79 protein-coding genes and 1 tRNA gene (2 of these 80 cut by a window edge) are annotated in these 115,343 nt (G+C 46.0%); 15 read left to right on the forward strand and 65 right to left on the reverse strand.

The genetic code is table 11. From position 1 onward, the window contains the following. The 11 genes from AC0VYE_RS24035 to AC0VYE_RS24085 all read right to left on the reverse strand — a co-directional run. Positions 1-3,128: the 5' portion of a glycosyl hydrolase family 95 catalytic domain-containing protein gene (locus AC0VYE_RS24035; RefSeq protein WP_475443124.1), read on the reverse strand. It extends 3,073 nt beyond the left edge of the window; 3,128 of the gene's 6,201 nt are visible here — the first part of the coding sequence; its start codon is at positions 3,126-3,128; the stop codon falls past the left edge of the window. Between the two features lie 118 nt (positions 3,129-3,246). After that, positions 3,247-4,263, reverse strand: a complete 1,017-nt coding sequence (locus AC0VYE_RS24040) for an ABC transporter substrate-binding protein (RefSeq protein WP_076270448.1) — start codon at positions 4,261-4,263, stop codon at positions 3,247-3,249. A gap of 63 nt (positions 4,264-4,326) precedes the next feature. Then, a complete protein-coding gene (locus tag AC0VYE_RS24045) occupies positions 4,327-5,322 on the reverse strand; it encodes an ABC transporter permease (RefSeq protein ID WP_441909285.1) in 996 nt (331 codons plus the stop codon). A 25-nt stretch (positions 5,323-5,347) separates the two neighbouring features. Next, positions 5,348-6,856 carry a sugar ABC transporter ATP-binding protein gene (locus AC0VYE_RS24050; protein ID WP_076270447.1) on the reverse strand — a complete coding sequence of 503 codons (1,509 nt, stop codon included), beginning with the start codon at positions 6,854-6,856 and terminating at the stop codon, positions 5,348-5,350. A gap of 375 nt (positions 6,857-7,231) precedes the next feature. Beyond that, positions 7,232-8,218 carry a substrate-binding domain-containing protein gene (locus AC0VYE_RS24055; RefSeq protein WP_475443125.1) on the reverse strand — a complete coding sequence of 329 codons (987 nt, stop codon included), beginning with the start codon at positions 8,216-8,218 and terminating at the stop codon, positions 7,232-7,234. Then, complete coding sequence (locus AC0VYE_RS24060) at positions 8,202-9,992, reverse strand: sensor histidine kinase (protein ID WP_256711034.1); 1,791 nt, start codon at positions 9,990-9,992, stop codon at positions 8,202-8,204. Before AC0VYE_RS24060 ends, AC0VYE_RS24055 begins: the two co-directional genes overlap by 17 nt. A gap of 11 nt (positions 9,993-10,003) precedes the next feature. After that, positions 10,004-11,623, reverse strand: a complete 1,620-nt coding sequence (locus AC0VYE_RS24065) for a response regulator transcription factor (protein WP_475443126.1) — start codon at positions 11,621-11,623, stop codon at positions 10,004-10,006. Between the two features lie 522 nt (positions 11,624-12,145). Then, entirely contained in the window at positions 12,146-20,380 is an 8,235-nt protein-coding gene (locus tag AC0VYE_RS24070; RefSeq protein ID WP_475443127.1) for an immunoglobulin-like domain-containing protein, read from the reverse strand. Between the two features lie 730 nt (positions 20,381-21,110). Then, positions 21,111-21,794 carry a DUF4367 domain-containing protein gene (locus AC0VYE_RS24075; protein ID WP_475443128.1) on the reverse strand — a complete coding sequence of 228 codons (684 nt, stop codon included), beginning with the start codon at positions 21,792-21,794 and terminating at the stop codon, positions 21,111-21,113. After that, complete coding sequence (locus tag AC0VYE_RS24080) at positions 21,784-22,344, reverse strand: RNA polymerase sigma factor (protein WP_475449720.1); 561 nt, start codon at positions 22,342-22,344, stop codon at positions 21,784-21,786. The genes AC0VYE_RS24075 and AC0VYE_RS24080 overlap by 11 nt, the downstream gene beginning before the upstream one ends. Before the next feature lie 304 nt (positions 22,345-22,648). Continuing rightward, positions 22,649-23,860 (reverse strand): helix-turn-helix domain-containing protein, encoded by a 1,212-nt coding sequence (locus AC0VYE_RS24085; RefSeq protein WP_076270442.1) that lies wholly within the window; start codon positions 23,858-23,860, stop codon positions 22,649-22,651. Between the two features lie 106 nt (positions 23,861-23,966). On the opposite strand from AC0VYE_RS24085, the gene AC0VYE_RS24090 reads away from it, so the two are divergent. Together AC0VYE_RS24090 and AC0VYE_RS24095 are read left to right on the forward strand one after the other, a co-directional pair. Beyond that, positions 23,967-25,931 (forward strand): beta-N-acetylhexosaminidase, encoded by a 1,965-nt coding sequence (locus AC0VYE_RS24090; RefSeq protein ID WP_076270441.1) that lies wholly within the window; start codon positions 23,967-23,969, stop codon positions 25,929-25,931. Between the two features lie 18 nt (positions 25,932-25,949). Next, the gene (locus AC0VYE_RS24095) at positions 25,950-27,275 is read left to right on the forward strand and encodes an MFS transporter (protein ID WP_475443129.1); all 1,326 of its coding nucleotides are present in this window, start codon (positions 25,950-25,952) and stop codon (positions 27,273-27,275) included. A gap of 278 nt (positions 27,276-27,553) precedes the next feature. On the opposite strand, the gene AC0VYE_RS24100 is transcribed toward AC0VYE_RS24095, so the two are convergent. From AC0VYE_RS24100 to nrdR, 13 genes are all read right to left on the reverse strand, one after another. Further along, on the reverse strand, positions 27,554-31,687 hold the full coding sequence (locus AC0VYE_RS24100) for a DUF4855 domain-containing protein (RefSeq protein WP_475443130.1): 4,134 nt from the start codon (positions 31,685-31,687) through the stop codon (positions 27,554-27,556). A gap of 29 nt (positions 31,688-31,716) precedes the next feature. Continuing rightward, positions 31,717-35,949, reverse strand: coding sequence for an S-layer homology domain-containing protein (locus tag AC0VYE_RS24105; protein ID WP_475443131.1), 4,233 nt, complete (start codon positions 35,947-35,949; stop codon positions 31,717-31,719). Positions 35,950-36,592: 643 nt separating this feature from the next. Further along, a complete protein-coding gene (locus AC0VYE_RS24110; protein ID WP_475443132.1) occupies positions 36,593-37,312 on the reverse strand; it encodes a suppressor of fused domain protein in 720 nt (239 codons plus the stop codon). Between the two features lie 486 nt (positions 37,313-37,798). Beyond that, positions 37,799-38,320 (reverse strand): DUF4303 domain-containing protein, encoded by a 522-nt coding sequence (locus tag AC0VYE_RS24115; protein WP_475443133.1) that lies wholly within the window; start codon positions 38,318-38,320, stop codon positions 37,799-37,801. Positions 38,321-38,730: 410 nt separating this feature from the next. Further along, entirely contained in the window at positions 38,731-39,312 is a 582-nt protein-coding gene (locus tag AC0VYE_RS24120) for a hypothetical protein (RefSeq protein ID WP_076270435.1), read from the reverse strand. A 125-nt stretch (positions 39,313-39,437) separates the two neighbouring features. Further along, complete coding sequence (locus AC0VYE_RS24125) at positions 39,438-39,917, reverse strand: DUF4265 domain-containing protein (RefSeq protein ID WP_475443134.1); 480 nt, start codon at positions 39,915-39,917, stop codon at positions 39,438-39,440. A gap of 105 nt (positions 39,918-40,022) precedes the next feature. Then, positions 40,023-40,781, reverse strand: coding sequence for an ABC transporter ATP-binding protein (locus tag AC0VYE_RS24130; protein ID WP_475443135.1), 759 nt, complete (start codon positions 40,779-40,781; stop codon positions 40,023-40,025). Positions 40,782-40,785: 4 nt separating this feature from the next. Continuing rightward, entirely contained in the window at positions 40,786-43,107 is a 2,322-nt protein-coding gene (locus tag AC0VYE_RS24135) for an ABC transporter permease (protein WP_475443136.1), read from the reverse strand. A 55-nt stretch (positions 43,108-43,162) separates the two neighbouring features. After that, positions 43,163-43,792 carry a TetR/AcrR family transcriptional regulator gene (locus AC0VYE_RS24140; RefSeq protein WP_475443137.1) on the reverse strand — a complete coding sequence of 210 codons (630 nt, stop codon included), beginning with the start codon at positions 43,790-43,792 and terminating at the stop codon, positions 43,163-43,165. A 487-nt stretch (positions 43,793-44,279) separates the two neighbouring features. Further along, the gene (locus AC0VYE_RS24145) at positions 44,280-50,075 is read right to left on the reverse strand and encodes an endo-1,4-beta-xylanase (protein WP_475443138.1); all 5,796 of its coding nucleotides are present in this window, start codon (positions 50,073-50,075) and stop codon (positions 44,280-44,282) included. A 342-nt stretch (positions 50,076-50,417) separates the two neighbouring features. Then, positions 50,418-50,603 (reverse strand): S-layer homology domain-containing protein, encoded by a 186-nt coding sequence (locus AC0VYE_RS24150; RefSeq protein ID WP_475443139.1) that lies wholly within the window; start codon positions 50,601-50,603, stop codon positions 50,418-50,420. A gap of 314 nt (positions 50,604-50,917) precedes the next feature. Continuing rightward, a tRNA-Ala gene (locus tag AC0VYE_RS24155) sits at positions 50,918-50,991 on the reverse strand. Between the two features lie 167 nt (positions 50,992-51,158). Further along, positions 51,159-51,641 carry a transcriptional regulator NrdR gene (nrdR, locus tag AC0VYE_RS24160; protein WP_053377232.1) on the reverse strand — a complete coding sequence of 161 codons (483 nt, stop codon included), beginning with the start codon at positions 51,639-51,641 and terminating at the stop codon, positions 51,159-51,161. 142 nt (positions 51,642-51,783) lie between these two features. Here nrdR and AC0VYE_RS24165 point away from each other — a divergent pair, with 142 nt between their 5' ends. Continuing rightward, the gene (locus AC0VYE_RS24165; RefSeq protein ID WP_053377233.1) at positions 51,784-52,002 is read left to right on the forward strand and encodes an alpha/beta-type small acid-soluble spore protein; all 219 of its coding nucleotides are present in this window, start codon (positions 51,784-51,786) and stop codon (positions 52,000-52,002) included. A 107-nt stretch (positions 52,003-52,109) separates the two neighbouring features. On the opposite strand, the gene AC0VYE_RS24170 is transcribed toward AC0VYE_RS24165, so the two are convergent. From AC0VYE_RS24170 to AC0VYE_RS24235, 14 genes are all read right to left on the reverse strand, one after another. Then, complete coding sequence (locus tag AC0VYE_RS24170; RefSeq protein WP_076270304.1) at positions 52,110-52,676, reverse strand: lytic transglycosylase domain-containing protein; 567 nt, start codon at positions 52,674-52,676, stop codon at positions 52,110-52,112. Continuing rightward, positions 52,673-53,269 carry a dephospho-CoA kinase gene (gene coaE, locus AC0VYE_RS24175; protein ID WP_475443140.1) on the reverse strand — a complete coding sequence of 199 codons (597 nt, stop codon included), beginning with the start codon at positions 53,267-53,269 and terminating at the stop codon, positions 52,673-52,675. The genes AC0VYE_RS24170 and coaE overlap by 4 nt, the downstream gene beginning before the upstream one ends. A 15-nt stretch (positions 53,270-53,284) precedes the next feature. Continuing rightward, entirely contained in the window at positions 53,285-54,007 is a 723-nt protein-coding gene (locus tag AC0VYE_RS24180) for an MntP/YtaF family protein (RefSeq protein WP_076270184.1), read from the reverse strand. 140 nt (positions 54,008-54,147) lie between these two features. Further along, positions 54,148-54,990, reverse strand: coding sequence for a DNA-formamidopyrimidine glycosylase (gene mutM, locus AC0VYE_RS24185; RefSeq protein ID WP_441909258.1), 843 nt, complete (start codon positions 54,988-54,990; stop codon positions 54,148-54,150). Positions 54,991-55,038: 48 nt separating this feature from the next. Then, positions 55,039-57,717 (reverse strand): DNA polymerase I, encoded by a 2,679-nt coding sequence (gene polA / locus AC0VYE_RS24190; protein ID WP_475443141.1) that lies wholly within the window; start codon positions 57,715-57,717, stop codon positions 55,039-55,041. A 104-nt stretch (positions 57,718-57,821) separates the two neighbouring features. Next, positions 57,822-59,042 (reverse strand): EAL domain-containing protein, encoded by a 1,221-nt coding sequence (locus AC0VYE_RS24195; RefSeq protein WP_475443142.1) that lies wholly within the window; start codon positions 59,040-59,042, stop codon positions 57,822-57,824. After that, positions 59,039-60,577, reverse strand: coding sequence for a GGDEF domain-containing protein (locus AC0VYE_RS24200; RefSeq protein WP_475443143.1), 1,539 nt, complete (start codon positions 60,575-60,577; stop codon positions 59,039-59,041). The genes AC0VYE_RS24195 and AC0VYE_RS24200 overlap by 4 nt, the downstream gene beginning before the upstream one ends. 190 nt (positions 60,578-60,767) lie before the next feature. Then, complete coding sequence (gene phoU, locus AC0VYE_RS24205; protein ID WP_076270305.1) at positions 60,768-61,427, reverse strand: phosphate signaling complex protein PhoU; 660 nt, start codon at positions 61,425-61,427, stop codon at positions 60,768-60,770. 108 nt (positions 61,428-61,535) lie between these two features. Next, complete coding sequence (gene pstB, locus AC0VYE_RS24210; protein WP_308999341.1) at positions 61,536-62,291, reverse strand: phosphate ABC transporter ATP-binding protein PstB; 756 nt, start codon at positions 62,289-62,291, stop codon at positions 61,536-61,538. 12 nt (positions 62,292-62,303) lie between these two features. Then, positions 62,304-63,179, reverse strand: coding sequence for a phosphate ABC transporter permease PstA (gene pstA / locus AC0VYE_RS24215; protein WP_076270190.1), 876 nt, complete (start codon positions 63,177-63,179; stop codon positions 62,304-62,306). A 1-nt stretch (position 63,180) separates the two neighbouring features. Continuing rightward, on the reverse strand, positions 63,181-64,044 hold the full coding sequence (pstC, locus tag AC0VYE_RS24220) for a phosphate ABC transporter permease subunit PstC (protein ID WP_256711019.1): 864 nt from the start codon (positions 64,042-64,044) through the stop codon (positions 63,181-63,183). 189 nt (positions 64,045-64,233) lie between these two features. Continuing rightward, positions 64,234-65,229 carry a PstS family phosphate ABC transporter substrate-binding protein gene (locus AC0VYE_RS24225; protein ID WP_076270191.1) on the reverse strand — a complete coding sequence of 332 codons (996 nt, stop codon included), beginning with the start codon at positions 65,227-65,229 and terminating at the stop codon, positions 64,234-64,236. 100 nt (positions 65,230-65,329) lie between these two features. Then, a complete protein-coding gene (locus tag AC0VYE_RS24230; protein WP_475443144.1) occupies positions 65,330-66,583 on the reverse strand; it encodes a methyl-accepting chemotaxis protein in 1,254 nt (417 codons plus the stop codon). Between the two features lie 235 nt (positions 66,584-66,818). Further along, positions 66,819-68,888, reverse strand: a complete 2,070-nt coding sequence (locus AC0VYE_RS24235; RefSeq protein WP_475443145.1) for a beta-galactosidase — start codon at positions 68,886-68,888, stop codon at positions 66,819-66,821. Positions 68,889-69,009: 121 nt separating this feature from the next. On the opposite strand from AC0VYE_RS24235, the gene AC0VYE_RS24240 reads away from it, so the two are divergent. The 4 genes from AC0VYE_RS24240 to AC0VYE_RS24255 all read left to right on the forward strand — a co-directional run bounded on the left by AC0VYE_RS24240 (position 69,010) and on the right by AC0VYE_RS24255 (position 72,662). After that, a complete protein-coding gene (locus tag AC0VYE_RS24240; protein WP_083682407.1) occupies positions 69,010-69,858 on the forward strand; it encodes a helix-turn-helix transcriptional regulator in 849 nt (282 codons plus the stop codon). A gap of 257 nt (positions 69,859-70,115) precedes the next feature. Beyond that, positions 70,116-71,303 (forward strand): M20 family metallopeptidase, encoded by a 1,188-nt coding sequence (locus AC0VYE_RS24245; RefSeq protein ID WP_475443146.1) that lies wholly within the window; start codon positions 70,116-70,118, stop codon positions 71,301-71,303. Between the two features lie 47 nt (positions 71,304-71,350). Continuing rightward, the gene (locus AC0VYE_RS24250) at positions 71,351-72,109 is read left to right on the forward strand and encodes a threonine/serine exporter family protein (RefSeq protein ID WP_076270196.1); all 759 of its coding nucleotides are present in this window, start codon (positions 71,351-71,353) and stop codon (positions 72,107-72,109) included. Between the two features lie 76 nt (positions 72,110-72,185). After that, entirely contained in the window at positions 72,186-72,662 is a 477-nt protein-coding gene (locus AC0VYE_RS24255) for a threonine/serine exporter family protein (protein ID WP_083682409.1), read from the forward strand. Between the two features lie 6 nt (positions 72,663-72,668). On the opposite strand, the gene AC0VYE_RS24260 is transcribed toward AC0VYE_RS24255, so the two are convergent. Then, on the reverse strand, positions 72,669-73,520 hold the full coding sequence (locus tag AC0VYE_RS24260) for a lipoate--protein ligase family protein (RefSeq protein ID WP_475443147.1): 852 nt from the start codon (positions 73,518-73,520) through the stop codon (positions 72,669-72,671). A 174-nt stretch (positions 73,521-73,694) separates the two neighbouring features. Here AC0VYE_RS24260 and AC0VYE_RS24265 point away from each other — a divergent pair, with 174 nt between their 5' ends. Further along, entirely contained in the window at positions 73,695-74,561 is an 867-nt protein-coding gene (locus AC0VYE_RS24265; RefSeq protein ID WP_076270198.1) for an AraC family transcriptional regulator, read from the forward strand. Positions 74,562-74,685: 124 nt separating this feature from the next. On the opposite strand, the gene AC0VYE_RS24270 is transcribed toward AC0VYE_RS24265, so the two are convergent. The 3 genes from AC0VYE_RS24270 to AC0VYE_RS24280 all read right to left on the reverse strand — a co-directional run bounded on the left by AC0VYE_RS24270 (position 74,686) and on the right by AC0VYE_RS24280 (position 78,309). Then, complete coding sequence (locus tag AC0VYE_RS24270) at positions 74,686-75,408, reverse strand: response regulator transcription factor (RefSeq protein WP_076270199.1); 723 nt, start codon at positions 75,406-75,408, stop codon at positions 74,686-74,688. A 109-nt stretch (positions 75,409-75,517) separates the two neighbouring features. Next, a complete protein-coding gene (gene pnpS / locus AC0VYE_RS24275) occupies positions 75,518-77,293 on the reverse strand; it encodes a two-component system histidine kinase PnpS (RefSeq protein WP_076270200.1) in 1,776 nt (591 codons plus the stop codon). A 38-nt stretch (positions 77,294-77,331) separates the two neighbouring features. Beyond that, positions 77,332-78,309 carry a bile acid:sodium symporter family protein gene (locus tag AC0VYE_RS24280; protein ID WP_475443148.1) on the reverse strand — a complete coding sequence of 326 codons (978 nt, stop codon included), beginning with the start codon at positions 78,307-78,309 and terminating at the stop codon, positions 77,332-77,334. A gap of 115 nt (positions 78,310-78,424) precedes the next feature. Between AC0VYE_RS24280 and AC0VYE_RS24285 the strand changes: the two genes are divergently transcribed. Beyond that, positions 78,425-79,567 carry a YfbR-like 5'-deoxynucleotidase gene (locus tag AC0VYE_RS24285; protein WP_475443149.1) on the forward strand — a complete coding sequence of 381 codons (1,143 nt, stop codon included), beginning with the start codon at positions 78,425-78,427 and terminating at the stop codon, positions 79,565-79,567. Between the two features lie 55 nt (positions 79,568-79,622). Here the strand turns inward: AC0VYE_RS24285 and AC0VYE_RS24290 are convergent, their stop codons facing one another. From AC0VYE_RS24290 to AC0VYE_RS24340, 11 genes are all read right to left on the reverse strand, one after another. Then, a complete protein-coding gene (locus AC0VYE_RS24290) occupies positions 79,623-81,239 on the reverse strand; it encodes a glycoside hydrolase family 3 protein (RefSeq protein WP_475443150.1) in 1,617 nt (538 codons plus the stop codon). Positions 81,240-81,270: 31 nt separating this feature from the next. Beyond that, a complete protein-coding gene (locus tag AC0VYE_RS24295; RefSeq protein WP_076270203.1) occupies positions 81,271-82,911 on the reverse strand; it encodes a response regulator transcription factor in 1,641 nt (546 codons plus the stop codon). Continuing rightward, positions 82,908-84,719 (reverse strand): cache domain-containing sensor histidine kinase, encoded by a 1,812-nt coding sequence (locus tag AC0VYE_RS24300; RefSeq protein WP_339204018.1) that lies wholly within the window; start codon positions 84,717-84,719, stop codon positions 82,908-82,910. Before AC0VYE_RS24300 ends, AC0VYE_RS24295 begins: the two co-directional genes overlap by 4 nt. A 19-nt stretch (positions 84,720-84,738) precedes the next feature. Continuing rightward, complete coding sequence (locus AC0VYE_RS24305) at positions 84,739-85,584, reverse strand: carbohydrate ABC transporter permease (protein ID WP_076270205.1); 846 nt, start codon at positions 85,582-85,584, stop codon at positions 84,739-84,741. Beyond that, the gene (locus AC0VYE_RS24310; RefSeq protein WP_076270206.1) at positions 85,584-86,465 is read right to left on the reverse strand and encodes a carbohydrate ABC transporter permease; all 882 of its coding nucleotides are present in this window, start codon (positions 86,463-86,465) and stop codon (positions 85,584-85,586) included. The genes AC0VYE_RS24305 and AC0VYE_RS24310 overlap by 1 nt, the downstream gene beginning before the upstream one ends. Positions 86,466-86,559: 94 nt before the next feature. Next, the gene (locus AC0VYE_RS24315; protein WP_076270207.1) at positions 86,560-87,930 is read right to left on the reverse strand and encodes an extracellular solute-binding protein; all 1,371 of its coding nucleotides are present in this window, start codon (positions 87,928-87,930) and stop codon (positions 86,560-86,562) included. A gap of 193 nt (positions 87,931-88,123) precedes the next feature. Then, the gene (locus AC0VYE_RS24320) at positions 88,124-88,315 is read right to left on the reverse strand and encodes a hypothetical protein (RefSeq protein WP_475443151.1); all 192 of its coding nucleotides are present in this window, start codon (positions 88,313-88,315) and stop codon (positions 88,124-88,126) included. A gap of 9 nt (positions 88,316-88,324) precedes the next feature. Continuing rightward, complete coding sequence (locus tag AC0VYE_RS24325) at positions 88,325-91,225, reverse strand: DEAD/DEAH box helicase (RefSeq protein WP_475443152.1); 2,901 nt, start codon at positions 91,223-91,225, stop codon at positions 88,325-88,327. Beyond that, entirely contained in the window at positions 91,222-92,832 is a 1,611-nt protein-coding gene (locus AC0VYE_RS24330; RefSeq protein ID WP_076270210.1) for an SWIM zinc finger family protein, read from the reverse strand. Before AC0VYE_RS24330 ends, AC0VYE_RS24325 begins: the two co-directional genes overlap by 4 nt. A gap of 169 nt (positions 92,833-93,001) precedes the next feature. Next, positions 93,002-94,756 carry a sensor histidine kinase gene (locus tag AC0VYE_RS24335; protein ID WP_475443153.1) on the reverse strand — a complete coding sequence of 585 codons (1,755 nt, stop codon included), beginning with the start codon at positions 94,754-94,756 and terminating at the stop codon, positions 93,002-93,004. A gap of 125 nt (positions 94,757-94,881) precedes the next feature. After that, positions 94,882-95,556, reverse strand: coding sequence for a tetratricopeptide repeat protein (locus tag AC0VYE_RS24340; RefSeq protein ID WP_475443154.1), 675 nt, complete (start codon positions 95,554-95,556; stop codon positions 94,882-94,884). A gap of 214 nt (positions 95,557-95,770) precedes the next feature. Here AC0VYE_RS24340 and AC0VYE_RS24345 point away from each other — a divergent pair, with 214 nt between their 5' ends. The 6 genes from AC0VYE_RS24345 to ptsP all read left to right on the forward strand — a co-directional run bounded on the left by AC0VYE_RS24345 (position 95,771) and on the right by ptsP (position 102,215). Then, positions 95,771-97,345, forward strand: a complete 1,575-nt coding sequence (locus AC0VYE_RS24345; RefSeq protein ID WP_475443155.1) for a catalase — start codon at positions 95,771-95,773, stop codon at positions 97,343-97,345. Positions 97,346-97,609: 264 nt separating this feature from the next. Then, positions 97,610-98,170, forward strand: a complete 561-nt coding sequence (locus AC0VYE_RS24350) for a PRD domain-containing protein (protein ID WP_076270213.1) — start codon at positions 97,610-97,612, stop codon at positions 98,168-98,170. Positions 98,171-98,182: 12 nt separating this feature from the next. Then, the gene (locus tag AC0VYE_RS24355) at positions 98,183-98,683 is read left to right on the forward strand and encodes a PTS sugar transporter subunit IIA (RefSeq protein ID WP_475443156.1); all 501 of its coding nucleotides are present in this window, start codon (positions 98,183-98,185) and stop codon (positions 98,681-98,683) included. Positions 98,684-98,726: 43 nt separating this feature from the next. Further along, entirely contained in the window at positions 98,727-100,178 is a 1,452-nt protein-coding gene (gene nagE / locus AC0VYE_RS24360; protein ID WP_076270215.1) for an N-acetylglucosamine-specific PTS transporter subunit IIBC, read from the forward strand. 27 nt (positions 100,179-100,205) lie between these two features. After that, complete coding sequence (locus AC0VYE_RS24365; protein ID WP_076270216.1) at positions 100,206-100,481, forward strand: HPr family phosphocarrier protein; 276 nt, start codon at positions 100,206-100,208, stop codon at positions 100,479-100,481. Positions 100,482-100,484: 3 nt separating this feature from the next. Further along, entirely contained in the window at positions 100,485-102,215 is a 1,731-nt protein-coding gene (gene ptsP / locus AC0VYE_RS24370) for a phosphoenolpyruvate--protein phosphotransferase (protein ID WP_475443157.1), read from the forward strand. Positions 102,216-102,268: 53 nt separating this feature from the next. Here ptsP and AC0VYE_RS24375 read toward each other — a convergent pair whose 3' ends face one another. The 12 genes from AC0VYE_RS24375 to gmd form a co-directional block, all read right to left on the reverse strand. Then, entirely contained in the window at positions 102,269-103,579 is a 1,311-nt protein-coding gene (locus AC0VYE_RS24375; RefSeq protein ID WP_076270218.1) for a GHKL domain-containing protein, read from the reverse strand. 62 nt (positions 103,580-103,641) lie between these two features. Further along, positions 103,642-105,231 (reverse strand): sensor domain-containing diguanylate cyclase, encoded by a 1,590-nt coding sequence (locus AC0VYE_RS24380; RefSeq protein WP_475443158.1) that lies wholly within the window; start codon positions 105,229-105,231, stop codon positions 103,642-103,644. Between the two features lie 172 nt (positions 105,232-105,403). After that, positions 105,404-105,787, reverse strand: a complete 384-nt coding sequence (locus AC0VYE_RS24385) for an aspartyl protease family protein (RefSeq protein WP_475443159.1) — start codon at positions 105,785-105,787, stop codon at positions 105,404-105,406. Further along, positions 105,784-106,032 carry a hypothetical protein gene (locus AC0VYE_RS24390; protein WP_441885970.1) on the reverse strand — a complete coding sequence of 83 codons (249 nt, stop codon included), beginning with the start codon at positions 106,030-106,032 and terminating at the stop codon, positions 105,784-105,786. The genes AC0VYE_RS24385 and AC0VYE_RS24390 overlap by 4 nt, the downstream gene beginning before the upstream one ends. Before the next feature lie 137 nt (positions 106,033-106,169). Continuing rightward, on the reverse strand, positions 106,170-106,394 hold the full coding sequence (locus AC0VYE_RS24395; RefSeq protein WP_006040330.1) for a helix-turn-helix domain-containing protein: 225 nt from the start codon (positions 106,392-106,394) through the stop codon (positions 106,170-106,172). A 125-nt stretch (positions 106,395-106,519) separates the two neighbouring features. Beyond that, positions 106,520-107,191, reverse strand: a complete 672-nt coding sequence (locus AC0VYE_RS24400; protein WP_076270221.1) for a class D sortase — start codon at positions 107,189-107,191, stop codon at positions 106,520-106,522. A 16-nt stretch (positions 107,192-107,207) separates the two neighbouring features. Further along, positions 107,208-107,654, reverse strand: a complete 447-nt coding sequence (locus AC0VYE_RS24405; protein WP_076270222.1) for a GtrA family protein — start codon at positions 107,652-107,654, stop codon at positions 107,208-107,210. Further along, positions 107,647-108,648, reverse strand: a complete 1,002-nt coding sequence (locus AC0VYE_RS24410; protein WP_076270223.1) for a glycosyltransferase family 2 protein — start codon at positions 108,646-108,648, stop codon at positions 107,647-107,649. Before AC0VYE_RS24410 ends, AC0VYE_RS24405 begins: the two co-directional genes overlap by 8 nt. Positions 108,649-108,753: 105 nt before the next feature. Next, a complete protein-coding gene (locus tag AC0VYE_RS24415) occupies positions 108,754-112,560 on the reverse strand; it encodes a phospholipid carrier-dependent glycosyltransferase (protein WP_475443160.1) in 3,807 nt (1,268 codons plus the stop codon). Positions 112,561-112,909: 349 nt separating this feature from the next. After that, on the reverse strand, positions 112,910-113,098 hold the full coding sequence (locus AC0VYE_RS24420; RefSeq protein WP_076270225.1) for a hypothetical protein: 189 nt from the start codon (positions 113,096-113,098) through the stop codon (positions 112,910-112,912). Next, positions 113,095-114,420 carry a sugar phosphate nucleotidyltransferase gene (locus tag AC0VYE_RS24425; RefSeq protein WP_475443161.1) on the reverse strand — a complete coding sequence of 442 codons (1,326 nt, stop codon included), beginning with the start codon at positions 114,418-114,420 and terminating at the stop codon, positions 113,095-113,097. Before AC0VYE_RS24425 ends, AC0VYE_RS24420 begins: the two co-directional genes overlap by 4 nt. Next, positions 114,420-115,343: the 3' portion of a GDP-mannose 4,6-dehydratase gene (gmd, locus tag AC0VYE_RS24430; RefSeq protein WP_475443162.1), read on the reverse strand. 150 nt of this gene lie beyond the right edge of the window; 924 of the gene's 1,074 nt are visible here — the last part of the coding sequence; the start codon falls outside the window, past its right edge; it ends in the stop codon at positions 114,420-114,422. Before gmd ends, AC0VYE_RS24425 begins: the two co-directional genes overlap by 1 nt.

Raw genomic sequence — 115,343 nt, forward strand, 5'->3', positions numbered from 1 at the left:
GCTGTAGAGCTCTTGTTTATTCTGCCGTAAAGGATATCCGCATCGACCGCATTCATGATGACGTAAGGATTATGCGAAGCTGCAGCATCTTGAATGTCACTAATCACATATGTATCACCCTGCTGAGCTGAGATAACAATCGTATTGTCATCTATAATGCTAAAATCGACTGGAGTATTGCCATTCATGACGGTAGCCGTGCTGATGTTAGCCCCTTTGATCGTGATCGGCCCGTTCGTACCCGGCTTCAGAACCGCTGATGTGAGGCTGGCCTGATCCCATGCCATGTCAATTTCTACATTCCCTCTAGCTTTCAAACCCGACACGCTGCCCGTACTCCATTTCGAAGGAAGCGCCGGCAATAGCTCAATCGCCCCTCCTTGGCTTTGCAGCAACATCTCGGTCATCCCAGCTGTTGCACCGAAGTTGCCGTCAATCTGAAACGGCGGATGAGTATCGAATAAGTTGCTAAGCGTAGATTCATATAATATCTCCTTAACCAGCTTCTGTGCGCGATCGCCATCACGCAGACGCGACCAGAAGTTAATCTTCCATGCTTTGCTCCAACCCGTACCTCCATCTCCCCGAGTATTCAAGGTAACTTTCATCGCATCAACATATTTGTCTTCTTCTTCGCTTCGTCCTGCTACAATTTGCGAACCTGGGTGAAGCCCATACAGGTGGTTCGTATGACGGTGGCCGTTGTCTCCTGTAAGGTCCATATTCACTTCGTCCTTCCACTCCATGAACTGCCCGCCAAGACCAATTTTAGGACCTGCAAGTTTGGACTGTGCCTTCATAATTTCATCCAATTCCTTGCTATCCATGTTCAAGACTTCACTAGCTTTAATGACTTCCTCAAATATTCCCCAAACGACCGCTTGGACCTCAGTCGCACCCAAAGAATAAGGACCGTGCTCTGGAGAGTAAGAGGGGTTCGCAACTAATGTGCCATCGCGCGTGTCCTCCCACAGGTTGTCTACCCAAAACAAAGCAGCTTCCAGCATAATGCTGTAATTATCGCGAAGAAATGCTTCGTCCATCGTAAATTGATAGCGCTCCCATATATTCTGGGCAAGCCATGCTCCATCTTCAGGTGAGAAAAATGCTCCGCTTACCGCAGGTGCGGTATTTCCCCAAATATTGTTCTCGTGATGCGTCGTCCATCCTCTTACCGGATCGCCTGCGGGTGTGACATAGCCATGCTGAGCGCTAATTCTTCCTCTAGGCACTAAGCTCTGAATATATTCGATCAGAGGAACATGGGTTTCTGATAGATTCGTTTGCTCCGCAAGCCAGTAATTCATTTGCAAGTTAATATTGACGTGATAGTCTGCACTCCACGGCGGATTGGTTCCAGCAGCCCATACACCCTGCAAATTGGCAGGCAAAGAGCCCTCTCTTGAAGATGAAATTAATAGATATCTGCCAAACTGATAGTATAGCTGCTCCAAATATCGGTCTTCCAAAGGCTGATTGGTTCTTGCATATCCTGCTAACAGCTCATCCGTAGGCTTGTTAGGGAACGGTGCATTCATCAAGTTGAGATCAACCCGGTCAAATAAATTTTTGTAATCGTTAACATGCCTCTCATATAGCTGGTCATAGCCTTTCTGTGCAGCTGCTTGCAGTCTATCACTAACTGCGGTGAGCGGATTCACTCCTGTAAAATAATCAAATGAATCGTCCATGGATTGCTGATAGTTGGTGCCAGAGGTCATCAGAATTAAGATCGAATCCGCGTCTTGTACCAAGATTCCATTATTTTCTGCAACCATAGTTCCGCCGGAAGGAATTACCTTCATTTGCATAGCAAAATGCAGCGTGTTGTCAAAGTCATTAGCCGCATTGGCCTTATTATGGTCGGCTGGCCAGCCCGTCATCGTAATCGTGTCTCCTAGTGAAGAGATCGTCTTGCTAGTCTGTGCCGATGTCACGCTGACGAACTGATTGAATTTACCTTTGTCCGTAGAGCTGAGACGAATCGCCATCACATTATCGGGATAATTGACAAGGTATTCTCTTTTTATTCCTGCACCGCCCTGATTGTAGGACACACTTGCAACAGCGTTGTTAAAATCGAGCTCACGCTTATAATTGGTAGGATGATTATCCTGCGGAAGAGTGCTTTCGTCGAAAATGATTTTTAATTCCGACATTTGCAGAGCTTGATTGGTTCCATACAAAGAAGTGATGTTCAGCTTAAAAAATTTGTACGAGCCGGGCACGTCTAATTCAAATTGCTTAGTTTGTTTCCGTCCTGCCAGATCAAAATCGCTTACAGTATCGATTATCGAATAACTCACTCCATCATTGGAGGCTGAGATTGTCCAGCTTTTCGGATCTCTCGGCTGAGAATCGTTGCCCGTTGTAATGGAATAGGACTTCGTCGTCATGTTCTTATCATATTCCCATTCAATCACATATTCCTTAGCTCCTTGGTGACCATCGGCAAAATATTTGGTGTCCGTATTATTATCGAATAATTTATCTACCTTCTCACCAGCGTTTTTTGTGTTGTCTTGGGCAGTAAAAAACTTTGTAATGGCCGGTCTTAGGGATTTTACATCCTGCAGCCATATGGAGCCCAATTCCTGATAGGATCCAAAATTTTTCTTCGTCCCGATCAGTCCGCCCGTCTCTGTAGATTCGACTCCATTGATTAATTTTTTAATCGAATCACTGTTGCTATAGTCACGGGCAATCACTTTGCCATTCTCATCCTTATAAGCAGGGGTTCCTGATGAAAACTGTGTCATCAAATCCTGTAGTTCGGTTCTCGCTTGCTGCAGAAGAGCATGCTTCTGTTCAGCAGTGTCTTTATGCCCGCCGTTATAATCAGGGTTGGCGCCAGGGCCGCCAGACCAAAGGGTCTTTTCATTAATTAAAATTTGATCCTTATCGACGCCTCCAAAAACCATCGCTCCCATATAACCATTCCCGAGCGGAAGCGCTTCGGATTCCCAGTTCGTTGCCGCTTTGGTATACCAAGACTTAAGCGGCACCGGATCTGTGATTGGATTCGCCACTGGGCTCGCAGGATCCGCGTAAGAAGAAACAGGCAAGTAAGTGAAGCTTGTCACGGTCAATACGATGGCAAGAGTAGAACTAACAAGCCTTTTTCGCATAGAGCTTCCTCCTCAATTTCCGTTATTTTAATAGAATAAAATGATCGGGACTGTCGCTGAAGGATGAGCTCCTTTACGTACAGCCCCAATATGGCTATGAAATGATTGGCTTATCTATTTATTCGTAAAGAACGGCTTTAACCTCTTCGTTATCGATGTTGGTTTTGTCGTACCATACGAAACCGCTGTCGATAGCGGGTTCAACCGTTTCGCCTTTGGCAGCCGCAACTGCGGCTTTTACCGTTTCATAGCCGATGCCAACCGGATTTTGGGAGATAGCGCCAGCCATCGTGCCATTCTTGATCGCATCGATCTGTGCTTTACCGGAATCATAACCGATAACTGTCACTTTACCGACCGCTTTTGCTTCCATTACTGCATTAATTACTCCAATGGCGGAACCTTCATTTGTACCGAAGAAGCCCTTGAGTTTCGGGTACGCTTGCATAATCGCCTTTGCCGCATCGGTCGATTTGAGATGATCTCCCCCGCCGTACTGAATATCTACAATTTTAATATTTGGGTATTTTTCCTCGATACGCTTCTTGAAGCCATCGCGACGATCGATGCCCGTGCGGCTCGTTTGGTCATGGGCAATAATCGCAATCTCGCCTTCACCGCCGATTAATTCCGCCATTTTATCTGCTGCAACACCAGCAGCAACCGCATTATCCGTTGCTACTGTACTAAGCGGAATGTCACTGTCCACGCCGGAGTCGAATGCAATAACAGGAATGCCGGCGTCTTTAGCCTTCTTGAGCAGCGGGATCGAAGCTTGGCTGTCCAGTGCAGCGAAACCAATTGCGCTAGGCTTTTTATCCAATGCCACTTGCAGCATTTCAAGCTGTTTGTCGACTTGGGATTCAGACTCTGGGCCTTCGAAAGTGATATCCACGTTCAGCTCTGCTGCTGCCTTCTCTGCACCGATCTTAACCGCTTGCCAGAATTGATGCTGAAATCCCTTGGAAATAACCGGAACATACATTTTCTCCGTGTTCGCAGGCGCTTCAGAGCTCGGTTTTTTAGTTGACTCTGGTGCATTCGTAGGTGTATTGCTGCCTCCGTTCGAGCTGCAAGCGCTCATGAATACTACGAGTACCAAAGCTGCCATCATCCATACTTTTCTCATGTTCATATCCCCTTCATCATGAATTATATTTGCATTTATATATAACCTCCGGAGGAGGCTATATCGCTGTTAAGCCTTGCGACGACGCAAAATATCCGCATATACCGCGAGTAATATAACAAAACCAACCACGACCGTCTGCCACTCTTGAGGAACCGACATGATGCGTAAACCGTTCGTCAATACGCTCATAATGAGTGCGCCGATTACGGTTCCCAAGATCGTTCCCTTGCCGCCGCTTAATGAGGTACCGCCGATAATTACCGCTGCTATCGCTTCCAGCTCGTAACCCGCGCCGAGTGAAGGATGCGCCGTGTTTAACCTTGATGCCATCAGAATGCCGGCAATTCCCGTAAACACGCCGGTAATCGTATAAATCACGATTTTCCAATTTCGCACGTTAATGCCGGATAGACGCGTCGCCTCTTCATTGCTGCCGATTGCGAAGTTGTAACGGCCAACAATCGTTCGGGACAATAAGATGCTCCCGAGGATGGCTACGATGAAAAAAATAAGGACAGCGTTCGGAATATCGAAGCCTGGAATAAGGTCACCTAATACCGACCCTAATGATATTTCCATAAAAACTTCATTGTCGGTAAAATAGATCGGCTTAGCTCCAGAGATAACTAATGCTAACCCTTTGGCAATCATCATCATCGCGAGCGTGGCGATAAATGGCGGAATTCCTAGTCTAGCAATCGTAAAGCCTGATAAAAATCCGCATAACGCCCCGGTCAGCAAACCGCCGATAATACCAATTGGAATAGGCAGCCCCCAGATCGTAATGAAGACGCCAGTCATGACTGCGGACAGCGTCATGACCGTACCAACCGAAAGATCAATGCCGCCCGTAATAATGACGAACGTCGAGCCTAACGCCAGTACGCCAATAACCGCGGTGGAGAGCAAAATGCCAATGAGATTGGAAAAATGAAAGAAATTATCCGACGCGATAGAAAAAAAGATAACGAGCAAAATCAAACTTCCAAATACTAAGAGCTGCTGCAGCCCTGACTTAATCGCAAAATGCGATTTCTGCTCAACCACTGTTGTTTTATTCATGCTTCTCTTCCTTTCCCTCCCGACGTTATCCGATTCGATCTGTTGCATAAGTCATGATCTGCTCCTGGGTTGCGAGATGATCATTCATAAGCTCCCCGGTAATTCTTCCTTCGCACATCACGATGATACGATGACTAAGCCTTAAAATTTCTGGCAGTTCCGAGCTGATCATAATGATCGATTTGCCTGCAGCCGCCAAGTTCTCAAGAAGCTTATAAATCTCGCTTTTGGCTCCGATATCGATCCCCCGAGTCGGCTCATCGAAGATTAGGATGTCGCAGTCCCTCGTTAACCACTTCCCAATGATGACCTTCTGCTGGTTCCCGCCGGATAGAAATTTCAGCTTCTGTTTTATGCTTGGCGTTTTTACCTTAAGCTCCTCAACGATTTGAGTCGAAATCTCATTCATGCGTTTTTCGTTCATCCAAAAACCAGCCCTTGTGAAACGACCAGCCGTTGCCAACGTGGCATTCGTTGAAACATCCATTTCCAGCAGGCACCCAAAGTGCTTCCTATCCTCGCTCAAATACCCAATGCCATGCTTCACGGCCTGATGGGGCCCGTTAATCCGTACCTTGCGGCCATGCACGTGGATCTCACCGGAATCGAGCGGATCAGCACCGAAGATTGCCCGGGCAACCTCCGTTCTTCCTGCGCCGACTAATCCGGCTACGCCAAGTATTTCGCCCTTGCGCAGCGTGAAGCTTACGTTGTGAAGAACATTTCTACGGTTTAGATTACGTACCTCAAGCATGCTTTCGCTCGATTCGTCCTTTAACCGGTTCGTCTTATCCGATTGATAGAGCTCTCGGCCTACCATCATCGAAATAATTTTATCGATGCTTGTATCGGCGGTCGCAACCGTATCAATGTAGCTTCCGTCTCGCATAACCGTGATGCGATCGGTAATTCGTTTCAGCTCCGCCATACGGTGGGAGATGTATACAATGCCTACCCCTTTAGCTCGCAGCTGGACGATAATCTTAAACAATTCCTCAATTTCCGCATCACTAAGCGCGGCTGTCGGTTCGTCCATAATTAACACTTGAGAGTCGTAGGAAATGGCTTTAATGATTTCAACCATTTGCTGCTTGGCGACCGTCAGCTTCGATACAAGCGTGGTAGGATCGATATCCAGATTCATTTGTCTGAGCAAAATGGTGGTTTGTCGATTCATCTCTTTCTCGTCCAGAAACAGTTTTATCGCTTTCCGCGGCTCTTTGCCGATAAAAATGTTTTGCGCGACGGTTAGATCGGCTGCGAGATTCATCTCCTGATGAATCATGCTGATTCCCTTTTTTTGAGCGGCTCTTGTATCCGGAATACGTACTTCCTCGCCCTGATAGAGAATGCGTCCCTCGTCCATCTGATACACGCCTGTCAACACCTTCATCATGGTCGATTTCCCGGCGCCGTTCTCCCCAACAAGTGCGTGTACTTCGCCAGGCCGCAGGTCGAACTTACAATCCTTTAAGGCATGGACCCCGGCAAAGCTTTTCACGATTCCTTCCATTTGCACTAGACTCTCACTCATCGTTTCATCTCCTCTCTCCATATTCATGTTGTTACCGATAACTTTACACGGTTCATTCCGCCACTTACATGTGATTTCTTCTTGTAAGAGTCGAATAATTTTGGGGATTCAACCCATTAGATGAAACTAAACAATTTGTTTTGGACGCTACGCGAGCAGATCATTCTTACGATCGCTGTTGCAGCCAGATTCTTGGATTTGATTAGACATTTAAAGGTTAGAATCCGGCCGCAAAGGCGAACACTTCGTTTCTTCAGAACAATCTTCTCGCTTCGCTTAAACTACTAGTTCAACCTATTTAGTCGTTAACAACAAAAAAGCAGAGCAGGCTTACGCCTACTCTGCCAATCTTCCATTATTCTGAGCTTCGTTCATCTATTCATTTCCAACAAACGGGAACAACAGCTTCTGATTCTCCTCTTCATACATATTTTGTTTCGTTATAAGCAGTGAGCCCGTATCGATAAGCTTCGCAGCCTTCTTGCCCTTAACAACCTCCATGGCCGTTTTAATGCTGAGATAGCCCATTTGAAAAGGCCTTTGAAGCACCGTAGCATTCATGACGCCTTCATCCAAAAGCTTAATCTCGTTGAAAGAACTATCGAATCCAATCAGCTGCACTTTCCCCTTTAATCCCAGTTCCTGAATGGCTCTTCCCGCTCCAACCGTAGTCGGCTCGTTGAGACCGATAATGCCGAACACATCGTTATGCTGCTGCAGCATTTCCATAGCCAGCAAATAGGAATTTTGCTCGGAGCCCTCGCCATTGTACGTACCTAGCATTTCGATTCCGGGATAATTTTCTAAAACTTCATGAACGCCCTTTTCCCTGTCGATATGAGAAGCAGCGCTTTTGACATAGCTTATAATCGCTATTTTAGCCTTATCTTTGATCAAGCTTTTCATCGCTTCGCCCGCTTCTCTGCCAGCACTGACGTTGTCCGTCGTTACGATGCTATCGGCTGCATCTGACTTGATTCCCGAATCGACGATAATAAGCTTAATTCCGTTCTTCTTTATTTTCTCTGCGACGGGGACGAGTCTCTCGTAATCGGTCGCAGCCAATACGATTGCATCTGGCTTATTTAATATCGCTTTCTCCACAAGGGCAATTTGTTCATCAACGTCCGTTTCCGACTTTGTCCCCCATACCTGAACGTTTACATTAAACTCTTGGGCAGCTTCATGCACGCCGTCAATTAATACCTGCCAGAATTCTACCGATGTATCGATTGTTTTCAAGATGACCGTAACCTCTATCTTCTTTTTCGCAGATAATCCGTTATGCCCATATACAAAAACGGCCACAGCGATGAGAAGGAGTGCAACGGCGGTTGTTACCCACTTATGACTTCCTGCCATGTCTCTCGTCCTCCAAAACTTGGCGTAATTTGGGAATACGGATATAGACGGTTGTTCCCTCTCCTAGCACGCTCTGGTAGGTTAATCCGTATTGCGCCCCGTAATAAAGCTTAAGCCGTTCCTGAACATTTTGCACGCCGACTCCTCTTCCGCCCTCCGTAACGGAAGCTGGAAGATGAAGCGACTTTAATTTCTCCTCCTCCATCCCATTCCCGTTATCTTCAACAATCAGAATAATGTCCGTGTCCGTTTCTTCGCAAGCAACCCGGATGAAACCAGGTCCCTGCTTCATCTTAATGCCATGATAGATCGCATTTTCAATAAGCGGCTGCATAATGATTTTGATGACCCGATATTCCTGAATCGATTCGGATATTTCGATATGATAATCCAGCTTATTTTTATACCGCATTTTCTGAATCATTAAATAGTTTGTAATATGCTCAATTTCAGTTTTAATCGAAACCAGTTCCTCACCCTTGCTGATCGACGAGCGGAAAAGCTTGGCAAGCGCCGAAGTCATTAACACAACTTCCCTAGACTTATTGCTCTCGGCCATCCATACTATGGAATCAAGCGTGTTATAAAGAAAATGAGGGTTGATTTGGGCTTGAAGGGCGCTAATCTCACTCTTGCGTTTTTGTTCCTGATCGAGTACCGTTTGCTGCATCAGCTCTTTAATTTTACCGACCATCATATTAAACGCTCTTGCAAGCCTCTGGATTTCTACCGTTTTGTGACCGGGGACATGGATATCGAAATTCCCCTTTTCCACTTCCTTCATATAGCCCTGCAAGCGTTTGATCGGTTGGCTCACGCGTTGAGATAAGAATAATGAAATAATAATTCCGATAATAATACAGATGATTCCCAAAACAATAATAGACAGCAGCACATTACTCTGATTTTCAGCTAATTCGCTTACGTAGGAGACACCGACAATTTTCCAGCCAAACTCAGAATCCTGAACCGTGTACATTCGGCTTTCGCTGCCTTGATTGCTTATGAACGTTCCGTTTCTGATTTCCAGCACTTTATCGATCATCTCTGTTTTCAAATTACTATAAATCAATTGCTGCTGGGGATGATAAACGATTTTCCCATCCGAATCGATGATGAATAAATATCCTCTTTGGCCTAGTCGAATATCCTTAAACATGTCATTCATAACGCTGAAATTCAAATCGACCAAAAAAACGCCCAGCTTCTTGTTCCCGTCCTTACTGACCAGTTCCCGGCTCAAGGATACGACCCAAGGATACATGTCTTTAAAAATAGGCTGCACGTGCGAAGAGGAAATGACGCTTTGCCCGCCCATGCTTTTAGCGTTCCTATACCAATTCATACTTGTAATATCGACGTTTGGATTTAGCTCGAGCTCTTTGCGGCCGGACACGAACTGTCCGCCATAACCGAAAATGTTCGCTGAGCTAATATCCGTTCGGGATACCAGCATCCCACCTAACATTTCGGAGATCGCTTCCTTGTAATCCTTCTCTTCCTTTAAACTATTAAAGGAAGCTGAGGATAAATAAGCTTGAACTGCATAATTGCCAGCTACAAGATCAGACATATACTTCATGCCGTTAATGTAGGATTTAATATTGTTATTTACCTGTTTCACCAGCTCCGTAGTATACGTCTGCGCTGTGGAATTAACGGAATCCTTAGTTAAGTAAAAGGAAGTAACGCTCATCATAATGCTTGTCATAATGATGAGCGCGACCGAGGCAAGCACCATATTCGTCTGAATACTCGGCAATCGCGAAAACATTCTCACTCGTATCACACTAACCCTTTTATTTTTTTATGGCGATAATCCGTTGGGGTTTCTCCCGTATGCTTCTTAAATGCACCGCTAAAATAATGAGGATCGCTGTAGCCAACGGCATATGCGATCTCATAGCTCTTTAAAGCTGACACAATTAATAATTCCTTCGCTTTCTCCATACGCAGATGGGTTACAAATTCCACGAACGTTTTACCATTGGTTTGCTTGAATATGGTGCTGAAGTAACTTGAGCTCATCGATACGTGATAACACACCGACTTTAATGATAGCTTCGGGTCCATATAATGCAGCTTGATGTACTCTATCGCCTTTGCGACTTGGAACACGCATTGATGCTCCCGCATGCTTTTGATTGATCCGACTACTTTCGCGCATTGCTCCTTCAGCCACGCTTCAACTTCACCCATCGACGCAAACTTAGTCATTTCATTCATTGGAGCTTGGTTTGCTCCGAACACTTGTGCACTGTCAATGCCCATGACATAGAGCGTGTGCATAATCGTCAATACAATCCGTTGCAGATACATGTGGCAAATATCAAATGGAAAAGCATGTTCGCGGAACATGATGAAGATTTGCCTAATCCATTCATCCATCTCTTCCGGTGATCCGGTTTTCAGTTTCGTGACCAGTTCACTTTCCCAATCAATGAGCGACAACAACTCCGGCCGCTTACGCTGCTCCATATCCCATATGCATATAATTTGATTGGTACCGATGACAAAACGATAATCAAGCGCTGACAAAGCAGATTGATTTAAACGCTGCACTTTGTCCGTTAAGCTGCATACATGTCCGATACCTATAGAAAGCTTAACAGGCAAATAATCGGTTATCGTACTGTGAATTTCTTCAGCCACCTGCGTCGATAGATCATGCAGTTCATCCCTCTGATGACCAGAAATGATGACATGCACACGATTTTCCCGATCTCTAAAAATAAGTGTCCCGGAACGGTCAGCTATAATTTCCTGGGCAATGTTATAAACAGCAAAACGAATAAGTTCCTCGTCGGACAACGTCTTAGGCTGGCTCCATACGAACTCGTCTACTTCTATGGCCAGCTCAATCACGAAGGAGCCGTCCCACTCAATATCAAAATAGCTAAAGTTCTCATTCTTTTGTTTTTCTGTCATTGGCGAAGTCGCAAATCGTTCCAAAAAACGCTCTTTCAACAAAGGCTGGCTCTCCCTCAATTGACGCTTCAACTGCTCGAAATCTTGCATTTGATTTCTTTCGCTGTCAAGCTCAGAACGAAGCTTACAAATGACCTGCTCAAGTTCCGCTGCCGTAACCGGTTTTAAAATATAGTCGACAGCTTGCAATTTCAAAGCCTGCTGGGCAAAATCGAAATCATCGTAGCCTGTAAAAATAATGACCTTCACTTTCGGGAAATTAGCAGAAAGCTCGCGCGTCAGCTCAATGCCGTTCATGAACGGCATTCCAATATCGGTCAACACGACATCCGGCGTATGACGGTTAATGAAATCTAGCGCTTCCTTGCCGTCCTCGCAGCTGCCTATACATTCGAAACCTAGCCTCTCCCAATCCATTTGATCTTCTATCGCTTCTCGAACCAGCGCCTCATCGTCGACAATCAACAACTTGTACATAAGATCCCCGCCTTGTTATCTAAGGTACTTTGCATGTTTACAACAACGATCCATGATGTTAACAGGAATTGAAAGCGCAATCATATTGTTTGGGTCAAAATACTTGAAACCGGGCATGTGGTCTATGAAGCATTCTCTTAGCTGTAGATTGAATTTAAATAGAGGGATTGATTTTATACGAATTCCTTTCATCGTATAAGAGGAATTTGGCAATGTAAATGTAAATATATTCGGAGTTAGTCGAATTTTCTCTTTTTATAAACGTATGACAAATCCAAGGTTACGCGCTATTCATACATTTTGGTCGCTGTGCTTAAACTTCATTTCTTTTGTTCCATTTAATCATAATTAAATGGTTTCTTCATTCATCCTAATCTCCGATTTATAACTTCAGCAACTGCAGACCAAACCCTCTTTTTGAAAGGCAAATAAAAAGGATGTCAGCCTTGGCTAATCGCCGCTGACATCCTCACTGATTAAGACTCTACGATCCGCTGGCAATAATTATGCTGACTGATCTTTTTAATTCTCATCCAGCTCCAAAATACGGAGCAGAATTGTAATTACTTCCGCTCTGGTAGCCACGGCATTGAAGTCAAACTTGCCGCCTTCCTTGCCCTGCATAATCCCTTTTGCAGCTACTGCGCCAATCGCGCCCTTTGCCCACTCTGGCAATTTAGCATTGTCAGTAAAGTTTGCTGCTTTGTCCTTTTGGTCTTCCAGCTTCAACGAGCGAGCAATCATAACCGCGAGCTCAGCGCGCGTCAAACCGCTATTTGGACGCAGCGTTCCATCCGCATAGCCGCTTAAAATCCCCGCTGATACAGCCTGCTCAAGCGCTTCCTTTGCCCATGGAGCAATGTCAGCTTCATCATTAAAGGCATGCTGCTTTCCATCACTTTGTACAGTCAATGCACGGGATAACATCACTGCAAATTCCGCACGGGTTACCGACGCATTTGGCTTGAAGGTTTGATCCTTGTAGCCAACTACAAAACCTTTAGTCACTGCTTTACGAATCGCAGCTTCTGCCCAGTGTCCGGCAATATCCTTCAATTCAATCTGGTTCTCTTGATTTCCGCCGGTGTTGCCTCCGTTATTGCCGCCATTGTTACTACCGTTGTTGCCTCCGTTGTTGCCGCCATTGTTACCGCCGTTGTTGGTGTCAGGCGTTGTATCAACTATTGTAATCGTCAACACCTGCGGCTGGCCTGCGCTAAACTCAAACGTTAGCTTCGCAGTACCTTTTTGTAATTTCGCCAAGTAAGCCGTCGTAAACGTGATCTGATCACTATTCACAACATAATCAGTTCCAGTCTGCAGCTGTGTACTGCCGTTCTTTATAGCTGTCAGTGTATTCCCTTTAAGCTCCAGCTTTATTGCAATTTCTTGCTGCTTGCTAGGGTTCAGATCAAATTCAGCAGCAGCTTTGCTGATTTCGCTATCCTGAACGATAGGTTTGATTTTGTTAAGAAGATTCGTCTTAACTTCGCCGTCTGCCATAATCGTAACAAAGTTGCGAGCTATAGCGTTATCGGCAGCTGATCCAGACGCGAGAGCCTTTGAAACGGCAGCACTTGCCGATGCTTCAAGCATTTCATTGTATTTCCCTGCGCCTAACAGAAATACATCTGTAAATGAACTTGAATTTTTTAATTGTCCACTTTCAACTTCAAAGGTGGATCTGGTGCTGTCTGATTCACGCGAGCTGTCAGATTCATTGAGCATGATTGATATTCCGATTCTTCCGTTCGTAAGCTCCGATGCAGGATTATTATGAACGGTATTAAACGGAATCTTTAAATCGTAAATCGTCGTTTTCGTATCTTCATCTCTCGTAATTTTTGCTGCGATATCAGTTATCGGAGCAGTCGGTGCATTGGCGCCTGTGGGACGAGTCCAAGCCCATATTACATCTTTGTTGTCATTGGTGAGCGCGAACCCCAATTCATTCCGCGTAGTACTGTTGGTTGCGGGATTGCGTAAATCAATGCCTAACTGCAAATTATCCTCTCTCCATATATTTCCTCCAGTTTGGCTATTGAAGTGCACGTCGTCTGTAACGACAATGTATGCGTATAAATTGCTGTCGTCCCATGCGAAATGCGATCCAACGCTGAGGTCTTGCGGACCTTCCCACGTCCCTGAAGTGACATAATCTTTGGTGTCCATTACAAATGCCGGCGTTGCAGCACTCTTTGCCGGATTTTCTGCGACTGCAGAACTTACCTTTTCAGCGTATGCTGCGTCAAATTTTGCCGTATAAGTGTATGCTTTTCCGTCATCGAGTTGAAGCTTGAATGTGATCAGACCTGCAGCATAATACGGTAAATCTACGGTTACGGATTCGCCTGCCGCAAGCGCGTTAAATGTAATGGGAGTGAAATCTTTAGCATAAGCAGCCGGGGAAACAATTGTTAATGTTCCGGGTGCAGAGGCTCTTCCTCCGACATTATACTTAACGTTGAATTGTTGTTTATCTCCGTTTTTGGTTAGGTTAAATACAAACGGTTCCGCCAATAAATCCGAGCCGTAAATGCCGTACGGATTGTCTGCTGGAGTACTGTTTCTCAAACCGGACGCGTAAAAATTGTTGCTAAGTTCTACCGATGTGCCGCTCTCGCGCAGCATGGCATACACATTATTATTCTGGCCGTTCTTGGATGGCTGGAAGTAAGAAGTGTATACATGCGCCTTACCGCCGTGGACATCAATACCCGGATTGTTGCCGGGCAGCTGAGTAAAGTTTGCTTGCTGTAAGCGAACGACACCGTTATTTACGATCGCTCCCGCTACGGTCGGGCTTCCCCAGAACGCGCTGTTGTACAGGACAAGTTCAGCGTCTTGGTGGATTTTCGCGGTATTAGCTGCATCTCCCATTCTGACATACGCTCTATTCGGCTCCGTCGTGATGTTCGTATTCACCAATTCTGAGTTGATCGCGATTATTTTGGTGTGTTCGTCAGCGTCTTCCACATAGAGTGCGTATGTGGTTCCATCCGAACCGTGACCAATCATCGTCATTTTTCCAGGGTATGCGAATTCTCCGTTCCCCAGGTCTCTTTTCAGGAAGTGTATGCCGTATACCGAACCAAAAACGAAATTGTTGAAAATCGTCTGGTCCTCCACATCAGCGAATTTGAGCGCACTCATGTATCTTTGTACGAATCCGTACAAATCGCCGGTAGGGGCCGAATATCCTTGGCCTCCCGGAAGTCTCAAAGCGTAATGCGGATTGAATTGCATATTTCTAATAAATCCGCCTTCCGCGCCTCCTCCGACCCAAATGCCTGCTCTGAGGAGCGTGCCTCCTAAATAGTCTACATAGTGACCATCTGTTTTGTAGGAAGCCAGATCTATTCCTTTATCCCCTATTGGGATCGTTAAGTTGATTGCATATACGCCTGCGCCTTGTCCCTGTACCAAAAACGGAGTTTTTAGCGTTAGGTTAGGGTTGTCGAGATTGACGCTGGTTATATTCGTTTGCGCAATGTTAAGTCCTCTGAGTCCTGCGTTTGCCTTAAGCTGTATGAGGGAATTACCGTTTTCTCCCTCAGCCCCGCCGGTGTACGCAGTAAAGATCGCCGTGCCGCCGCCTTGAGTATGGTGCTGCACGTCCCATGTTCCTCTGAGTTCAACACCCTCGGGAACGATGACGGGATTATTCAGTCTATATCTTCCACCAGGTAAATAGATCGTGCCGCCGCCGTGATTAGCTTTAATATAGTCGAGAGCTTCCTGCAATTTTGCAGAAATATCCACGTTCGGTGCGTTGCCGGTTAACGAGCGTGGGAAGTCAAGTCTAAGCACTGCGCTTGATGTCGGTCTCGGATGTACGTCAATATCTGTTTTTACGTCCTTCGGAATAGGTTCAAATAGATAATCAACATCATTAACGATTTGTACCGCGGTGTTATTACCGTCAGCCTTAACGTCAAGTTCAAGGTTATCGATGTGAGCGGCAAGGTCAGCGCTCTCGATGTTAAGGTTATAACCTGAATTTACCGATTTGAATGTTCCGAAGTTTGCTCCAAAATGTGCATGTTTGTCTGCCTGTTTGAAATTGCTCTGACTGACTAATGCGCTTCCTCGGCCCAGGAAGTTCAGCGCATAATTGTCATATTCATCGAACGTGCTATCCTCAAAGGATATAACTCCGCCTCTGGCGTTGCTTACAATCGGACCTTTAAATGCAACTCCGTTGAATTGAACAGAAGTGTCGAAACGTTCGTTGAAATATACTGCTGTGTCGCCTCCGAATTCCGAGTTCGAGAGCAGCAGACCGAAACCGTTAACGTTGTCAATGTATATACCCGTTTGACTGTCTTCGATTTTCAATCCGTAGAACTGTGCGTTCGGTGCTTCGTCGCCGCCAGGTTCTCTTCCGATCCACATCCCCGTCTTATACCCGGAAATATTTAATCCCGAGACATATTCCCAATCTGATCGGTGCATCATGAATCCGGTAGCGTTCGCTCTTGTGTACGCTCTCGCATCCGCAAGAGACGGTGCGCCGTCAAGACCTGAATTTGCCCAGTATTTCGGATCAATGTCAACGTTCTCGATACGTCCGATATCTGTACAGGTGTGAACCACGATGCCCTTGTAGAGAGCCGTCATATTGCTGTTCACAACATAATGCATTTCGCTCGGCAAGGAAATGAATCCTCCCCACGCGTTTACAAGAGTAACGTTATCAAGCGTCACGCTGTTTCCGGTTCTCTGATAGAACGTCCACGGATACGGAATTCCTTTTATATCCTCAAATTCCCCTGTCTTCTGACCATCTGCGTTCCTCTTTTCAACAGTGGTAGTAGCATTTATATCTTGATTCGGATACCATACGGAAAGGTTCGTTACACCTGTGCCTTGTTCCATGTCTATGAATCTATCGGACACGTTAGCTACTTTTTTGCCGCCAGTCTGATTTTCTCTCTCGTCAGAGTCAACATACGTGTCATAATTGGCGGAGTTATGTCCGGCATAGACCGCGAGAATGGTTCCACCAATTTTACCATCGTAATCGTCCGCATCCGGATTATCCCATTCGCCACGGAGCTGTACGCCTGCCCGCAAATTTAAAACCTGTTTATATTCGTAGGTTGTACTGCCTGTCGTGCTTTGAACGCTTATTGTGCCGGTAGTTTCCGTGTAGAACGCAAAGGTTCCCGCCGGAATATAGACTACGCCGCCGCCGTCATTATAAGCCGCATCAATCGCCGCCTGGAAAGCCTCTCTGTTATCGAAATCAACTAAGCCTTCCGCTTCTGCCATCTCTGCTGTTTTCGCACCGAAAGCGAGTACGTTAAAGTCCGATATCGCCCAATCTTTCGCGTCGTGTTCCTGAACGATTGCCGCTCTCATGTGTTTTGCGTAATCATATCGATCCGGAACTGTGAGCACAAAAGTTTTAGTCTGGGTTACAGGAGCGGCTACCGGACCTCTTTTTACCGTCGCCGTGAGCGTTACCTCGCCTCCGCCGTCCGGACGGTTTGTCGGTATCACGCCTGCAGTGGTTATAAGGGTAGCAGCGGATGTCGTCCATGTAATATCCGTCATATTTTCACCCATGGACGGGAGAACTAAGTTCGTCGTCACATTTGTCTCAGAAGCATTCACGCCTTTGATTAAATTCCATGTCAGTTTATTCAACATATCGTTTACCGCTTCCTCGTCGGTTCCGGTCCCTGTTCCGCGAACGACGATATTAAATGTTTTAACAACGGGTGTTGCCGTTCCTTTGCTTACTGTCGCCGTGAGTGTTACGGATGTGTTCATTCCTTGACGAACTACTGCGCCGGTGTTGCTGTTGATCACCGTGTTATTGGTAGATGCCCACACAATGTTCGTACTCGCTGAACCCGCCTTAGCAAGATTCAAATTGGTTTCAACCAGATCCTGTCTGGTATTCGTACCCTTGATCGCGTCCCAAGTCAGCGCGTCCGAAACAAGTTTTACCGCTTCTTCATCCGTTGGAGGAATTTCGGTTATTCGTATGCTCTGTATGATTGCTCCGGCTGCACCGATCCGGAAGTGCGCACCTTGATTTTGTGCTCCTATCGCAAAATTAGCTCCGTTAAGCACACCCTTTGAAGTCACCCAAGTGTTTCCGCTTCCTGTCGCCGGAAGGCTCGCTGATCTATACGCTTCAAATCCAGAGAAGCTGCCGGGATATATAGTGTTATACTGCAACGAAATACCGCCCGCGGCGCTCGGTCTCCAGTAGGTGACCGCTAATTCGACCTTGTTTGCTTGCTTAAGCTTAAGGTCGTCTACAATGACGTACATAAAGTTGCCGATCTTCACAGCGTTTACGCCGCTTTGAGTGACTACATCCACTGCGGTACCGCCGTCTCCAATAAGGCTGATGCCTATGCCTTTGCCTTGTAGTCCTTTGTACGGTCCGGCCGGATCTCCACCGTCGCCGAAACCGCTTCCAATGGTATCAACGGCATCAAATGATTCAGGCTCGTTGAAGTCAATGAACACTTCAGCAAGTTCGTTAGACGTACTGGCTACTGTCAAATTGAAAGTTTTATGAACAGGTGCTGCATTGCCTTTTGTTATTTTCGCCGTAAGGGTTACGGCTTTTCCTACGTCAGGGTCGCGAGTTACACTGCCAGTTGCGGTATTTATGATACCAGCAGGTTCAGCCGACCATTCTATAGCCGTATCGTTCGCACCCGTTGTCTTAAGAGTCAACCCCGTTCTTACTTCGGATTGAATAACATTCGAATTCCTAATCGTGTCCCATGTCAGCTTATTTGCTGCGTCCGATATTGCTTGATTGTCGTCAAGATGCTCCACTTTAACTCTTGTATGCGTTCCTGCGAAAGGATATTGCGTATTTTGAGCCGTGCGTGCGAATGTATAATAGATGTTGCCTGTTGGTTTTGTAAATGCCGCAGTATAAACGCCTGTACCCAGAGTACCCGTCGTCCAATCGCCGACCGCAGGAGCGTTACCAGTGGTGTTGATTGCAAACTGCACAGCCTGACCGTTTGTTGGCGCTGCTGAAGATAACGTAACGTTGCCCGTTGTCTCAACAGCTGTAGGAATAGGTTTCGGCGAATCCACGGTATTCTGAAAACGCGGGTTCTTGATATAGATGTCGCCTTGGGGCACGGATGACCATTGCATTTGCAATCTCCCCGCCTGTACCGTGTCCAAATTAACGGGATTGAAACCATTCGGAGAATTGGCTGCTGATAATTGCGCATAAACCGTAATCCATTCATTAACCTTTCCGTTTTTGATTTCGTTAACATTAAGGTTAAGACGCGAATTGGTGTCAAGATTGTTACCGCCACTTGCCATGGCGATCCAGTTATTTCCATTGAGCTTTAAAAGGTCCGAATGTGTAACATACATATCAAAAACAAAATATTGATTCGCATAAGCTGATAAATCCTGATTGCCGCTGCTGCTAACAAAGCGGGCATCCCAAAGCCGTTCAACGCCAGCGCCTATTTTTCCAGCACCCAACTTAACCGCGTTATTTCCGTCCGGCGCATTAGCGCTGCTCGTTCCCTCTTCTATATTAGGAAAATACGTCGCAGCCCGGGCGTTAACCTCCGCCGGCACAGCTCTCACCGTCAGGGTAAACGTTTGTGTAGCACTTGCATTACCCTTGGTTATTGTCGCCGTGAGTACGACGGTTTTGTCTACTTCCCTATTCAATAAACGATTTACGCCTCCGGTACTGCTTATTGCCGCATTGTCCGAAGCCCATGCTACGTTAGTTGTCCCTATTGTTGTCGGAAGACTGAGTTGTGATTTTACATCGTTATTCGAAGTATTACTGCCTTTAATCGCATCCCATGTCAGAGACGCCGCCGCCTCATTTACCAATGTTTGTTCGTCAATAGACGTTACAGTAATTCTTGAAGATGCGCCGATGAAGTTGTAACTGTTGTCTGCTTTCGCCCGCGCAAATACATAATAGGTCTGCGCTGAAGGCAATGTCGCAAATTGATGAGAATAAACATTATCGTTTTTGCTTCCATCCACCCAGCCGGCTGCGGGAGCGATCCCATCTTCGCTTATTGCGAATTCCACAGCTTGCCCGCTAGCCGGTGCGTTCGCAGTTACTGTTTTTGTTGCTACATCAAGTGCGGGAGCCGTTGACGGTGAAACCGGAACGCCTAACGTACTTTTCTGGAAACGAGGGTTTTTTATGAAAACGTCAGTGCTAGGGACACTCGTATCCCATTGCAGATGCATGGCCAGTCTGGTTACTTTGTCTAACCACGCGTCATTAAAATTCCCGGCTACGGCACTTGACGAAGATAACTTCGTATAGACCGTCGCCCATGTGCCCACTGTAGCATTTGTGACTCCGCTCAAATCAAGCTGGAGACGAGAATCGGCGTTGAACTTATCCGCAGCGGGATTACTGTCGCTTACGATGACGAGCCAGTTATTGCCTAGCATATTTTTAAAGCTCGCATTTGGAATATACATCTCGAAAACGAAGTATCCGTCTTTATAAGCGGATACATCTTTTAGAGGCGCCACGCTCGGCGTGAAGAGGTTATCCCAAGGCCCCCCGCCCTTTGAGGTTCCGGTGTTTAAACTCCACGCTTTCTGTCCGTCCGGCGCATCGGCGTTTGTCGCCGTATTACCATCTGCACCTGCATTTACGGTCAAAAGAGATACGTCATCTCCCCATGCCGCGCTGACTGCCATAAGCGGAGAAAACAAAGTAAATAGCATCGCTGTCACAAGTAATGATGCTAATAATCGTCTTTTTTTCATTCTCAAATTTCCTCCATATATCCTATTTTTAGGTTTTGAAGAGATCCCATAACTCTTTAAAACTTCTTCACTTAAATACTAAATTCAAAACTTTCTATGATTTTATGTAGTGCACAAAAAAAGTGATCCTTTACACCCGATATGAACCCCTCATGTATGGCCTGACAACACTTTCCCGCTTTTATGCTAGCTGCCGCATCACCTCTACTATTCCATATGTCCAGTCTTGTAAATGCGCCCCCGTCCACAATTGACCCGATGTTAGCGTTTTCACGAGCTCAAAAAAATAACAAGATTCAAAGAGCGATAAGCGTACGTGCAAATAACGTAATCTCACTACTTCTTTTAACCTTGTAATAAGTTCCATGAACACGATTTGTATATTGGGGACTTATCTTATCATACGAGTGTTGCAATAAAGTTCCAATGAGGTAGTCTTATCCTTTACGGGGGCAATATTAATTTAAGTAGATTGAATTCAATCTTGATTCCAATCCTAAATTTCAATTCCTCCAGTAATCTTCTGAAGCAAGTAGGCTTCACCAAAAAAACCACTTCAGATGAAGTGGTTTGAATTAATTGTTTGGAGGAGCCTAGGGGGATTCTCACCCCTGACCTCATCGATGCTAATGATGTGATCTCCCGTATGAGGATATTACGCTACCCCAAGTTATTTAACATTCGGCTGGTGTGGCGTTCCATTCATTCACGATATACACGCATCAACTCATTAAGGCTCCACCGATTCGGCTACCTTCATGGCCTCGTCGCCCGAAATCGGACCGGACACGCCATAATGAATGCCGTCAACAACCCAGAACAGCTCCGTGAACTCGGCTTGCTCGAAAATTAAGCCGTCCGCTCCGCCCACTTTGGTCTGTGTGAACTGGTCCGTCGGGAACGCCGCCGGCATGCGGCTCGCGCTGAACGTCACCGTCTTATCACCCGAGCCGTATGTGAAGTTTAAATCTCTAAGCGGTTCGTCCTTCATTCCCACGCCGACGATCTCTGCCAGCTTGAAGCCTTCCGGGGCGACTTGAGGAACAAGCACACCGGAACCGAAAGCTGCTTTCGCTGCCTCCGCCGTTCCTAATGGAGTTGTAATCAATTGGGACAACTCCGAGCCTGTGGCTCCTCCGTTTCCTGGCGGTACGATTTCCGACGAATTATCCGTTGGCGTCGGGACTGCGGCGGGCTCTTGCAGCATCGGCAATCCCGCCACTATGACAACTGCCGCGACCAGCGCTGCCGCTCCTGCAAGCCAGGCTTTCGGAAGAACGAATCGGCGGCGGCCTCTCGCTTCCGCGGCGGCTTGTTTCCTGATCTTCTGTTTAATACTATCGCTCAATTCCATTTTAGAAAACAACATATCATCCGACTCCTTTTGCAATTGTTGACGTAAATTACGCTCCATGTCCGTCATCGGTTGTCTCCTCCTTGCGCATTTCCCGAGCCAATGCCTCGCGCGCCCGGTGCAGTCTGTTTCTCACGGTACCCTCGGGCGACGACGTCGCTTTCGCAATTTCCCGTGTGTCCAAGTCCAGATAATAATATAAATACAAAGCCTCCTGATACGGCAGAGGCAGACGCAGCATATGGCGCAATATCTCGCTTTTCTGCAATCTTTTAAGCGCTTCTTCTTCTACGTTGAATATCCATCCCCGCTCCATCAGGCTGGGATCGGTCGGCTGTTCCGTAAACATCCGCACGCCCATCTTGTCCCGGCAAACGTTGATAGCGATCGTCGTCAACCAGGTTTTAACCGCGCTATCTCCACGAAACGAGTTCCAGTTGCGATAAGCGCGAAGAAATACCTCCTGACTGATATCCTCGGCAAAATGCCGATCCCCGGTATAAAAATAAGCGGTGCGCATGATCGTCGAGCCAAAGCTTTCCATCAGCTGCTCTAGAGCTTGAGTGGGATCTTTCGCGAAATTTTCCTTGTTATTCGAGCCGGCCGGCATCACTGAATCATCACCTCCACCTATTAGACGGCCTGAGCGCATTTTTCGCTGCACTGCGCTTTACATCTGACAGTCGAATAATGATTTCGCAAATTTGAGCTTAATTGCCCATACTCCTTCTTGCTTGAATTTCAAACGATAAAAGCCTCATTTACTCGTCTATCTTGTAGGGTCTGGTCATGGGAGATGTTCAGCGCATGTTCGTAGGCCAATTGGTTTCGACGCAAGTTTGTACGTATTCATATTTAACCCAGAAGTTCTTGGTTTGATTGCGAAAGACGTTTCATTATTTCAAACATATTAGTTACTTGCTTTTCATTGATGAAGCTTCCGGAACCTCTACGCCTATCGACCTTTTATTACGATATTGGACAGGCGTGACCCCGACTATTTTCTTAAACACTTTAGCAAAATAATTCTGATATTCAAACCCTACTGCGATCGCAATATCATTAACGGATTTTTGTGTCTGAGTCAATAATTGCTTGCTCTCCTTGATCCGTATTTGATTTAGATTTGCATTGAACGACTGCCCGGTTTCTTTATTCACTTTATCCGATATATAAGAAGGGTTTTTTTCTAGTTTTGTTGCTACTTCATTCAAAGTAATTTTTTCAAAGAAGTGAGTATTCATATATTGAATCGTGCTTTTGACCAGAGCTGAATAATTAGGATTAGAATATTCATTAATTATGGCTGTAAACTTCAAAAACACCTCTCTTATTAGTTTAATAATCTCGACCCTTGAATGCATATTCTCAACTTGAAGGATGTACTTATCGGCGATCGTTCTAGCGTATTCATCATCGGTTCCAGCTTCCATGGCGATAGTAGATGCGACCGCGCAAAGAGCAATAAAATGATTTTTAGTCGATCGGACTAAGTCGCCTTTAGCAAGCTCAATATGGTCGTAGACAAGTTCAGATTTAATATTCTTATACGAATCGAAAAAGTCCTGAATAGCCTTGATATCTCCCGCTAACATTTTTGCTTTCAAATACATGCCTTTCTCCAGAGGAAAGTGGATAAATTCCTGCTCATAGTAAATCTGGAGAAGGGACACATCGGGCGATGCAGGAAGCTCCCTTTCATATGGAATCGTATATGTTGTTGGCTGAGGCATGGAAAATGTATCATTCGATTGAAACAGCCAGGAGCATAACCGAATCAAATGTTGAGTTTTCTCCGTACCTGGGAGTTCTTGAATTGGACCTAAGATGATATATTGGCCAGTATTTTTTAACAGTTGGACATAAAACATCCATGAATAGGATGAAAGAAATAAAATATAGGAGTGATTTGTCTCCAGCATTTCATTCTGGTTATTCTTTATCCATGCCAAGAGATCTGTGAGTGCCCTCTGGTCGTCAAGTTTGGATGATGTCTTGGAATCCATGTAAGAGAAATAGATATTAAGCTCCAGGTCCACACCTGTAATGCCTTCCCCGGAAATCAAATGAAAGCTACTAGCTTTTTCCTCTAACAAACGGATATCTATTTGATTTTTTTCAATCATTCTTAAACACCCCAATATTTTTATCTAAAACTCAAATAAATTATCCAAGTTATCATTTCGATGATAGTATACTTTGTTTTATCTAAAAATGAAAGGGGTTTCAAATTTGGTAAACACTTATAGTTTATTCCTGTTTCCCGTACCTCAGCATGTAGTTCCAGAATCGGGGCAATGGCTGAAACCGGATCAGTTGTTCGTTCGACTCCGTTCATCTCCGTTGCCTGAAAAGAGCGAGGCTATGATTAAGCATCGGTTACTCGAAATCGCAGGAAAGTCATGCGCAGTAGTAGACCAGAATCAAGAACACGAGGCAGCATTTTCATTTGTATATAATGATACGATCGATGAGCAAGGATATTACCTTTCGGTTCAAGAGACAGGTGTTGCGATTCAATATGCGGATCTGGCTGGCCTGAGCTATGCGCTGACTACTTTGAAGCAGATTTACAATCAGTGTGGGGCAGCGATACCTTATGTGAAGATTGAGGATGTGCCGGATTTGAAAGTAAGAGGCTTGATGCTGGATATTGGGCGAGACAAAATCCCCTCCATGCATTCTCTGTATAAGCTTATCGATCTGATGGCCGATCTCAAAATGAATCACCTGCAGCTTTATATGGAAGGCTACTGCTTCGAGTACAAGCGCTACAAAAGTTTCTTCCCAGACGAAACGCCACTGACAGCAGCTGAAATTCAAGCATTGGATCGATACGCCGCTGAACAGTTTATTGATTTCGTTCCGAATCAGAACTGTTTGGGGCATATGACACAATGGCTTGATAAAGGGCGGTTCAATGAAATGGCCGAATGCCCGGATGGCTTCGAGCTTGGACCTGGCCTCACATTTCCGGCTTCTACCTTGAACGTCAAAGATCCCAAGTCGCTGGAATTAGTCGAGAACATGCTTAATGAGCTGCTTCCGAATTATTCTTCACCGTTTGTTAATATCAACTTTGATGAACCGTTTGAGCTGGGAAAAGGTAAAAGCCGTGAAGCAGATACGGAATCAAATACCTGCGATCTTTACCTGGAATTTCTGAATAAAGTCATACAAATCGTACAAAAACATGGGAAGAAGCCTCTTTTCTGGGGGGATACTATTCTCAAGCATCCTGAAATGATCACAGATCTGCCTAAAGATTGCGTTGTGTTGGATTGGATGTATGAAAATGTCAATTCTTTCGAGATTAACTGCAAGACGTTGATGGAATTCGGTCAGCCTTATATGGTCTGCCCAGGCACAAGCAGTTGGAGTTCTATTGCAGGCCGGACGGATAACATGCTCGGCAATATTGCTGATGCTGCGATTAACGGCAAAAAATACGATGCAAAAGGCCTCATTGTGACCGACTGGGGGGATATGGGACATTGGCAGTACACTCCCATCAGCTATGCAAGTTACGTTTATAGCGCTAGCTTGAGTTGGAATGTAGATTCTATCGCAACGGCTGAAGCAGATACTGCGAACTATTTAAACCAATTCGTTTTTGAAGATGCTAACAAGGTTATGGGTAGCTTTGTATTTGAGCTTGGGAACTACTACCTATACGAGAATTTCCCGATGCTGAATATGACGGGCACGTTCATTCTATTGTCTCCAATGGGCGGATTGAGTTCAAGCGAAGTGCTAAATCATAAACTAAATTCTCTCTTCGAGACAATTGTCTATTCAATGGCTAAATTACCTAAAAATGAGACTATTGATTTTATGAGGAATTACCAATATGAAGAGATGAGGTATTTTCTGGGTGAAATGGAGAACAAGCTTAAAGAAAGTGATATGAAGTGCGCGGATAATCAGCTAATTCGTGAAGAGTTCTCACTTACGATTCGTCTTCTTCAGCATGGTATTGACCTCTTTGAGTTTATTTTGCTGGAGCAAAACGAGAGTGAGAAATGGAGCCAAGAAAGAGTTACTAGATTGATTGATTCAATTACAACATTCAGCGGCCGTTACATTGCCGTATGGTTGAAAAGAAATCGGATTGGCGGCATGGATCGAAGCATACAACAATTTAACACTCTCAAAAAACAATACGAGATGAAGCTTAAAGAGTTAAAGTCCATTTAAAAATAGGGAGAGAGTGTCATGCATCAAGTGAGTGCGAAAGAGAAATGGTCCTACGGTGTAGGGGCCATGGGACAAAACTTAGTTTATGGACTAATGACATTTTTACTCATGGTATTTTATACCGATGTACTTGGAATTAGCGCGGTGTTTGTTGGTACCTTATTTCTCTTAGTAAGAATTTGGGATGCATTACTGGATCCGGTCATTGCTGTGATCGTTGATCGAATTCACACGCGTTGGGGTAAATTCAGACCTTTTATTTTAGCGGGAGGAATTCTAGTCTCGATATTGACCGTTCTGTGTTTATATGCACCAGATTTTAGTCCTGCTATGAAAATTACCTATGTAATCATTACGTATGCGCTGTGGAATACGGCATATGCCTTGTTCGACGTTCCTTTCTGGTCACTGGCGCCTGCCATGACGAGTGATCCCATAGAACGCACCAAAGTAATTGCTATAGCGAAGATACTTGGCATTATCGGTGGTGTAGTCGCTGGTGGCGCTTCTCTACCTATAATAAATGCTATTGGGAATGGGAATGCCAGTAAGGGATACTTTTGGACGGCTGTTATATTTGCTGCTCTCTGTATTTTGTTCACCATCATCTTGTTCCGTAATACGAAAGAACATATTTATGAAGTCAAACCCGAGCATGAATCGCTAAAGGCAAGTCTGAATGTTGTGTTGAAAAACAAACCTCTGCTCATCCTTACTCTTGCTGGTTTATTTACCGGGACCTCATTGATATTGAAGCAGACGGTTACCCTATATTATGTAAGATACAATCTCGGGAATGAAGGGCTCTTTACTGCTTTTTCGTTGAGCAGTATGTTGTTTATGCTTCTTGCAATAGGAATCATGCCGAGAATATCCGCTAAATTTGGTAAGAAGAAAACGTTTATTGCTGGTGGCATAATCTGTATAACCGCAAATGTATTGTTTTTCTTCGGACAATCGGATCAAATCTTGTTCTTGTTTGCAATGAATGCAATCAGTATGTTCGGCGTTGGTTTTAGTATCGTTCTTGCCGCTTCCATGCAAGCGGATACGATCGAATATGCCCAGTGGAAAACAGGGAAGAGATCAGAAAGTATTGTTACGGCTGTAGGCACGTTCAATGGAAAGATAGGTACAGCGATTGCCGGAGCCGTGGCGGGATATGGATTAACTCTCTTTGATTATTCACCGAACGTGACGCAATCGGATACTGCTTTGACTGGGATAAATTTGATGATGTCAATCATTCCGGCAATGGGGATTGTGCTCAGTATAGTTATCATTTCGTTCTATGATCTATCTGAAAAGAAGTATGCCGAGATTGTAGCGGACCTTAAAGCATAGGGTGCCCGCTTGAAGGAAACATGCTAATGGACTAGGCTAACCACCAATAAAATAGAAAACCACGTCCAGAGGACGTGGTTTTCTATTTTATTGGTGGAGCCTAGCAGCTACGACTTCGCTTAGCTTGCCGCCGAGTGGCTTGTCGCGGAAGGGCGCATCGGGACGGCTTACCGGCTTCATCTGTCCATTCAGGAAGTTTATTCTGTATCGTCAAAAAAGCACATCCCGGGCGCGTTACCGCGCTAATCGGAATGTGCTTAAATCAATTGTTCCCGCGTCTACTCCTGCTGCTGCCCCTCGATTAATTGAAGAACGCGATACAAGAACGTCGCTGCTTCCGCTCTGCTGGTCGTACTCTTCGGCTTCATATAGCCGTTGGAGCCCGTAACCAGCCCATGCTCGAGCATCGTTGCCACGCTGTCCGCAGCATATGGCGCAATCTGGCTCGCATCACGGAAGCCCTCAAGTGTTGAACCGGATGCGGACGGCTTGATTGCCCCCGTCGTTTGCAGCGCTCGGGTCAGCATAACCATAGTGTCCTGGCGGCTGATTGAGTCACGAGGACCAAAGTTAACTTCGTTCACTCCCGAAACGATTCCCAATTGCTTGGCGATGGACACCGCATCGTAGTAATAATCATTCGGCTTCACATCGGCGAACGTCGGGGTAATCTCGGCGCGCAGGGCAAGCATGTTCACCAGCATCAGGATAAGATCAGCTCGCGTTACTTGATTTGCGGGGCTGAAAGTGCCATTTTCGATCGAGGTGCCTTTGACGATGCCTCTTTCGGCCAGCTTCTCGATCGCCTCGCGCGCCCATTCATGCTTGCCAAGGTCAGTGAACGAAGCCGGTTTCTTGCCGCCGACAGTATAGACGCCGACTTGGTCGATGGAGAATCGCAGTACGCCCTTGTCTTTGTCATAAGACGCGCCATCAATTGCCGACGCGCTGTTGCCCGTCAGCTTAAAAGCTTGCAGATCAGCTGCTTGCTCTCCCGCTTGAAGCGAATATGGAATCGCAATGGAAATCGGTGCTTTCGCATTGTTCCAAGACAGAGCTTCACCATCCAGTTGCAATGCAATTTCCACGATTGGCCTGTTACCGATCCGGCCAGCCGCTTCGTTGCCGCGATACTCGCCTGCATGGTCGCTTACGATAACGAGCAACTTTCCGGCATTCACCTTGACTCCAGCCAGCATGTCGCCAGTCAAAGCAAGCTGGGCATACGGCATGGAGATATGCAGAATCAGATTAGACTGGTTCGTCAGATTAGCTGCCAGAAGCTCCAAAGCATAGCTGCCAGCCGCGTTCGACGGCTTCAATTCAAGACGAATATGCTTGTTGCCGTTGCTGTCGGCTGTTGCCTTGAGAATCGCGGCATTCAGATCCGCTGCTCCGACCGAAGCCGCAGCCTGATTGCCTTTCAATGTCGGGACAAGCACAGCTTTGACAGAACCGTCCGCTTGCAACGTATACGGATCTTGCGCCGGACCGCTTCCAATGCTGCCTCCATTGCCTCCGCCATCGGAAGGCGGCTTGCGATATTCGAAGGCGGCCTGCTCTGGAGTCGTCATGCCATCCGTTTCAAGCTCGACCGTATACAGTCCTTGCTCTTCTCCGGTCAACGTAAAGGCGATGCGGAAGCTTCCGTCATCCTCAGTGCCCGTCTGACCGGTATATTGAATGTTGCCTTTTGGGTCAAGCACTTTGACATACAAATGTTCTTTCTTGCCGTTCATGACCAACCCGTCGATCGTGACTTTCTTCGTGGAGGCGTCCACTGCGGCTTGTATGCCGTCCAATGTCTTCAGCTCTTGCTGCTGGACAAGATCGTACACGCCGAATTCATAGAAAGAATAACCGTAGAACGTTGCCCGATTCAGTCCCTCAAACTTGATGTATCTTGCCGTCGTTGCCGGGAATACCAGCGTATTCTTGCCGTCGGACGCTTTAACCACGCCATTGTTGCCGACTTTCAAAGGCTCCCACGTCTGCTTATCATCCGAGACGCTCAGACGGTATTGGTCCGCGCGCGCATATTCCCAATCGATGCGGATCGTATTGAAGGTTTGCTTGCTGTCCAGATCGATCTGGAACCAAGCCGTATCGCGCACTTCGCTCGCCCAGCGCGTGCTAGGTGCGCCATCCAGCGCTTTCGAAGGCTCCAGACCTGCGGCTTCCATCGAGGATGCCTCTGCTTCTTTGTCTTGCGCGATGCTGCCGATCTCGTAATACACGCCTTCCTTCAGCGCCGTATAAGCGCCTTCCGTTACAAATTCAAGGCCTTTAGCACCTTCCAGCTTCGCATTGAATGCCAGCAAATAGCCTATGGCTTGCTCAGGATCGCTCTCTTGTGTACGCTCCATCATGATCAGGACGTTGCGCATAGCGCGGACCGTTTCGGCATTGCTAAGCTGCTTGTTGTCCGCGTATTTATCAACAAGAGCCAATAGACCTTCAGCGCCCAAACGTGCTTCTATTACGAATTTAACCGTCTTGGATTTGGCGGCCGCCACCGTCAGCTCCAGCACATGCTTGCCCGGCTTGCCCATCAGATCTATAACAGTTCCTTCCGTATAAGGCTTGCCGTCATACTTGGCCGTTACTTTAACGATCCCGCTGCCGTCATCTCCCTTGATAGTCCAGGTGAAAGCGGCCTGTGTCGTATCAGGCACGATCGTATGCTCCGAGATCGGCTCCCCGTTCATGAGCGCTACAACATCAGGCGGAGCGGTGTCTTGCTTCTGATAAGTGCCTTTCACGAATTGATATAGCCAATCGTAGAGGACGCGAGTAGCTGGCTCCGCGCTTTTCGCCGCGTTGTAAACGGCGTTGTTGCCTTGATAGTAAGCTTTATACCCTTGCTGCATCAGCCCTGTATCCACGCCGCTGTTCAAGTAATCGATGAACCTCTCGCGGAAGACGGCGTCGTTGATCATCCGGTCATCGAACTCCAGCTCCAGCGACATACCGTACCTTTTCGCCATATCCGCTGTATCTTCCAGACGCGAAGGCTCCAGTTTCTCGAAGAAATAGTTCGGCTGCAGAGAGATGGCATCAATGCCGACATCCTTCCACATGAATGCCTTATAGGCCATAAAATGAGGAATCCAGAACATCTTCAGGCCAGCGTTATGAACGATGTCGCTCGCTTTCTTGACCATCTCCGGGCCAGTCGAATGCGTGCTGATTTGTTCCTCCAGCCAATACATGCCGACGAGCTCCAGGTTCGAGTAGCCCGCAGCCGACCATCTGGACTTGACTTCATCGGTCCACCACTGAATCGCTTTGGCCCGGTTGTCCAGCGATGCGACATTACCGACCACACTTAGATTGAAGTTCAGATTTTCACCGTTAATGCTGCCGAAATCGGACTGATATTCGCCCGGATCGGGAATCATCAGCACAACCTTCGTCTTACGGTCAGGCTCTCCAAGCTTCGCGCCTACCTCGACCGTCGCCTCGTTCAACGCGCTCATATCCCCGCCGGCGTTAAACGTTTTATTCAAATACCATTCCCATTCCTCTTTTCTGGCTTTGCCGGACGCTTCCGTCGCTCCGAAGCCTCTGCCGTTCTCCGACGTCAAACCCAGATACAGCACGCCGTCGAACAACCAATCAACAGGCTCCCCTTGCTTGTTCACATAGCTGATATTTGGGATAACCCGTTCCTTTGTCCAAGTTCCTTTGCCGTCCGGGTAATGCCCGTTATACAGCAAGCCCAGATTCTGAATCCCGCCAGTAGCATCCCCAGACTGCTGGAGACCGTAAGGCTCAGGCTGCACCGGCTCCGCTCCGACGATCAAGCCGTCCGCGCCGATAATCGTCACCTCGTCGATCATACTCCATGCCCTTGGATGCATGGAGAACACCACTTTCACATACCGAGCGTACACGAGTCCTTCGGTATAATCGCCACGCTTGACGGCTCCAGTCTCTGCGCTGCCGTCCCACGTAAACGTCTCGATGTCGGTCTGATCGCCCCATAACAATTTGGTCGCATTATGGGACAATACGCCCCAGTTCACCTCATCGTCCGACACGTAGAATGAAACGGTGAGCGGTACGAGCGTTTCATTGTTCGGCCAATCGTGCAGGAAACGAGCGTTCACCTCCTGGATTGTCTTTTGCTCGCCTAGATCAAATACAACCGATCGGGATTTCATGTTGCGGTGGCCCACCCAGTTGCCGCTGTTACGCGATAGATCGGCAGCATTGCCGTCCGTCAGCTTCGTCCCGTCATCCGGGAAAGCGTCCTCCGGCTGTTCCGACCAAGTGTACGTTTTCCCTTGAGCCACATTGTAGAAGTCGGCGTTTTCTCCGCCCGCCTCCTCCGCATACACGGAGGATATCAACGAGAACAGCATGAACGGAACAAGCAACAAAGCAGTCAAACTTCGTCTAGTTTTCACCTAAGCTCACGCTCTCTTTCTATGCATAATTAGTTCTGCTCCTGGGCTTGCAATTCTGCAAGCACATCGAGCATGTTCAGAATGACGACCACAGCTTCAGCACGCGTCGCCGAGGCGAACGGAGCAAACCGGTTATCCCCGCGACCTTTCATTACTCCCGCCTCTTGGGCTGCTGCCACGTACGGCTTCGCCCAAGCCGGGATTTGATCCGCATCCGCATAAGAGAGCTCATGCCCTTCCGCAGTCTTCAAGCCCAAGCCGCGAACGATCATCGCTGCCAGTTCTGCTCGGCTAATCGAAGCCTTCGGTCGGAATGTCCCATCCGCATAGCCGCTAATCAGGCCGGATTCCAAGGCTTGCGCGATATAAGGCTTCGCCCAGGTTTGAATCGAACCTGCGTCCGCGAAGTCCAGCGAACGGTTCGCACCTTGCAGCTTCAACGCTTTAACCAGCATGACGACGAATTCGTCTCTGCTGACCGTCTTATTCGGCTTGAACGTCTCGTCGGTATAGCCCGCTACGAATCCAAGCTCAACCGCCCGTTTGATGGACGCTTCTGCCCAATGGCTAACAATATCGTTCAGCCGAACCGTTGTCGATCCACCGTTTTGGCCTTCTTCCGGATCTGGAATTACTGGAGTCGGAACCCATCCTCCGCCACCGGAGCTAGGCAACGCTTTGATTTTGATCTTGAACGTTTTCTCCGCGGATGCAGCTCCCTTGCTGATCGTCGCGGTCAGCACGACCTCCATGTCGCTGTCTGACGGACGTTGCAACAACTGTCCGTTGGCATTCAGATAGTCGGGCTTCGAGCTGCTCCAGACGATACGTGTGCCGAGCTGTCCTTTCTGCGGAAGATAGAGATTCGCGGCGATGCTTTCATTCACATTAAGCTTGATCAGCCCCATTACATCTTCGATCGTTAGACGATCGCGCGCAACGCTCAGCCCTGCATACGCCTGCTCGGCCTCAGGACGAGACAGCTGGGCGGTTTGAACTGCCGTAGTCGCTTGCCCAATCGCTTGCTGAAGCTGTGCCCAGCCCTCAGGTGAGTAATTGTCCTCCACGAGCTTGTCGGCCTCGATAGCCGTCAACAGATCGATAATCGGCCGTAGATTACCGAGCTTATATTCCTCGCCGTACACTTCAAATTCCTCAAAGGAATAGCCGAACATGGTAGCTCTGGACACGCCTTCGAACTTCACGTATCTGGCTGGCGTGCTTTGGAAGGTAGTCACGACGCGTCCCGGCTTGCCGTTAATCTCGCCGTTGTTGTCTTTCACAACGTTCGTCCAGTTCTCCTTGTCCTCGGACACGAGAATGCGGTACTTCGAGCCGTAAGCCGTTTGCCACAAAATAGATACAGCATCAATGTTCTTCACTTCACCCAGATCCACCATGAACCAGGTATCGTCCACCCAATCGCTGGACCATCTGGTGTCCCCTCTGCCGTCCACCGCTTTGTCCGCCGTGTAGGACGTGGATTCCGGCTGCGAGGATTCGGCTTGCTTATGCAAAGCCAGATTTCCATGCAGGTCCACGTAGGTGTTCCTTACGATGAGTTCATCAATCAGGCCTTTAAAAGCATTCGTTTCACTGCCAATTTTGGCTACTGGCAATACGAACGTTTCCAGCTTGGAGCCGTCTTTGAGAGTAGCCGTATACTCACTGCCGTTAATGAAGATGGAGGTCCCCGTGTCGTCGCCGATCATAATGACATGGGTCCATCGATCGGTCGGCAGCTTATAATTGAATTCGCTGACGTAATTTTCTTTCGTGATGGCCAGTTTGCCGCTGCCCCCAATGTTGTATTTCAGCTGTCCGTCCGGAGATTCCAGCAGCACAGCTCCTTGCGGGTTGTCAGCGTCCGGTTTGATCCACATGGACATCGTCCAGCCGAAACCGAGCGTGCGAAGCGGCGTTTCCACATAACTGGCTCCGCCTTCGAGCCTCACTGCTTGCCCGAAGATTCCCTTCTCCGTGCCTGCATTCACCGCGTTCCCGTCAAAGCCATTGCCAGAACGATCCGCGAAGCCTTCGTCGAAAGTATAATCGAGCACGATATTACGCTCATTGTGGACTTGAAGCTTGTGCGACTGATGAACACCCGGCGGGTCCACGTAATTTGCAGCATCCGCCTGGAAGCTAGCAAAGTTCCGATCGATGCGGTTGCCTCTCCACAGCTTCTCCGCCAACACTTGCATGGAAGGCAAGATCCGCTGATGCGAGTCCGCCATGGAGACGCCCTTCTCTACGGACACGTCGTTCCAGAGCGCGAACATGCCGCCTTTTACTTGCGGATGCGCATAAGGAAGCTTCGTCTCCAGCCAATCGTTAGGCTCCCATTCGTTGTAAATGAAATCGTAATTCAAATAGTTGCGGTACAACTGCGGAACGACATAGAGCAAGTTCGTGTTAGTATTGACAACGTCGTAGCCAAGCTCAATGGCCTGCAGGACGCTTCCGTACGGCTCATACCAGATGTCCATCGTCGCATTGTTGCTGACTGGCGTTGTGCCGTCGTATGCCGATAGACTGCCCCACAGACGAGCGCGCTTGCCTTTGCTGTTAATGTGATTAAGCAGCATATCCGTGTATCTGCGGAACGCCTCTTTGTCGTTGCCGAAATATTCATCCGTGCCGACGTGCACGTCCGGGCCGACGAAGGTCGGATTGCTGCCGTCGAGATACTCGTCAAAGAGTTCTTTAATGAAGTCGAGCGTCTCTGGACGATTGATATCGAGCTGATTGTTGCTGCCCAACCTAGGGTCGTAAGCGATGAACGCGCCGGAATGGCCCGGCGTATCGATTTCCGGCACGACGTTCACGCCGTATTCCATCCCAAGCAGCTGCAGATCTCTGAATTGCTGCTTCGTATAGAAGCCGTCCTTGCTCGTCACTCCCGGGAATTTCTCGCTCTCCAGACGGAAGTAGCCGACATCGCCGACATCATCGTTCAGGTGAATCTGGAACCGGTTCATCTTATAGTAGGACATCAGTTTGACATAGTCCCGCAAAAATTCGATCGTATAAAACTTGCGGCTCACATCGAGCATGAAGCCTCGATCCGCGTATTTCGGATAATCGCGCGATTGCCCCTTGGGCATCGTCTTATGATCGGCAGCGTGGCCAAGCAGCTGCAAGATCGTTCTCGTACCGAACATGACGCCCTTCTGTTCGGAACCAGCAACGGAAGCATATTCACCTATATTCAGTTCATACCCCTCAGTCCCCAACCGTGCTTGCGCAGCATCCAGCAACAAGAAGATGTCCCCTGCTTGAGGTGAGCCAACCGTTACTGTCAGCGGCAGCTTCGTTAATTCAAGCAAGTCCTGCTGCAAAATGTCTGCCGTTCCCTGCAGAGCCACCTCATCCTCCGCACGAATGACGATTTTCGTCTTGTCCGTCAAGCGGAACTCGCCTGTTGCGCCCAGCCACTCACGCAAAGAAGGAATGACACGCGGCTCCGGGTTCCGATCACCCGTCTGCTTGAAGAGACCAGGCACTGTGACTAGCGCATTATCCGTTAAGAGATATGTCGGATCGCTGTCGCTTTGGATTTGCAGCAGCAGCTGAACCTGAGTATCGACTAGCGGCGCTTGGATAGTGCCCTGCGCATCGATAACCGGCAAGCTGTCTGTGTTCATCAACGACAGCGTATAACCCTCCGGTACAGCGGGCAGATTCAACTGAGTGTCTCCTTCGGAGACGACGATGCTGTGTTTGACCGCGTCCATCATAGGCGGCAACAGCGGTTTGCCTTTGTATACCTCGAATTCCCAGAAGGAGTATCCGTAATAGATACCCTCAATTGGACGTCTCGTTACTCCTTGAAACTTGACGTATTGCGCCAGTGTCGGCTCGAAATCGATCGTATCCTCGACTGGTCCGCGGGCGACGAGCACGCGGTTGTCCGCGAATACGTTCCTCCAGGTTACCGCATCGTCAGACACGAGAACTTGATATTGTTCCGCGGGAGTCTGCCAGTTGATGACGACTCTTCCGATTTCTACAGGCTCGCCCAGATCAACGTAAAACCACTGGTTATCCGTTCTTTCTGAAGACCAGCGGCTTGCATCCCGATTGCCGCCGTCGACCGCTTTCTCAGGTCCGAAAAAGTCTACTTCGTTCGACGACGAATAAGCCGTCTTTCCTAAAGCCAAGTTCCCTGTTGCGGCTTTGGACTTCTCCGATGAAACGGCAACTAAGATGAAAGCGATAACAAAAAACACTAAAAAAATATTCCTATACCGTAAACGCACTAAGATCCCCCCGTTGTTTATTAGCTCGAATTTTACTCCAGCTTACCGCATGACCCTCCATGCTCAACTCCTGCTGCAATTTTATTATAAGTAGGGGCATTCGTTTCTTCGATATACTTGTGTTTACAATCCATATACAATTGTGGACATTCTGTCTTCTACGGTGAATCGAGGCTAAGCATGCCAGCATTTCGGTCATATCTGTTTCCAATTAATAGAACAAAATCGTGATCCTTTCGAAGAGTAGCGAAAAAGAAAAAAGCCATTTCAGTTGAACTGGCTTTTCTTCATGTTATGGAATATCGAAGACTAGGGCGAAGAACTATTTAAGCGTAAAATAGGCTGTCGAGACTTTCTCGACAGCCTGGCCATCACGATTTGTGATGGCGTTCCCTTCATATGGAGCTTAGATGTAACGACTCGCACATGCTCGTCTATCCGTCATGGGATGTCCGGATCCTGATCTAATGGCTGACGAAGCCAACTCGACGAGGACTTATAGCAGCAGATTCAGACGCCGTGCTCCTCCGCATTCGCTCCGTCGGCGCAGACTGAACCCCACGAGTTCGCCCCATGTAGGCCTATCCGGTGTCAGGTGACAAGAATCTGTGCCCTTATTCATACTCGCTTTGCTTCCAAATTTCTAGCCAGCTTTGCACGTATTGCGCCGATTCAAATCGATAATCTCGTTAATGCCGTATTCTTCGAATTTATCCAGCAGCGGGTCGCTGCCGTGCTTCAACTTGAAGTCCATTTCTTCCGGATAGAGCGGGACGATGGCATAGAAGTGTACGGTCCGCCCATCCTCCATGTGAAGTGAAAGAAAATCTTCGTTCACATCAAGGGGAGGCAGCAAAATGATTCCGCTCATTTCCGTTTGCTGCGATAGCGGTTCGGCCGGATCTCCATTAGGCACCGTATGCTCCCAGCCTAGCCAAGTGTCGTAGTCATGGGGAAAACCGGCCAACATTTTCAGCCATCGAATAGGCCAATAGTGATCCGGATTTTGTAAATCTTCTTGCGAGATCCGCCAATCCGGCGGCAAGCAGATCATCAATTCCGCGTATTCGTAGCCTTCCGCTCCTTCTGGCGTATTCATGGGCATAAAGCTCATGCCCGTTGTGAATAAAGTATAATAATTGCGTTCGGGAGTTGGTTTTATGAAGTGGACGTCAATATGAACGACATCCGATAGGATTTCGTGGAAAACGGAATCGACTTCCCCGATATGCTTGCGCACGTGGTCTTCGATTTTCTCGATCCATTCTTCTTCCCCGTATACCGGAGGCCGCCATTCATGCTGTCTATCGCTATAGCGATAGATTGGGTTCCCCGACTCCGAATATTCCGTAGATTTAGACATGTTCGCCTCTCCTTTTCTTCCTCAATTTTCATCTATTTCATCATAGCAGAAAGACTATATACAAGGGATAAACCCCATCTTCCCCAATACTCTTCATGCTTTTGAACTTACAGGCGTTTATCTAGGTCTATGAGAAGTGATTTCGATCTCCGCTTAGTCACAGACAAGCGTGGATTCATCAAACCCTAGTTATTTAAGTGCCGCTCAGGCTAACTCCCCTTCCCTCCCACTGTTGATCATCCGTCGGGAATGGGACAATGCTCTTGTCACCATCAAATGACAAGAACTTGAGCCCATAAATCAAAAAAGCCACGATTTACGCAACTTGTTATGGAACAAAGTTTCTGTCAACTGACACCAGCCGTACTAGCTTGCGAGGGTGCCCTGCTTGAACTGGCCATCAGCGTGGATCTGTAATGCCGGCGGATATCAATGAAACTTTGCAGTGTTGCCTAAACCACCTTTTCTAAAGGTATGGTGAAATAATCAATCTTCTTGATCTTTAACCCAATTTTCGAATTCGGATGCCTCTTTGGGATCATTTAGACGATAGATCCAAGAAATCTCTTTTTCATCATCTAAATAATCTGTTACTGAAAAAACAACTATACATTTTTGAAAAAATCCATCTGATCTCAACTGTTCCAGAGCGAGTATGCATGAATCATATAGGTATCCCTGAAAATTGGTAAACTGTTCATCTGTATGGGGTGATTTATGAAACTGCTCGATGACTTGCTGTACGTCATTAAACCACTCATGACCAGAGAATTCATACTTCCACTCGGCGGAACTCCATTTGTAGTACAACGGTTCGTCCGGGTTTTTTTCGCATTTCTCCTTCAGATATTCTTTTGTGTTTGCAGAAGGGCAAACCGTCATTGCTCCTTCATCTGAATAGAGTCCGAAGGCGCAAAACTCATCGGTTGGGTTAGATTTTCGTAATTCGGAAAAGGAGTTTTGAGCTGAGTCTCTAATTAATTTCACAAGATCGATATTTTCTAGCATTTTTCACCTCATAAGAATATGTCTCTGCCTAGCAAAGGTCTTGGGTATTTCCTGCGCTGCTCTTCGGTAGCGGCCTTCCATTCTGATTCCAGCTTGGCCAGAGGATGAAGCCGTCGGGCTCGTAGAGATACTCGGCAAGATGAAAGCCGTGAATCACTCCGGCAAGCAGGCCGCCATCATAGAAGAAGCTCGTTCGCCTGAAGGCGTCCTGCTTGTCTATGCTCCGGCCCAGCGCGTCATAGCTATGGCCGCCGATGCCGTGTAGTACGTTTATTCAATGTGATTACAAATATCGATTAAAATTCATGAACCTGTTAAAAGGAAGAGTAAAGTAATAGAGTTGATGTCGCAGTATGCAAGTCGTTAGCAGAATCTGGATTCTACCCTTGAGTGCTTATATACGAAGTTACTTAGTTTCCTTTCGATGATTGTTGCTTAATGACAGCTTCTTTTGCTCTAAGGACAATATCATCCACATCGGAAAACTGACGCTCAATAGATGCTAGTGCCTTCAATAAAAAAAGGCCAAGATTTTTATCTCCTAGGCATAATTCCGTTTCGGCGAATAATTCGATGTCTTCGAGTTTTTCTATATTTTTTTTGTTATTGATGTTTTTAGGATATTCGATGTATTTATGGAGGGTTAAGACTGCATCTTCGCCCTTAGTTTTAAAATCGCGAACAATTCCGTTGAATATGGTGTCTTTGAATCCTTCCTGGAGCCTGCCTTTTTCATTCCGTGCATCCGGATGAAATGTCGCCAAATAATTTTCGTTTCTTATAGCCTGATCATTGATGATGTAGGATATTTTTTCTTCGTCAAGAATCTTTATTATTTCATCAATTGACTTAAACTTTAGTCTTGCAAATCTTGCTGGAGAAAATTGCTTGCGTAAAGAATCTTCATTATTTGAAAGATATGCCCTAAAAGAGATTTCAGAATTTCCTTCTAAGAGTTCTTTGAAAAAAACAAGATGCTTTTCATCTACCATATCTGCCTCCTGTACTTCTTGAGCTTTTGGGTATATTATGGTCACGCATCATTTTTATTGATCCATCCGTCAGAATGAATGGCAAAATGTAATGCATTGGTGATATCTGTAATCTGTCGAACCAATTAATCCAGATCTCTAGCCCAACTAACTAACTCTTCATCTTCAAAATTATATGGATTTTTGTAAATATTAGAGTAATAGTATTCAGAATCCAATAAATTTCTAATTTTATTGAAAACATTATTGGTGGCATGAAATCCATTGCTGATGGGAGCGGTGAAGGCAAGTGAACCATTATGAAATCCATCTAAAGAACCCGAAAGCTCTCGCTTGACTATAGATTCAGCTGCTTTTATCTTTTCTTTGATAGGCTGTTCGTTGTAAATTTGAATGCAGAAATTTCCACCATGTTTTATTAATTCAAAATCTCCGCTCGGATGGAGTTTTATTATATCTCCTTTCGCAAGGCCTAGAGCTAGCCCTGGTGATGCACATAATTTGAATTTTTGATCGCTTAGGTATTCTGCAGGAAGCTCTTCTAAAACAGTTCCTTGTGAATTTGTGTCAGCAATAACCTTAATCAATGTTATTTTATCTTCCATACGATGCTCCTCATCTACCTCTTAGGATAAATTCCGCTAACATAACGGACCTCCTTGAGTCGTTTGTATATTTGAGTCCGGTTAGATCATTTATTTTTAAACAAATCATATTCCTATTTCCCACATTTTCACCAATACTTTATCGACCCTGCGATCCATATCTGTCCCGTCAAACTTTGGAAAGTTTAGTTCGCTTACGATTTTTCCGTCTCGCATAAACATAATGCGCTCTGTCCTCGCCGCAACCTTTGCATCGTGAGTTACAAGCATAACCGCAGTGCCGTCTGCGTTAATTTCAGAAAATATATCCATAATCTGCTCCGCAGATTTTGAGTTGAGCGCACCCGTCGGCTCATCTCCGAAAATGATTTTTGGGCTGTTCATAAGTGAGCGGCATATTCCCGCACGTTGAAGCTGACCGCCCGAAACCTGTGTAACATCTCGCTTTTCAAGCTCCGCAATGCCCACCCTTTTCATAAGCACTCTTGCCTTCTCTGATATTTTTTCGGCGTTTTTTCTATTGTCGCGCATTGATGGAAGAATGATGTTGTCGAGGATATTTAGATTTTTTAGCATAGTCGGCTGTTGAAAAACAAATCCCATTTTTGTTCTACGTATATCTGAAAGCTCATTCTCAGAGGCCGCCGATAATTCCCTGCTGTCAAAAACGACCTTTCCACTGTCAACTTTGTCCATTCCGCTCAATGCAAACAATAACGTCGATTTTCCCGAGCCAGAAGGTCCCATAACCGAAACGAACTCTCCCTCGTTTATTTCAACGGACACTTCATCAAGAACATTACGCTGTTCATCGCCCTCGCCAAAAGACTTTACTATATGATCACCGATAATAATCTTAGTCATATGTCTACTCCTTTATATTTTCGGATATTTTTATTTGTCCCGCGCCCGATGTTCCGATCATTGTTGCGATAAGTACCGCGCAAATCATCATTAGTGGACTAAACAGATACGCCGAAAGAGGATTTACTGCAAAATTAAACGTGGACGCTCCTAACGACGAAATAATCAAACCCGCAAGCATCTCTCCGAGAGTGTTTGCCAGAAGCGTGCCGAGAACAATTCCGACAATCAGAACGAATACCGTACGCGAAACATACTGCGCCTTAATATCCGAGTTTGTAAAACCGAATGCTTTCAGTACGGCAATCGAATATCGGTCCTTTGCCACAAGCATTTTCATAAATAACAATGTAACTAGTACCGTTATAACTAACGCAACGGCGACGGCGGCGTAGGAGGCCATTTCGACGGAGCTTATTGTAGAGCCAAGGGTCTGTGTAACAAATTCATCAATATCTGAAGTCTTTGCAAAATCAAACTTGTCCGCATATTCCGCAACCTTCACGTCAACAAGAGATTTATCCGAAAGTTCAGCGCTGACAATGCTCCACATAATGCCCGCTGAATTGTCGGCAAATACAGCCTTGGCGGTTTTGCCACCGTTGGTAATGTCGGAATAGATTCCGCTAACCGTGAGATCTTTCTCCAGTCCCTCAATCACCAGCGTAATGACATCGCCAACCTTTTTGTTCATCTCATCGGCATATATAGTCGAAAATGCAATTTCATCATTTGCTGCGGGTGCTTTGCCCTTGGAATATACGATAGGAAATATCGAATGGTCGCCAAGCTCAATTTTAATATTTTCCTCTGATTCGTTTTCCGTTTTTGCCTTGAATGTTTTTGTTGTAAGAACGCCAACCTTTGATATGGCTTGATCGCTTTTCATCGTCTCAACGATTTCAGTGACTTTTCCAGAGATATTATCGATATTGTTGGTCTGTATGCGCAGATCGTAGTTTCCAATCCCCATATAACTGATGAAGCTTTTTGAGGAAATCGTGTTGTACAGGTTCTGCGGAACAATCATGATAAATGCCGAAATCACCAGCACAGCTAGCATTGTGGCGTATAGTCTTTTCCTTGAGAGAACATCTTTGATACCGAGAAAAATATTCGTCGTGTTAAACAGTCTGCTTCCGCTCAGGGTAAAACGCTTAGCACCCCTGTTTTTGTCCTGGGAAGTGCCAAAGCGTATGGCTTCCGCGGCTGAAATTTTCCGAAAGCGTTTCAGCACTCCGTTAACATAGGCCATAATGGCAAGGAATACTAACAATATACCGATAATTCCTAAAACCACGGCAAAAGAAGAATTTTTACTTTCCCCCATATAAAGCCGTATATTTTCAAGAAGCATGCCTTTGAAAACAAATGAAAGAACAAAACCGAGAATAGAGCCTGCCGCCGCAATTGCCATGTATTTCGCTAGATAAATCTTCTTGATGTCCGAGACACGCAGCCCAATAGCTTTCATAACACCAATCTCGCGATAATCGTCTTCGATTTTTGCAAGGAGCGTAAAGCGTATGCACATGAATGCGACGACCACGACAAGCAGGCTTACCAGAAGGATAACCCCAATCATCATCCCGTCGGAAATGGCATTCATCATTTTAAAAAGTGAATATGTAACCGTTGGCCCGTTCATTTCAAGTCCTGCGGAGGCATATGCCGTTTCAAATGCACCTAACGCCGACATATCCTTTAATCTGAATTCAATCAAATACTCTATGTTTCCAAGGCTTTTTATTTCCGCATAGTCATTGCTGCTTACAAGAAATCGCTTTGATGCGGAAAGCGAAGAATTCATTGTCGAATCGCGGAGAAATCCCTTAACGGTAAATTCTTTTCCACTTATTACGGCCTTGTCACTAATCTTTGCAGTGTTATCCTTCAAATAGCTTACCGGAACATAAATCTCACCGTCAGATACGTTGATGACGTTCCCGTCCAGATCTAGAAGATAATCGAATTTTCCGCTCTGTACGCTTAAACCGTTGTCCTGAACGCTGTTCGCAAGCGAATTATCGCCCAATATAATCTCCGCTCCGTCAATGTTCAGAAATTCCGCCACTTGAAATTCATCGACGCTGCTGTTTTGCTCCGCAAAAGCCGTAAGCCTCGCAGTATCAATCTCACCCGAATGCATCTGCATAAAATGTGGAGTTTTAGCTTGTGTCATTAGCGTATCCAGCGCGCCAGAGAGATTGACAACGAGTATCGCCGCGAGTGAAACAAGCATAGCTGAGGCAGCGACAAATACCATTGTTGTCACCGTTATCGCTTTGCTCTTAAAAATGTCATTGCGGATTATTCTGCTAAACATAACTCACCTCTGTATTATTTCCCTAAGGATTTTCCAGATTTATTCGTCGCTTCCTCTATCCACCGTCAAACATCTGCATTACATCTATAAGGCCTCCGCTTTTGACACCAAGCAGCCTTTCTACATTAAAAACAAAGGCCTGTATGCGTGAAGCACGCTCCTCGTTCGTCATTTGAACCATATCATCATCAAAAACGGTATTCGCATAAATCACGACCATTTCCATGCATTCATACGGGTATGGCGTGTGGAACAGTCCCTGTTGGATGCCCTCGTGGATGATTCCCGTCAGTATCGGCGTAACGCCATTAATAATGACCTTTTCTATTTTCTGATGCATAAGCGCGTTCTGCGGCTTGTGAATATGCTCCATAATTTCCTTGCTGCTTCCGCCGCTTAAGTTCAGTGCCATAACAACACGAATAATGCGCTCGACTACAGGTATGCTATTGTCTGTTGCAATTTCCTGCGTCGTGCCTAAAAGACGGACACTATACCGCTCAATCAGCGCGTCCATAATATCCACCTTCGACTTAAAGTGATGATATAATGTTCCTCGCGCAATGCCGACCTTTTCGAGAATATCGTTTGTACTTGTGCCGTCAAAGCCCTTCTGGCCGAAAAGCTCATCAGCTGCGTCAATGATTTCGTTCCTGCGTTCCTCAGCTTCTTTTACAACTCTCATCTTTACATCTCCTCAACAAACCGACCGACTGCCTGTCTATGAATCTTTCTTTTAAAGAATAACATATTATTCTATGATGTTGTCAAGCAGATTCAGTAAATAAGGCACGGACTGAATCCCTGACAAAAGCGATCCGTGTCTCGTCTCTACACAACGCAAAAAAGACACCTAACACGGTGTCTTCTCTGATGGTATTGGTGGAGGCGAGGGGATTTGAACTCTCATCGCCTCCACTATGCTGAATTCCTCACATGTGTCGAGGCAATAACAGTAACTGGCCCAATCGGATGATTAAGTATATTTTGATCGTGTTTATAGCTCTCAATCTGTTGCACAATGGCTAATTTCTCTGAGGCACTAAGATTATTTTCGGGCATGAAAAATGCTCCCCTCACAGCATACAGGTTATATTATTTCACCAGTCTACCGTATGGGGAGCATATCAAGATTCAATCGCAGAACAGCCTCTTTAGGTTATCTGAAACTCTTATTTACTCCAAATTCGCTGCAGGATAACTGCCGCTTCGGCGCGAGTGAGAGAGCTGTTCGGCGCCAATTTGCCGTTCGATCCTTGCACGATACCGGCATTGACTAGTGCTGCAACACTGTCTTTCGCGTAAGAAGCTACCGATGCCTCGTCGCTAAACGCATCCAAAGTGCCGCCTGTCGGCAACGCTTTGCCTGCGGCTTTCGCCGCGCGCGCCGCGATGACCATCATGTCTTGACGCGAGATCTTGCTGTTTGGATCAAACAGATTGCTGCCCGTGCCTTGAATGATGCCGAGCTGCGCAGCGATCTTGACCGCATCGTAGTAGTATGCGGAGGAATCCACGTCGGAGAACATCGTAACGGAAGCATTGTTACCTTTAAGCTCCAATGCGCGAACGAGCAGCGACAGGAAGTCCGCTCTCTTGATGGAAGCATTCGGATCGTACGCGTTCTCGCTCGTGCCGTTTATGATGCCGCGAGATGCCATCGCTTCGATTGCTTTCTTCGCCCATGGTACGGGCTGAAGATCTCCGAACGATTTCACAACGAACACAACTGCATAGTTACTGAAGTGAGTCGTCGAGAATTTAACCGTACCGCTTGCTGCATCGTAGCGGGCATTAGGCACAGGTGTCGCTTTGCCGCTGACGTCGATGTACCAGATGATGATGTGATCCGGGTTGCTCAGCTCTTCAGCCGTCGGCGTGTAAGGTACGGATACCGTTACAGGCGCGTTCGGGTTGTTCCAAGCAACAACGGAGTCGCCTGCCAAAACTTCGAGACTAATGACCGGATGGTTACCGATTTGCTGGCGGAGATCATTGCTGAGTGCTTCAGTCGAGACCTTGCCCAAGCGAACAGATACGAACTCGGAGCTGCCGACTCTCGTGCCTGCCAGCATGTTGCTAGGAAGCTCGACCGTGCCGTTCACCGTCTTGATCACAAGTACTGTCGATCCGGAATCTTTCAGACTTTGAAGCGGCAATTGCACGTCGTATGAATTTGCGCCTGCCGTTGCAGGAATGTCGATTGTAACTTTTTTCTTGCCAGCAGCGTTAGTTACAGCTTGATCGAACGCTTTCTGCAGATTGCCGGCAGAGATGTTGGACGATGCCTTACCGTTATTCACGGTAACTTTTGGTATGATTTGGCCGTTTTCAGCCGGTTGTTCAGTCACCGGAGGAGACGTGACTGTATCGGTCGGAGGCGAAGTGGCGCTCGTCGTTGCATTTACGACTGCGGATGCATCCGATACCAGTTCCCCTTTAACTGCCTTCACGTAGTAGTAGTACTTCGTTGAAGCCTCCAGACCCGTATCCGTGAATTCGGAAACCGGTACGCCGGAAGCGATTACCGTGAAAGAACCGGATTCGGACGTTCCGCGATAGACGGAGAACGTTACGCTCGTGTCTGAAGTGGTGTTCCAATTCAGCTTGATCGAGCTAGCGTTCACGGCGGAAGCCATTACGTTCGCAGGCGCCGCCGGTGGCGTTGCAGGAGAATTCTTACCGGAAAGCGTAAGCACTCCAAAAACGGACGTGTCTTGATAACCTTGGCCGGTCAAATCGTTCCATGCGGCAACGCTCTGACGAGCGCCGTTTTTACCGTCGTTGATTTGCACGTCAAGGCCTAGCTTCATGTTGTTTTCCGGCGTGATCGATGTTAACGGTATTTTCATTTCTACCGTGTAGTTCGTTCCGGAAAGAGAGGTGGCTGACTCGAAACCGGCTGCTTTGCTTGACGGATTGAAAGTTGCCTGGTTCATATAGTTTACTCTGTATTGTCCATCATCCGACTGATAGGAAGCTGTCTTACCATTATTCTCGTCTATGAACACTTCGACGGAATCTTGTTCATGCGCATTCGGGCTAGTACTGTCCAGTTCCGCATTATCAGTAACTTGGATTTGCACATACAGGTTGTGATCATCCCAGAGCGCTCTGGCTACACCGCGTGCACCTTGCCAGGCCATCTGGAACTTGTTGATCGAGACTTCAGGCGCATCGCTCCAGATCGCGTCAATGGTTCCGTCTATGACCGGCGTACCGTATTTAGCGGAAGTTTGATTAGCTGTTGCCGAAGCCGGCGGGTGCTCCGCTATGAACTTGCTCGGATCGATAACGCCGTAATAGGCAAGCTTCGCTTGCAGGTTGTTATCGAAGAGCAACGGCGGTTGTTCTTTTCTCCAGCTCGTCGCGTCGTTCAGACCCCAGAAGGTGACTCTGGCGATATTCGCGGCGTGCTCTTTGTAAATTTGGAATAGCTGCGCGTACAAGTAGCCTTGCGCGATTGCTTCCTTTTCGGTGATCGTGCCGCCGTTGCCGGCCGTTACGTCCAGCTCGGTAATGCTGACTTCAACGCCCAAGGAGATAAACCGCTCCAACGACGCTTTAACATTGTCCGGCTTCGTGTTGACGTTGTAATGCGCCTGCATGCCGACGCCGTCGATCAGCTTCTTGCCCGGATGCGTAAGTGCGTACTTGTCGTTGATCTCTTTGACCATATTGTAAATGGCAGTAGCTTTGTTCTGGTTATCATCGTTGTAATCGTTGTAATAGAGCTTGATATCCCAAGACGGGTTTGCGTCCAGCACTTCTCTTGCCGCTAAGAATGCTTGCTCCACGTAATCGTTACCGATCGCCGTTTTCCAAGGAGAGGTGCGCAGGGCAGCAGTCCAATTCGTCGGATTAGAAGGATTGTCGTTCATCGCTTCGTTGACGACGTCCCAAGAAATCAAATTGTTGCCGTATTTCTCAGCGTAGTGCGTCATAACCGTTTGGATGTGCGTTCTCATATTGGCGAGTGCCTCGTCGCGGCTCAAAGGCGAACCGTTCGAAGCAGTCATCCACGCAGGCGTCTGCTGATGCCATACGAGCACATGGCCGTGTACTTTCATCCCTGCGGCGATCGCTTTATCGACAAGCGAATCCGCATAAGTGAAAGTACCTTTCACCGCCTGCGTTGCATCCGGTTTCATGGCGTTTTCCGCCGTTACGACATTATGATGCAATTTGAGAAGCTCCAGGCGAGTGCCATCGAAATCCGCCGCGGATACCGCATTGCCGATCAAGAAATCGTCTTGATACTTTGTCTTGATTGGCGTCAAGTCTTTTTGTACGGAGATAGGGATCGAGCCCGTGTTCACAAAGCTGATATCGTCGATGTAGAAAGAAGCGGTCTTGTTGCTGGAGCTCTCGACGTAGATGGTCAAATATTCGTCGCCTACGCTGGAGTAACGATAGGTGCCTTCAAGCTTCACCCATCCGTCGGCAGCATTCACGGTTTTTGCTTGTATGGTGTTGTAGCTGGCGGTGCTGCCGTTGCCGACTTGCGTGGACAACTGAAGCTGCGAGCTGGTCGGCGAGATCAGCTTGACCCATGCCGTTACTTTGTACTCACTGCCTTTGTCTACGTTCTTCTCGACGCGAATCGTCGGACCGTGCCAAGAGTCCGTTCGATCTGCTACTTTCAAAGCATAAGAACCGTTGTCGGTATGGTTGGCTTCATTCGTAACGGTCAACGTTTCCGTTCCCGCGCGACCGACAAAGCCGCCCTGCGATTGATCCTCGAACGTAATAGTAGTGAATGGCACAGCTGGAGTTCTTGGAGGCTCGGCGCCAGGCGTAACGTCTTTAATTACGAATTCGTCCATATAGAAGTCGGCTTTCGCCGTGGCGGTTTCATCTGGACTGTAGATGTTAGCTTCGATCCAAACTAGGAATTCGGTCGTGCTGGCAGGTACTTCGTAGCCTTTCAGTTCGAACGTCTTCCAAGCGGAGTCCGTAACGGCTTGGTTGCCGATAATCCATGGGTAGCTATCCGTACCGCCGGATTTGACTTTCGCGCCTAAGTGGTAGTTATCGGTTCCTTGAGCGGACCGGAGTTTGAACGAGATATCGTATTTATGACCGGATACCAACTTGCTGGTCAAATTGAGTGATACGGCGCTCTTTCTGTCCGAACGGTCCTTATACAGAAGGGATTTCGTTCCCTCGGATGCGTAGTCAGACGATACTACCGCAGTACCGGTGCCGTTCCATCCCAGATCCGTCCAACCGCCGAGCTGAACATCCTCAAAGCTTTGGGACAGGACGAAGAATCCTGGAGGAGGAGCTGCGCTTGTCTGGCGAATGACGATGTCGTCGATCGCGAAGCTTGTATTTTTACCGGCGTCTTCGGATTCGAAGTAGAGTTTAATTCCCGTAGCGGCGGTGTTATACGTATAAGTACCGCTCAGTTTCACCCAAGCGCCGTCGGTGACCGTCGTCAACCCGATTACTTCCTTAAACTGGTCGTTGCCGGTTAAGCCAGATTGCTCAATCGATGCCTTTAGCTGCGTAGAAGCCGCTCCGGTATCCAGCTTAGCGTAGGCGGAAATTTCGTATTCTGCGCCTTTTTCAAGCGTATTCGTCAACGCTAGGCTAGGCCCGTGGTAATTTTGGGCGCGTCCCGTCACGAGAAGCGCGTTCGATCCGGAGTGGGAGACGGCATTCGTTACGGTCGCCGTAGCGCCGTTGCCGGTCCACCCATTTATGCCGTTTTCGAATTTCTCGACAAGAACGGCCGGTTTGACGACTTTCACTTGGAAATCGTCGACGTAGAAGCTAGCGGTTTTACTGCTGTTGCTCTGTAAGTAGATTTGCAGGGCATTGGCGTTCATGTCGTATGTATACTCGCCTTTGACTTGTACCCATGCGTCTGCTGTTACCGTTGCCGCGGAGCCTGGATTCAGGTACTCGTTGGCTGCCCCAGTCTGTTGAGCGCCGAATTGGATGGTCTCAGAGCCGGTCGTTCCCTCTTTGAGTTTAACCCATGCGGAAAACTCGTAAACTGATTCCTTGTTCAGTATGCCGGTGGCGGCTAGGTTAAAGCCCGGGCCATTCCAGTTGTCCGTTCTTCCTTGCACTAAGAGACTGCCAGTTCCGCTCTTAGCGTCATTGGTCGAAGCCGTTACCGTCTCGGTACCGCGCTTAAACCACCCTTGCGTGCCGTTCTCGAAGTCGTTCGAAACGACGATGTTCCCGATCGCTTCCGGTGTGGGAGGCGTAGGTCCGCCGATCGCGGCTGCGAAGGTATTTAAAGTATCGTCTTTCTTAATGAGAATACGTCCCATCGCCAAGGCGTCGTCATCGCCGCTCCAGGCTTTGAAACCGACTTTAATTCCGTTCTCCGTCGCGGCTGCTTTTACGTCCGCGTTGTAGTTGCCGTAAGGATAGGCAAGAAGGATCGGATCTTTGCCAGTAATTCCTTTCAGGAACGTATTAGCGGATTGGATTTCCGCGGCCGCGGTCGCTTTGGTGATGCTAGTCGTCCATACGGCTTGATCATGCGTCTTTGTATGGTTTTGAAGACTGATGTTCGGGTTGTTTTTCAGCGTGTTCAATTGGCTCAGCGTCATTCCCCAAGAACCGATATTGTCCTGGATGACGAAAGATACCGCTTTCATATTGTACTGCGTCAATACAGGAAGCGCGTTTGTAATAAAATCCGGTGTTGCGTCGTCGAACGTCAGCAGAATCGGTTTCGAAGGAGCGGTTGCCCCGTTCACGATAATGTCGACGTACTGTTCCGCGGATACGGTGGTATAGCCGTTATCGTTCAAATACTTCATTTGTTTTTTGAAGTTGGCAGTGCTGTATTGATAATCTCCGGATGGATTATCAGTGATTACATGGTACAGGATGACAGGTATCGTTGCGCTCGCTGCATTCGCATTTGGAGCATACCAAAATTGCGGCACTAACAGTGCAGCGGCTAACAGTGAAAGCAATAGCTGTTTGAATCGTCTACTCATTTGATGTCCTTCCCCCTAGAATGGATTTTGATGTTACCTAAAGCGCTTTCAATCTTGATGTTGAATGACTTCTCCTTCCCGTATCTTCAATTATAAGGAGCGTTTTAATAGGGCGGCACCTAAAGAAGTAGAGATTCTACTATAAAAATTAAAGAAGATATTAGATCCGAATTTATTAACCACCAGCTAAATACAATTAAAAAGATATATCTCATAAATGAAGTTAATAGTAGTTATTGCATTTTCATTTTGGAAAATATGTAGGCTGTAACAGACCACAACAAAATGAGGATGGCGCAGAAACAACCTCTTCGCCATCCTCATTATTAGTTAATGAAATCTTTATTTACTCCAAATCCGTTGCTGGATAACTGCCGATTCGGTGCGAGTGAGGAAGCTGATCAGCGCCAATTTTCCCCTCGAGCCTTGCACGATACCGGCATTGACCAACGCTGCAACACTGTCTTTCGCGTAAGAAGCTACCGAAGCCTCGTCGCTGAACGCACCCAAAGTGCCGCTTGTCGGCAACGCTTTGCCTGCGGCTTTCGCCGCGCGCCGCGATGACCATCATGTCTTGACGCGAGATCTTGCTGTTCGGATCGAACAGATTGCTGCCCGTGCCTTGTTGACGACATCCCACGAGATGATTTTCTGCGTACTGCTCGTATTGAACTTGCTAAAATGCGTATGAATTTTATTTTTAGTAACTAAGTAAAATAATTGCTGAATTTCAACATACATACCTAAACTGTTCAAATGTTCTCACTTAGGGATTGGAAATATATACAAGCACAAAATCAAATAAAAAAAAACGGCATTTCTGCCGTTCTGATGATAAGGTATGGTGGAGCTAGGCGGAATCGAACCGCCGACTGATCGCTGCCAGCGACCTATTTTCCCCCTAAACTATAGCCCCTTATTTAGTTGTGACCCAACTCAACAACTTGAGTATAGCCCCCCAAGTTAAATCTTATTGCTCGTTTTTATTTCTTGGGTTGTGCGAACACTACATGGTGTGCTCCCAGCTGAGCTAAGGCCCCAAATGACGACAAGATTGATCTTAGCATAGGGTCGTCAAAACTGTCAATCCTTATCTATCATACCATTGAGCGGGTGTTTGGACAGCAAATTATTGAGCTCCTTCATGAACATATCAATGTCCTTGAATTGGCGATAAACAGATGCGAACCTGACATAAGCTACCTCATCTACAGGATAAAGCTCGTTCATAACGATTCCACCAATATCGCTGCTATCAACTTCGGCATGTGCCGTTGTGCGCAGCTCCTTCTCAACCTCGGATACGATTACCTCAAGGCGCTCCACAGGAACCGGACGCTTCTCGCAGGCGCGGATAAGACCCCGCAATATTTTGTCACGGCTGAACTCTTCACGGCTGCCATCTTTTTTGATGACGATCAGAGGCGTCTCTTCAATCATTTCGAATGTCGTGAAGCGGCGGCTGCACTTTTCGCATTCACGGCGGCGACGAATGGATTTGTTTTCGTTAGCTGGCCTGGAATCTAATACTTTCGTTCCGGCATAGTCGCAGTATGGGCATTTCATGATGCGTATTGCCTCCTTTCTTAGTCGCTAGAGCCTCAAAATGGACTCTTCGAAAAAAAATTTTAATTTCCATGTAATTCCTGTAATGAAGTTCAGATTTTTGCACATAATACTTTTACCAACCGCAAGGAGGTGAACATACATGAGCGCATCCCGCAGCAGTAACCAATTGGTAGTGCCACAAGCGACAGCTGCCCTTGACCAAATGAAATATGAAGTTGCTCAAGAGCTAGGCATCGCAATTCCGCAAGACGGATACTACGGCAACATGGCTACAAAAGACGCAGGCTCCATCGGGGGATACATTACCCGTCGCCTAGTGCAAATTGCCGAGCAATCCCTTGCTGGTCAATACAAATAATGATTCATTAAAAGTTGTATGAATAACCGAAGCTTTGGCAGGGCTCGTCCATGAAGAGACGAGCCTCCAAGGCTTCATTTATTTTCGTTATCGTTAAGGATCATCCATTAAAGACTCGGATATAAGTCCTTATACTTATTATAATAGTAAATGACTCTCTGCACATAGTGTCTAGTTTCTCCAAACGGAATTTCTTTAACCGATTCGATCGTTCCATCCCAAGTCCCCGAGTCAAGCCACTTGCGAACATTTCCTGGACCCGCGTTGTATGCAGCAATTGCAGCTATCTTATTTTGATCAAATTGTTGACTAAGAGATCTTAAATACCACGCGCCAACCTCAATGCTAACATCTGCACGATTCATAAGCATGTCATCCGTTACGGCTTGAAATCCTGCTTTTTGAACGACCCATGCAGCCGTATCAGGCATAATTTGCATTAAGCCCAGTGCACCCTTCTTCGATTCCTTGCCTGTCTGAAAATTACTTTCACTGCGAATAATCGCGGCGACTAAATGCGACTCAACGCCATAGTTAGAAGCACTTGCACGAATGTCTTCTTTGTAATGAACCGGATACATCCACTCCGCAAGCCAATCTGATTTGAGAAATAAAATTGTCAATAAACCGAGCAGCAGGACGAGCAGCACCCTTTTCTTTTGGAATACCCTCATGGCAAACACTTACTTTTCCAAAATTCATCCAGCTGACGCTTCGTCTCCTCCAGCGATCCGCTGTTATCGATGACCCAATCCGCTTTCAGTCTCTTTTGTTCAATGTCCATTTGCAGTGCGATGCGCCGGCTTGCTTCTTCTTCAGGCAATTGGTTTCGTTCCATTAAGCGTTTTTTCTGAAGCTCAGCGGGTACATATACGACCAAAATGCCTTCGTACAGATTCTCCTGCTTCGTCTCGTATAGCAGCGGCACGTCAGCTACTACTAATCGTTCTGGATACTGCTCTGCGTAAGTATGTATGGTTTGCTGCATCCGCGCCCGTATAGCTGGATGGGTTATGGATTCAAGCTTTGCTAATGATTGTTTATCGCGAAACACAATTTCGCCGAGAGCTTTGCGGTTAAGAGAACCGTCCGTTTCAAGGACAGCTTGTCCAAACGTAGAGGCGATTGCCTCTAATGCTGGTTCCCCGGGAAGTACAACCTCCCTTGCGACTTGATCGGCATCGACCAGCAGCGCACCGCGTTCGACGAGCATGTTTGCGATTGTACTTTTGCCGCTGGCAATACCGCCGGTTAATCCGATTATCATCCTTTTCACCTCAAGTTATAACAGCTTCATGATTCCGATTATGATTAATAATATGCCTGGCAGCATAGCTAATGTCTGCATCCCTTTCCAAGCGGAGAAACGAAAGCCAAAACGGATGCCGCCTACAAGAAAAAGCGCGCTCGCCGCCGCTATGGTTAAAGCCGTAAGTAAGGAAGGCAATCCGATCAACGCAGCCCCAAGTCCAGCTCCAAATGCATCAAGTGATAATGCAAAGCCAAGCATGACGGCCTCCGATGCAGAGATAGTGCCTGATTTATCGACGTCAGCCGACTGTGGCGTGCGCAAAATCTGAATAACGAGCCCTAGACGCTTCAGCTCTACCATAACGACAAGCGCAGCACTCGCGATCTCTCCGGCATGTGTTTTTGCACCAGCTTCTGCCGAAGCAGCACTTTCTTGTACTGCGGTTTCTACGTGCTCATGCCTCACATCATCCTGCTGCTGTTTGTTTCGTCTAAGCTGCAATAGCGCCCAGACACCAATCAGCATGAGGACACATGCGCCAATGAGACGCGCAACGAATTCAGACAGGAACGTGGTTATCAATCCGCCAACTTGCATGGACAAATAAATAATAATACCAGAGCAGCAAGCAATAATCAGTATTGACACGATCGGTATGCGGATCCTCCGCAAACCGTAAGTAACGCCAACACCAAAACCGTCTACGCTAACAGCAACAGCAAGAACTAATAGTGAAACTACATGCGCGAACAATGTTTTAGTCCCTCCCCGCACAGCGGCGATCCGGCTTACAAGAAGCTGTAAGTAGACATCCGCCTATTGTTCGTAACACACTTATCATATGCGGGGAGTATTTGACTGTGCATGCTGGTTAACATTTGCTGCGATTCGTATTATTTTCCTGATGCTTGCAGTGTCTGGCATTTATTGCAAATATGCGTACCACGGCCGCCAACGACAAATTTATGGATCGGTCTTGAACAGGTTGGACAAGGCTCATCCTTCTTGCCGTATACAAGCAGCTGATGCTGAAACATTCCCATTTCGCCTTGTCCATTAACGTACGATTTAATGGACGAACCGCCTGCTTCAACTGCATTTCCAAGTGTCGAGCGTATCGCTTCATAAAGTCGCTTCCATTCGGCCGGCTTCAATGTGTTAGGTGTTCGCTCCGGATGGATACGTGCTTGAAATAAAGCTTCGTCTACATAAATGTTGCCCAAACCAACAATATGCTCTTGATTAAGCAATAGCGGCTTAATCTTAGTCGCGCGTTTCTCGAGTTTTCCGCGAAGCGCTTCTAGCGTAAAGGCTGGCTCAAGCGGCTCTATACCAAGCTTGTTAAGCGGCGGAAGCTCAAGCTCCTGCCCTTCTTCAAATAAATGCATCGTACCGAACTGGCGAACGTCCTTATAACGCAAATCCGTGCCATCTTCGAAATGAAAGATAACATGGGTATGCAGCTCAATCGGCTCTTCAGATGGGAAAACCCCATATCGGCCTTCCATTCGCAAATGCGATACAAGTACGAGCCCGTCCAAGATGATCCGCAAAAATTTGCCGCGTCGCTCAACCGTCTGGATCGTATGTCCGACAAGCGCATCCGCGAACTGTTCAGGTTCTGCTGGACGCTGTATAATACGCGGGAGTCTAACGGTTACTGATTGGATTCGTTTTCCCGCTACAAGTTCAATTAATGTTCTTCTAACTGTTTCTACCTCTGGCAATTCAGGCATTTCTCCTCACCTCAACAACCATTATACCCGAAACTGCCCGCCAGTGGGTTACTTTGCTTCATACCAATTGTCACCGAAACTCATATCGGCCTTCAAAGGAACATCAAGTTTGAGCGCTCCAGCCATCACTTCAGGCACAAGCGTCTTCATCAGCTCCAGCTCCTCTTGCGGCACTTCGAACACGAGCTCATCGTGCACCTGCAGCAGCATGCGGCTCTTCAGCTTGCGTTCGCGCAGCGCAGCGTCCATATGGACCATGGCCAGCTTAATAATATCTGCCGCAGTACCTTGAATCGGTGTATTCATCGCCGTACGTTCAGCAAAGGATCGCAAGTTGAAATTAGAAGCATTGATATCATTCAGATAACGCCTGCGCTCCAGCAGTGTGGCCACATACCCGTCGCGCTTCGCTTGCTGAACGATATCGTGCATATATTGGCGAACGCCTTTGAAAACCTCCTTGTAATCCGCAATAAACTTTCCTGCTTCATTACGGGAAATGCCAAGGTTTTGCGATAAGCCAAAATCGCTGATGCCATACACGATGCCGAAGTTGACCGCTTTTGCCGAACGACGCATGTTGGAATCAACCTCTTCGGCAGTTACGCCGAATACATCCATCGCTGTTTTGGTGTGAATATCCATGTCCTTAATGAACGCTTCCTTCATATTCTCATCATCAGCAATATGTGCGAGCACACGAAGCTCAATTTGTGAATAGTCAGCTGCTACGATAGACCAGCCCGGCTCGGACGGCACAAAGGCTTTCCTGATTTGGCGTCCTTCCTCAAGACGAATCGGAATGTTCTGCAGGTTAGGGAACTGACTGCTTAGACGACCGGTAGCTGCAATGGTCTGGCGATAATACGTGTGTATTTTGCCTGTTTCCTTGCGCACCTCTTTAAGCAAGCCTTCCACATACGTGGATTGCAGCTTCGAGAGCTGACGATAATGCAGGATAAGCGGAATAATCTCGTGATAAGGCGCAAGCTCCTCCAGCACTTCAGCATCCGTCGAATAACCTGTTTTCGTCTTTTTCTTAGCAGGCAGGCCAAGCTTCTCGAATAAAATCTCACCCAGCTGCTTTGGCGATCCGATATTAAATTCCGTACCAGCAAGCTTGTACACGCTGCTAATGATTGTTGTCAGCTTACTCTCCAAGTTACGGCCAAGCGCCTCCAGCTCCTCGGACTTTACTTTAATGCCCTGAAACTCCATCCCTGCAAGAATGCGGGACAATGGATGCTCCATGTCAAAATAAAGCTTGCTCATGCCCGTATTACTTAACTCTTCGGTTAACAGAGGCACGAGCTTCCGAACCGCTTCCGCTTTCAGCGATAAATGGCGGTAAAGCGTATCGGCATCAGGCACTCTGAATTTCGCGCCTTTGCCATAAACAGCTTCATCCGGCGGCAGTGTCGACAGCCCCTGCTTCTCATTAATGCCGCTTAATGTCTGGCTTGCTTCTGTAGGATCGAGCAAATAGGCTGCCAGCTGCACATCAAAAGCAGAACCCTCGAAGCTGATTCCGCTCCATTTGAGTGCGAGCTCCACCTTATGGAGATCAAAGCCGTATTTCGGCTTGTCCGCTTGTTCGAGCCAGTCGCGAAGCTTCGCTGCGAAAGGCTGCTTAAGCACTGAATATGGCATTACATACACCGCTTCATCGGTGGCGATAGCAAGGCCAATCAGCTCGGCATGATGCGGATTCTCCCCAATGGCTTCGATATACAAGCCATTTTTGTCCGACTTTTGGAGCAGCTGAATAAGCTTCTCCAGCATCTCTGCGTCTTTTTCTGATTCGATCACATTAATATTCAAATCAGCAGCAGCAGCTTCGGCTTCCTTATCCATATCGCCTGCTTCAGCACCTAGCTCCAAGCGATCAATTAATGATTTGAATTCCAGCTTGCGGAACGCCTCAGCCAGCTTCGAACCATCATACCCGGCATAACGAATGTCATCGATAGACTTTTCTATAGGCACTTCACGGAAGATCGTCGCCAAGCGCTTGCTCATCGTAGCATCATCTTTATGGCTCTCAATGTTTTCCTTCAGCTTGCCCTTCAGCTTGTCCAAGTTATCAAGCACGCTTTCAACCGATCCATGCTCATGAAGCAGCTTAAGCGCCGTTTTCTCGCCTACGCCCGGAACTCCAGGGATGTTGTCTGAGGTATCCCCCATGAGCCCCTTAAGATCGATAATTTGCATCGGCACAAGGCCGTATTTCTCTTGGATTGTCTCTGGTGTGTAAAGTTCAACATCACTAACGCCTTTGCGTGTTACCGCAATGGTTACTTTGTCTGAAGCAAGCTGCAGCATATCTTTATCTCCAGTAACGACAAAAGTTTCTACACCTTTCTCGTCGGCTGCCTTCGTTAGCGTACCGATAATATCATCGGCCTCGTAACCAGACAGCTCAAACTGCGAAATGCTGAAGGCTTGAAGCAGTTCCTTAAGCACTGGGAATTGCTCTGACAGCTCTGGCGGTGTCTTTTGTCTTCCGCCTTTATATTCTGCATAACCTTCATGGCGAAAAGTGACCTTGCCGGCATCAAATGCAACCAGCACATGAGTCGGCTTTTCTTGTTCAAGCAGCTTAAGCAGCATCGTTGTAAACCCAAAAATCGCATTCGTGTGATTGCCCGCCGAATTCGTGAGCGGCGGCAAAGCAAAAAACGCACGGTAGATTATACTGTTTCCGTCAATTAGCATCCATTTTTCCATAAGGAATCAACACCTTCTTTATGTAACATTCATACCTTTAAGTATACCACAAAAAGGGCTATTCCCAAGCATCGCTGCGATGGGATAGCCCTTTTTTGTATCGGTTACATCATCATGGAGTGAAAAGGAGCAGGCCTGCCTAATAAATAACCTTGAGCGTATTCAATCCCCATCTCACGCACCTTCGCAAGCTCCGCTTCAAGTTCTATGCCTTCGGCGATAATGGAAATATCCATTTTTGCTGCAATCTGAACCAGCGTGTACAAAATATGCTCTTTCATCTCATCCAAGTGGATATTCTGAATAATCGACCGATCCACCTTCAAATAATCAGGACGCAGCTCAGCGATTGATTGTAAGGACGAATAACCCGCTCCAACATCATCAATTGCAATTTGATAACCTTGGCTTCGATAATGCTCCAACGCCTTTTTCACGGAGCCAAAATCCGCGATTGAGCTTCGTTCTGTAATTTCAAATACAACATGATGGGGCGATAGCTTATGCTGCTCCAGCAGACTGAGCGTTTGCCCAGGCGAGAAGCTTGGATCTTCCATAATTTGCGCCATCACATTGATGAATAGCTTTTGCCCTGGCATGAGCCGCAGACAGCCGTCTATCGCCTTTTCTCTCGCCAGTCTATCCAAGCTATAAGTCAAACCCTCCTGCTCAGCACACTGAAAGAGCTCCATTGGCCCGGAGAACCAAGTTTGATCCTGCGTACGCGATAGCGCTTCGAAGCCAAATACCTCTCCTTCGCGCAGCAGCGATACGATAGGCTGATATACTGGCTGAATAAGCCGCTCGCTAATGACTCGTTCCAGAGCTCGGCGCTTCAAGCTTCGTTCCATCGATCCAGCGGATTGCCCGTGCAAAATTGCTTTTTTCATCGCATCATACCAGACGAGGCCATCCACAGGGTCATTGTCATTGGGTACGACAGATACACCAACATGAAGCTTCCCAAGCACATCAGCTAGCCCCTCAAAGCAAATCTCCTCTGCAAATTGTTTCTCCCAATCAGCGGTTTGCTTATAGGCCAGCTCAAGCAGCCAGTCCTCCTGCAGCAGTTGATGCCCGGCCGGCAAGCGCATATGGATAAATAAATCCTCCTTCATCCATTGCAGCCCTTCATATAATAGAGAGCTTCCAAATGCAGCCTTCACCTCATTCTCTGCAAAAACACGCCATTTCTCATGCTGCGCGGATAAATGATTTTTCCGAACATCCGTAGGAAACTGCCATGATAAATAAATAATACCAAGATGACCCGAGCTCACGTTTTCCGTATCGTTTAGCCGCCATATGTCCCGTAGTTGTCTCAATTTCCGTTCCGTTCCTCTCCATGATGCATTCCTATAATTTGATCCATGACATAGACGCTGCCTTTAAGAGCTTTCGCTTGTTTCTTCAGCTTTGCCGCAATCCTCGGAATATCATCTGCCGCAAGCGCTACTCTGCCATCCCATAACATGAGTGACAAAGAAAGCGTTACACCCTCCTGATCAATGAGATTCCCCTCTCTATCCTCAACCGTCGTTACTTGGGCGCCGCCGTAAAATGCTTTAATCCCGCTATCGAAACGCTTAATCATAGCCTGACATAGTTGCTCCGCCGAATCTGCTCTCATTACCACGATGAAATCATCACCGCCTATATGTCCGACAAAGTCGTCGCCTGCTCCGAGCTGATCAAGCTCCATGCGCAGAATATCTCCCAAATAGCGAATCAAATTATCACCGAGCCCAAAACCAAAGGAATCGTTATACCATTTAAAATAGTCCAAGTCCGCATAGACGACAGCAAACGGCTCACCTTGTCCGATCCGCTGGCTCAATTCTAGCTGAATTTCCTCGTTCCCCGGCAGTCCCGTAAGCGGATTAGCTGTTCGTGCTGCCTCCGTGCGAAGCGCTGTCATGCATTCCAAAATAGACCTGATCGTAGCTGCTCCTGCCATCTGTCCATCCTTCGTAATGAGAACGACATCGTATAGCTGCGAGAAATCCCTTGCCATTGCCAGCTGAGATACATGCTCGACAGTAAGCTGCTCATCCACAATAAGCGGTTGATTGTTCATAATCCGCTCAATTGGTCTGTTCCAATAAAGAGGCAGCCCGAATTGCCCAGCTAACATTTGATGCAGCTTCTCTTTCATTAAGATGCCTATCGGTCTGCCTTTATCGACAATGACCGCGCCTTGCGCCTTCGCATTCGTATCGAAAAAATAAGCAACCTCGGACACCCTGGCCCGGGCAGGAAATATCGGAAAAGGTGCGGCAATCCCGCCAATTCGAACGGTTCGGCTATAGTTCCCCGGCAAATGCATCTGCTGCACTGGCTCGCCTGCTCCGATGATCTGACTGTAGTTTTCTATTTTGGGTTTGCCTTCGGCTAGAGTTTCTTGGCGGTTCCTTCCGAGAGTAACGTTATATGCGCTTTGCTCCATTGCATCAAGAATCATCCGATAAACAACCGACTCCGAGGAACGGCCGGTTGCTGGAGGGTATGCAGTTGAAAGACCTATGCTTACCTCCAGATCGGTGTCTGAGAAAGCCCCGTCTTCCTTTTTTGCATCAGACTTCCTTAGCCTATCAATAAGCCGCTCCATCGCTTTCTCGACCACTCGAATGATCGGTTCATCCTTCTGCTGCCGATCAAATAAATAAAAGTAATCCCATTCAAGGCGCTGACGCCAGAAAAGCCTTGCCTCCGTGCCCTCCCATAGCTGCAATGCTGATTCTGCTGCTGTGTTACCGAGGCGAAAACGGACGTAAATGACACCAATTCCGCCTTCATGCCAGCGCTCTTTTATGCTGCGGAGCATATCTCGATTGAATAAACCAACCCCGACTCCATTCATGCCAATCCCCTCAATCGACTATCGTCTATTTCAGTTCCTTTATGTATTACTTTACCAGCCAATTGTGAATAGAGATGCATAAAAGGATTAACTTGCGGTAAAATTCGACATTTTTCTTAGTTCTTTTCTCCTAAACAAAAAAACCGTCCAGCAGCTAAGCGTGGGCGGTCTTAAGTATGTTTTCAGTAGGTTATACGTTCAAATCCGGACGATTGCCCGTTACGAGATAAACGACGCTCTCACCGATGTTCGTCGCGTGATCACCGAATCTTTCGAGGTAACGTCCGACGAGAGTAAGTAGCGATGACTGTGTAATGTTGCGAGGGTTTTCCATCATAAGGGAATAAAGCTCGCGCGTAATTTGTCCATACAGGGCATCAACCTGATCGTCGTCCTTCGCCATTTTGTAAGCAAGGTCCACGTTTTCTTGAATAAACGATTGAATGGACTCGTATGTCATAAGCTGAACAATTTCTGCCATGCGCGGCAAATCGATTAACGGTTTTATTAGCTCCTGACCCTCTAAACGCAATACAACCTTAGCAATATCAACGGAGAGATCGCCCATACGCTCCAAATCGCTTGCAATCTTAAACGAGGACAGAATTCTTCTCAAATCCTTGGCAACAGGCTGCTGCGTAGCGATCAGCTTCGAGCCGATTTCCGTAATCTTCTCTTCCATTTGGTTAAGCGACGGGTCCAGCTTTATGACCTGCTTCGCACGGTCAACATCAACGGTTTTTAATGCTTCCATCGATTCTACGAGCGCTTTTTCAACAAAAGTACCCATATCAATCAGCAAATTATGAAGATGCTCTAGTCCTTGGTCAAACTCTTTACGCGTGGTCATCATGAACGGCATTCCCCCTACAAGGTTTGTAAAACAACATCATTCGCAAAGCCAAAATCATATGATTCAGCCTCTTGAATAGAAGTTTTCTCCCACGATCCGTCCGGCTTAGCCGAAACGTCCGCTTATATAATCTTCTGTGCGCTGATCGGTTGGATTGGAGAACAGCTTCTCCGTATCCGAGTATTCAACGACCTCGCCATTCAAGAAAAACACCGTTTGATTGGATACGCGGGCTGCCTGGTGCATGTTGTGAGTAACCATCACGATTGTGTATTTATCTTTCAATTCTTGAGCAAGCTCTTCAATTTTCAGCGTGGAAATCGGGTCAAGCGCTGATGTCGCCTCATCCATAAGCAAAATATTTGGGTTTACTGCAAGTGCGCGGGCAATACAAAGGCGCTGCTGCTGTCCACCAGATAAACCGAACGCGGAACGTTTCAAGTGATCCTTTACTTCATCCCACAATACCGCGGATTTCAAGCTTGTTTCTACAATTTCATCGAGCTCGCGCTTGCTAGTAATACCATGCAGGCGAGGACCGTATGCCACGTTATCATAAATTGATTTCGGGAATGGGTTCGGCTGTTGGAATACCATGCCGACCTTTTTGCGCAGTGTTTCAACATCCACTTCATTCGAGTAAATTTCAGTACCGCCAATGGCGATACCTCCCTCAATCCGAGTGCCCGGTATCATATCGTTCATACGGTTTAGTGTACGAAGCAAAGTTGACTTTCCGCAGCCGGATGGACCGATGAATGCAGTGATTGCTTTCTCAGGTATCGTTAGCGTTACATCCTTCAAAGCGTGGAAAGCGCCGTAAAACAAATTCAGCTTGTTAATATTAATAAGTGCTTCCATATCGTTTTCCTCCTAAATATTCTTCTGATACTTGTTGCGAAGCAAAATAGCCGAAAAGTTCATTAGCAACAGCAGCGCTAGTAAAACGATAATACCGCTGGCCGCAAGCTCCTTAAATTCAAGCTGTGGCTTAGACAACCAGTTGTACACTTGAATAGGAATAACCGTAAACGAATCCTTAAGACCTTCTGGCAAAAAGGCAACATACGTTAATGCTCCGATCATAACTAGCGGTGCCGTTTCTCCAATTGCACGAGACATAGCAAGAATGACGCCAGTTAGTACGCCCGGAAGAGCTGAGGGCATAACAGAGCGAGAAACGGTCTGCCACTTGGTTGCGCCTAGAGCGAACGAAGCATCACGGCGTGATTTCGGAACGGCACGAATTGCTTCTTGTGCAGATACGATAATAATAGGAAGCACAAGCAGCGTCATCGTGAGCGCCCCTGCAATGAGGCTGCGATCAAGCGCAAGCAGTCGTACGAACAAGGTTAAGCCCAAAATACCGTATACGATGGACGGAACGCCCGCTAGTGTACTGATATTAAGCTGAATCATCCGGGTAATCCGGCCCTTTTTCGCATATTCCTCCAAGAAAATCGCAGCTCCTACTCCAAAAATAAAGGAAATAGGCGCCATAATAAGCAGCATGTAAATTGTACCAACCAGCGCTGACTTCATTCCGGAACCGTCCGCTTTGCGAGACGGGAAGTTCGTGAATAGATCAGGCTGGAGCCTTGCAATACCGTCGATCAAAATATCTACGATTAACGCGCAAAGCGCGAGAACGCCGATGGAAGTGGCGGCGACGAACAGGATATGCAGCATCCAATCCTTTTTCCTACGATTAGCAATTTGTTTGCGGTTTGCATCTAGAAATATGTTCATCTTAGTACTCCTCTCTGAATCTTCTTGCAATGTACTGGGCAAGAATATTGAGTAGGAATGTAATGACGAACAACGTCATGCCGACCGCGAAGATCGATCCATACTCAACCGTTCCATGCGGCGTATCCCCAAGGCTGACCTGAACGATATAAGCGGTCATCGTCTGGATGCTCTCGAGCGGATTAGCCGTCATATTAGGTGTAGAGCCTGCCGCTACCGTAACGATCATCGTCTCGCCGATCGCCCTTGAGAAAGCAAGTACGGCAGAAGCCACGATACCCGAGAAGGCTGCTGGCACAACGATTTTCAAAGCAACCTCGAACCGTGTTGCGCCTAGCGCATAAGCGCCGTCACGCAAGCTGCGCGGTACAGAGGACATCGCATCCTCACTTAGCGAGCAAACCATAGGAATAATCATAATACCCACAACAATACCGGCACTTAATGCATTGAACACGCCGGCGCTATGAAAAATACTTTGAATAAGCGGTGTAACCAAGCTAAGAGCAAAGTAACCATATACGATAGTTGGAACTCCTGCGAGTACCTCCAATATCGGTTTAATTACTTTACGAACCCGCTTCGGTGCATATTCTGATAAGTAAATGGCACTTGCAAGCCCTAGTGGGATAGCGACTAAACAAGCGATAAACGTAATCATGAGCGTGCCTGACAGGAGCGGCAAAACGCCGAAGCTTTTGGGCGGAATTAACGGTGACCATTTGGTCCCAAACAAGAAATCAAAAATCGGTATTTTTTGAAAAAACTGATAGGTCTCTGAGATGAGTGTGACGACAATACCTATTGTAGTTAGAACAGATACGGATGCACACAGGAACAATAGGATTGGCATCAACTTGTTCATGATGCTTACGCGTTTATTTTTGAAATCATAGACTTCCTTGCTGTTTGTTTGAGCCTTACTGACCGTTTGCAGCCCTTGGCTTGGCATTGCAGCGTCCTCCTTCTTGCCTTTACAATTCGTTTACATTTGTGCCGATAAAAAGGTGATGTCCCTCGAGACACCACACATTTTCATCAGGTCGTTTGTTGCTTATTTAATTTTTGCTGCTTCTGTTGCGTATTGCTCATCTGGAAGTGATACATAACCAACTTCGCCAGCAAAAGTACCGATGTTGTTGATATAGTATTTGACGAATGCGTTCACTTCTGGACGCTCAAGCTCTTTATTGTTTGCATAGATGAAGAGTGGACGGGACAATGGAGCATAAGTGCCGTCTTTAATTGTGTCATAAGTTGGTGCAATAGCGCCTTTGCCGCCGTCTACAGGAACAACTTTCAATTTATCTTGGTTTTCTTCAAAGTAAGCAAAACCGAAGTAGCCAATGCCGTATTTGCTGCCTGCTACGCCTTGAACAAGTGCGTTGTCATCTTCAGAGAAGCTGATTGCTTTATCATTGCGAATGCCTGCTTTTTCAAGAATAGCTTCATTAAAGTAGTCATAAGTTCCGGAATCAGCGCCTGGTGAGAACATTACGATCGGCTCAGCAGGGAAAGTGTCGCGAACGTCTTTCCAAGTAGTTACTGTGCTGCCAGTTGTAAAGATCTTGTTCAACTCTTCTACTGTCAAATGGTCGATGAAGTCATTGTCTTTGCTTACAACGACAGACAAACCGTCAAATGCTACAGAAAGCTCTGTATATTCGATGCCAGCTGTTTTACAAGCTGCTGCTTCTTCTTCTTTAATAGGACGGGAAGCATCTGCAATGGCAATTTCGCCTGCGCAAAATTGTTTGAAGCCGCCGCCTGTGCCAGATACGCCAACCGGTACTCGTACATCTTTGTGCTCTTTGTTGAATTCTTCAGCTGCTGCTTCTGTAAGTGGGAACACTGTGCTTGAACCATCAATTTTAATCTCGCCTGACAATTTCACATCTTCACCAGCTGGTGCGTTAGTTGCAGTGTTATTCTTAGATCCTGTATTTTCAGAACCTTTATTTCCGCTATTATTACCACATGCAGCTGCGAATACGAGCAGCGTCACCATCGACAACATTAGAATTCCTTTAAACCCTTTTTTCTTTAACAACTCTACCACTCCTCTTATTATGTCTGTAAGGGTTCATCCCCGTGCCTCTTATACTACTAGCCGTTTGTAAACCTCGTATTCTGTTTTTGTAAACTCCATGTTAAAAATAAGATTGCTGTAATTTTTTCATTTCGACTGCGATATGAACGGCTTGCTGATGTGCCTGCTCCGATAAAACGCCAATTTGCTTCGCGCTATTGCGATTATCAGCAGCCGCTCGGAAAAGATGATTAAACACCTCTACGGCTTCACTGATATTCGCTTCGCTTGCGATCGTCTCCATTCGTCCCGAATGAGCAAGACTTGTCGTTTGCGTAATCGCATCAACTATCGTTTTCGTCAACGTCGTAATTTCGTTCGCAAATTGCTTCGTTTGGCCTGCCAGCTTCATCACTTCACCAGCTACTACCGCAAACCCGCGCCCATGTTCCCCTGCACGGGCTGCTTCTATAGAAGCATTCAGCGCGAGTAGATTACTCATCTCTGCCAGTTCTTTTATTAATAAAGAAACTTTGCTGATAGACCCCGCCTCAGATTGAAGCTCATTCATCCGTTTCTCCTGAAGCTCAGAATTCAGCGTCATAGCGTTAAAAGCTTTTGTTACTTTATCCAGCTCGTTTTTGCCGGTTAGGGTCAAATCGACCATATCTACAGACATTGACTCGCCATGTTCAGTTGACTTGCGAACGCTGCTGACGGCTTGTTCGATCTCTCTCACCCGCTGCTCTGCTGAGCGAATCGTACTCATTTGCGCATCAACGGCTTCCTGCTGCAGCAGCCGGGAAATCTTGAGCATGTCCGACACAGTCAATATACCTGCAAGCTTATTTTTTAATGTAACGATGACACAATCGTAAAGCACACTCTCGTGGCGGCTTAATGCGCTGTCAATGAGCTGCTGCGGTGCATAATCATAATCGACTACGAGCGGACTCGCATCCATAAGCTTTGTAATCGGTTTGTCATCATACAAATCTGCGCTAAAGCGATGGCCCAGCTTCAGGAAGAAACGATTGCGCATCATCAGACCGATAGGAGCCCCTTGCTCCCCAGTTACGATAATGCACTCACTTTCCGGATGCTTCTTAAACACAGCGATCGTCTGCCGGCATGTATGCTCTGCGTCTATTGTTGGAGCCTGACGCAAAAAATGATGCAGGCGCGTTGCTTCTGCTTTTACCGGATGAATGGTTATTTCATCAGCACGCTGCTCCGCTTGCTTAACAGTCCTTTCATCGGTTCCTTTTACCTCAATTGATTGTTGTACGTTTCCGTTAAGTGGTGTGTTTGGAGCAGTACGCTCATTTTTCTCGATAGCTGATTGTTTTTCTTTATCTAGAACAGTCGCTGTCACTTCACCCTCACCCTTCCTTCTTTTTCCTTATGCACTCACTATAGGTCGCAAGCATCAATTGAATTAGGTAGAAATGTTATCGGAATGTTAAATTCGACAATATATTTTTTAATTTCCGTAAAAACATGCCTATTGTATTTTCTAATAAGAGAGTCTTTATGACTAAACATCAAAAAAGCTGTGATCCACGTCCAGTTTCCTGTACGCTTCACACAGCTTTTCTATAAGACTAGTATTATTTCGAAGCTCGTTTCAAGATCCGGCAGCCGTAAGGCTTCAATTCAACACTGTTGTTTAGAGCCGCACCCGTCAACAAATCTGTATACTGCTGAGCATCTAAAGCAACCGAAACCTCATTTGCACTGAAATTGGATACAAAGACGTAGTCATTCACGCCATCCGTTCTTAATTGTGCAGTTACGCCATGCGGCAGCTCGGAATCAAGAACTCGCTTGATCCCCTCTTGCTCTATAATTCGAGTCAGAAAATCGTTTGTAAAAGCTGCTTCGTTGCGCGATGCAACATAATAGGCTTTGCCTGCACCCAAATGATTTAACGTTAAGGCAGGGCGACCCGCATAGAAATCCTCTCCATATACAGCAAGTGCCTCCGCACCTTCAAGATGGATGAGATCACAGAGCTCGCGTGCTGTATATTGGCCGCTCAGTCCAAGCTTATTTCCGTCCTTCAGCACGACCTGATTGGAATCATGATCATGCAGCGAATCGATCTCCTCAGACCAGATCCCAAGCGTCTTGCGCAGCGGTCCTGGGAAACCTGTTAGGAAGCATAGATCATTCTCATCAACGATACCTGTCCAATAAGTAGCGATGAAAGTACCTCCATTTTCAACAAAACGTTCAATGCGCTCGCCTACACCTGGACGCACCATATATAACATAGGAGCAATAAGGAGCTTGTACGAATCAAAGCTGCATTCCGAATCAATAATGTCCACTGGCACACCCAGATCCCAGAACGGACGATAATGGCGTTTAGCCGTTTCCTCATAATGAAGTCCGCTATTGCGCGGGCCTTGCGAATCCTTTACTGCCCAGCGATTTTCCCAATCATAGATGAGCGCTACCTCTGGCTTCACAGTTGTACCTACTACTTCGGTCAGCTTCTCCAAAGCTTCGCCAAGCTCAGCCACATCGCGGAAAACGCGAGTATGCTCATGGCCGACATGGTCCACTACTGCACCGTGCAGCTTCTCGCTTGAGCCTCTGCTCTTGCGCCACTGGAAATACTGAACAGTATCTGATCCATGTGCAACCGCTTGAAGCGATGACAGCATATGCATGCCTGGACGCTTCACTTTGCTGATCGGCTGCCAATTCGTCATGCTCGGCGTGCTTTCCATCAGCATGAACGGCTTTCCGCCGCCAAGCGAACGAAACACATCATGGTTAAAGCCGATCCATGCCGCTTGCTCGCTGTCGTCTCCTCCATTGTCGTGCCAAGTTGGATAAGCATCCCACGAAATCATATCGAGCAGCTCTGTAAACTTCCAATAGTTAAGCGGCTCAAAATCAAGCATAAAGTTCGTCGTAATCGGAAGCTCGCTGTTAGCAGCGCGCAGCGGAGCAATTTCGTTGCGGCAGAAATCAACCGTTTGATCCGTAACGAATCTTCTCCAGTCAACATTCTGGCCGTGAACCGCTTTCTCGCCACGATCGGTTGGCGACTCGACTTGGCTCCAATCGGTATACGTATGGCTCCAGAACGTCGTCCACCAAGCATCGTTAAGCGCTTCTAGTGTACCGTATTTATTTTTCAGCCAGTCGCGGAAAGCGTCTTCACAATACGAGCAGTGACATTCGCCGCCATATTCATTTGATATATGCCAGCCGATGACCGCAGGATGATCCGAATAACGTTCAGCCAGCTTCGAGTTCATGATCGTTACCTTCTCGCGATATACAGGTGAGCTGAAGCAGTGGTTGTGACGCGCACCATGCAAATTACGAATTCCGTTAGGTGCAACGCGCAGCACTTCCGGATATTTTTGAGACATCCATACCGGACGTGCTCCGCTTGGTGTAGCAAGCAAGGCATAGATGCCGTTAGCAGCAAATTTATCAAGCAACGTGTCCAGCCATTCAAATGTAAATACGCCTTCCTCAGGCTCGATCGCCATCCATGCAAAAATGCCTACAGACATCACGTTGCAATGTGCAAGCTTCATGAGTCGGATGTCTTCCTCCAGCACCTCGGGATACTTCTGCCATTGATCTGGATTATAATCTGCACCATGCAGCATTTGCGGAATTTTTGCACTTATCGGGGGAAATTTCATACTCATCTCATCTGCCTCCATTTTCGTCTTGCTTGCGGCTATTATTGGTTATACTATAATGATATTCATATTATAGCTTGTTCCTCGAACCAACTATATAACAGTATTTTCGCATCATTATAAAAATATGAAACAGGAGGCCACCGCTATCGACACGATGGTTTTTCCGATTTTGACAGAGACAGACAAGACACTCCCGGTTTATCTCACGAGTATCGGGCATTGGAGCGATCAAGAGCCGATTGACCGTCCAAACGGCTATCCTCATTTTCAATGGCTGCAAGTCATTAGCGGCTCGGGCGAGCTCCATGTTGGCGATCAGCAAATGACCGTTCGAGCTGGGCAAGGGTTCTGCCTATTTCCGAACGAGCAGCATCAATATTTTTCAATACAAGCGCCTTGGGAAATCATTTGGATGAGCTTTAGAGGCGATTTGTCCGACAAGCTGTTTAGGCAGGCTGGAATTACACAATCCGGTGTCTATTCGACTGCTGATCATGATATGATTGTTACCCACATGAAAAACATTTACGCAATGACGCAATCCGGCCGATCCTTTCTCGGGCTCGAATGCTCAAAGCTGGTTTACATGTTTTTACTTGATTTAATGAAGGTTATTCTTGTAAGTTCACACTCGGTAGAACAAAACTACTTGAAGCTGCAGCCTGTTCTTCATTATATTGAAGCTAATTACAGCAAGCTGATTACGATAAAGGATTTAGCAGGCTGTATCGATGTAACGCCGCAGTACCTATGCTTGCTTTTTAAGAAAGCTTTGAAAATGCGACCAATGGCATACGTAAACCGGGAGCGCGTCAATCGGAGCAAGGAGCTTATGTTCCGCGAAAGCGAGATCAAGATGCACGAAATCTCCCAGCGCGTCGGCTTCGACTCCCCCAGCTACTTCAGTTCCGTCTTTAGACGGCTTGAAGGATTAAGCCCGGAGCAGTTTAAAAAAATTCACGGCATGCGTTGATGTGGGGGCAGTTGGGCGGCTCGAGGGTGGCTCCGTAAGAACACATATGTGCTAACGGTAGCTTTCCCCTGTTGGCAGCACGCCTGACGGGCTCCATAAGAACATATAGGTTCTTACAGACGCTCAGCTAGGTTACTTCGGAGGTTGTAAGAATATATACGTGCTAACAGCAGACTTTCCGCTGTTTGTAGCCGACCTATTCCGAACATACAGCCGAATTCATAGGTTTCACTTCATTTCAGGAGGTTCATATCATCATGACTAATAAAAATCTTATATTTAATGAAATTGATCTATATGCGGACGCTTTTCGCACGATATCACGATCGGTGGGCAGTCGGCCAGAGCTTGGACATGAGGAGTTTTTTGCTTCTGAGCTGCTTTGTACGGAGCTTGTAAAATACGGGTTTGAGGTTGAACGTGGTATTTTAGGCATTGAGACATCTTTTATCGGTGTTTACGATACAGGAAGCCCTGGCCCGACAGTTGGCTTCTTATGCGAGTATGATGCTTTGCCAGAAATCGGACATGCCTGCGGACATCATCTCATCTGCTCTATGAGCATGGCAGCAGCTGTTGGACTTAAAGCGGCTTTGATAAACAGCGGCATTGGCGGAAAAATTCGCATCTATGGTACGCCAGCCGAGGAAACACGCGGAGCGAAAGTACCAATGGCAGAGGCAGGTTTATTCGATGACTGCGACTTCGCTTTAATGGCGCATCCATACTATACGTTTGAACGTTCAGGCGAATCACTAGCGCTGGATGCTGTGCAGTTTGAATTTCATGGTCTAGCCGCGCATGCAGCTGCAAGTCCATATGAAGGAATTAATGCGCTGGATGCTGTGCTTCAGCTATTCAATAGCGTTAATGCGCTGCGCCAACAAACACGCAGCGATGCGCGCATTCATGGTATTATTGACGATGGCGGCAAGGCACCGAACATCATTCCTGATTATGCATCGGCCAAATTTTATATCCGCTCGGCTTCACGCACGTATACAAACGAGCTCACTGCGAAAGTGCTGCGCTGTGCAGAAGGGGCCGCATTGCAGACGGGCTGCACCGTTGCAACAAATCATTTCGAATACTCTTATGACGAGCTGCTTACTAATGAAGCATTGTCCGAGCAGTTCAATACGAATCTGATCGAGGCAGGCATTCGCCCTGAGGATATGGAAATCGGCAAGGATCATGGCTCGCTTGATTTAGGCAACGTCTCCGTTCGCTGTCCAGCTATTCATCCTTACGTCAAGGTGGTACAAGATCGTTTGCTGCTTCATACGGAGGCGTTTCGTGATGCGGCAATGACCGAATATGCGCTGGACGGCATGTTATTTGGTGCCAAAATGCTAGCAGCAACCGCATACGACGTATTTGCCGATCCTACGCTGCTCGCACGTATTCGCGCTGAATTCGAGCACCAAACCAAAAGCAGCAAGTAAGAACAGCCTAAAGATCAACTTCGCTCGGAATGGGGAGGCAGGCCGCAATGGATAAAAGCATCATCAATAGCCATGAGATTACACAAATTTGTTTATTGGCCGGCAAAATCATTTTGCAAAACGGCGGCGAAACCTATCGTGTCGAAGATACGATGTCCCGAATTGCAGCTGCTTACGGCATAGAGAACTCCCATAGCTTCGTCACGCCGACCGGTATTATATTTGCCATTGACGGTTCATCCCAGATGACGAAGCTCATTCGTATTTCCGAGCGTTCGACGAATTTGCTTAAGGTATCCTTAGTCAACGATATTTCCAGAAAAATTAGCACCGGCACGCTGGCTGCTGGCGATGCACACCGACTTTTACAGGAAATAGACTCTAACGCTTTCGTTTATCCGGTTTGGATGAAGACCATAGCAGCTGCTATAGCGAGCGGCTGTTTTCTTATCATGTTCCAAGGCAGCTGGCGCGACTTCATCCCTGTTGTGCTCATCAGCGGCATTAGCTTCGGTTTTTCAGTTAAGCTGCATCGAATCGTGCCGATCAAGTTTTTCTCCGAGTTTATTACGGCTTTGCTGATCGGCACCTTGTCCGTGCTGTTTGTACATAAAGGATATGGATTTGACCTCGATAAAATTATTATCGGCTCTGTTATGCCTCTAGTGCCCGGCTTGCATATTACAGCAGCAGTCAGAGACCTGATGGCAGGCCACCTTGTATCAGGGCTTTCGAAGGGAGCAGAAGCTTTTCTCACGGCATTCGCTGTGGGCGCGGGAATCGCCGCAGTGCTCTCGTTTTATTAATCGAGCAAAAACGCCTTCGGCGTACTTTAGACGCTGAAGCAGCTTTGACGGTGAAATATAAGATAAGTAATAGAAAATGATATACTTTCTTATATTTCGCAAAATTCGGAGGTGTATTACGTTGTCGATATTAGAACAGCTAGTCACTAGCTTTATAGCTTCAGCAGCCTTCGGCCTCATCTTCAACGTACCGAAGCGAACGCTTGTGCACTGCGGTATTGTTGGCATGATAGGCTGGTTCATTTATATTTCCTGCACTGAGCTGTCGCTGGATACCATTCCTGCGACGTTAATTGCTGCTTTTATCGTGACCGTAGTGAGCCAGCTATTCTCAAAGCTGTACAAAACGCCCATCATCGTCTTCAGCGTATCCGGCATTATTCCTTTAGTTCCCGGCGGACTCGCCTACGATGCCATGAGAAACGTCGTGGAAGACAATTATGACATTGCCGTGCAGCTAGCCGTAAAAGCATTCATGCTCTCAGGAGCCATTGCCATTGGTCTTATTTTCTCAGAGGTCGTCAACCAGCTCATCCGCAAAACGGAACGTTAGTGTAATTTATTGAGATGGAATCGCATACCTGGAACGCAATAAGTTGGCCATTTCCATGATTTGTTCTTTTGTCGGCATTACAAGCTTCGACTCTGCTTCTCTCATACCCGCTTCCGTCTGCTGCGAAGCTATGACTCGTTTGACCGCTTTGACAAAAGCTTCTCCGGCTCCTGCGCCAAGCGGTGTCAATTGCTCCAAACTAGCCGTGCTTTCAGCAGCCACAAGCGGATAATCGTTTTCGTTTTCCCCCTGCGCAGCTTTATCATAGAAGGATCGAACGAAGCTGGCCCGCTCCTGGCCAGATCCATCCGCTACAATAAAAGCTTGTACAATAAAGGCATGCGTCTGCCGACGCTGTGCAATGCCGCAAAACTTATACCCGCCAATGCTCAAATCAAATTCGCCAGGACAATAAGCGCCTTTGATTTCCCCTTTATCTACCTTGCAGCCCGTCTCCTGTAATGCATGACGAATCAGCCCATACATTTTTTCAAAATCATCATGAAAATGAAAGGAGTCCAACGCTTTTTTCGGCATGATCAGCGATATATTAATGACCCCCAAATCAAGCGGTACCGCAGCTCCTCCTGAATTGCGCACAGCAGTAGACCAGCCTTCCGATTGAAGAGCCAATCCAGCTTCGGCAGCGCCTGGCAATCGGCTGTCGCGCAGACCCATAACAAATGCTCGTGGGTGACGCCAAATATGGCAAATGGCTGGACCTCCCTGCCCTGTTTTTCTGCAAAGCAGCTCATCCAGCGCAAATGGATATAACACATCTAATTCATCCAGCTCATTCATTCGGTCGAGCAGCAGCACATTTTCCAAACCATAATCCTTTATCGAATCCCGTTCCATATGTCGTCCAGCCCTCTCTGCTAATCCCTTACTCCGTATACTTGCTAAGTTATATCTATTTTAACGATAAATGAGCAATCGCGCATCATTTATACTGCTCCCTTATTGCTAATGGCGAAAGCATTCACTACAATAAGGATATTGTCATGCAGCGCCAAGGGGGTAACATTAGATTTGGAAGCAATAAATGAAAAAGTCGCATACGAAAACCCATTGCTGTCGCTGCGCGTTTTTCGCCCCATTCGCAGTCTGGACGGTTACACAAACTGGCATTATCATAAACAGGTTGAGCTGCTGCTCATTCTTGAGGGTGAGCTGGACGTTTACGTCGATGAAGAAAGCTTTCACCTGACTTCCGGCGACATCGTGCTTATCGGAGCTTCGGAGCTGCACTCCGATCGCAGCCATAACTTGCTCGATTATATTGTGCTTCAATTCGATCTGGAACCGTTTTTTGATCAAAGCACGATTCCCTATATGCGGTACTTCTCAGAAACCCAAACACCGCTCAGTAAAGCGAATTATATTTTCCAAGAAAACAACACCGCAAAGCAGCAAGCTGTCTCTTACATTCATCAGCTATTGCACGAGACAACACATAAGGAAAATGGCTACGAGCTGGCAGTCAGCGTTTTAGTCAAGCAAATATTACTGCTTTTGCTCCGCAACGACAGTCGCAAAGTGTTGATTGAGCAAGATAACTTTGAACGTATACGCCTGAAACCGGTGCTCGATTATATCGAAAATCATCTGACAGATCGTATCCAAGTTGAAGAGGTTTGCAAGATCGCCAATATGAGCTATTATTACTTCGTAAAATATTTCAAAAAAACGATCGGGCTTTCTTTTACGGAATATGTGAATTATCGCAAGGTGAAGTGGGCTGAACGCATATTGCTGACGAAGGATTTGAGCATATCGGAGGTTGGCGAGCGAATCGGGATGCCGAATATGGCGCATTTCTATAAAATGTTTAAAAAATACAACGACTGCTCGCCTAAGCAATTCCAGCGTAAGATGCTTGTGCTTAACCGGCAATAGTCTGCTTATCAAGTAAAAATGCCTCCAGCGTCCTTTGGATGCTGAAGCAGCTTTGACGGAGAAATATAAGATAAGTAGGAGCAAATGATATACTTTCATAACTATTAGAAAAAGCTCGTCCACCCTATAATTTCGGGGTAACGAGCTTTTTTGGCATAACGAGCTTATAACCTACACCACGGATCGATTCAATTTGTACAGATTGCTGACCAAGCTCCAGCTTCTTCCGCAATGAGCTCACATGAACATCAACCGTACGTTGGCCGCCGATATAATCGAAGCCCCACACGACATTCATAAGATCATCCCGCGTAATTACCATGCCTGGACGCTGTACTAAATAAAGCAGAACCTCGAACTCCTTCGGTCTAAGCGGAATCGTATCGCCGTTTAAGATGACCTCATACTTCTCGGGATAGATGGACAAATCACCAGCTGTAATGACTTTCTCTGAAGACTCGATCGGCTTGCTATCATCAAGCTGTGTCCGACGAAGCACCGCGGATACGCGTGCTAGAAGCTCAGCCACGCCAAACGGCTTCGTAATATAATCATCAGCACCATGCTTCAGTCCTTGCACAACCTCTTCCTCCGCATTGCGAGCTGTTAAAATAATGACCGGTGTTCTTACGCCATTTTGGCGAAGACGGTTTAATATTTCAAAGCCGTTCATGCCAGGAAGCATGATATCTAAGATGACCAAATCGAAATTACGCTGCAAAGCCGTCTGCAAGCCTTCCCCGCCATGATCGATAACGGTCGTTTCATAGCCCTCTTGGGTCAAATTGTACGACAAAAGCCTTGCTAATGTCGGTTCATCTTCAATGACGAGCACTTTATGCGACATGTTACCTCCAACCTGGCGAATGGCGGCGCCAAAGACGCCGCATCCGCATATTTAGAACGTTTAGCTTTAGTTTATCACGGATTCATGAAGAATAGGTAAATCTTTTTTTCTATTGCAGTACAGGCAGCTCGATCGTGAATGTAGAGCCTACACCAACATCGCTTGTTACCGTAATGGTACCTTTATGAAGCTCAACGAGATGCTTAACGATCGATAATCCAAGCCCCGTACCGCCTGAGCTGCGCGAACGTGCTTTGTCTACGCGATAAAACCGTTCAAATATACGCGGCAGATCCTTTTTCGGAATACCTATGCCGGAATCGCTAATTTGAATGCGAATATGATCATCGCCCAAACCTTCAACCTTTAAGGATACTCTGCCCCCTTCAGGCGTATAGTTAATTCCGTTCGATAACAAATTCATAATGATTTGACGCAAACGATCCTCATCGGCTTCAACATAAAGACCCGGCTCGATGTTCATGCTGAGCTCAATTCTTTTGCGTACCGCTTCTGATTCCATCAGCTTAATCGATTTGTGAACGAATGTATCCACTTCTACAGGCGAGAAGACAAGCGGCACTCGCCGTGACTCGATTTTGGACAGCTCCAATATATCTCCGATCAATCGGTTAAGTCGATCTGACTCATCAAATATAATTTGCAAGAAAGAACGTGCTGTTTCCTCATCGTTAACCGCGCCGCCAAGCAGCGTCTCAGCAAAACCTTTTACTGCAGTAATCGGCGTCTTCAGCTCATGGGAGACGTTTGCGACAAATTCACTGCGCATCCTCTCCAGTCTGCGAATAGCGGAAACGTCCTGCAATACGAGCAGCACACCAGAGAAATCATTCCCTTCCGGATGAATCGGCACGAGATTAAGCTCCAGCAGCCTCTCCTCTGGAAAATAAAACGTAATTTCCTCACGCAGATGCTGTTTGCTTTTAAGACCCTCTTGAATCATTTGAGACAGCTCGTATTGCTGCTTCGCTTCCGCATAATGGCGGCCAACGAGCTCACGAGCGGAGAAGCCGAGTACTTCCTCTGCACGTCTGTTCATCAATACGATTTTTCCATTCAGGTCGATCATGACGATTCCATTAATCATATTATCGAGAACACTCTCAAGCTGATTCTCATTTTGCTGAATACGCGTCATTTGAACTTGCAAGCTGTCTGCCATCGCATTAATAGCATTTCCAAGCTCACCAATTTCATCTTGCTTCATCACTTTTACTCTTGCCAAATAATCCATGTTTTTGATGCGTTTAGCAACCTTCGTAATTTGCTCCAGAGGTCTTGTCAGACCTAGTGCCAAGCGATAGCTAATAAAAGCTGCAATAAGGAAAAGTACAAGCAAACCTAAAAACAGCATCATCGTCAATTGACGTATGCTTTCATCAACTTCCTTCAAACTCATCGCAAGGCGAATGACATCAGGCGCTTGACCCGGCACCACCGTCACAGGAATAGCGACATACATCATATTTTGTCTAACCGTTTCACTAGCCCGAATCGATCTTCCTGTTCCTGTAGCCAATGCTTCCTTAACTTCGGTACGGTTTAGATGATTGTCCATATCCCGAGGATCTCCATTTGAATCACCTAACACCACACCATCATTGCGAATAAAAGTTACTCGAGCACCCGCATAACGCTGGAGCTCCTTTGCCTCATCTGTATAATAGTCATATAAGGAGGAAATTTCGCCTGATTTCCAATTCATCTTTGCCGAGATGATCTGCATCTCACGAACCATATTGTCTTCAAGCGCGTTGATATGGTTTTCTTTGAACGTTTTGACCATAAATAATCCTGCTGCACTGACCGATAATGCGATCATCGCAATCATGATGAGCGTCAGCCTAGTGCGGAAGCTGTTCATTAACATTCACTCCTTATGTTTAATCATGCACACATCGTTTATGGTACATGCGTCGCAGTACTTTCGCTACCCTTGTGATTATTAAGTTTTTGTAAAACATAATGGTACACGGTTGCTAAAGGCTGCTGAATAAGAATCGACAACACAACAGGAACAGCCGCTATTGGACTGAAATAGCCGAGCGCCAGCACTATGCCAAGAGAAATGTTGCGCATTCCTGTTGCATAGGAAACCGTCACCTGCTGCTCGCGTTTGCGAAGCGGCGCCGTTCCAATGTAGCCGAAGGCGTAACAGGCACTAACCAGCAGCACAACAATCGGAACGAGCAGCAGCATATCCTGCTTCAGTTCTCCTAAATGCGGCGCAATAGCCGATGCATTTAACGCGACAACACCGACGAAACAAAGCTTGGAAAGCGGTGCTGTAAACGGCTGCACGATGCTTTGAATACGTCCTCGGCTCATTTGATTAAGGGCGACGCCGATGATCGTAGGAAGTACAATAATAACGAGTAAATCAACAATAATGGGTCCTGCTTTCACTTCAACAGCGGAGTCAAAGAACAGATGGATACCCGCAGGCACAACCAGTGGACTAAGCGCTGAATCGAGCACAACCATGGCAAGCATAAGCGGAACGCTGCCTCCTGACATGCCAACCCATAGCACGGTAGACACTCCGATTGGTATAAGCGTAAACAAAACGAGGCCCACCACATAAGGCGAATCCGCACCAAATGCGAGTGCCCCAAGTCCATAGGCTACCAGCGGAGATACGACATGAGCGATCAAAAAAGTAAGCTCCATAATGCCCGGCCGCTTCAATACCTCTCGCAATTGTCCTAATCCGCAGCCAATGGCCATCGTTAGCGTCACATAGGCAAATAAGTATGGAACCATTTCAATAAAAGGCTGAAGCTGTGTTGCAAATAGAAAGCCAAGTATCAACGATCCTGGAATAATGATGAACATCCATCTCTCAAATTGCTGGTTAAAAGCTAAACCCCATTCACGCATGATCTTTCCCTCATTTACCTCTTCTAGTCGATTTTGTACATAAGCTATATAATAACATAGACACTCCGCACATGAACGGAAACTCTTGAACTTCGACTAAAAAGGAGCCCGATTTATGAAAAACGGTAAATTCACCAATACGATCATTCGGATGCAATATGTACCTAGATGGAGCGAATACGCTCCACGATTTGAGGATAACGCCTCCGCTCATAGCTTTAGATGCGCTGCATTGTCGATTTTGATTGGTATTATTGAAGAAAAAATATTCAAGCAGCCGTTAGATAAGCTGAAGCTTGTCGGAAGATGCTTATGGGGTGATCTCAAAAACACGGGCACCGGCTCCATTAAGCATGTCACCAAAAAAGAATCGCTCGTTATGAATCATATCCGAGACTTCGAGATGGAACTTAGCAAGGAGATTGTCTCGTACCTATCCAAGTCTCTACAGGCTCAAGCCTTCGATTTTATCGTCCATGCACAAGATGATTCACCTATTGGACGCTTAGTTGATGCCATCGATACGCTGGATGCCTATTTGTATTGTCACAGAGAATCCCGTTATGACACGAATCCTTTTTTTCATGCCAAATATAAGGAGCTCGAACAAGTGCTGCGAAGCACAGAGCTTCCATCCCTACACTGGCTGCTCGATGAGTACGATAAACATGATGGCTTTTATGAATTTATCCAATACATTATGAATCTCGATACCGTAAAAAGATGGAACGGCAGCTATAATCTCGTTCCAGACAATGATGCGACACATTCCTTCCGAGTCGCTTCACTTGCTTTGTTTAATGGGCTGCTTGAAATCGAGCGCTTCGGCAATAAAAATATCGATCTCTATAAGCTGCTCGCCAAAGCTGCCCTTCATGATTTACCTGAAGCTTTATCCGGCGATGTTGTATCGAATTTCAAGCACAATAATCCAGACATTAAACACGCTTTCGAGCAATACGAGAAAGAAACCGCTCAGTTCATGATTAATAAGCTTCCATCGTTTTTTCATGAAGATATGACCGAGTTCATTGTGCACAGCAAGTCAGCAGATGCAAACGGTGAGCTCGTTGATATTTCTGACAAGCTGGACGCCTTAATCAAAGCAAGCCTTGAGATGCGAAATAATCCTCATTACGCTGATACTTATTATAACCAGCTGGTTAAGGTTCAGCATCGCTATGAGAATGACTGTGTTGTTTTTTTCCTTGCTTATATTTTGCATGACTTAACCTATTCCAATTTAATTGGACAATAAGTGTTCCATACAAAATAGCCGCGAGATATATCTCGCGGCCCGGCTTTGGTTTATATTAGCTATGAACAGCAGCACTCCAGCCGAATGGGTACGCAGCCGAAATTTCTAACGGCAGCTTGCCTTGCGGCTTAAGATCACCTAACAATACTCTCGCAGCAGCAGCAAGCGCGAGTGGACGACACTCATACACTGCCATGTACGTTTTTACTTCCGGGTATAGCAATAGATCAAGCGGGTTCCGAACCGACACAGCTATCGTACGCTCCGGTGCCAATTTTACGACCTCGCGTGCAATATCGCGCTCTACGGGATGCTTGGAAGCGTCGTAAGTGACAACGACGATTTGTGAGAATGTTTCCAAATCAGCGAGTGGATGGTCATCATCCATTTGACGCTCGACGATATTAGCTCCATACTCTCCAAGAAAGTGACCTAATGAGCCGTCGCCTGAAAGCATTTCGTCAGCTACCGAAACAGGTACTATTTTCGGCCACAATACGAGCGTGCTTTTCTCGCGGCTTAATGGCAGCAATGGCCCTTCATCTTTTACTAGCGTAACTGAAGCCTCACTCCATTTAATTGCAACAGCTCGATTTACTTCCGTACCAATTTCCCATTCCACTTGTGACCACGGCAGCAAAGGCTCCTCAAGCACAAGCTTCTCCTTAAGTGTCATAATCCGATTAAGCGCCTCGTTAATACGAGCTTCTGCAAGTTCACCATTCTCAACAGCACGCACAACGGCTTCTAGGGCAGCCCATTGTTTATCAAATGTATGGCTGATCAGCACCATATCGGCTCCCGCTTGCAGCGCCTTAATAGCGCCTTGCTCTGGTCCATAGGTTTTATCAATCGCATCCATCTCTAAACAATCTGTCACAACAATCCCGTCATAACCAAGCTCTTTGCGCAGTAAACCCGTGATGACAGGCTCTGACAAAGTCGATGGCACGCCTGATGGATCAAGCGCAGGCAAGCAAACATGCGCTGTCATAATGCAGTCCGTACCTGCTTCAATTGCAGCGCGGAACGGCTTCAACTCAATCGCGTCTAACCGATCACGCCCATGCAGCAATATCGGCAGCGCATGATGGGAATCCACCGCCGTATCGCCATGCCCTGGAAAATGCTTAACTGTCGCAGCAACTCGTGCAGCTTGATAGCCTGCTACTGCGGCTGCTCCGAGTTCCGCAACAACATCAGAGCGGTCGCTATACGAACGTACATTAATAACGGGATTATCCGGATTATTGTTAACATCAATACAAGGCGCATAATTCATCGTAACACCCAATTGACGAAGCTCTTCACCACATACAAATGCTGTCTCTCTAGCGCTCTCCTTATCGCCGGTTGCACCAAGTGCCATGTTGCCCGGCATAAGCGTTACACCGTCAACTAGTCTTGCAACCATGCCGCCTTCTTGATCGATCGCTACGAATAGAGGCGGATTGCCAGCTTTTCTTGCGATGCTTTGAAGCTCGCCGCTAAGCTTGTGCACCTGCTTAGCATCCTTCACATTGCGGGAAAAATAGATCGTTCCGCCAATGCCGCTCGTTTCAATTAACTGTTTGATTTGCGCCGTTGGCTCAAAGCCATGAAAACCAAATACAAATAATTGTCCAACCTTCTTCTTCAAGCTCCAGTTATCCCACTCACGCGTTGTCGTCAATGCTTCCCCGTCCCTTCACTTATCAACCCTATTACGACGGCTCATTTAAAGCCTCGTTATGTTGTCCGCCCTCTTGCCGTCTCGTACGATAATCGGTAGGATTCTCACCTGTATATTTCATAAATACTTTTGTGAAATATCGCCGCTCCGCATAACCGACTTCCTTCGCGATTTGTGCAACACTCTTGAGCGATTCCCCAAGCATTGCCTTCGCGCGCTCCATCCGCTGCCGCGTTACATATTCGATAAACGTTTCGCCAAAAGTCTGCTTGAACAATAAACTAAAATAAGAGGTGCTTAAACCGACATGAGTTGCCGTTTCTTCTACACTTAGATCGCGATAAAGATTGCGGTCCAAAAAGGCTTTCGCTTCAGCCATTGAACGTTCCGATTGCTTTTTCTTATCCATAGATTTCTCCGAGACCGTATTCGTAACTTGACGAATAACTGATAATAAATCCTTAATGCCAAAGCGGCGATCCAATCTGCGCCAAAGCATATCCTCTTGCTCGCGAGTAAATACGCCCATTTCTTTCATCTCACGCATAAGATGCAGGACAAAGAAATGAAGCAGCGGCTTCACACGGTTTAATGAAGGCTCATTCATTCGCTGCAGCAGCAGCGTAATACTTTGAAGCTCGCTGTCCACGCTTATCGTATCCCCGCGTTTAACCGCTCCAATTAATTTTTCCGCAGTATCCCAAAACGCTTGATCTGCTTGCGATGATTTTTGCTGAGCAGATGGATAAATGGCGATAATATCATGGACAGGCGTGAGCTGCATCCCTTGCTGTACTAGCTTATAGGCTTGGGATAAGTCAGCAACCGCTGCAAACTTATGATAAATACCTGCAAATAAATTCAGCTTTACATGGCTCTTAATCGCAGACAACAACATGTCTGCCCAGTTTTTAATGAAGGCAATATCAAATTCAGCCGTTTTCTCCGTTTCAATGAGTACACACCACTCACCATCTCGAATTTGAATAACCGCATGATGCAGCCCATTTTGCTGCAGCTTCTCACGCAGTACATTACATACAGCAAAATTCCACAGCTTTCTTTCCTTATCGGACCAGTCGCGCCAATCCTTCGTCTTCTCCGAGCTTACATCAAGATCAAGCACAATTAAGACGAACTGCTGCCGCTTGAGCTGCTGTTCATCTCCGGTCAAGAGCCAATTATCTGCAGTAACATCGGTATAATCCATAATAATATCGTACAAAATTTTCTCGCTAGCGAGATCGATCATCCGGCCAAGCTTCTGCTTCTCTTCCTGCTGCAGCTTCTGCTTACTGCGCTGAGTAGACATCACTCTAGCAATAACACCTGTCAATTCATCATAAGGTATCGGCTTTAAGACGTAATCATTGACGCCAAATTGAATTGCTGTTCGCGTATAAGCGAAATCCTGATATCCCGACAGCATAATAATATCGCAAGCCATTGCTTTATCACGGATATGCCGAACAAGCTCCAAACCGTCCATAACCGGCATGCGAATATCGCACAGTAATAAGTCAAAGTGTTGCTGCTCCATAAGCTCTAACGCTTCAACACCATTTTTAGCTGTACCGCCAACGGTGAGCCCTAGCATTTCCCAGGGAATAACTTTTTCTAAATTTCTCGTAATATGTGCCTCATCGTCAACTAGGAGTACTTTACCCGTCATAGCTGATCACCTCTGCTCTTCGGAATTACACAGCGAATAACGGTCCCGCTGCCCTCTTGACTACAAATCCACAAACCGAACGCAGGACCATAATGTATGCGCAAGCGATCTGCAACATTTCGTAATCCAAGTCCTCTTCTTTCACCCATTTGCGCAGCATCCGTCTGCTTGCTTTCAGAGTCTGACTCTGCTGACAGCTTAGTCAGCACTCTGGAGCTCATGCCTAATCCGTTGTCACGAACCATAATGACGATCTGATGAGGCTCAGCAGTTACATCAATCGATATCCTGCCTTGTCCGTCTTCATAACCATCAAACCCATGCTGAATGCTATTTTCTACGAGCGGTTGAAGCGAAAGCTTTAGTATGGAGAAATCAAGTGCTTCTGCCGGGACATTCAATTCGTATGAGAAAAGCTCCTCGAAGCGGTATTTCTGAATTTCCAAATAACTGCGGACATGCTCAATTTCTTGGCTGATCCTTATTTCTTCGGATTGATGCATGCTTGTGCGAAGCAAATTGCTTAATCTGCGCACCATCAACATAATTTTTGCGCCTTCATTTTGTGCTGCAAGAGCATTAATTGATTCAAGCGTATTAAATAGGAAATGCGGTTTAATCTGTGCCTGCATAAGCATCATTTCCGCATGCTGCTTACGTGCCTGCTCTCTGCGCACTTCACTTAGCAAATTGCCGATTCGCTCAACCATACTATTGAAGCTGTTGGCCAGTAGAACGGTTTCATCCTTACCTTGAGCTGTTACTCGAATATCAAGTAATCCCTGCTCAACCAATCTCATTTTACGAACCACTTTAATGATCGTTTTGGCTACTCGGTTAACAAAAAAGACGTTGAACAACACCGCCGATAGCAAACCAAGGACCGTAATCATTCCAATCCACTGGACAAACCGAACATTTTCGTTAGTAAGTGAATCCCAAGGCTTTATGGACACAAGTATCCAACCATTGCGATCCAATTGATAGGAAGAAACAAGACTGTCTATTCCTTCAAACTTTTCTCGCGAGCTGTTGTAGTTATTCGTGTGCTGCGGCAATGAATCGGTCTGTTCATTTATATTATGACCATCCATCTTTTTTTTGCTGTCTAGCATAATAAGGCCTGCTTTATTGACAATGAGGTATCTTGTTTCAGCTGCATTGGATTGCGGGTTTTGAAAGGTTTTGAGCATGCTCGATATTTCTTCCGTTTTGTACTGCGTAATCATTACGCCCAAATCATTAAATGACTCAATGTCCTTAACGACTCGAATTTGTGTAAATAGTGGCGGTTCAACACCTGTCAGCTCACGCTGTTCATAAGGTCCAATCCAAAGCGGACGTCCGCCAAGATTCATAACATCCTTATAGACGGAATGCTGTTTGAGCATATCGAAGGAAATAGGTTTGAACGTCGTCGGATCGTTGCGATAAGAGCGAAACATCGTGCCATCCTTCGCGTACAGCACAACAAAGCTGACAGCGGGATGTTGGAACAAAATCCGTTTCATTTCTTTCTCTGCTTGGTTAATTTGAATGAGCGTGCCGGCATCATTAGAATTATACGAGCTGTATTTCAGTGTTTCCTGCACCTCTGTGCTCGTTAAATTACCATCGGATAGCTGATCAAGCTCTCGAAAGAAATAATGAATATTGCCTCCTACAGCCCTGAGCGAAATTTCGGTTTGCTCGCTATACTTTTTCTCCAGCAGCGTCTCAGAGTTAATGAATGAGAATATGCCGAGGCCAATCATCGGAATGACGATCAGAAATATGAATGCAAGCATCAATTTCGGTCTCAAGTTCATCTAGGAGGCTCCTTCTTTCTTAACCCTTCACACTGCCTGCAGTCATACCTTCAATGATTTGACGCTGCAAGAACACATACACAACTAGGACCGGAATAATGCTTATGATTACCGCAGCAGACAGCGATGCAAAGTTTGTGCGGTAGCCATCATTAAAGGTTGCCATACCCGTTGGCAGTGTTTTGAGTGATTCAGATGTTATAAATAGTTGGGACAAAATATATTCGTTCCAGTTGCCAATGAAATTTAAAATAAATACAGTAACTAGTGCCGGCATCGAAATCGGAATAATAATTCTGAAGAACAAACCGCTTGCGCCTAGCCCGTCCATAATGCCAGCTTCCTCAAGCTCATTTGGAATCGAAAGCATAAATGCATAAATAATAAACACGGTTATCGGCAAAGCATATGTGGTGTATACCAAAATTAATGACCAATGCGTATCGTATAATGGCTGTCCAAACAAATGGATCTTTTGAATTAAACGGTACAACGGGATAAACAATGCACCCGCTGGGACGATTAGGCCAAGTAAAATGAAATTATAAACAGCTTTATTCATCTTCGTGTATTTCATCCGCGCAATCGCAAATGAAGTCATCGCTGCAAAAAGGAGCGTCAATACACAAGCTGCAACGGTTACAATTGTACTGTTCAGCGCATATTTACCAATATTAGCCGTTTCCCAAGCAGCGATATAGTTATCGAAGTTAAAGCTAGTTGGCAAAGACCATGTATTTACTGTTATTTCACGGTTTGTTTTGAATGATGACATGAATAACCATAACAGAGGGAAGAGCACTACTGCAACATACCCCATTAAAAATGTATGCATCCACCATTGTGTGCCTCGGGAACGTTCCATTAGTACTGCACCTCCTCGCTTTTTGTGATGCGCTGTAAAATACCCGTAAGAATCAAAATAATAATGAACATCGCAACACCGATCGCGCTGCCATATCCAAGTTCAAGAGAGCGGAAGCCAACTTTAAGCATATAAGTCGCCATAACTTCTGTGGATTGGAAAGGACCGCCGTTCGTCATGATTTGTACGATATCAAGCACCTTCATCGTTCCCGAAACAGAAAGAAGCAGCATTACAAATAGGATTGGTCTTACGAGCGGCAATGTGATCATCCATGTTTCTTGCCAGCCGGTTACGCCATCCAGCTTAGAAGCTTCGATAATTTCTTTCGGAATGTTTAGAATTGCTGCCAAACAAAGTACTATGAAGAAGCCGATATTTTGCCATGCATTCGCGATAAGAATCGAGAGCATTGCAAGCTTGGGATCCGACAACCATTCGCGCGCCCAGCTTTCCGGTGCAACTAGACGAATTAATTGATTGATCATTCCTGAATCATAGTTGTACAAAACGCCGAACAAAATGGCTACAGTAGCCGTCGATATAACAACCGGCACAAATACGGCCGATTTGTAAAAGTCACGCATCCGTCTAACTTTACTAATAATGATTGAAATCAAGAAGACGAGCGGAATGTTCACGATTAGGGAAAACGCCATGAAATAAAAGTTGTTTAAAAGTGCTTTTCTAAAAATTTCATCCTGCCACAATCTCGTAAAGTTATCAAATCCGATAAACACCTTCTCAGTAATGCCATCCCAACGAAAGAAACCGTAAAAAAAAGATACGATAACGGGATAAACAAAAAACAAAGCATATAAAGCAAGCGTCGGAATAATGAACGCCACGTAAGTAATCGGATTTTTGAGCGCTCTGTTCATAATGTCCTCCTTTTGTCCTAGCGTTAAAAGAGGGTGCCCTCCAGGAAGGAAGCACACCCTCTTGCATAGCAGGATCGAATGTAATGTGTTGCGATTACTTAGCTGCGTTCGCTTTATCTTGCGATGCTTGAATTTTTGCAGCTACTTTTTCTGGTGTGCTTACTTTACCGATAAGCTCTTGAATACCAACGTTAATGTCAGCGCCTACTGCTGGTTGAACGATTGCATCATATGCTTTCCATGAGCTGGAAGCGTTAGCCATAACCGTCAAGATTTCAGTTGTAAGCGGGTCAACACCAGATAGATCGCTTAGTTTCAAAGAAGGAAGCAATTTGTCTTCTACCAAAGTACGTTTTTGAACCTCTTCGGAATAGAAGTTAGCGATAAATTTCTTAACTGCTGCAATTTGATCTTCAGTTAGCGTAGCAGAGAAACCAAAGCCGTTTGAGTATGAAGCGTTGATTGAAGTTTGGTCGCCAGCGCCGCCTTCGATTGACGGGAAGCCGAAGTAACCGATTTGACCTTTAAGATCGCCAGCTTCGTCGCCTGAGAAGCGGTTAGCATCCCAAGTTCCTGTGAATACCATTGCAGCTTTACCAGAAAGCAATTGCGCGCCTTGATCAGCATAAGCAAGACCTAGAGCACCTTTAGTGAAGAAATCTTTGTTAACAAGCTCAGCATATGAAGTTAGACCTTTAACGAAGTTAGGATCAGTCCATTTTGCAGTACCAGCAACAACATCGCTGAATGCTTGGATACCAACGTTACGCTCCATAACTGTGTTCCAAAGCATACCGTTTACCCAGCCGTCTTTAGCAGCCAAACCGAGTGGTGTGTAGCCAGCTGTTTTGATTTTTTCGGAGATTTCAACCAATTGCGTCCAAGTTGTAGGAATTTCCAAACCTAGCTCAGAGAAAATTTTCTTGTTGTAGAAAATCGCTTCGCTATATCCGCCGAAAGGAAGGCCATAAACTTTGCCATCTACAGTGAACTCGTCCAAGCTTGCAAATTTGTCTGTCAGACCAAGTTCTGCAATGATTGGTGTCAAGTCAAGCATGCGGTTAGCTTTTACATAAAGGTTAAGGTCTGCTCCACCGAATACTTCAAAAATATCAGGAGGGTTGCCAGCAGCCATTTCAGCTTTCAGCTTTTGATCGCGGTTAACGATCTCGTCGATACCTTCAAGCTTGAAAGTAAGGCCTTTATTTTCGTCTTGTGTTTTTGCAACAACATCTTCAAGAATTTTCAAACGAGTTTTGCTTGTTTCTTTAATTTGAGTGTGGCGAAGGGACAATGTTACGTCCTTTGCTGGTGCATCGGTTGCTGGAGCATCAGTTGCTGCATTCGTTGGTGCATTTGTTGCAGCGCCTTCATTTCCTTTACCAGCATTGTTACCGCCGCACGCCGATGCGACAATCATAAGGGAAAGCAGCGTAGTGGCAATTAGTGTAGATCTCTTTTTCATTGGGAAGACCTCCTCGTTTATGGTGTTGCTTGTTTGCCTCGCACCTTTATTATAGTCCTGCAGAATCAATTGAAAGGAGGTCAAAAAAACGACGAGTTAGGGAGACAATTCTCTCATTTTTCAAAAGAGGGATAAAATCTTATAGCCCGTCGGGTTACTTTTCCCGACGGGCTATGTAAATTAATCTTACGTTTTAGTAACGCATATCCTTCGTTATCCCTCTAACAACCTCATAAAATCGCTGCCACTCTGGAATAGAACCTTGAATATGGTTATTTTCCGCTATAATATTGTTTTCATTATGTGATGTTTTATCTTCACTATTCGTTTTTTGACCTTCAAGCTGCAATTTTTCTTGTTTTGCACGTAAACTGCCATCCGACAATTATATCCCTCATCCCTTTAGCCAGCCTTTTCGCAGTGCAAAAAGCTCCCTAAGATCCTCAGTAGACATTTCCGTAATCCACTGCTCCGATTGACCGACCACTTGATCGTTAAGCGACTGCTTTCGCTCAATCATCTCGTCGATCTTCTCTTCAAGCGTTCCGAGTGTAATAAACTTATGCACCTGAACCTTTTTCGTCTGGCCGATTCGAAATGCCCGGTCGGTCGCTTGGTTCTCAACGGCAGGATTCCACCACCGGTCAAAATGGAAAACATGGTTTGCGGCGGTCAGATTAAGACCCGTTCCCCCCGCCTTTAGTGAAAGGACAAATGCAGAGCACGGCTCCTCCGCATTTTGAAACTGCTCAATCATTTGATCCCGCTTCACCTTAGGCACGCCGCCATGCAAATACGGAACCGGTAATCCAATACGCTCCTCAAGCAGCTGCTTCAGTTGGTGCCCCATATCGATATATTGGGTAAAAATAAGGCAGCGTTCGCCTTCGGCAGCTATTTCCTCGCACATTTCAAGCAGCCTTGCTACTTTATTCGAACGTTCTATTTCCCATAAAGCCGCGGTATCCTCATGATTAAGCAGGGAAGGATGATCACATAATTGTTTCAGCTTGGTTAAAGCTGCAAGAATGAGACCTCTGCGCTGCATCGGACCTAGTTTATCCAAATTCTCAAGGAGGTCTGCGACTAAATTCTCATACATCGCACCTTGTTCAGCTGTCAACGTCATATACAGCTTCGTTTCATTTTTATCCGGCAAAGAAAGCTGAATCGAAGGGTCCTTCTTAATTCTCCGCAGCATGAATGGTTTAACCCAGCTTTGAAGGCCAGCAATAAGCTTCTCATCTCGTGTTTTCTCTATCGGTGTGACGATCTCCTTGCGGAACTCGGTCATATTGCCAAGATAACCCGGATTTATAAAATCATAGATCGACCAGAGCTCTGTCAATCGATTTTCCATCGGCGTTCCTGTCAGTGCCAGGCGATGATTCGAAGGCAGTCTCCTTATTGCTGTAGATTGTTTTGTATATACGTTTTTAATATTTTGCGCTTCGTCGAGGCAAAGAGCATCCCAATCCACTAAACACAAATCTTCTTCATCCAGCTGTGCCAAAGAGTAAGAAGTTATGACCAAATCTGCCCCTGAAACGGAATCGCGGAAAGATTCGCCTTTCTCCCGTTTATTGCCGTAATGCAGCATGACATTAAGCGAAGGAGCAAAACGCTCGAGCTCCTTCTCCCAGTTGCCTATTACTGAAGTTGGGCAAATAAGCAGCGAGGGCCCTCCCATTTGAAGCTTCTTCTCCTTAATATAAACAAGGTAAGCCATAAATTGAATCGTTTTTCCGAGTCCCATATCATCTGCAAGCACACCGCCAAGCCCGAATTTCCTAAGAAAAAGCAGCCACGATACGCCTTCATGCTGGTATGGTCGAAGCTCTCCCAAAAACGTCGCTGGAATTTCCGCCAGCGGTATTTCCTTAATTTGCTGCAGCTGCGTGAGCCATGCGGTTAGATGGTCATTCAGCTCAACTTCCGTGTCCATAGACGAATCAAGCTCACCGCTGTCATCGAGCGGGATGCCGCCTCTTAAATGCATTTCCAGCACATCACGGAAAGATAGTCCTTTGCGCTTACCCATCCGCTTCAGCCACTGTTTAATTTGCGTCACATCTTGTGGATCCAAATGAACCCATTCGCCTCCGACATTGAAGAGACGACGGTTTTGCTCTGCCAATTGCAGAAATTCGGCTTCGGTCAAATTCACATCACCAAGAGCCAGCTTCCAATCAAATTGTACGATTTGATCAAGTCCAAACATGGGCTGAGCTGCTGAGCCAACTGAAGATTTCATCTTCGCCTTCAAACGAAGCTTGCGATTGCGTACCGCTTCCCACCAGCTAGGCAATAAGACCGGACAACCTGCCTCCAGCAATTGAACGCTTGCATGCTCAAGAAACTTCCATGCTTCATTATCCGATAAGGTGTATCTTAGCTTGCCGTCGTTTTCCGCTTCTGTTAAATCAGGCAGAGCACTCATCCATTTTTGCTGCTCCTTAGCCAGCTTGCCATCTAGAAGCGGAAGCCATTCTGACGGAATGATTTGTCCATCATCCGTATCCGCTTCCCAGCCTTCCTCACTGATATTCTGGCGAATAGGCAGCCACGGTCCTCCATCACGATTTTGCAGAGCGGGTCGAAGCCTCCAAATGGATGACTCCTGCGGCTCCACCAGCTGAAGCGCAATTCGGAATGGAAGGACATCCTTCCTAAGCCCAATGGCAATGAGCCAATCTTCCTCATCAACTGCTTTTCTCCTCAGCACCGCTTCTCCAGAAGCATTGCCTATTTCTCTCCAAGCCTGTGCAGCCTGTTCGTTTTCTTCAATCATTTGCTCAATTGCTCCGCTAATCCACTGTTCAATTCCTTTATCGCCGTTCTGATTAGCAGCTGCTACAATAGCATTCCATTGCTGGTTGCGCTCGGCATCCTGCTCAGGAATAGCCATTCTCCAGCTTCGCTTCTCTTCGGTCCAACGCTCCCAATCAGGCATATACCAACCATTAAGAAGCGCAATTCTTATTATCTCTGCCATTTGCATCAAGACCGTCAAACGCTCCGTCCACTCTACTTGAAGCAAGCGAACATGCTGAGGCGAGGATAAATAATCAATGGCAAGGAGCGGAGGAACCTTCAGCATCTTACGCTCACCAACACTGACTTCCTCGACATCAGCTCCATACCAAGATGCCTTGTGCCATGCGAACAATAAGGATCGCAGCTTGCCATCCGCGGAATCCTTGCGATCGACAGCGCTTAACCAAATGGACGTACCCTCTTCTTCGTTCCAAAATCCGTCTATCGTCAACTTGCGCGCGCCAATGTAAGTTCTCATGTAACTATTTTCCCTTTCCACAGCTCTTCCTGAAATGCTCGCAATCGCTGATGCTTACTTACAAGTCCAGAAATATATTGATTCCATCTCACTTCATCTTTATCCGCTTTATATAACCGCTCCAGCTTCTTAAGCTGCTTAACCGCAATTCGGTAGCCTTGACGGTTCCGTGATTGGATGGACGATTCAACCGATTGATGGTACATGGGCATTAGCGCGCGAGGCGCAAGCTTAGCAATTTCTCGAAGCGCATGAGCGCCGACATCCTCAGGGCTTGATCCAATCAGCATTTGCAAATCAGCCCATTCATCATAACGCTTCTGACCCAGCCAATGGTCAGATAATTCTGAATAAGAATGGGGCAGCAATTGCTTCATATAATCGGTCCATATCGGCATCTCAGGCCGGTCAAGATCTGCTCTTCGGCATAATGTAACGAACGGTCCCACCGAACGGCCGTTTTTCGATTTATTGATTCGCTCGAACAAGAAGCTCATCCACTGCTCTACAAGCTCCCATTTTCCTTCTTCCATCCGCTGGGCGGCGCAAGGATACATCACTTTTTGAGAGCGCTCAAAGCTTGTTAATGCAAAATTTGCAATTGCCTTCTCATCCTGTTTGTCAAAAAAATACATGATGCCAATCGCAGTATGCAAAAATGCCTTATTGACGTCTTCGACATCTTCATTCATCGACAGCTCAACCATCGAAGCTAACTCCCGCTCAAACCAGCTGCGGCTCTCTGAAAGCTTCTCGCATAAAACTAAATAGATATACTCCCAGTCAAAAAGCTGCTTTTCGGTACTCGATGCCCATACTTTCACTCGAGCGATTAATGCATCCGCCCAAGCTTCTTCCCGCAGCTCCATTGCTTCGGGAGTTAGCTCGGATACCAATGTATATAAATGCTCCACCCAAGGCTCTGCCATCCGGATGAACGACATTTCATGATAATATCTGCTGAACGAGTCCACCGTATTAATCGCTCGCTCTGCTTGCTCCAGCACAAAGATGATGGCTGTTGACCAATGCAAACGCTGCATCCTTTTTTCCCAATCCTTAGCTAGCCCCTTTAATGAGGACAATAATGGTTGAAGGGCATGGAGAGAGTGCCGACATTTCCGCCAAACGTCGCCATGTGTCGCTTCCATCCATTCCAGCCACTCCTCAGCTGACGCTTGTTCACCGGGCTCGCGAGGCAAAGCAGGCGCTGCTTCAGGCGGCGGTGCTGCAGCCTGTGTATTTTTGAGCAGCGCACTCGCGGAAGACAACCCCAGCAAGCGAAAATAGGATCGCTCTGCCAGTGTATGTCCCCCTTCCTGCTGACTGCAATATTGAAAATAAACAGCAGCCATATGCTTGCAAAATCCTGTATAGGGACAAGTACATGAGCTATAACGCAGCTGACCAGCATCAAGGATGACCGCATAAAGATCCGATCCTTGCACGACCCCATAAAGATGATCATGGCTCCCCTCATTCGCGCTGTTCACTTTACCTTCCATGTAATAATGCCAGCCCCGCTTCATAATCGTCGTCTCAACATGGACGTTCAGTTGTTGCTCAATTAGCGCGTGCAGCTTTTCATTGAGGTGCATCATAGACATTCACCCGCTTCCTTTCCGTTCACTTGCATTCTTACTATTATACCAAGCCAATAAGGCTGGTGCCATCATTTGACGTTAAAAGCTGGATTACAATTGCAAATGAAATAAGCAGCAGCATAAAAAAAGCCTTGCCGGCGAAGAACTCCGCTCGGCAAGGCACAAAACAATATTATAATGGCATCTTCACAGTAAATGTTAATTTCCCAGCCGGCTCTGCTGCCACATAAACATCACCTTTATATTGCTTGGCAATTGTTTTTACAATCGATAAACCTAAGCCTTGATGATCCTGCTGCTTGGTGGAATAACCTGCTTCAAATATAGGATTCGAAATGGCAAGCTCCGCATCGTCACAATTATTTGTTACCGTAAATTCCAGCATGTCCGCCGTTTGTTTGCCGATAAGCGTAACATGGCGCCGATCCTCGGAGTATTTCAATACCTCATCAAAAGCATTATCGATCAAATTGCCAAGCATACGATTGACATCTAGCGTTCTAACGCCCATTTCCTGCATATTCAGTCCGGTAAAGGAGCAGCTGAATTGAATTTTGTTGCTTTCCGCTTGCGAGATTTTGGAACGAACCAAAGCTGCTATGGCCGGATTGCCAATATTGATAATATCGTTCATCAATCGAATATCACCAGTCAGCTCCTTCGTATAAGCAACGAGCTCATGCGATTTGTTAAGCTCTGCGAGAGAGTGAATGGTCTGGACATGATTCAAGAAATCATGCCTTTGCGCTCGAATAGACTGAAACATTTGATTAATCTCGTCCACATAGGTCTCCTGCGTGACGCGAACAACCTTGTCGCGAGAATGCCTGTAATATCTCATCGCAAACACAGCTATCAACAAACTGAAAAAGGTGACAATTAAAATAATAATGCCTAAATTCAGAAACTGAGCGTCCAGCTTATCCTGAATGACATGATAATCAGAGGTCATCATTAGCACATAGCTATTCATAGGCTGACCGTCACGATCGGTAATATTAATACCATGCTCATTAACAAATACCGGAATATACATTTTGAAAATCTCTTTGCCGCCGATATTCTCTCTTAACGTGACCGTCTTCTTAGAAAAGTACGCTTTGCGAACTAAATTCGTATCCTGCTTCGATTTAATATTATACGTGCCGTAAAAGATCGGTTCCTGCACTTTATGGCCTTGAACCTCGCCTTGCGGATTAATCGTATTTTTCCCATCAGGAAATGTCTCCGGATTAATAAAAGCAATTTCAAGCAATGAATCGCTGCTTTGAATTGAATTTTCAATCATGCGGTGAACACCTGTCGCATTCTCATACTTTTGTTGTCGCTCATAATCTACATAAGGATCAATAATATAGTTTGTAGCTCCGTCGTAGTAGTAACCCCATTTGTTAAGCTTATCAACATTTGTTGCCGATACCTCATAAGGTCCGCTCCAGAAGTTCGGAAGGGATTGTCCAAGCCAATTAACCGATGCATTTTTGTTTTCGAATAGCTGGTTGAACACCTCGTACCATGGCTTCCATTCTTTTGTACTAATATTGGTTTGCTTAGCATTGGATGATTTGTATAAAACAATGTCATCAGGCAATTCTTTGAGAAGGGTAATGTGGCTTAGGTCCAGCTTATCGCGCAGCTCCATGAGCTGCTCCGTCGTTACTTTCTCAATATCGGGATCAAGCGCATATTGAATTGCAATCGAGGCGGCGCGAAGTTCACGTCCAATCTGGTTTTGAAACTGTTCCGAGCCTTCGCGGGATTGCTCGAGCGAAATCTCCAGCCGCTTGGCATGTGTCAGAAGCTCTTCATTAAAGGAATCTTCCAGCGTTTTTTTTGTGAGAAAATAATAAGCCGTATTATTTAATAAAACTAAAACGACGATAATACTAATCGCCACAAGCCAAATGTTGCGTTGCATCTCAAGCATCTTGCCCTTCTATTTATTATAGCTTCCATTATGGATCATCCTAAACTAAACGACAATATGACAATCACTAACAAATGATTACAAATACATGAATATCAACCAAAGCGCTAGTATTTCGTTCTAGGTTAAACCGTCCATTTTTTGAAAAACAATCGAACGGCCCACTTGCGCTCCTGCCGCTTCTTATAACGAGGAAGCATACGATAAATTCGAAGTCCTTCTTCAATAGCTTTTTTGGCTTCAGCCGTATTGCCTAATTTCTTATATATCGTAGTAAGCTGATCATATGCCTCGCAGGATGAGGAGTTTATCGATTGAAAGGATTGGATATGCTTAAGCGCTTGCTCCGTTTGGCCATTCGAGAAATGAGCCGCTAGATTCAAGTATGGTGCACCGTATTTGACGCGTGGATTTAGCTCCAGCCCCCGAAGTATGCCTGCAACCCCATTTTCCTCATCACCGGTATATAAATAACTAGTCCCTAAGTCATCCCAAAATTCAGCTGATTCATCAAGCATAGGCTGCAGCGGGTCAAGCCATGTCAAAGCCTCTTTATACTTCTTTCTCTCAATTAAAAGACGAGCCAACTCATGCTTGGAGGACACATCATTTGGCGACCGATCAATTTGCTGTTTCAGTTTTTTTATTCTTGATATTCTTTTTAGTGGTTTAAATATGCTTGGCATTAACCCGACAAAACGACGATCAAGCACATACAGCAGGAGAAGCATGACAAGAATGGCTATAAACGGGTTGCCAAACAACCAAAATAAAAATATTAAAAGACTAAATTTTAACATATGGTCCTCCTGCACACTTTGTAATTAACATTCAATTCGTAAGCAAATCCATCATTTATTGTACAAATATGGTTCTATCATACCATAATCTTCACATTTTTCGAGCAAAAATAGCATTTCATTACTATATCTAATGTATGAATAATAAAAACTTGTATGACTTAAACTATACGCTAGAAATATCAATTGCATTAAATTGGAGGATGAAAACATCATGGCGACGAATGAGACACCAGATTCGACATTAACTGATCGGCAAGGTCACCCTATCTCAGACAATCAAAATATTCGTACTGTTGGCAATCGTGGTCCGTCGACACTGGAGAACTATCATTTCATCGAGAAAATATCTCATTTTGACAGAGAACGTATTCCAGAACGTGTTGTGCACGGCCGCGGCGCAGGTGCGCACGGTTATTTCGAGGCTTACGGCAAGCTTGGCGAAGAGCCCATTGCAAAATATACGAGAGCCAAACTATTTCAAGAGCCGGGCAAGCGTACGCCCGTATTCGTTCGTTTTTCTAGCGTTATTCACGGAGGCCATTCACCAGAAACGCTGCGCGATCCGCGCGGGTTCGCTACCAAGTTTTATACTGAAGATGGCAACTGGGATCTTGTCGGCAACAATCTGAAAATATTTTTCATACGGGATGCGATGAAATTTCCTGATATGGTTCATGCATTCAAGCCCGACCCAGTCACCAATGTACAAAGTATGGAACGTTTTTTTGATTTTGTATCTCAATCGCCGGAAGCTACCCATATGATTACCTTTTTGTTCTCGCCTTGGGGAATACCCGCAAACTATAGGCAAATGCAGGGCTCCGGCGTCAATACATACAAATGGGTTAATGCCGCAGGCGAAGGCGTACTCGTCAAATACCATTGGGAGCCGCTTCAAGGCATTCGCAACTTAAAACAAAGTGAAGCAGAGCAAATCCAAGGGAAAAATTTCAATCACGGAACCCAAGATTTGTATGAAGCCATCGAACGTGGTGAATTTCCAGCTTGGGAATTACAAGTGCAGTGGATGAGTGATGACGAGCATGAAGAGCTTGATTTTGACCCGCTGGACGACACAAAGCTTTGGGACCCTGAATTGTTCCCGATGCTGCCCGTTGGGAAGATGGTCTTAAACAAGAACCCGGAAAACTACTTTGCAGAAGTCGAGCAAGCGGCCTTTGGCACAGGCGTACTCGTAGATGGTCTAGATTTCTCTGACGATAAGATGCTGCAGGGCCGGACGTTTTCCTATTCTGATACTCAGCGCCACCGCGTCGGCTCCAACTACCTTCAATTGCCGATCAACGCACCGAAGAAACGTGTCGCCACCAATCAGCGTGACGGACAAATGGCTTTCTATATTGATATTGCACCAGGCCAAAATCCGCATGTCAATTATGAGCCGTCTACAATGGGCGGATTAACGGAAGCCCCAAAGCCGGGTGAGCCTCATGAGCCCTCCTATTCCGCAAAACTTGTAAAACAGCCTATCGATCGCCAAAACAATTTCAAACAAGCTGGGGAGACCTATCGCAAATTCGAGGACTGGGAGAAGGATGAGCTCATCGAAAATTTGGTAGATGCACTTAGCACATGCAGCACAGTTATTCGTGATCAAATGATTCAACATTTTACAGAAGCGGATCCCGAATATGGCAAACGTGTGAAGGAAGGACTACAGACAACCGATAAGCTCGGCAACAGCTCAAAACACGTTGGAACAACGCCTGCAAACGAAGGGATGGAGCTTTCTGAGGAGCTCGGTCATTCCACTGACGGTTATTGAAAATGATGAAAGTGATATTTTTCAAGTGAATATCCTCTTGACGAAAGCGTTTTACATTCTTATGATGTTAATATTCAAATGAATGGTGTTAAACATCATTTTATCGATTAAAACGATCAATCATATGGAATTGGCGTGTTACTCACTAAAAGAGGCATGAGCCAAGAACAGATTACCTTCTAATTTCCTTTTAGAACGGTTTTCTTTTCTTGGCTCTTTTTTTTGCCAGATGGGCACCTTAATGACAAAGGAGGGATTTCAAGTATGGCTCGCGCCTTTCGGGTTGAACGCGCAATCGGCAACAATGTGTTATTAACAATTGATGTGCAAACGGAGAAAGAATACGTCATTTTTGGCAAAGGATTAGGGTTCAGTCTTAAAGCCGGACAAATTATTGATCGAACCGATAACCGAATAGAAAAACGATTTCGTTTGGACGATTCCGAACAAATGAAGAAATATCACACGTATCTTGAAGAAATCGATCCAACCATCATTGATATGACAGAGCGAATAGCCGATTACATCAAACAGAAAACGGGTGTCGAAGTAAACCCGAAACTATATTTCACACTGCCGAGCCACATCCAATTTGCTGTTTATCGACTTCACAATGGCATGGATATTGTTAATCCCTTTCTAAACGAGACGAAACAGAGCTTTCCTTTAGAGTTCGAAATTGCCGCCAAATTGGCTGAGTGGATTAGTGAGCAATTCCATGTTGGCATCCCGGAAGAAGAAATAGGGTTTTTATCGTTTCATGTTTATTCTGGAATTCACAATGTACCGGTAGGGCAACTTATTAAACAAGCAGACCAACACTAGGAGGATATTATTATGCTATCTAAACTTTTTGGAAAGTCAAAACAAAAAACAATTGAAGTATCAGCACCCTTGTCAGGAAAGGTCGTACCGTTAACCGCTGTTCCTGATGAAGCTTTCGCAGGCAAACATATGGGTGACGGACTTGCAATTGAGCCGTCTGAAGGGACAATCGTCGCACCTTTCGATGGTACTGTATCTCATCTTATTCATACCAATCATGCCATTATTATTGAGCATGCATCAGGCCTGCAGCTTCTCATTCACATCGGCATCAATACTGTAGCTCTAAATGGCGATGGTTTTGAGGCTCATGTAGCTTCAGGTGACACCTTTCAAGCCGGTGATGCACTTATAACATTTGATCGCGCCAAAATCGAAGCTGCAGGTTATCCATCCATCACACCTATCGTTGTCGCAAACGAGGATGATGTGAAGCAGTTGGAGCATTTGATCACCAGCGGTTCTGTCACAGCTGGCAAGGAGCTTCTGCTCAAGGCAGCTATGAACGGCTAAAGAAGCACCACTACACTTGCATAAGAAAAGAGGACGAATAACTATGCTGGCCTTCCTACAAAAAATAGGTAAAGCATTAATGCTTCCAGTCGCCGCTCTTCCAGCGGCTTCCATCCTGCTTCGTTTCGGTAATATTGACTATGTAAAAGACTTTCACATGGGTAGCGCAGGAGAGTTTATTAATCAATACATCGCACCGTTTCTTGCTGCTGGCGGCGCCGCAATTTTCGATAACTTACCGCTCATATTTGCCGTCGGTGTTGCCATTGGACTTGCTGGTGATGCAGTTGCCGCACTGGCTGCCGTTATCGCGTACCAAGTACTTGTAACCGTTCAAATTAAAGTGCCGCTCGTCTTTACCAACATCGTTGGAAAAGATGTTGAACTCAACATGGGCGTCCTTGGCGGTATTATTGCTGGTTTGATTTCAGCGTACTTATATAAAAGATTCCATACGATTAAGCTGCCCGACTGGCTTGGCTTCTTCAGCGGCAAACGATTTGTCCCTATCATAACCTCGCTCGTTATGGTTATCGTTGCTCTCTTGCTCGGTCTTGTTTGGGGTCCTGTTCAAATGGCGCTGGATACTTTTGGCCGCTGGGTCGTTGGTTTTGGTGGAATCGGCTCCTTCGTTTTTCTTACAGCAAACCGACTGCTTATTCCTACCGGCTTGCATCATGTTATTAATTCCATCGCTTGGTTCCAAATCGGTGATTATACAGATGCAACAGGCAAAGTTGTGCACGGTGACTTGTATCGCTTTTTCGCTGGAGACAAAACAGCGGGCATGTTTATGACTGGCTTTTTCCCGATTATGATGTTTGCACTGCCAGCAGGCGCGCTTGCGATTATCCACACAGCTCGCAAAGAGAAGCGCAAGCTCGTTGCTTCCATATTTATTGGTACGGCATTTGCTTCATTCCTGACAGGAATTACAGAACCGCTTGAATTTGCTTTTATGTTCGCAGCACCGTTTCTATTTGTCATTCATGCCATTTTAACGGGGTTATCCGGCTTCATCCTCTACCAGCTGGAGGTTAGGCATGGGTTTGGCTTCTCAGCAGGCTTTATTGATTATGCGATCAATTATCAGCTCGCAACGAATCCGCTGCTTATTATTCCGGTGGGCCTTGCCTTTGCCGTCGTGTATTATTTCTTATTTCGCTTTATCATCGTCAAATTCAATATTAAGACGCCAGGTCGCGAAGATGAGACAGCCGAGGACAAAGCCGATAACAAAGAAAAGACTGCAGCCGCATCTGGCAGTAAAGCAGAAAATGTGCTGCATGCGCTCGGCGGATCTTCAAATATCGTCGGTCTAGATGCTTGTATTACACGTCTTCGCTTAGTCGTGAAGGATGAATCGATTGTCAATGATACACAGCTCAAGGGCATGGGCGCAGCAGGCATTATCCGTTTAGGCAAAGGCGCCGTGCAAGTTATATTCGGCACGCAGTCCGAACAGTTGAAAGACGAAATCAAAAAAATAATGTAACAACAACCATAATAGGAGTGAAAAACGATGAAAAACAGCTTTGTTATACAAAATCCATTTGGCATACATGCAAGACCAGCACGCAAGATCGTTGAAGCAGCAAAGGCATTCACAGGAACAGTTACACTAGAGAAGGATGGCAAAAGCTTCAATGCCAAAAGTCTAGTTCATGTCATCTCCGTTGGGGCAAAACTTGGAGACAGCATTGCCGTTTCTGCTGAGGGTGAGCACGCTGAGGCTGTTGTAGCAGCTATCGGAGAGATTCTTGTCTCTATTGAGGCGCATGCAGAAAAGGGGCAATAAGAGATGATGCTTCAAGGAATTGCCGCATCTCCTGGATATGCGATCGGCGTAGCTAAAGTATTGTCAACAAAACCTCTCCAGATCGAGAAGGTTCACTTGGAAGACAATCAATTGGACGATGAAATTAAACGTTTTGAAGCTGCAATTGCTTCAACTCATGAAGAGCTTGAAGCCATCCATGCCAAGCTGATTGCTCAGAACAAAGAGCATGAGGCAGAAATATTTGAAGCGCATCTGATGCTGCTCGAGGATGAAGAGCTCATCGATCGCTCGAAAGAGATCGTCAGATCCGAACGGATCAATGTAGAATTCGTCTTTTTCAACACCTCTGAAGAGATTGCAGAAATGATTGGAGGGCTGGATGATCCCTATTTGAAGGAAAGAGCAGCCGATATTCGTGACGTAAGCCTACGTGTATTACACAAGCTGCAAGGCATTTCATCAACATCCTTGAATGATGAGTCAGGTTCTATCATTTTGTTTGCAGAAGATTTAACACCTTCGGATACGGCTCAGCTCGATCCAAGCAAAGTGATTGGCTTCGCAACGCAAGCAGGCGGGCGCACTTCCCACTCTGCCATTATTGCAAGGTCTATCGGCATTCCTGCTATTGTCGGAATCGGCAGTTCCATGGAGCAGGCAGTGAAAAACGGCCAAACCGTCATTATTGACGGGACAGATGGTCATATTTACGTGGACCCGGATAATGAAACGTTAACTCGATATTCACAATTGCAAAAGCAGCAGCTTGAAAGCAAGCAATTTTATCAAACCTTTATGAATCAGCCTTCCGTAAGCAGCGATGGCGTACAGGTTGAGCTTGTAGCTAATATCGGCTTAGTTAAGGATGCAGAGCTTGCCGCTGCGGCAGGAGCTGAAGGCATCGGACTCTTTCGTACCGAGTTTCTATATATGGACACAGCTGGGCTGCCCTCCGAGGATACACAGTTTGAAGCTTATCGCAAAGCAGCAGAAGCGTTTGGAGGCAATTCGCATATCGTCATCCGAACGATAGATATTGGCGGAGACAAGGAAATTGATTACCTCAACCTGCCTAAGGAAGACAACCCCTTCCTTGGTTACCGTGCCATTCGTATCTGCTTGGATCGACCGGATATGTTCAAGACACAACTTCGGGCGATTTTGCGGGCCAGCGCATACGGCAACTTAAAAATTATGTTCCCTATGATTGCTACACTGGGTGAATGGCGCCAAGCTAAAGCTATGCTGGAAGAAACAAAGCAGGAACTGACCAAAGCAGGTATTCCCTTTAACGCTGGGATCGAAGCCGGCATCATGATCGAAATTCCAGCAGCGGCTCTACTAGCGGATTTATTCGCCAAGGAAGTTGATTTCTTCAGTATCGGAACAAACGATTTAGTTCAGTATACATTTGCTGCAGATCGTATGAATCCTAAGCTTTCCTATCTAAACGACCCGCTTCATCCAGCTATTTTACAGCTCATTAATCGTGTTATTGCAGCCGCTCATGCTCATGGCAAATGGGTGGGGATGTGCGGTGAAATGGCGGGCTCGAAGCATGCACTGCCGATCCTGCTCGGTCTAGGTTTAGACGAGTTTAGTATGAGCGCAAGTGCAATACTTCCTGCTCGCGCTTTGCTCGCAAATCTATCTCAGCAGGAAATGAAGCAGATAACGCAGGCCGTTCTAGCACTAGGCTCAGCTGAAGAGGTTAAAGCCTATGTGGAGCAGCATGTTTCTGGAATAGTATAAAATTTCTGCAAAAGAGGCTGTACTGCATCAGAATGCGGTACAGCCTCTTTTATTTAGATTCGGATTTGAATACGAACCTTGCCTTCTTCATATTGAAATTTAAGCTCACCCTTATATTTCTCCACCGTTCTCCTTACTATAGAGAGACCGTTTCCTCGTAAGACAGAACCCTTTGCTTTCGTAGTAAAACCATATTGGAAGAAGCTCTTCTGCTCCTCATCCGTAAGCACGGCTGGATTCTCGATTATAAATATATATTTTCCATGTTCCGCTTTACATTGCACTTGAATCTCCTGCGTTATATACCCAGCATTTGATTCCACCGCTTCAATCGCATTATCCAACAAATTAGAAAATAATTTGACTAAGTCCATCGATTCTATTTTATCGAATGCATCATAATCTGTAGCGAAGCTTATAATTATATTTTTCGAATGCGCCAGCTCCCTCTTGCTCTGGAACAGCACCATTAAAATCGGATTTTTTATATGCAGCGACAGGTTTAGCGTTTTGGATTCCTCGGTTAGCTGTTTTAAATAATCATGTGCCTTATCATACCTTCGGATGTCCATTAATCCATTCAACACCTGGAGATGATTCATAAGATCATGACGACTTGATTTGATGGTCTCTACAATTTTGCCCAACTCGGAAATGTATACCTTCTCAGATTCACGCATGTCCTGATGAAGCCTGGCTTTGTACCATTTGTTAAGCACATAGACACCAGCTAGCAGCAATAAAGCAAACAGGACATCCACTCCGAAAATAAACATATTATTTTGGACAACATACTTGCCCACATGGCCTAAATCCTTCGCAGCGATATCGATCCCCACAACACCAAGCACCGTGCCATCCTCATCAAAGAATGGAACCCCGACGGACATATAGGATTCGCTTATCCTATCATGTAACACTCCTGTGGAATATTTTAACCCTCTTTTAGCCATCTCCACTTGATTAGAAGGAACGGTACAAGGAAAACCAATCGGTATATCTTTTATATGAGACGGAAATGCGTTAACCATTACTTTGGAAACATCGGTATCATCTAAAAGCAGAATATAAATATAGAGCGCATTTATACGTTTCCGATACTCCTCCAAATACAGCTTTATTTTTTTACGATTCTCATCATCCGTTTTCGTTAGTAGAAATTGCTTATAAGCAACTTTATCTAAACCATTTGCTGCATCCGTAGCGATTTCCGTATACTGCTTCGCCAGCGTGATCTCCGCTGACTTCGTTGTATAGTGATAGGTGGAGATGAGTTTAAGTCCGACAAGCATACTTATGATTGCAATGGATAAAACGATAAAATAAATCATTCTTTTTTTTGTATACACTAGGTCTGGTTTCATTAGCTTAATCCTTTTCAGTACATCAATAATTGATAATAATCAGATATTTCAGAGGCGGCATATTAGTCAGCCATTACCGTCTGGTTTCTTCCAGCGTGCTTGGCCTTATATAGTGCTTGATCTGCAAGTGAAAATAATTCATCTGCTGTTTGTGCATGGGAAGGAAACTGAGCTACGCCAAGCGAAACGGTAACCATCTGCTTCAGATGATTTTCGCTGCTTGCCATCGTTGTACGAATTCGCTCAGCCGTTTCAAAGGCAGCATCCGGCGCGGCATTCGGCAGCAGGACAACGAACTCTTCCCCTCCATAACGGCTGCAAAGGTCATCAGATGTTACAGAAAACCTGACAATGTCAGCCAAATGCTGAAGCACTCTGTCACCTTCCTGATGCCCATATGTATCATTAATGGTTTTAAAGCGATCAATATCCAGGACGACAATGGAGTAAGGCTTCTTTTCTTCTATCCATTTTTTCATAATCGTTTCTAACGTTCTTCTATTATTTAATCCGGTCAAAGCATCCGTCATAGCCGCTTGTGTCAACCGATCGGTTTCCGTTTTAATACCGTTCATAGCAAGTATGACCGTGCTCGTTAATAAATCCGCTTCTCTGTTCCAATGATGCTTCATGGCGGGTATGGAAACTTCTTCTTTCCCCATTTTGCTGACGATATTCGCAAGCGTTACAAAAGGTTTAGCCAATCGGCGGGCAAGAAAGGTCGTCACGAGCATCAAAAGAATAAAGGGTATGAGCGTGTATAATAGGATCGCTTGTATATGATTGTTCAACTGCTCCTTCACGATACTTATTGGTGAAAGCACAACGATCCCCCATTGATTCTCGGGGACGTAGGAGTAACCAGCAAGCCATTTCACACCATCTTCATCTACGGCGAGCTCTTGTCCACTCTGCCCCTTAATCAACTTCTGAACGATCAGATTCGAGGTACTATCCTTTCCGATCTGACTTTTATCAGGATCATACACCAAGTGGCCATCTGAACCTACTACATAGAAATAGGAACCGTTATGGTCAAGGTTATCATTACCGAATATCATATTTAGAACGTTATTTTGTTGCAAATAGAGGCTTCCACCGATATAGCCCCGGTACACACCCTTTTGATCAAACAAAGGCTCACTAATAAATACCATGAGATTATTCGTTGTCGCGCTCGTATAAGGCTTTGACAAATATGGCTTTCGTGAGGCCAATGCTTCCTTCGCAGCGGCTGTTTTTATAGGCTCGCCTGCCTTGCCAATCGATGAAGGGGACAGTGTACGCATGATACCATTCTCATCAACTACGGCAATCGAATTAAAATAGTTGCTGCTATTGCGAATGAGATCAAGATATTTTCCGGAATCTGATTGCTTCATATCACTATTCAAAGAATAAAAGTCTGCCGCGTTTTTAAGACTGCTTCGCATCGACTCAAATAATGAATCCATTGTCATGCTCATTTTTGATGCGGTTGAAAGATTAAGTGTAAGTGTTGTTTCATACAACGCTTGTTTCTTGGACTGGTAGGATGCAAAAAGCAAAATGGTTAACATGATCAAAACCGAAACAGAGACTAAACCAATCATTAGCGTCGTCAGGCTCACTTTTCTCTTTTGGATAGCTTGTTTTACATGTAAAAGCGACACAGCGATACCTTCTTTGTTTATGATATTACTAATTATTCGACGAGATTCGACAAATACCTCTTTCCTAGCTGGTTTATTTTCCATAATTAGATAATCAATTTCAATAATTGCCCATTAATCGATTTTAAAAAAATAAGACAGCACCTTGTCACAGTGCCGTCCGATTAGGTTGCTAGTTAGAATTAGGCTTGTAGAGCTCAAGCTTGTCCATGTCCATAATAAAACCATGTGTTTTTAGAATATCCAGTCCTAGCAACCCCTTATGAGAGTTGGGAAGCATACCAACATCTACCTCTATTTGCTCTGCTTTAAGATTATCAAGCTGGATAAAGTCCATTACTTTTGTATAAAAAGGAACGGTCCCACCAATGCCATATGCCTCATAAACGGCGTCTCCTTTTTCATATGTTACTCCAATAGTATCCAAGATATCAGGGCTGAAAACCGTGTGTAATGAGCCTGTATCTATAATAATATCGCTGATCTGTAACGTTTTCCCACGATAACAAAGAGTGATTTTAGTGGTTAGGAGCTGTCCGTCATCATTCATCTTCATGAACCACGCCTCACTCGCAATAGCGGGTCCTTACGCAAATGGATTACACAATCCTCATTCGATGTGTGATAAACAATACTTCCAGGCTCTGCGCTAAAAAACGCTTTGTTCGCATCTTCCGTCGGAATCGTCTTTATTGGCGCAACTTCCGTTACGATTTTTTTATCTTCTTGTATTTTGTATTCAAGTATGGAAAGCAAAACAAATTGGTCGGGAAACAATTCTCTGACTTCCTGCCATTTCATCGTTACATCCCTCCTACTGTCATTTATGTATTTATTTTAGCATAAAAAATCATCTCCCATTGTCCAAATCCATGCAACTATTAAATCAAAAAATAAGACAGCACCTTGTCACAGTGCCGTCCGATTAGGTTGCTATGTTAGATTTGTAATTCACCAAGCTTGATTAGCTCGACAACCGCTTGTGAACGACCTTTTACGTTCAGCTTTTGCATGACATTAGAAATATGGTTGCGGACGGTCTTCTCGCTGATGAATAGTTGTTGTGCAATATCTCTTGTTGTCTTGTCCTGTACTAACAGCTCGAATACCTCGCGTTCACGATGCGTCAATAAAAACTTGCTCTTATGGTCGCTACCCTTCAATGTTTGTCACCCCTCCTTGCGCGGGTTTTTATGGTTTAACAAGGTTAAGGGATACAGTCAACTTATACTATGAAGGGGCGATACCATTGGTGCTGTTATGAAGGGAAAATGGGCTCTGCTGCCCATTATATTTTTGCATGAATGATGAGCCGATGCGTGGGGTTTACTATGGGATCACAGGTGATCAAAGTCAGCAGCTTATCTTTATTGTTGTAATTAAGAACAGATACGTCTGTCGGATCTACAATGGATACTTTATAAACGGTATATGTGAAGCTTTCATCTTTTGTATCCACGACGATTTTATCTCCGACCTCAACTTCCCCAAGCCGATTAAACAGCCTTCCTTTAGAGCGCATCCGATGGCCGGCTATAGCTGCGTTGCCGACTTTGCCTATTGCAGTTGTTTCCTTTAAGTGAGCAGTAGCCGATTTCATATTCTTCTGGGTGGCTCCCTCAACGACAGGAAGCTTAAGCTTTATTTTATCAATCTTAATCGTTGCAATGGGTGCAATCTTCTGTGCTTTTGGCGCCTCTGTAGGGGTTGCTTCTGGTGTAGCTGCATCCGTCGGTGATTGAATCGGCGTCTCGGTCGCTGCGGATTGCTCGTTGAAAAGATCCGTTAATTGCTCATATTGCTGCTGCGCTTGCTGCTCTGCGCTCACATCAAAGCTCGCCTCATCCCAAGTAGCCATCAGCTTATCCTGCTGACGGTTCTCGTACCATTCATTCGCTTTTGGATAGAGCAATATGAGAATACCTACAATCACTAATGCATAAGAGAGTATTCTTTTCATTTTTCCCCACCTTCCGCTAGCTGGCCTCAGTCTGTGGTCCTTTCGCCTCGAAAACCCATTTCTTGCTTCCGTAAAAGTTAAGCGCAACGGTTACCACCGTTACAATCAGCTTTGAGACGACCTCATTCAAACCCCACCACTCGTTCAAGGCCATAAGCAGCAGTAAAGTAATACCTAGTATGATGCCGTTCCATACGATGAATCTCATACCTCTATTTAGCTGCTGCGGGCTTGTAGCTTCATTTTCCCTCTTCCTAAAAGTATATCGGCTATTTAGCACATAGCTGTTAATCATTCCAGCTCCGTATGCGATCACCTGTGCAAGTAAATAATACGCACCAAACCAAATGAGGAGTGTGAACATCAGAAAATCGATTAACGTATTAAGAAGTCCAACTAAATTGAACTTTACAAATTGTGCGATGAATCCTCTAGCTGCTCGTTTTGATGTTGCGTTAGACATATTTTTTAACCCGATCTTGTTCAGCAGACTCTGAAGATTGATTGTCTTCTTTCGCAGGAAACCCTTGAGCTTCGCGAACGATGTATAAAGGGCGGTTTTTGGATTCTTCATAAATCCGGCCTATATACTCCCCAATTATGCCTAAGAGCATCAATATAATGCCGTTAAACAAAAGATTAACTGCCACAATGGAAGCCCAGCCAGCAATCGTGGTGCCCGTAAACAGCTTCTGGAATATAACGACTAACAAATACAAAAAGCTCGTAATTGATAATGTAAAGCCAACATAGGTGGCAATTTTCAATGGTTTATAAGAGAAGGAGGTAATTCCGTCTATGGCAAAAGAAATCATTTTTTTCAGCGGATATTTGGTTTCGCCTGCAAAACGTTCTTCCCGCTCATATTCGACCATCGTCTGACGGAAACCGATCCAACTAACCAAGCCGCGAACGAACCGATTTTTTTCCTTCAAGCCGCGCAGCACATCGCATACCTTCCGGTCGATCAAACGGAAATCCCCCGTATCTACGGGAATATCCACATTCGTTAAGCTGCGCAGCGTGCGATAAAACAGCTTAGCGGTTATTTTCTTGAACATCGTCTCGCCTTTGCGCTTAAGACGTTTGCCATAAACAACCTCAAAGCCTTCCTTCCATTTGGCGATCATATCGATAATGACCTCTGGAGGATCTTGTAGATCCGCATCAATGACGACGATCGCATCACCCTGCGCATAATCCATCCCCGCTGAAATCGCGATTTGATGACCAAAATTACGTGAAAAATTAATCATTCGGACATTTGGATCGAAATCGCAGATCATGGAAACTAATTCGACCGTACGATCTTTACTTCCATCATTGACGAAAATAAGCTCATAACACTCGTTCGTGCTGTCCATGACCAGCTTCAGCCGCTCATACGTATGCTCGATAACCTCTTCTTCGTTGTACATAGGAACGATAACACTGTATTTTACAGCCGATTGTTTCATCCAGATACCCCTTTCTTCAAGCAAAAACGCCTTCCTTAGACGCTGAAGTAGCTTTGACGGTGAAATATAAGAACAGTATGAGAAAACGATATACTTTCTTATATTTTAAAATAACCAGCTTGGGAACCAGCGCAGAACATGCTCTACATACCAGGTCTTTACAGTCATACCGGATAGCGCAGGATAGTACATCACAAACAACAATATCGCTACTGCCACAAAAACATTTCGAATCAGCTTAAAGTTTGGCCGTTTCTCTTCGATTATTTTAAACATGTAGACCAAGCTCAGAATAATGAACGGCACCATTGCAAAATAGTGATAAAGGAACGTAAGCCTTGTTACAAGCATCCAAGGCACATATTGCGCTAGAAACGCGATCCATATCGTATACATCGCTTTATCTTTCCGCTTGATACTCATCCATATCGTCGCTGCCATCGCAAAAATGCCTGCCCACCAAATAAGCGGATTGCCCATTGCTACAATTGTGGATTTCATTCCTGCTGCCATATTGTCGCCTGAGTAATACCACACCGGCCTCTTCATGAACGGCCACTCCCACCATGAGGATGAGAATGGATGCGTCGATACCAGCTTGCTATGATAGCTGAACATATGCTTCTGATAATCCACTAGACTTTTTAAGGTATATCCTTCATCCATTACTGTCAGCACGGGAATGTAGGATAACGCATAAATCGCAAGCGGTATAACGATATAAAATACGAGACATACAGCAAGCGTTATGATCGTATATCGAGGAAATACGTTTATAATATGCTGCAGCTTGTCTTGGCTAAAGCCAGACTCTTTCTTATTCTCTTTCAGAACTCGCTTGGCAGCTGCATACTCCTTATAACGATCAAATAAAGATAAACCGAGCATAATAGCTAAGCCTGCGCCCCCATAGAGCACAATCCATTTGGAAGCTACACCGATTCCAAAAAAGAGACCGGCTAAAAACAACGGCAGCAAAGTAACACTCAGCTTTACCCTGTAGAAGCTTAAGGAATAATATTTGTGCATGAAATAAAACATTAGCATAATGAAAAACACGCCGTAAACGTCAATTGTTGCAATTCTAGTCTGCGTAAAATGCATAAAATCTGCTGCTAGTAAGGCAGTCGCCACACCAGCAAAAACAGTCGTTTTAAACAGCCTTCTCGCAAATACATACATTAACGGCAGCATTGCAATGCCAAACAGCGTGCCGGCAATACGCCAGCCAAACGGATTAAGCCCAAACAGCTTAATACCGATCGCAATTATAATTTTGCCAAGCGGTGGATGCGTATTCTCGTAAGCTACAATATGCTCCATATGCTCATAAGCAGTACGGGCATGATAAATTTCATCAAAATATGATCCGTTCATATAAGTCGCTTCATATTTCGCGCGCTGCTGTTCATCAAAGAGCAAAGGTACGCTGCCTCGTTTGGCATCCTTCGCCTGCTCATCATTAATACCGACGATTGATAACGGTATTTGGTTGCCTTGCTCGTAAATAGCCATCTCATGCATAGAGAAGCCTGTTTGAACCGTCGTAAGCTTCACATACCGAGCTGCGAGCGCCGCGGGCTGACTGTTCCAAGTAAATACAGCAACATGGCTGCTGTCGACCTCTATCAGATTGTCCCAGTCGGTCCCATTTTGACTAAATTCATATTTGTATTTTCCTGTTCCAACTCCGCCAAAGCTGTTGATGCGATCAAGCTGCTTAACCTCGCCCAAATCAACGTAAAAGCTTTGACCAACGGTCGAAGGCTGCCATGCGGTTGTCGGCCCCTTCATCTCGCCAAGCTGGAATAGCGCGACGACCGCATAAATTAGCGTAATCGCACCCATCCATATCCAATCCTTGCGCACAAGTCGTTCATTCTCTTGCTTCACTCTTGAGATCGCTTCAGCTTTGAAAGCTGTTAATATCTTGTGATCCGACTGCTTGCGTTCTTCCTCCAGCAGCGGGGCGATAGACTTCAATCTTCCGCGTGCATAATTATCATATCCGATATATAACAAGTAAAGCATCAATCCAACATTTGCTAACGAGCACAATAGAACAATTCCATTAAAAGGCACGTTCGTGCTCACTTTGCTGTAGTCAAGCACATAAGCAATATTGATGAAGCTCGTCAAGCTAAATCCGAAATACACCATCAACATCCTGCGATCGAGCGATTGTATAAAAGCAAAAATTCCAAGCAGCATTACTGGAAACAGATAACGCTCATGCATCTTCGTTACACCCATAAATACGACAACGATAAGCACCATCGCTATAAAATAAGAGCGCTTTGACGATTCATTGTCTCTCTTTAACAGTGCAAAAAAAGCGGAGATCGCTACGGCTGCAAAAATGAAAATATTCCCCCATGTTTTGAACGAAAACAGCAGCCACGTATCTTTAATCGGCTTCCAATTCGCATCGCTTAACGCATAGAAGTTGAATGCATTTAGCGTCGCATACGGATAAGAAGACAAGGTTCCTGAATACAGCTTAATGAGGCCCGACAAGCCGCTGTTGCCCCAGAAGAAAGGCAAAGCGAGCAATATAAACGTAGTTAAGCCGTAAAATGCGCTGACCGGAATCTTCTTCCAATCTTTCCGATATACGAACCACAAGAGCAGCACCGGCATGAATATAAATGCCTGCGGCTTAATAAGCGCTGCAATAGCAAACAAAACCGAAGCGCGCTCTATTTTATTTTCGACCAGTCCATGAATAGCCAGCACGAGTGCCAGCGCAAATATTGAATCCACTTGCCCCCATGCGGCAGAATCCACAATAATAGCTGGATTGAATAAGAAAAGAAGCGCTAATCCTAACGCTATCGAATAGCCTGCTTTCTTCTTGCCTATTTGGACAATGAAATAAGCAGCAGCCAAATCGGCTAAAATCGCCGGGAGCTTAAATAGAAGCATTGCCGCATTTGATCCTGAATCTAGCGACAGCATATCTTTTATTAAACCTAATACATACAGAATATAAATATAGCCGGGAGGGTAATCTACAAACATTCCCGAATGGTAAAATCCAGAAAGCCCCTGCTTCGCAGCTTGGTCAGCCCAAGCCATAAACAAAGCGATATCATTCGCATAACCACTGCTTGAAACAGCAATCCAAAGCCGCAAAATTAGCGCGCCGAGAAACACGAATACAAGAATGGTTTTATGTAAATGTTGTTTCTCGTCAAGCCAGCTTCGATCTCGAAACAGCTTCTTATAGATAAGTGCAAAAAACAAGGTAAACAGTGCGCCAAACAAAATAAGCGGAAGGACTGAGCCGCCCGAAGTCGATGCTTCAGTTCCTTGGCTTGTCTCCGTAGGGACTAAGCTGAACACCTCTGCACCGGATGGCGCCTTAGATACTTTCTCTACACTGACGTCATCAAAATAGGCTTTCCCGGTATTAATGCTCCCGTATCCGCCTAAACTAGCGCTGAACGTAATGCTCTTCTGGTCCTGGCCCGTCTTCGCATAAAACTCAACGTATGCCCATTTTCCATTTGTATCCTTCACTTCAGGATAAGTTACTGCTACGCCTTCAACGAAAAATAGAGCCCCTGTTGCATCCAAGCCTACTTGTTCCGTCTTCACGTACCCAGAAAATTTATATGTTGTTTTTGGTTTTACTTTTATCGTCTGTGTCCACCGCGAGTGATTAGCTTGCTTGTTCTCAAGCACGGCTGAATAGGTTCCTGTATGCGCTTCGGTATTATCAATCGTATACGAAGTAATTTGCTCTTCCTTCAAATACGCATCATGCGTCCAATCTGAAGGCGCTCCCTCCGCAACATTTTCAAAACCGGCATTGTTAAGCAGATTGCTTGCTGCGTTTGATACTGCCGCTGGCCATAGAAGGGTTAGGAGAAGGATGGTTATTGTAGCGCGACTAAACATATTCATCATCGTTCCGATTTCCACCTCATATTTGGAATAAAGTTGTCCATTTTATAATGAAATACAACTTAACTCTATGTGATATTAACCTCATGGTCAATGAAAAAGTGAAATTTCCACCGCTTTTTTAGCACGACGGAAAAGTCGACAGCGATAATAAAAAAGCATCCCTAATGGGATGCGCGAAATGCCACAATGGAATGTATGTTTTTCTGCATGCAAGCACTCTCGATTCAGCTTGAGGATGGAGGCAGCATACCACCCGTTCCATCGGCTATGCCTACAATTTCTGAAGGTTTTCTTATATCCGCGACAACGATATCGTTTTTCTCGCCGATCATGCCTCCCGCCACATAGCTTAGGTAGAGATGAATACAAATCGCTGCACTTCAGCCTTAATCGTATTATCTACAACATTCAGCGTGCCCAAGCAATATAATTGAGGCAGAAGCTCGCCATAAATCAAATAAAAAGCAAACATCCAGCTTCCGAGGAGCAGCAAGCTGTCGATGATGGATAAGACCAGCATCCTTTTACTAAATGTCATACGTCCATTCCGCTCGTCGTCTCAATTTGTACTTCCACTAAAGTAAGCTCCGTTAAAGCGGCTATGCTGTAGCTTGTAGTCGACTCCATTTCCAAGCAATCCCCGGGAGCGACGTTTAGCGGCTTGCCATCCACAATCGCTACGCCTTTGCCGGCTTGAACGGTCCATATAACCCTTCGAGAGGTCAATGGACCCGGAACATAATGCTCCCCTGTATGAACCACAATTTTTTTCACGAGCGTCTCTCGGTTGTCTTCCAGCTTAAACACGTCCAAAATGCGATACCAGCCCCAGCGGAGCTCCTCGTACATCAATCGCTGATCGATAGGCTGCATCATTTCCTTAATGCGGGGACTCGCAGATTTATCGGATACGAGAATGCCATTCGGACTTGCTGCTACAACAATATTCGATAAACCAAGCACCGTCACCAAGATATCCAATTCATTAAGCACATGCGTATTGTTCGAATCGTCGCTTATAAGACCCTGCCCAATTACATTCGTATCCATTTCCTCCGTTAGCGTGTTCCATGTGCCGAGGTCCTTCCACTCATTTTCATATGCGATGGCTCTGAGCTGCTTCGCTTTTTCCAACACTTCATAATCAAAGCTGTTTTTGGGCAGCGCAGCATATTGGCGGGATAATTGTTGATAGGAGGTTGGGTAATTCCGATCGCGCAGAAGCGAGAGCAAATAATCAAGCTTGAAGGCAAACACGCCGCAATTCCATAGTGCACCATTGTCTATTAACCCCTTGGCAATCAGCGCTGTTGGCTTCTCGACAAAGCTTGTAATCACGATGCTATTATTAGTTTGTGATGCGAGATTCATAGGAGATGGAATCATATAGCCATATTTCTCAGAAGGATAAGTCGGACGTGATCCAATTAAGGCAACCTCCGCATTCGTTCCTTTCAAAACCAGCTCTAATTCTTTGATCTTTTCGAAAAAATCGGCATTCACATAGGGATCTACAGGCAGCACGCATACGATCTCATCCTTAGAAGCCTTCACTATTGAATTCAAATAAGCGGAAACCAAAGCAATAGCCGCAAAGGTATCTCTTCTCTCCGGTTCCACGATGATCGGAACTTGGTTGCCAATCTGGCTTCTAATCAAATCCACCTGAGAGGAGCATGTGGCGATATAGGATGAAGCCTCAAGACCAGCCTCTTGCAGCTGTCTCCACACCCTTTGAACCATCGATTCTCGGTCGCCGTTCTCCCCTTTGAGCACCTTTAAAAATTGTTTCGTTCGCGAGCCGTTCGAGAGCGGCCATAATCGTTTTCCGGAGCCTCCCGAGAGCAAAATTATTTTCATTAGCCTCGCGCTCCTTTTAGTGCATTCATATCCTGCATAACCATTTCTTTAACAAGCGCTTGAACGTCGTATTTAGGTGTCCACCCTAATTGTTTCTTTGCCTTCTCAGGACTTCCGAGCAGCAGCTCAACCTCGGTAGGCCGATAATATTTGGCATCCACGGCAACAACCTCCTTGCCGACCGGAAGCGAATAGGCAGGATTATGGCATGCCTTTACATAGGCCGCTTCCTCTTCCTTTTCCCCTTTAAATACTATTTCCACACCGATCTCGGCAAAAGCAAGACGAACAAACTCTCTAACCTCTGTCGTGTATCCTGTTGCAATGACAAAGTCTTCCGGCTCGCTCTGCTGAAGAATCAGCCACATCGCTTCGACGTAATCTCTTGCGTGTCCCCAGTCTCGCTGAGCATTTAAATTTCCTAAGTAAACCTTGTCTTGCAATCCATGCGCTATGCGTGCCACTGCTTTCGTAATTTTGCGTGAAACGAATGTTTCTCCTCGCAAAGGACTTTCATGATTAAAGAGAATACCGTTGGACGCGAACATGCCGTAGGCCTCGCGGTAGTTTACTGTGATCCAATAGGCATACAACTTGGCAACTGCATAAGGACTGCGAGGATAAAACGGTGTTTTCTCATGCTGCGGAATTTGTTGAACCAGCCCGTAAAGCTCTGATGTTGAGGCTTGATAAATTTTTGTTTTTTGCGTAAGCCCGAGCAGTCGTACAGCTTCCAGTATGCGCAGTGTTCCGATGCCATCTGCGTTGGCTGTATACTCTGGCGTATCGAAGCTGACATGAACATGGCTCATCGCTGCCAAGTTATAAATTTCATCCGGTTTCACCTGTTCAATAATTCGCACTATGTTTAAAGAATCCGTTAGGTCTCCATAATGAAGAAAAAATCTTTGTTCATTAATGCT

The sequence above is a fragment of the Pristimantibacillus sp. Z349TD_6 genome (genome assembly GCF_056173205.1).

What these genes read in the sequence shown, in the direction of transcription:
- AC0VYE_RS24040 (WP_076270448.1), bottom strand. Translation starts at nt 4,263, where the DNA reads ATGAACATGAGAAAAGTATGGATGATGGCAGCTTTGGTACTCGTAGTA.
- AC0VYE_RS24045 (WP_441909285.1), bottom strand. Translation starts at nt 5,322, where the DNA reads ATGAATAAAACAACAGTGGTTGAGCAGAAATCGCATTTTGCGATTAAG.
- AC0VYE_RS24050 (WP_076270447.1), bottom strand. Translation starts at nt 6,856, where the DNA reads ATGAGTGAGAGTCTAGTGCAAATGGAAGGAATCGTGAAAAGCTTTGCC.
- AC0VYE_RS24055 (WP_475443125.1), bottom strand. Translation starts at nt 8,218, where the DNA reads ATGGCAGGAAGTCATAAGTGGGTAACAACCGCCGTTGCACTCCTTCTC.
- AC0VYE_RS24060 (WP_256711034.1), bottom strand. Translation starts at nt 9,992, where the DNA reads ATGTTTTCGCGATTGCCGAGTATTCAGACGAATATGGTGCTTGCCTCG.
- AC0VYE_RS24065 (WP_475443126.1), bottom strand. Translation starts at nt 11,623, where the DNA reads ATGTACAAGTTGTTGATTGTCGACGATGAGGCGCTGGTTCGAGAAGCG.
- AC0VYE_RS24070 (WP_475443127.1), bottom strand. Translation starts at nt 20,380, where the DNA reads ATGAAAAAAAGACGATTATTAGCATCATTACTTGTGACAGCGATGCTA.
- AC0VYE_RS24075 (WP_475443128.1), bottom strand. Translation starts at nt 21,794, where the DNA reads ATGGAGCGTAATTTACGTCAACAATTGCAAAAGGAGTCGGATGATATG.
- AC0VYE_RS24080 (WP_475449720.1), bottom strand. Translation starts at nt 22,344, where the DNA reads ATGCCGGCCGGCTCGAATAACAAGGAAAATTTCGCGAAAGATCCCACT.
- AC0VYE_RS24085 (WP_076270442.1), bottom strand. Translation starts at nt 23,860, where the DNA reads ATGATTGAAAAAAATCAAATAGATATCCGTTTGTTAGAGGAAAAAGCT.
- AC0VYE_RS24095 (WP_475443129.1), top strand. Translation starts at nt 25,950, where the DNA reads ATGCATCAAGTGAGTGCGAAAGAGAAATGGTCCTACGGTGTAGGGGCC.
- AC0VYE_RS24110 (WP_475443132.1), bottom strand. Translation starts at nt 37,312, where the DNA reads ATGTCTAAATCTACGGAATATTCGGAGTCGGGGAACCCAATCTATCGC.
- AC0VYE_RS24115 (WP_475443133.1), bottom strand. Translation starts at nt 38,320, where the DNA reads ATGCTAGAAAATATCGATCTTGTGAAATTAATTAGAGACTCAGCTCAA.
- AC0VYE_RS24120 (WP_076270435.1), bottom strand. Translation starts at nt 39,312, where the DNA reads ATGGTAGATGAAAAGCATCTTGTTTTTTTCAAAGAACTCTTAGAAGGA.
- AC0VYE_RS24125 (WP_475443134.1), bottom strand. Translation starts at nt 39,917, where the DNA reads ATGGAAGATAAAATAACATTGATTAAGGTTATTGCTGACACAAATTCA.
- AC0VYE_RS24130 (WP_475443135.1), bottom strand. Translation starts at nt 40,781, where the DNA reads ATGACTAAGATTATTATCGGTGATCATATAGTAAAGTCTTTTGGCGAG.
- AC0VYE_RS24135 (WP_475443136.1), bottom strand. Translation starts at nt 43,107, where the DNA reads ATGTTTAGCAGAATAATCCGCAATGACATTTTTAAGAGCAAAGCGATA.
- AC0VYE_RS24140 (WP_475443137.1), bottom strand. Translation starts at nt 43,792, where the DNA reads ATGAGAGTTGTAAAAGAAGCTGAGGAACGCAGGAACGAAATCATTGAC.
- AC0VYE_RS24145 (WP_475443138.1), bottom strand. Translation starts at nt 50,075, where the DNA reads ATGAGTAGACGATTCAAACAGCTATTGCTTTCACTGTTAGCCGCTGCA.
- nrdR (WP_053377232.1), bottom strand. Translation starts at nt 51,641, where the DNA reads ATGAAATGCCCATACTGCGACTATGCCGGAACGAAAGTATTAGATTCC.
- AC0VYE_RS24165 (WP_053377233.1), top strand. Translation starts at nt 51,784, where the DNA reads ATGAGCGCATCCCGCAGCAGTAACCAATTGGTAGTGCCACAAGCGACA.
- AC0VYE_RS24170 (WP_076270304.1), bottom strand. Translation starts at nt 52,676, where the DNA reads ATGAGGGTATTCCAAAAGAAAAGGGTGCTGCTCGTCCTGCTGCTCGGT.
- coaE (WP_475443140.1), bottom strand. Translation starts at nt 53,269, where the DNA reads ATGATAATCGGATTAACCGGCGGTATTGCCAGCGGCAAAAGTACAATC.
- mutM (WP_441909258.1), bottom strand. Translation starts at nt 54,990, where the DNA reads ATGCCTGAATTGCCAGAGGTAGAAACAGTTAGAAGAACATTAATTGAA.
- polA (WP_475443141.1), bottom strand. Translation starts at nt 57,717, where the DNA reads ATGGAAAAATGGATGCTAATTGACGGAAACAGTATAATCTACCGTGCG.
- AC0VYE_RS24200 (WP_475443143.1), bottom strand. Translation starts at nt 60,577, where the DNA reads ATGAATGGAGTCGGGGTTGGTTTATTCAATCGAGATATGCTCCGCAGC.
- phoU (WP_076270305.1), bottom strand. Translation starts at nt 61,427, where the DNA reads ATGACCACGCGTAAAGAGTTTGACCAAGGACTAGAGCATCTTCATAAT.
- pstB (WP_308999341.1), bottom strand. Translation starts at nt 62,291, where the DNA reads ATGGAAGCACTTATTAATATTAACAAGCTGAATTTGTTTTACGGCGCT.
- pstA (WP_076270190.1), bottom strand. Translation starts at nt 63,179, where the DNA reads ATGAACATATTTCTAGATGCAAACCGCAAACAAATTGCTAATCGTAGG.
- pstC (WP_256711019.1), bottom strand. Translation starts at nt 64,044, where the DNA reads ATGAACAAGTTGATGCCAATCCTATTGTTCCTGTGTGCATCCGTATCT.
- AC0VYE_RS24235 (WP_475443145.1), bottom strand. Translation starts at nt 68,888, where the DNA reads ATGAGTATGAAATTTCCCCCGATAAGTGCAAAAATTCCGCAAATGCTG.
- AC0VYE_RS24240 (WP_083682407.1), top strand. Translation starts at nt 69,010, where the DNA reads ATGAAACAGGAGGCCACCGCTATCGACACGATGGTTTTTCCGATTTTG.
- AC0VYE_RS24245 (WP_475443146.1), top strand. Translation starts at nt 70,116, where the DNA reads ATGACTAATAAAAATCTTATATTTAATGAAATTGATCTATATGCGGAC.
- AC0VYE_RS24250 (WP_076270196.1), top strand. Translation starts at nt 71,351, where the DNA reads ATGGATAAAAGCATCATCAATAGCCATGAGATTACACAAATTTGTTTA.
- AC0VYE_RS24255 (WP_083682409.1), top strand. Translation starts at nt 72,186, where the DNA reads ATGATATACTTTCTTATATTTCGCAAAATTCGGAGGTGTATTACGTTG.
- AC0VYE_RS24260 (WP_475443147.1), bottom strand. Translation starts at nt 73,520, where the DNA reads ATGGAACGGGATTCGATAAAGGATTATGGTTTGGAAAATGTGCTGCTG.
- AC0VYE_RS24270 (WP_076270199.1), bottom strand. Translation starts at nt 75,408, where the DNA reads ATGTCGCATAAAGTGCTCGTCATTGAAGATGAACCGACATTAGCAAGG.
- pnpS (WP_076270200.1), bottom strand. Translation starts at nt 77,293, where the DNA reads ATGAACAGCTTCCGCACTAGGCTGACGCTCATCATGATTGCGATGATC.
- AC0VYE_RS24280 (WP_475443148.1), bottom strand. Translation starts at nt 78,309, where the DNA reads ATGCGTGAATGGGGTTTAGCTTTTAACCAGCAATTTGAGAGATGGATG.
- AC0VYE_RS24285 (WP_475443149.1), top strand. Translation starts at nt 78,425, where the DNA reads ATGAAAAACGGTAAATTCACCAATACGATCATTCGGATGCAATATGTA.
- AC0VYE_RS24295 (WP_076270203.1), bottom strand. Translation starts at nt 82,911, where the DNA reads ATGACGGGTAAAGTACTCCTAGTTGACGATGAGGCACATATTACGAGA.
- AC0VYE_RS24300 (WP_339204018.1), bottom strand. Translation starts at nt 84,719, where the DNA reads ATGAACTTGAGACCGAAATTGATGCTTGCATTCATATTTCTGATCGTC.
- AC0VYE_RS24305 (WP_076270205.1), bottom strand. Translation starts at nt 85,584, where the DNA reads ATGGAACGTTCCCGAGGCACACAATGGTGGATGCATACATTTTTAATG.
- AC0VYE_RS24310 (WP_076270206.1), bottom strand. Translation starts at nt 86,465, where the DNA reads ATGAACAGAGCGCTCAAAAATCCGATTACTTACGTGGCGTTCATTATT.
- AC0VYE_RS24315 (WP_076270207.1), bottom strand. Translation starts at nt 87,930, where the DNA reads ATGAAAAAGAGATCTACACTAATTGCCACTACGCTGCTTTCCCTTATG.
- AC0VYE_RS24325 (WP_475443152.1), bottom strand. Translation starts at nt 91,225, where the DNA reads ATGAGAACTTACATTGGCGCGCGCAAGTTGACGATAGACGGATTTTGG.
- AC0VYE_RS24330 (WP_076270210.1), bottom strand. Translation starts at nt 92,832, where the DNA reads ATGTCTATGATGCACCTCAATGAAAAGCTGCACGCGCTAATTGAGCAA.
- AC0VYE_RS24335 (WP_475443153.1), bottom strand. Translation starts at nt 94,756, where the DNA reads ATGCTTGAGATGCAACGCAACATTTGGCTTGTGGCGATTAGTATTATC.
- AC0VYE_RS24340 (WP_475443154.1), bottom strand. Translation starts at nt 95,556, where the DNA reads ATGTTAAAATTTAGTCTTTTAATATTTTTATTTTGGTTGTTTGGCAAC.
- AC0VYE_RS24345 (WP_475443155.1), top strand. Translation starts at nt 95,771, where the DNA reads ATGGCGACGAATGAGACACCAGATTCGACATTAACTGATCGGCAAGGT.
- AC0VYE_RS24350 (WP_076270213.1), top strand. Translation starts at nt 97,610, where the DNA reads ATGGCTCGCGCCTTTCGGGTTGAACGCGCAATCGGCAACAATGTGTTA.
- AC0VYE_RS24355 (WP_475443156.1), top strand. Translation starts at nt 98,183, where the DNA reads ATGCTATCTAAACTTTTTGGAAAGTCAAAACAAAAAACAATTGAAGTA.
- nagE (WP_076270215.1), top strand. Translation starts at nt 98,727, where the DNA reads ATGCTGGCCTTCCTACAAAAAATAGGTAAAGCATTAATGCTTCCAGTC.
- AC0VYE_RS24365 (WP_076270216.1), top strand. Translation starts at nt 100,206, where the DNA reads ATGAAAAACAGCTTTGTTATACAAAATCCATTTGGCATACATGCAAGA.
- ptsP (WP_475443157.1), top strand. Translation starts at nt 100,485, where the DNA reads ATGATGCTTCAAGGAATTGCCGCATCTCCTGGATATGCGATCGGCGTA.
- AC0VYE_RS24375 (WP_076270218.1), bottom strand. Translation starts at nt 103,579, where the DNA reads ATGAAACCAGACCTAGTGTATACAAAAAAAAGAATGATTTATTTTATC.
- AC0VYE_RS24385 (WP_475443159.1), bottom strand. Translation starts at nt 105,787, where the DNA reads ATGAAGATGAATGATGACGGACAGCTCCTAACCACTAAAATCACTCTT.
- AC0VYE_RS24390 (WP_441885970.1), bottom strand. Translation starts at nt 106,032, where the DNA reads ATGAAATGGCAGGAAGTCAGAGAATTGTTTCCCGACCAATTTGTTTTG.
- AC0VYE_RS24400 (WP_076270221.1), bottom strand. Translation starts at nt 107,191, where the DNA reads ATGAAAAGAATACTCTCTTATGCATTAGTGATTGTAGGTATTCTCATA.
- AC0VYE_RS24405 (WP_076270222.1), bottom strand. Translation starts at nt 107,654, where the DNA reads ATGTCTAACGCAACATCAAAACGAGCAGCTAGAGGATTCATCGCACAA.
- AC0VYE_RS24410 (WP_076270223.1), bottom strand. Translation starts at nt 108,648, where the DNA reads ATGAAACAATCGGCTGTAAAATACAGTGTTATCGTTCCTATGTACAAC.
- AC0VYE_RS24415 (WP_475443160.1), bottom strand. Translation starts at nt 112,560, where the DNA reads ATGATGAATATGTTTAGTCGCGCTACAATAACCATCCTTCTCCTAACC.
- AC0VYE_RS24420 (WP_076270225.1), bottom strand. Translation starts at nt 113,098, where the DNA reads ATGACATTTAGTAAAAGGATGCTGGTCTTATCCATCATCGACAGCTTG.
- AC0VYE_RS24425 (WP_475443161.1), bottom strand. Translation starts at nt 114,420, where the DNA reads ATGAAAATAATTTTGCTCTCGGGAGGCTCCGGAAAACGATTATGGCCG.